This window comes from Saccharothrix syringae (genome assembly GCF_009498035.1).
Classification (GTDB): domain Bacteria; phylum Actinomycetota; class Actinomycetes; order Mycobacteriales; family Pseudonocardiaceae; genus Actinosynnema; species Actinosynnema syringae.
In genome coordinates, this window is record NZ_CP034550.1 from 2,792,364 (window position 1) to 2,907,706 (window position 115,343).

Genomic DNA, 115,343 nt, shown 5'->3' on the forward strand with positions numbered 1-115,343 from the left:
GACGTGCTGGAGCTGCACGACACGCTGGAGGAGGCCCTGGGGTGACCCGGTTCGGGACTTTGGTCCCGTGACGGGCCCCCTCCCGGTCCGCTAGGTTCCGGTCGAGACCTTGGACGAGGGGGACGCCCATGGCCGATTTCGACCCGCCGGGCGCGGGGGACCTGTTCCCGCCGCCGATCTTCGGCGAGGTGACCAAACCGATGGTGCTGGTCGTGCTGTCGGTGCTGATCATCGCGACGTTCTTCCTGGTCACCAGCCGCAACCTGAAGCTGGTGCCGGGCCGGGTGCAGTTCGCCGCCGAGTCGGTCTACGACCTCGGCCGCGACACCATCGCGCGGGAGCAGATCGGGGCGAAGGACTTCCGGCCCTACGTGCCGTTCATCGTGTCGATCTTCTGCTTCGTGCTGGTCAACAACATCTTCGGCCTGGTGCCGCTGGTGCAGTTCCCGACCATGGCGCACATCGGGTTCCCGGCGGCCGTCGCGCTGCTGGTGGTGTTCCCGGTGTACCACTGGGTGGGCATCAGGCGGCACGGGTTCGCCGGGTACCTGCGCAACCAGTTCGTCATCCCGGGCGTGCCCAAGCCGGTGCTGTGGGGGCTGCTGGTGCCGACCGAGGTGATACTCAAGTTCTTCTTCGACCCGGTCAACCTGGCGATCCGGGTCTTCGCCGCCATGTTCGCCGGCCACCTGCTCGTGGTGGTCTTCACCCTCAGCGGCGAGTTCCTGCTGCTGGAGGCGGGGCCCCTGCTCAAGCCGCTGTCGGTGCTCAGCTTCGCCACGGCCATCGGGATCACGGCGTTGGAGGCGTTGATCCAGGTGTTGCAGGCTTACATCTTCGCGACGCTGGCGGCTCATTTCATCGGGCGGGCACTGGCGTCTTCGCACTGATCAGGGCCGGTCGGCGGGGTCCGTGCGGTCGGCTTCCAGGGAGCAACGCGCGGCCTCGTCGTCTTGGCCCAGCTCCCGGTAGGTGGAGGCCAGCTCGCGCAGGGCTGTCGCGAGTTCCCCCCTGGCCCCGAGGCCGCGCAGGACGTGCACTACCCGGAGGTGGCAGTCGACCGCCTCGGCGGGGCGCCCGGCCACCCGGTAGGTCACCGCCAGGTTGGTCATGGTGCGCGCGTAGCCGTGGTGGTCCTGGGCCTCCTGCGCGATGCGCAGGTTCTGCCGGTGGTGCTCGATCGCGTCGTCGAACCGGCCCATCTCCCGGTAGGTGAGCCCCAGGTGGTCGAGGGTGCGTCCCTCCAGCAGCGGCAGGTGCAGCTCGCGGACCAGGGCCATGGCCTCCAGGTGCAACGCGAGGGCTCGGTCGTGGTTGTGCTGTTGGCGGTGGAGGACCGCCATGTTGTGCAGCGTGCTGAAGTGTCCTTGCACGTCACCGGCTGCCCGGAACAGGTCGCGCGCCCAGCGGTGGCAGGCCATCGCCCACCCCGGTCGCCCCGTCTCCCGGTACAGCTCGCCGAGCCGGTTGAGCGCGGTGCCGAAACCGACGCGATCACCCAGCGACCTGAACAGCGGGAGCGCGTCGCGGAGGTGGTTCACCGCGTCCTCGAAAAATCTGTTCCACCGGTGGGCGTATCCGAGGTCCACCAGCAGTTGCGCTTCGGCGGCCACGTCGTCGAGGGACCGCGCGGCCGACAGGGCCGCGTACTGCACGGCGATCCGCTCGGTCCACAGCCTGCGGAAGGCCAGGTACTCGTTCAGGCCGAGGGCCAGGCCCACCAGGTGCCGCGGATGGTTCTCCGCACGGGCGAGGTCGGTGATCGCGACCAGGTTGGCGCGCTCGGTGTCGAGCCACCGGATCACCTCGGCCTCGTGCCGCAGGTACCGCTCTTGGTCGAGCGAGTCGCGCACCAGGCCCAGGTAGTGGTCGAGCAGCCGGGTGATCGCGGCGCCTCGTTCAGGGTCCGCCGCCTTCTCGGCCGCGTAGAGCTTGACCAGGTCGTGCATTCGCCAGCGGTCCGGTTGTTGGGCCGGTTGGACGAGGTGGGCGGCGCGCAGGGCGCGGATTCCGCGCAGGGCGGTGGCGCGGTCCGTGCCGGCGATCGCGGCGACGGTGTCGGTGCCCACGTCGGGGCCCGGGTCCAGGGCCGCGAGGCGCAGCAGTTCGGCCTGACCGGTGGATAGCTGCCTGTAAGACAGGTCGAACGCGGCGCGCACGGCGAGGCTCCCGCCGTGGTCCAGCTCGCGCAGCCGGTTCCGCTCGTCCGCCAGCGCCTCGGCCAGGTCGGGCACCGACCGCTCGGGCTCGGCCACCAGCAGCGCTGCCGCCACCCGCACCGCCAGCGGCAGCCGGCCGCACAGCCGTGCGACCCGTTCGCACGCGGCGAGGTCGTGCGTGCGGGTGTCCTGGGGATCGCCCATGCGCAGCACCTCCGCCAGCATCCGCACGGCGTCGCCCTGGTCCAGCACGTCCAGGTCGAGCAGCCGGGCGTGGTCGAGGCCGGCCAGTCGGTGCCGGCTGGTGATGAGCACCTGGTGCCTGGTGGTGCCGGGGAGCAGGGGGAGGACCTGGTCGGGGTCGGAGACGTTGTCGGCCAGCACGAGCATCCGCTCCCGGTCGGCCAGGATCGAGCGCCACAGCCGCGCCCGGTCCTCCGCCCCCGGCGGGATGTGGCCGCCCGCCACGCCCAGGGCGCCCAGCAGGCTCGCCAGCGCGGTCGACGCCGTCACCCGCAACTGCGGGTCGTCGTAGCCGCGCAGGTCGGTCATCACCACGCCGCCGGGGAACCAGCCCGCTTCGATCGCGCGGCGCGCGGCGAACACGGCCAGCGCGGTCTTGCCCACGCCGGGCAGGCCGCCGATCGACCAGACGAGCACGGCCTCCGGCGCGCCGGGCCGCAGCGCGTCACCCAGTCGGGCCAGTTCCGCCTCCCGGCCGACGAACACCGCGGGTGGCGGCAGGCCGGCCACGGCCACCGGCCGCGCCTCCGGCGGGACCAGCGTCGCGCTGCCGACCTGCACGACGTTGCCGAGGACGTTGCCGACGACCGCGTTGCGCACCGGGTCGTCCGTCACCCCGCAGGTGTACCAGTGGTGGTCAGCGCGGCGCGATGCCGTTGAGCACGGTGGACACCAGGGCCTCCGCGTACCCGTCCGGCACCTCCACCACCGCCCGCGGGCCGCGGTACAGCCGGGGCAGGACCAGTTCGTGGCACGCGCCGATCACGAGCGTGGCCACCGCCCCCACGTCGGTGCCCGCCGCCACCCGGCCGCGGTCGCGTTCGGAGCCCAGGTACCCGGCCAGGGCGGCGTGCAGGCCGCGGCCGTCGGCCAGGGGGTCGGGCAGGGCGTCGAACCTGGCGAAGACCTCCGGCTGCCCGACCAGGCCGGCGAACGCGGGCAGGATCGCGGCGTGCACCTCGATGGCGTGCGCGACGAACGCGCGCAGGTTCTCCTCCAGCGTGCCGTCCGCGGTCGGGGCGCCCAGGCGCCGCCCGGTCGAGCGGACGTGCTCGTGCAGGGCCAGCGCGAGCAGTTCCTCCTTGTCGGCGAAGTGGTTGTAGAGCACGCCCACCGCCACGTCGGCGGTGCGGGCGATGTCGCGGACGGTGAGGCCGGCGGTGCCGCGCTCGGCGATCAGGCGGGTCGCCGTCGCGATGAGGTGGTCGCGCAGGCTCACGTCGCCGTCGCGCAGGGCCGCTGCTCGTCTGGGTGCCATCAGGCCCGTGCCGTGACCAGCAGGGCCTCGCCGCGCAGCCGGACCCCGCCCGGCGTCGCGTGCGGGGCCAGGGCGTCGGCCACGGCCCGTTCGACCCGGTCGCGCCCGGCCTGGTCGGCGTCGCGCAGGGCGTACCGGACCGGGCCCCAGGCCATGAGGAACGCCGTGGCGTCCGCCACGTCCCCGCCCCACACCTGCGGGGCGTCGACGGGGGTGGTGGTGACGTCGCGGAAGCCCGCCCCGCCGAGCACCCGGCGGACCACGTCCGGGTCGGACAGCGACAGCGGGCCGGCCGGGCCCGGCTGCGGGCCGCCGCCGTCGAGCGCGGCCAGCACGTCGGCCAGGTCGCCCAGGCCGCGCAGGGACAGGAAGGCCAGCCGGCCGTCCTCGCGCAGGGCCGCGCGGACGTTGGCGAAGGCCCGGACCGGGTCGGCGAAGAACATGACGCCGAACCGGCTCAGCGCGACGTCGAAACCGGCGGGCGGGAACGGGAAGACCTGCGCGTCGCCCTGCTCGAACTCGACGTTGGGCACGCCTTCCCCGGTCGCCAGGGCCCGGGCGCGGGCGAGCATCGGGGCCGACAGGTCCACCCCGAGCGCCCGGCCGGCTCGGCGGGCGGCGAGCCGGGTGAGCTGGCCGTTCCCGCAGCCGACGTCCAGGACGCGGTCGGTGGGGCCGATGCCGGCGGCGGTGAGCAGGGTGTCGTTGTAGCCGCTGTTCAGCGCGTCGTAGCGGTCGTGGTGGTCGGCCCAGTGGGTGCCCTCGTCACCGTTCCACGCCTCGGCCTGGTGCGTGTTGACCACGTCGGGCACGGTCGCTCCCCTTGTTGTGAACGCTTGTTCATGAACAAGCGTTCACAACAAGGGGGTACCCTGTCAAGCGGCTAGAGCATCCCGGCGGCGCGGAAGAGCCGGTCGTAGATCTCCCGGATGACCTCCTGCTTGCGGGCGTTGTAGGCCATCACGTTCCCGCCGCCGGGGATCGCCGCCCGCTTCGCCTCCTCGTAGCGCGCGCGGTCCTCCGGGTGGGTGCGCAGCCAGTCGCGGAACATGCGGTGCCGGACGACCTCCGGCGAGTCCGGGCCGAACACGTGCAGGTTCACCACGGGGTCCGCGAGCCGCAGCATGCGGTGCTGGTGGAACGAGGGCTCCCGCACCACGAGGGTGTAGCCGAGGCCGGTCAGCGGCGGGACGTAGGCGTCCTCGTCGCGCGGGTCGGCGACGATGAGGTCGATGTCGATGATGTCCTTGGCGGCGAGCCCCTCGACGGAGGTCGACCCGACGTGCTCCACGTCCAGCGCCACGTCGCCGAGCGCGGCCCGGACGTCGGCCGCCAGGGTCCGGTACCGGTGCGGCCACCCGGGGTCGTACGGGGTGAGCACGACCGTCGTGGGCGGTGGCGGGCCGTTGACCCAGGGGTGCTCGTCGGGGTCGGCGTCGTGGTGCCGGGTGATGTCCTCGAAAGTGGGCATTCGCCGCAAGGTAGCAGCGCCCGTCCCGGGCGTGGACGCGTTTTTGCCGGGTCGGACGGGTTATCGTCGCGATCATGACGGTCGTCCGCTCGCTGGTGCTGTTCGCGCTGGCCGCGCTCGCCGAGATCGGCGGCGCGTGGCTGGTCTGGCAGGGGGTGCGCGAGCACCGCGGCCTGCTGTGGGTCGGCGCGGGCGCGGTGGCGCTGGGCCTCTACGGGTTCGTGGCCACGCTCCAGCCCGACGCGAACTTCGGCCGGGTCCTCGCCGCCTACGGCGGGGTGTTCGTGGCCGGGTCGCTGGCGTGGGGCGTGCTCGTCGACGGCTTCCGCCCCGACCGGTGGGACTGCGCGGGCGCGGTGATCTGCCTCGCGGGCATGGCCGTGATCATGTACGCGCCGCGCTGAGGCCCGGCCCGACCCGTTCGGCGAACCCCGGCGACGCCTGCCACGTCGTCGGCCGCCACACCACGGCCGTCATGGGGGCGGCCGCGAGCACGGTCAGGCCCGTCAGCGCGAGGTTGAGCAGCGCCAGGACCCGGAAGTCCACGGAGCCCTCCGCGCCCAGGACGACGACCAGCACCAAGGGGTCGCCCAGCCGGCTCGCCGGCCCCAGCCGACCCGGCGCCGCGACCAGTGGTGTCGGTCCGGGGTGCCGACGAGGTCCGCGTTCACCCGGGAGCGCCACAGCCACGCGATGAACGCCACGACCGCCACCACCCGCAGGGCGTCAGGTGCCACAGGTCCGCCGCGAGGCCCGCCCACACCGACACGACGGCCACCACGGCCGCGACCCGCACACCGACCACCGAAAAACCCCTGTTCGGGCGGACCGGGGGGAGCTTGCGTGCCGACGTGGGCCGGCAGGCGGCTTGTGGATCGCTTACCGGTGGCCTGTCACGGGCTGCCCGTCATGGTCGGCCCGTCGCGGTCGGCCGGTCACGGGTTGCCGCGCGGCCGCAGCCGGCCCATCGGCATCGGGGGAGCGGGCAGGCGGTCGCCGGCGTAGCCCTCGACCCGGCCGAACCGCTCGGCCCCCTCCTGCCACTGCTCGCGGAACCGCACCACCTCGTCGTGGCTGCGCCCGACGAAGTTCCACCACATCACCAACCGCTCGCCGAACGGCTCGCCGCCGAGCAGCACCGCGCGGGCCGGCGCGCCACCGGGGTTGTGCAGGGTCAGCCGGTCGTGGCCGACGCCCACGTAGCCGAGCGCGCCGGCGGTCAGCGCGGTGCCCTCCAGCACCAGGTCGCCCTGGTCGAGCAGCACGCCGTGCTCGAAGGCCGGGTCGGTGCCCAGCACGAGCCGGGCACCGGGGTCCAGCACCAGCTCGGCGCCCAGCAGGGGCGTGAAGGTGCGCACCGGGGACGTGCGGCCGGCCAGCGTGCCCAGGAACACGCGCGCGGTCGCGCCGGCCAGCGCGACCGGCTCGGGGACGTGGTGCTGGAAGTCGCGGGGCGCGTCGCGGTCGGCGTCGGGCAGCGCGATCCACAGCTGCACGCCGTGCAGCACGGTGGTGGCGGGGGTGGACACCTCCGAGTGGCAGATGCCGTGCCCGGCGGTCATCAGGTTCAGCTCGCCCGGCCGCACCACCGCGTGCACGCCCAGGCTGTCCCGGTGCTCGATCTCGCCGCTGAACAGCCAGCTCGCGGTCTGCAGGCCGGTGTGCGGGTGCGGCGCGACGTCCATGCCGCCGCTGTGCGAGACGTCGTCGGGGCCGTAGTGGTCGGCGAAGCACCAGGCGCCGATCAGCGACCGCGACTTCTGCGGCAGCGTGCGGCGCACGGTCATCGCCCGCGGGCCGCCCAGCGGCACGGTCCGGGCCCCGAGGACCTCGACCGCGGCACCGGGGGCGCTCCCGCAGACCAGCGCGGCGGGGTCGGTCTCGACGTTGCTCACGGGGCCATGGTAGGCGAGCCGGGTGCATCGCCCGATCGGCGGAACCGGGTGGTGAGCCCCGTCACCGCGCCCGGCGCCCGGTCGACCGCCGCGGCGGAACCGGGCCCGCTCGCGCCCCCCGCAACCGTCCAGAACGGACTCCGGTTCCACCCGTGGGGAGCCGTTCCCGTTCGCCACGAAAGTTTTTCGCCGTCTTATGTCGCTTTAGGACGGTGTGAACCGGGTTAGGTTCGACCTCGTGACCTCACCTGACCCGGCCTGGTTGCCCGCCTCCGCCTTCCGCCCCCTCGGCTCCCGGCGCGTCCGGGTCGTGGGGGACGGCCCGCTCGTGACCACGGTGCGCGACGAGGTGGCCGCCGCGGTGGCCGGGCACGGCGGTGCCCTGGTCGAGGACGGCCCGGTGGACCTGGAGCTGGTGTGCGCGGGCGGGGACGGCTCCGAGGCGTTCACCGTCGAGCGCGCCGGCACCACGGCGGTCCGGGCCACCGGCGGCGCGGGCCTGCTCTACGGCTTCCACCACGTGGTGCGGCTGGGCGAGGCCGCGTTCGGCGCCGACTTCCCGGTCGAGCACCACGCGCCCCGGCGGCCGGTCCGGATGCTCGACCACTGGGACAACACCGAGGTCCACCCGGTGATGGGCCAGGTCGAGCGGGGCTACGCGGGCGACTCGATCTTCTACGCCGACGGCCGCGTGCGCGACGACCTGTCCCGGGTCGCGGCCTACGCCCGGCTGCTCGGCTCGATCGGCGTCAACCGGGTCGGCCTGAACAACGTCAACGTGCACCGCGCCGAGGCCCGCCTGCTCACCGACCTGCTGCCGGACGTGGTGCGGCTGGCCGAGGTGTTCCGGCCCCACGGCATCCGGGTCCACCTGTCGGTGAGCTTCGCCGCCCCCGTCACCCTCGGCGGCCTGCCCACGGCCGACCCGCTCGACCCCGGGGTCCGGCGGTGGTGGGACCGCGCCACCGCCGACGTCTACGCCGCCATCCCCGACTTCGGCGGGTACGTGGTCAAGGCCGACTCCGAGGGGCAGCCCGGCCCCTTCGCCTACGGCCGCACCCACGCCGACGGCGCGAACCTGCTCGCCCGCGCCCTCGCGCCGTTCGGCGGCACGGTCTTCTGGCGCGCCTTCGTCTACGACCACCACCAGGACTGGCGGGACCGCACCACCGACCGCGCCCGCGCCGCGCACGACCACTTCGCCCCGCTTGACGGCGCGTTCGACCCGAACGTCGTGCTCCAGGTCAAGTACGGCCCGATGGACTTCCAGGCGCGCGAACCGGTGTCCCCGGTGATCGCCGCGATGCCGCGCACCCGGCTGGCCGTCGAGCTGCAGGTCACCCAGGAGTACACCGGGCAGCAGAAGCACGTCTGCCACCTGGTCCCGCAGTGGCGCGAGATCCTGCGCTTCCCCCTGGCCGGGGACGCCGTCGGCGACCTGGTGGACGGCGTCGTCGCCGTGTCGAACGTCGGTCGGGACCGGTTCTGGACCGGCCACCCGCTGGCCCAGGCCAACCTGTTCGGCTTCGGCCGGCTGGCCTGGGACGACCGACTGGCGCCGGAGGCGGTGCTGGACGAGTGGATCGGCCTGACGTTCGACGACCCGGCCGTGCGCGAGCCGCTGCACGAGCTGATGGACGGCTCGTGGCACACCTACGAGCGCTACACGGCGCCCCTGGGCGTGGGTTTCATGGTCAACCCGGCCGGCCACTACGGCCCCGCCGTGGACGGCTACGAGTACTCGCGCTGGGGCACCTACCACTTCGCCGACCGCGACGGCGTCGGCGTGGACCGCACCCGCGCCACCGGCACCGGGTTCACCGGCCAGTACCCGGCGCCGTGGCGGGACGTCTACGAGTCGCTGGAGACCTGCCCGGACGAGCTGCTGCTGTTCTTCCACCACGTCCCGTACGACCACGTGCTGCGCTCGGGCACGACGGTGGTCCAGCACATCTACGACACCCACTTCGCCGGGGTCGAGGAGGTGGCGCGGATGGTCGAGGTCTGGGCGGAGCTGGAGGGGCGCGTGCCGGACGCGGTGCACGCCCGGGTGGAGGAGCTGCTGGCCGAGCAGCTGCGGTGCGCCACCGAGTGGCGCGACCAGGTGAACACGTACTTCTTCCGCAAGTCGGGCGTGCCGGACGCGCGGGGGCGCCGCATCCACTGACGGGTGTGGCACGATGGGGGCGTGATCGAGACCCGAAAGGCCGATGCCGCGTAGGCGTCCGGGCGCCGTCCGCGCCGACCTCCGCACCCGCCGGCCACCACCCGACCGCCCCGACCGGGACCCCCCGATCCGGGGGCTCGGCCCCGACGCGCAGCGCGCCGTCGACCTGCTGGGCCTGGGCACCGGCCGGGCGTTCGAGGGCTACCGGCGCTTCCTGCGCCGACCGGGCCGGTGGCTCCACGTCCCCTTCCACGACTGCCCGTGCTGCGACCCGGTCCACGCGCGCGACGAGCTGGAACTCGCGCTGATCCGGCTGCCGCCACGCGCCCGCGCCGAACTCCGGCGGCTCGTCGAACCCCTGGACGCGGAGTTCCGCCGGCGAACCCTGCCGGACCCGCTCGCCGTGGGCGGCGACTTCTGGCTGTCCCGGGCCTGGTGGCACCGGCGGCTGCGCGAGCGGGACTGAGGCGGAGTCCGCCGAACTGCGGTTCCGCCCGCGCGCCGGGGGCTTTCGCCTCTGTCGGGCGGGATCGGCGTCCGGCGATCATGCCGCGATGAGCGACGAGAAGTACCCGGTGGTCGAGCTGTGGCCGTGGGAGGCGCGGGCCGGGGTGGCGCGCCGGACGGTGTGGGTGCCGGTCGGCGGCAGGCCGCGTCCCGTCCCGATCCGCGTCAAGCCCGGCGTGCGCGACGGCACCCTGCTGCGGTTGCCCGGCGACGTGCACCTGCGGGTGCGGGTGACGGTGAAGCCGATCGTCTACCGCGTGCTGGCCGGCGTGGTCCTGGTCGCGGGCCTGGTGTTCGGCGTGCTGCCGTCGACGCTCCTGCTCGGCGCGGTGTGGGCGCTGCTGGAGTTCTGCCGGTCCCGCAGGCCGCGCACCACCGGGTTCCGCCGTCAGCTGTGCGTGTTCGGGGTGCTCTACCTGGTGCCGATCGGCGTCGCGGCCGCGTGCCAGGCGGTGCTCGGGGTGGCGGTCGCCGCGCGGCGCGACGCGCTGGACGTGGACGCCCTGCGCTCCCTGGAGCGGACGCTCGCCGGGGCCTCGGGGTTCTTCTCCGCCAACCTCAAGCTCGACGAGCTCAAGGTGCTCGGGCTGCTCGTCCTGGTGTACGTCCTGACCGCGGTCATCGCGAACGCACGCGCCTCGAAGGTCCTGCACGGCGCCACCGACCTCTACACCAGGTTCAGCGGTCCGGTGGCGGCCGGGCTGGCGGTGCTCGCGGCGTTCACCTTCTTCGGCACCCACCTGGGCACCCAGGCCCGGGTGGTCGCCCAGCACGTGAAGACCACCGAGGTCGACTACCGGACGGCCGCCCTGGACCTGGAGGAGGAGCTGGCGAGCCGGATCGCGTCGGACCTCGCCGCGAAGGTGCTCGCCGAGATGCCCGCCGAGTACCGCGACCTGTTCCCGACCCCCGTGTTCGTCGGCGCCTCGGGACAGCTCTCCGGGCAGGACGCGGAGCCCCGGCGGGCCATGCCGGGGACGACGACCCCGCGGGACGTCGTGGACGTCCGGGAGGCGCTCGACCGCGTGGAACCGACGACGTCCACCCCCGCCGAGAAGAAGATCTTCCTCCAGGTGGAGAAGCTGCTCACCGAGAAGCTGCTGGAGGTGGCGAAGAAGGCCACCGACCAGGTGCCGCTGCTGGACCCGTTCGTGCAGGCGTTCGTGGAGGCCGTCGACAAGCACCTCCAGGACGGCGTGCTCAGCGCCGCCTACGACCGGGTGATGGACGCGGTGTGGCGCAACCCCGGCGACCTCGACGCGGTCGTGCGCGAGGCGACCGGCCTGGTGTCGGGCACGGACGTCTCGGCACCGGTCGCCGCGGTCGCGGACCGGACCACGCGGTGGACGCGGATCGGGCGCCTGCTCGCCGACCTGGGCGACGACGGCAGGTGGTCGGACGCCCAGGCCACCCTCCAGGACATGGACCTCTCCGAAGCCGAGCTGCGGGCCGTCGAGCACGCCATGGCCCCGCCCGACCACAGCGGTCCGCCGACGCTGGTGCAGCAGCGGACCGCGGAGGTCATCAGCCACGGCACCTCGCCCCACCGGACCGACGCGCTCATCACGAAGGCCAAGAAGATCTGCGGGTGCCCCTGACCGGGGCTACTGCCGCACCACCAGCACGTCCGCCGGCTCCAGCACCAGCTCCTCGCCGGCCACCAGCTCCCGCCCCGACAGCACGTCCACCCCCGACACCGGGCACGCCACGGCCCGCCGCTCACCGTGGTTGAGCACGTACAGCCACCGCGTCCCGTCGGCGCCCGCGCGCGTCACCGCCTCCACGTCCGGCACGTCCGCCAGCGGCCCGGTCACCCCGCGCTCGGCCAGCGCCGCACCGACCACGGCGGCCACCCCGGCGTCGTCCAGCAGGGTCGCCGCGTACCAGGCGCCGCCGCGCCCGCGGGCGGCCCGGGTGACGGCCGGCGTCCCGGCGTAGAAGTCGGCCTCGTACGCGCCGACCACCTCGGCGTCGGTGACCCGGACCACCTCGAACACGTGCCGCGCCTCGTACGCGGCGCCGAACAGCGACACCGGGTTGACCACGTCCGGCTGTTGCGCGTCGGTCTCCTCCACCCACAGGCCCAGCAGGGGGGCGAGCGGCCCGTCGTCGGGGAAGGCGTTGTCGTCCTCGTCCACCCGGCCCGACAGGGCGGTGGTCACGAACGTCCCGCCGCCCGCCACGAACGCCGACACCCGCGCGGCGAAGTCGCCCTTCACCACGTGCAGCAGCGGCGCCACGACCACGTCGTAGCCGGACAGGTCCGCCGTCACCGGCACCACGTCCAGCGGCGCGTTCGCCTGCCACAGCGCCCGGTGGTAGGAGGTCAGCACGTCCAGGTACCGCACGTTCCGGTTCGGACCGTCGGACATCTCGACCGCCCACCAGCTGTCCCAGTCGACCAGCAGCGCCACCCGCGCCGGCGTCCGCGCCCCGGTCAGCGCCCCGCCCACCCGCGCGAACTCCCGCCCCAGCGCGGCCACCTCGCGGAAGACCCGCGTGTCCGTGCGCCCGGCGTGGTCGAGCACCGCGCCGTGGTACTTCTCGCACGCGCCGCGCGACTGGCGGAGCTGGAAGTACAGCACCGCGTCGGCGCCGTGGGCGACCGACTGCCACGACCACAGCCGCAGCACGCCGGGGCGCTTGACCGGGTTGACGTCCCGCGACGCGGTGACCGACGGGGTCTGCTCCATCACCCAGAACGGGTCGCCGCCGCGCAGCCCGCGCACCAGGCCGTGCGCCAGGGCCATCCGGGCGGCCGTGCGCGCCGCCGACGGGTCCTCGGGCGGGTAGTTGTCCCAGGAGGCGAGGTCCAGGTGCGGTGCCCAGCGGTGGTAGTCGACCGGCTGGTACAGGCCCATGAAGTTGGTGGTCACCGGCGTGCGCGGGACGTGCGCGCGGATCGCGGCCTTCTCCGCGACGAACCCGTCGAGCAGCGCGTCGGACATGAACCGCCGGTAGTCCAGGGTGATGCCCTGGAACGCGGTGTGGTTCGGGCCGCGCCAGTGCTCGGACAGCGCGGTGGGCGGCTGGACCTCCTCCCAGTCGCCGAAGACGTGCGACCAGAACGTCGTGTTCCACGCCCGGTTGAGCCCGTCGAGGTCGCCGTGGCGCTTGCGGAGCCAGGACCGGAACGCCGCGCCGCACAGCGGGCAGTAGCACGCGCCACCGTACTCGTTGCCGACGTGCCAGGCGACCACGGCGGGGTTGGCCCCGTAGCGCTCGGCCAGCCGCCCGGCCAGCGCCACCGCCAGCCGGCGGAAGTCCGGTGACGACGGGCAGGCGTTGTGCCGCTGCCCGTAGACGTGCCTGCGGCCCTCGAAGTCGACCCGGCAGGCGTCCGGGTACGCCCGCGCCAGCCACGGCGGCATCGCGCCGCTGGGCGTGGCCAGCACGATCCGCCTGCCCTCGGCGGTGGCCCGGTCCACGATCGCGTCCAGCGTGGCGAAGTCGTACCGGTCCTCGGCGGGCTGGAGGTGCGCCCACGCGAACACCCCGAGGGTCACCGTGTTGATCCCGGCCTGCTCGAACGCGGCGTAGTCGCGGTCCCACACGTCGCGGTCCCACTGCTCGGGGTTGTAGTCGCCGCCGTAGCCGATCACGCGGTGAACCTTTCCGTGGCGTCGCGCAGCACCGGTTCGGCGTTGCGCAGCAGGACGAGGGTGAAGGGGGACGCGAGCAGCACCAGCACCCAGTCGGAGGTGAGCGCGACCAGCCCGCCGGCGGCCACCACCAGCGACAGCGCGCCGAACGCGCTCGCCGGGCGGGCACCGAGGTAGTAGGACGCCAGCCGCGCGGTGTCCCGGGCCCGCAGCGACAGCGCGGAGGACAGCACCAGGGCGTTGGACGCCCACACCAGCACGCCCACCGCGACCAGCAGGAGCAGCACCCCGTACGCCGCGGGCACGCCCGCCAGCCCGAGGTTGCCCAGGGTGAAGCCGACGACGGTGAGCAGCAGCACCGCCGGCGCCCACCAGCGCAGCACGTCCAGCCAGTTGAGCCGGTAGCCGCGCAGGAAGTGGCGGGCCGGTGCCAGGTCCCGGTCGGTCAGGAACACCCGCCAGGCGAACACCGCCGCCGACAGCGCCGGGCCCACCGGCAGGAAGCACAGGCCGATCAGCGGCGCGTTGCCCGCGCCGCCGGCCAGGAACAGCACCAGCACGAGCGCCGGTGCGGTGGTGAGCACCAGCAGCACCTCGACGACGAGGAACCAGTACACCACCGCCGCGGCCCGCGACAGGACCCCGGCGCCGATCTCGTCCGCCGGGTCCCGGCCGCTCACGCGGTCCCCGGGACCGGCCGCCCCGCCACCAGGCGGTCGTCGGAGCCGCCGAGCAGCCGCCGGTCGTCCAGGCCGGGGTGCTCCTCGGGCCGCACCGGCAGCACCTCGACGAACGTCACCTCGTGCCGGCTCAGCGCCAGGTCCAGCTCCACCCGCCCGCCGGCCACGGCGTGCGCCCGGTGCTCCACGGCCGGCCGGGCGCAGTCCCGCAGCACCTCCAGCTCCCGCCTGCCGGGCGACCGGGGCCGGCCCAGCTCCCGCCACGCGGCGAACGCGTTGCCGTCGTGCTCGTTGACCCGCTCGCGCCGGGTGAACGCGCGCTCGCCGGGCACCGGTACCGACAGGCGCACGGCGTGCCGCTCGGGCGCCCCCGGCTCGTCGGTACCGCCCACGGGCTGCCACGCCAGCACGGTCACCCGGCCGTCGTCGTCGCGGCACACCAGGTGGTCCTCGCCGCGGGCCAGCACGTGCGCGCCCATCCGCGCCATGAACGCGTACAGGTGGTAGGTCGGCTTGGGCAGCTGCCGGTGGGTGAGCAGGCCGAACCCGCCGTGGAACAGCGAGGTGGGCACGTTCTCCTCCTCGAAGACGTCGCAGAACGTCCAGTAGGAGTAGGAGTCCACCAGGTCGGTGCCGCCGGTCAGCACCGGCGCCAGGTAGGCGGCGTTGTAGGCGGTGTCGTGGATCGGGTTGTCCGGCCGGTAGGAGGTGTTGAACTCGGTGATGTGCACCGGCAGCCCGGCCAGCGCCGTGCCCGCCAGGTGCCTGCGCGGCGCCTCGAACTGCTCCAGCAGCGACCGCGGCGGCTGGAGGGTCTGGTAGGTGCCGAACGGGACGTGCTGGGCGGGGCCCGAGGTGTAGGCGTGCCGGGACACGAAGTCGACCGGCACGTCGCGCGCGGTGACGAACTCCGCGAACGGCGCCCACCACTCGTCCGAGCCGGGCGAGATGGCGGGGCCGCCGACCCGGAGCCCGGCGTCGACGTCCTTGATCACGCGCGCGGTGGTCTCGTAGAGCCGGAAGTAGGCATCCTGGTCGGCGTCCTTCCAGAAGTTCACCAGGTTCGGCTCGTTCCACACCTCGATCGGCCAGGTGCGCACCTCGTCGAGGCCGTACCGGTCGACCAGGTGCGCCACCACCGCCCGCACCAGCGCCGCCCACTCGCCGTGGTCGCGGGGCGGGGTGATGTTGCCCTTCCACCAGAACACGGTGTCCTCGCCGGAGGCCAGGGCGGTGGGCATGAAGCCCAGCTCGACGAAGGGCCTGACGCCCAGCTCCAGGAACCGGTCGAACACCTGGTCCAGGTAGGTGAACGAGTACCGGGTCTCGCCCTGCGACACCCGCAGCACGCCCATGTCGTCCGAGAGCAGGCCGTGGCCCCTGATGTAGCGGAACCCGACGTCCCGCTGCACCAGGGCCAGCGACTCCTGGTAGTCCGCGCGCAGCGCGAGGTTGAGCCTGCCGGTGCCCACGCAGTGGCGCCAGGAGTCCGACAGGCGGCCGAGTGGTTCGGCGGGCACGACGACGTGGCTCAACTCTTCTCCTCCACACGCGGGCCGGGTCCGGCCGCCCCAACCGCGGCCGGACCCGGGTCTGCGGGACCGATCAGCCGTTCTTCTGCTTGAACCGCTCGTAGGCGCTGTTGACCAGCTCCATGTACTGGTTCATGCCCTTGGCCTCCAGCTCCTTGACGTAGGCGTCCCACTCGGCGATGTCGCGGTTGCCGAGGATGAACTGGAGCGTGCCCTGGGTGGCGGCGTCCTTGAGCGGGGTCTCCCACAGGGTGGCCTGCTCGCGCTCGTCCGCGGTGAACGGGTGCGGCGGGGGCAGCGGGTTGACCTTCTTCTGCTTCATCGCGTCCTGGAAGGTGACCTCCTCGGGCGTGAACATCGACTGGAGCAGCTCGGTCTTGCCGCCGTAGGCGAACACGCCGCCGTGGAAGCCGTAGTTCTTCTGGAGGTGCTGCGGCGCGCCGGTGTTGAGGCCGCCGAAGGTGATCTCCGGCTTGAGGGTGCGCTTGCCCGAGGCGTCCTTGTCGTAGGTCGTGCCGGCCACGCCCCACTTGGCGAACTCCTGGCCCTCGTCGGAGTACCAGAGCCAGTCGACGAACTGCACCATCGCCACGAACTTGTCGCTCTCCAGCGCCTTGGCCGAGATCATCAGGCCGTTCTCCAGGCGCGTGCCGGACACCACGTCACCCTCGGGCCCGCCGGGCACGGTGATCTTGGCGATGGTCGCGCCGGGGATGTTCTTCAGCGCCGGGCGGTAGTCGTTGACCAGGTTCTGGGCGTTGGTGCTGATCGCGTAGGACTTGCCGTTGGCCAGCTTCTGGATGGCCGGCTCGTCCTTCTGCGTGAAGCTCTCCGGGTCCATCAGGCCCTCGGCGACGAGCTTGCGGAAGTACTCGACCATCCGCTTCTGCTCGGCGGAGGCGCCGGTGAACACGAACTTGTTCTGGTCGGCGTTCCACTGGGTGTTGGACCAGCCCCAGCCGCCGCTGGTGCCGAAGGTGCCCGCGGCGTAGTTGAGGATCGCCTTGCCCTCGAAGCGGTCCGACAGCGGGTAGCTGTCCGGGTGCGCGGCCTTGATCGCCTTGAGGACGGTGTAGACCTCGTCCCAGGTCTTCGGCGCGCTCAGGCCCAGGCGTTGCAGCTCGTCGGTGCGGAACGCCAGGGTGTAGTCCGGCCACAGGTTCTCGTGCATGCCGGGCAGCACGTAGAACTTGCCGTCCTCCTGGCGCAGCGTGTTCAGCTCCGGCTGGAGCTTCCACTTCTCGACCTTCTCCTTGAAGTTCGGCATCAGGTCGAGGTAGTCGCTCACCGGCACGATCGCGCCCGAGGCCACGAACGCCTGCTCCTGACCCGGGTAGGTCTTGGAGATGATCCACGGCGCGTCGCCCGCGCCGACCACCAGGCTGCGCTTCTGCTCGTAGTCGCTGTTCGGCACGACCGTCGGTTTGATCGTGACGTTCGTGCGCTCCTTGAGCTCCATGAAGAACAGCCAGTCGTCCTTGATCGGGTAGTTCGGGTGGTCGTTGTAGAGCAGGCTGAACTCGACCGGCTCGGTGGCCTTGAACTGCTTGCCCACCCCGTAGTCGGCCATCGAGGCGACCTTCTTGCCGTCGAGGTTGACCCCGCCGGCGGCGGGCTCCTCCTCACCGCACGCCGCGGAGCCCAGCACGAGGCCGCCCGCCGTCAGCGTCAGAAGCACGCGCTTCCACATCGTTCTCATCGTGCCGCTCTCCTCGGTGGGGTCACTGCTTCACCGCGCCGAGCATCACGCCCGACACGAAGTACTTCTGGATGAACGGGTAGACGGTGACGATGGGCAGCACGGTGAGCACCATCGTGACGGCCTTGATGTTGGAGTTGACCTGCGTCATGTCCGTGCCCATGCCGCTGCCGCCGATGGAGGTGGCCGTGGACGCGCCCGAGATCATGTTGCGCAGGTAGACGGTGACCGGGAACAGGTCGGCCCGGTCGAAGTACAGGAACGCGCTGAACCACGAGTTCCAGTTGGCGACCGCGTAGAACAGCACCATCGTCGCGATGACCGCCTTGGACAGCGGCAGCACGATCTTGAGCAGGATGCCGTAGGTGTTCATGCCGTCGATCGCGGCGGCCTCCTCCAGCTCCTTGGGCAGGCTCTCGAAGAACGCCTTCATCACCAGCAGGTTGAACACGCTGATCGCGTTGGGCAGCACGATCGCCCAGATCGTGTTCTTCATGCCCAGCTCGTTGATCAGCACGTAGTTCGGGATCAGGCCGCCGTTGAAGAACATGGTGAACACGGCGACGCCGATCAGCAGGCCGCGGCCCTTGAGGTGGTGCTTGGACAGCACGTAGGCGTAGGTGGTGGTCAGCACCAGGGAGATCGCGGTCGCGGTCACCGTGTAGACCACGGTGTTGAGGTAGCTGTTCCAGAACGCCGGGTCGCCCATGACGACCGCGTAGGTGTCGGTGTTGAAGCCGCGCGGCCAGAAGTTCACCCGGCCCGCCAGGATGTACTGCTCGCCGCTGAACGACTGCGCCACGATGTTGAGGAACGGGTACAGCGTCACCAGCACCACGACCAGCAGCACGGCGGTGTTGACGCGGCGGAAGGCGCGGTAGCCGCGGGTGTCGTCGAGCGAGGTGCGGCGCGGGCCGGCGGGCCTGGCCATGCGCTCGGCGAGCCGGGTCGGGTCGGTGGTCACCACAGGCTCGTCCCCACTGCTCGGCGCGAGATCGCGTTGGCGGACAGGATCAGGGCCAGGCCGATGACCGACTCGAACAGGCCGATGGCGGCGGCGTAGCTGAAGTTGTTCGACACCAGGCCGACCCGGTACAGGTAGGTGGAGATGACGTCCGCGGTCGGGTAGGTCAGCGGGTTGTAGAGCAGCAGGACCTTCTCGAAGCCCACCGCCATGAACGTGCCGATGTTGAGGATCAGCAGGGTGACCATGGTGGGGCGGATGCCCGGCAGGGTGATGTGCCAGGTCTGCTTCCACCGGCCCGCGCCGTCGATCCGGGCGGCCTCGTAGAGCTGGGCGTCGATGGTGGTCAGCGCGGCGAGGTAGAGGATCGTGCCCCAGCCGACGGTCTGCCACACCTCGGAGGAGACGTAGATGGTGCGGAACCAGCCGGCGTCCTGGGCGAAGGCGATCGGGTCGCCGCCGAAGGCCCGGACGACCTGGTTGACCGTGCCCTCCACGGAGACCAGCTGGAGCACCATGCCCGCCACGATCACGATGGACAAGAAGTGCGGCAGGTAGGAGACCGTCTGGACGAACCGCTTGAAGTAGCGGGTGCGGACCTCGTTGAGCAGCAGCGCCAGCACGATCGGCAGCGGGAAGCAGAACAGCAGGGTCAGCGCCCCGATGATCATCGTGTTCCCGAAGACCTGCCAGAAGGTGGGGTCGTTGAGGAACATCTTGACGTAGCGCAGGCCGACCCAGGTCTCGCCGAAGATGTCACCGCCGGGCACGAACCGGCGGAACGCGATGACGTTGCCGACCATCGGCAGGTACCGGAACACCAGGAAGAACAGCAGCGGCAGCAGGGCCAGCGTGTAGAGCTGCCAGTCGCGGCGCAGCGCCCGCCGCCAGGGCGTCCGCCTGGTGCGCGTGCGCGCCCCGGGCGGTGTGCCGACCGGTTGCTCCGCGGTGGACACCGGTTCGCGAACCTGGGTGGTCATGGGCCCACCTCCTTCACGGTCGTGGTGGTCAGCCGGTCGCGGGTGTGGTCGACCACCCGCGGCGGGCCGACGAGGTCGAGCGCCACCTCATCGTGCACGTCGGCGCTCGACCTGGACACGAGCAACCGCACCATTCCCGGTTCGACCACGCGGCGCCCGTCCCGGCCGGTGAACGACGTGACGTCGGCGGGCACGCGGAAGCGGACGCGGGCCGTGGCGCCCGGTTCGAGCGCCACCCGCGCGTAGCCGACCAGCCGCACCACCGGGCGGGTCACCTGGGCGACCGGGTCGTTGAGGTACAGCTGCACCACGTCGGCGCCCGGCCGGGAGCCGGGGTTGTGCACGTCCAGCTCCAGCTCGACCGCGCCGTCCGTGGGCCACTCGGTGCCGGAGGCGGTCGGCGTCGACCAGGTGAACGCGTCGTAGCCCAGGCCGTGGCCGAACGGGAACGCGGGCGTCGGGTCGACGTCGGACACCGACGTCCGCCTGCCCAGCGGGGCCGACAGGTAGGTGCCCGGCTGGCCCGCCGGGTCGGCCGGGACGCTCACCGGCAGCCGCCCGGAGGGGGAGACCGCGCCGGTCAGCACGTCGGCGATCGCGCGGCCGCCGAGCTGGCCGGGGAAGAAGCACTGCACGGTGGCGGCGGCGCGGGCGGCCAGCCTGCCGATCGCGTAGGGCCGACCGGTGATCAGCAGCAGCACCACGGGCGTGCCGGTGTCGAGCACCGCGCGCACCAGGTCCTCCTGCGGGCCGGGCAGCCGCAGTTCGGTGGCGTCGCAGCCCTCGCCGGAGGTGCCGCGGCCGAACAGGCCGGCCAGGTCGCCGACGACCACCACGCACACGTCCGCGTCCGCCGCGGCGCCCGCGGCCGCCGGATCGACTTCGCCGTCCCGAACCTCGCAGCCGCGCACGTGGGTGACGTCGCCGTCGTGGCCGTCGCGCAGGGCGTCGAGCACGGTCGGGACGTCGAGCCCCAGCGGCACGTCCGGGTGGTGCACGCCGATGTGCGCGGGGAAGGAGTAGCAGCCGAGCATCGCCATCGGGTCGTCGGCCAGCGGGCCGACCACGGCGACCCGGGCGCCCGGCCGCAGCGGCAGGGTGCCGTCGTTGTCCAGCAGCACCGCGGACTCCCGCGCGAGCCGCAGCGCCACGTCCCGCGCCTCGGGGGTGTCCAGCCGCAGGTCGTCGACGTCGGCCGGCAGCGGCGACCAGTCGGGGTCGAGCAGGCCCAGTTCCACCTTCTGCGCCAGCACGCGGCGCAGCGCGCGGTCCACCAGCTCCTCGGGCACGTCACCGCGCTCGACCGCGCCGCGCAGCGGTTCGCCGTAGCAGCGCACCGTGGGCAGCTCCACGTCCACGCCCGCGGCCAGCGCGAGCCCGGCGGCGTGCGCCTCGTCGGCGGCGACCCCGTGCAGGGTCTCCAGGAACTTGACCGCGAAGTAGTCGGCGACCAGCGTGCCGGTGAAGCCCCAGGTGTCGCGCAGCAGCCGGGTGAGCAGGTCCTCGTCGGCGGCCGAGGGCACGCCGTCGACCTCGCTGTAGGAGTGCATGACCGAGCGGGCGCCGCCGTCGAGCACGGCCATCTCGAACGGGGGCAGGACGACGTCGGCGAACTCGCGCGGGCCGATGGCCACCGGGGCGAGGTTGCGGCCGGCGCGGGAGGCCGAGTAGCCGGCGAAGTGCTTCAGGGTGGCCACGACCCCGGCGTCCTGGAGCCCGCGCACGTAGGCCGTGCCGACCGTGCCGACCAGGTAGGGGTCCTCGCCGATGGTCTCCTCGGTGCGGCCCCACCGGTAGTCGCGGGTGACGTCGAGGACCGGCGCCAGGCCCTGGTGCACGCCCGCGGCGCGCATCGACGCGCCGATCAGCCGCGCCATCTCGGCGACCAGCCCGGGGTCGAAGCTCGCTCCCCAGGACAGCGGTGCCGGCTGGGCGGTGGCGCCCCAGGCGGCGAACCCGGTCAGGCACTCCTCGTGCACCAGCGCCGGGATGCCGAACCGGTTGGCGGCCACGACCTGCCGCTGGGCCTGGGCCAGCGAGCGGGCCCCGGCCCGCGCGTCCACCGGTCGGGTGCCGAACGGACGGGTGAGCTGGCCCAGGCCGTGCGCGATCGCGTCCTCCCAGGCGGGGGCGGCGCCGGACATCTCCGACTGGTGGGGCGCGACGTCGCCGCCCTCCGGGTCGGCGCCGACCCAGAGGCCGACCAGCTGGGCCAGCTTCTCCGGCAGCGCCATGGCGGCGACGAGCGCGTCGACCCGCTCGGCCACCGGTCGGCGCGCGTCGCGCCACACCGGCGCGGTCTCCGTCGTCCTGTTCGCCATCGAGCAGGTTCCTCCGCTTCACGTCCTCGTGAAGACCGAAAGTATCGGCTTGTAAACCGACATTACGGCCCGGTGGGGAGAACGTAGGGGGTAACCGATTGGAGCGTCAACAAGTTCGTATTTGTGAACAGCGGCTGTTCAAGAGGGGTAAGAACCTTTACGCTTTGAAACCGAAACTTTAGCCCCAGCGCCGCTGCTGCTCGGGCAACGTCGCGAACAGGGGCCTGCATGAGCGCGTCCACCGAGCCCGAAGCCGTCGGCACGACCGACGGCCGGGCCGCCTCCATCTCGTCCATCGCCGCCGAGGCGGGCGTGTCCATCCCGACGGTGTCGAAGGTGCTCAACGGGCGCCCGGACGTCGCGGCCGACACCCGCGCGCGCGTGGAGAGCGTCATCGAGCGGCACCGGTACCAGCGGCGGCGAGCCCGCCAGTCGTCCCGGCCCGCGCTGATCGACCTGGTCTTCCACGAGATGCACTCGGCGTGGTCGACCGAGATCATCCGGGGCGTGGAGCAGGCCGCCGCGGCCGAGCGGGCGGCCGTGGTGCTCTCCGAGCTCGGCGGCGCGCACCGGCCGCGCCAGGAGTGGTTCGACGACCTGCTCACCCGCCGCCCGCTCGGCGTGATCCTGGTGCTGGCCGAGCTGGACGAGGGGCAGCGCCACCAGCTCGCCACGCGCAACATCCCGTTCGTCGTGGTCGACACCGCCGGTGAGCAGCCGCCGGGCGTGCCGGTCGTGGGCTCGGCCAACTGGGCGGGCGGCCTGGCCGCCACCCGGCACCTGCTCGGCCTCGGCCACCGGCGCATCGCGGTGATCTCCGGCCCCACCACCATGCTGTGCAGCCGCGCCCGCGTCGACGGCTTCCGCAGCGCGCTGGACGCCGAAGGCGTCGTCGTGGAGCCGGACTTCGTGCGCTACGGCAACTTCTTCGTCGACGGCGGCTACGCGCACGGCCTGGCGCTGCTCGACCGCCCGGACCGGCCCACCGCCATCTTCGCGGGCTCCGACTTCCAGGCGCTGGGGGTGATGCGCGCGGCGCGGGAGCTGGGCCTGTCCATCCCCGGCGACCTGTCGATCGTGGGCTACGACGACGTCCAGGTCACCGAGTGGATCGGCCCGCCGCTGACCACCGTCCGCCAGCCGCTGCGGGAGATGGCGACCACCGCCGCGCAGATGGTGTTCACGCTGGCGCGCGGCGAGCGCCCGCGCAACGAGCGGATCGACCTGGCGACCGAACTGGTGGTGCGCCAGAGCACCGCTCCGCCGAAGTGGTGAACCCCGGAGCGGGGAACACCGGAGTGGCGAGGACCGGAGTGGCGAGGACCGGAGTGGCGAGGACCGAAGTGGTGAACCCCGGAGCGGGGAACATCGAAGTGGTGAGGACCGAAGTGGTGGAAACCGAGTGGTGAACCCAGGAACGGGGAACACCGGAGCGTCGAGGACCGGGGGACCATGGGCCTGTTCGACCTGCCGCTGACCGAGCTGCGCCGGTACCGGCCGGAGGTCCGCGAACCCGCCGACTTCGACCGGTTCTGGGCCGACACCCTGGCCGCGGCGCGCCGGCACGCACCGCTGGTCGCGGTCGAGCCGGTGAAGACGCAGCTGACCTTGCTGGAGACCGCGGACGTCACCTTCGCCGGGTTCGACGGCCACCCGGTGCGCGCCTGGTACACCCGCCCCGCCGACCGCGCGGGCCAGGCGCTGCCCGTCGTGGTGGAGTACCTGGGTTACGGCCGCGGGCGCGGGCTGCCGCACGAGCGCCTGGTGTGGTCGTGCGCCGGGTACGCCCACCTGCTCATGGACACCAGGGGCCAGGGCGCCCAGTACGGCAACGGCGGGCACACCCCCGACCCCGTCGGCTCCCCGCCCGCCGCGCCCGGCTTCCTGACCCGGGGCGTCGAGGACCCGGAGCAGGCGTACCTGCGCCGCCTGTTCACCGACGCCGCGCGAGCCGTCGACGCCGCCGCCGCACTGCCGGACGTGGACGCCGGGCGGATCGCGGTCGTCGGCAACAGCCAGGGCGGCGGCCTGGCCATCGCCGCGGCGGGCCTCAACGACGCGGTGCGGGTGCTGCTGTCCAGCGCGGCGCTGTTCTGCCACTACGAGCGCAGCGTCGCCATCACCGACACCCACCCGTACGCCGAGGTCGTGCAGTACCTGTCGGTGCACCGCGAGGCCGAGGAGCGGGTGCTGGCGGGCCTGTCGTACTTCGACGGGGTGAACCTGGCCCGCCGCGCCCGCGCGTCCGCCCACTTCGGCGCGGGCCTGCGCGACCGGACCTGCCCGCCCTCGGGGATCTTCGCCGCGTTCAACCACCTGCCCAACCCCGACAAGGACATCGAGGTCTACCCGTACAACGGCCACGAGGGCGGCGAGGCCCTGCACACCGCCCGCCAGCTCTCCTTCCTGCGGGCCCGGCTGGGCTGAGCGACGCTGTCGGGGTGGAGCGGACACCCGACGGCCGGTACGTGGTGGTCAACGGCAGGCGCTGGCGCGCCACCGACCCGCGGCTCCCGGAGGAGGTGGCGGCGCGGCTGCGGCGGGCCCTGATGGCGGCCCGCCGCGACGTCGGCGCGGCGCTGCGGTCCGGCGACGCCGAAGCGGAGGCGGCGGCCCGCCGGCGCGTGCACGCCGCGAAGGTGGCCCTGGGGGAGCGGGGCACGCCGTGGTGGGAGCAGGGCGCCGAGGAGCGCCGGGAGCGGTGGGAGGCCGGGTTGGCGGAGCTGGACGCCTGAACCCCGGCGGCGGAGCCGTGCCCGCCGACCGGCGCCCGCTGCCCCGATGTGCTCCGCTGCCCGGGTGCGACCGGGGAATTGGCCTGTCCGCACCGACCCGATCGTCCACCGGCACCCTTACCCGGGCCGCGCGGGGGTCCTAGCGTCGAGGAGGACGAGGGGGCTCCGGCACGTTCCAACGCTCCGCCGCCGTGTGCGGCGCCTTCCGCGCAACCGGACCGGGAGGTACGAGTGCCGAGTACGAAACTCTTGCGCCGCAACGGGATCGTGGCGGCGGTGGCGTTATTGGCGGTGAGCGGCGCGGTGCCCGCGTCGGCGGTGCCCGAGGCCGCCGCGGGGGCGGTCCCCGCCGGACCCGCCGCCGGTTCGACCACCGTCACGCTGATCACCGGCGACCGGGTCGTGGTCAGCGGCGGGGAAGTCGTGTCGATCACCCCCGGTCCCGACCGCGCGGGCGTGTTCTTCCACCGCTTCCGGGACGCCGGCCGCGAGCACGTCGTCCCCTCCGACGCCCTGCCCGCGATGGACTCCGGCAGGCTCGACCGCCGCCTGTTCGACGTCACCGGCCTGGTCGAGGCCGGCTACGACGACGCGCACCGCGACACCGTGCCGCTGCTGGTCACCGGCGGCGGGGGCGGGGAGCTGCGCGCCGCCCGCGCCCTGCCCGCCCTCGGCACCGTCGCCGGGCAGGTGGCCAAACCCGAGGCCGCCGCGACGTTCCGCGCGCTGCTGGCCGACCCCGGCGTGGAGAAGGTCTGGCTGGACGGGGTGCGGCAGCTGAGCCTGGACCGCAGCACCGCGCAGATCGGCGCGCCCGCCGCCTGGCAGGCCGGCCTGACCGGCGAGGGCGTCGTGGTGGCCGTGCTGGACACCGGCGTCGACGGCGAGCACCCCGACCTGGCCGGGCGGGAGCTGGCCGAGGCCAACTTCACCGAGGCGCCGGACAACACCGACACCGTCGGCCACGGCACCCACGTCGCCGCGACCATCGCGAGCAACGGCGCGAAGTACCGGGGCGTGGCACCGGGCGCGCGGCTGCTGGACGGCAAGGTCTGCGCCACCAGCAGCTGCGCCGAGTCTTCGGTCCTGGCGGGCATGCAGTGGGCCGTCGACCAGGGCGCCGACATCGTCAACCTCAGCCTGGGCGGCACCGACACCCCCGCGATCGACCCCCTGGAGCAGGCCGTCGACGAGCTGTCGGCCAAGACCGGGACGCTGTTCGTGGTCGCCGCGGGCAACTCCGGCCGGCCCGGCACGATCGGCTCGCCCGGCAGCGCCGACGCCGCGCTGACCGTGGGCGCGGTGGACCGCCGGGACGGCCTGGCGCCGTTCTCCAGCCGCGGGCCCCGCGCCGGCGACGGCGGGATCAAGCCCGACGTGACCGCGCCCGGCGTGGACATCGTGGCCGCCAAGGCCGCGAAGGGCACCCTCGGCGACCCGGTCGACGACGGCCACGTGGCCATGTCCGGCACCTCGATGGCCACCCCGCACGTCGCCGGCGCGGCCGCGCTGCTGGCCCAGCGGCACCCGGACTGGACCGGCGCGCGGCTCAAGGCCCTGCTGACCTCCTCGGCCCGCCCCAACCCCGAGCTGGACCCGTACGAGCAGGGCATGGGCCGGATCGACGTGGCCGCCGCGCTCGCGCAGACCGCCACGGTCGAACCCGCGAGCCTGGCGTTCGGCACCCAGCGGTGGCCGCACGACGACGACACCCCCGTCACCCGCGAGCTGGTCTACCGCAACACCGGCACCGCGCCGCTGGTGCTGCGCGTCACCACCGAGGCCACCGGGCCGGACGGCGAGCCCGCCCCGGCGGGCCTGCTCACCGCCTCGCCCGCCGAGGTCACCGTGCCCGCTGGCGGGCAGGCGGCGGTGCGCGTCACCGCCAACACCCGCGTCGGCCGGGACGGCGACTACGCGGGCTCGGTGGTCGCCTCCGCCGGCCCGACGGCGCTGCGCACGCCGGTGACCGCGGGCCGCGAGGTCGAGAGCTACGACGTCACCTTCGCGCACCTCGACGGCGACGGGCAGCCCGTCGAGTACGGCACCCGCCTGTTCGACCTCGCCACCGGCCGGGAGCGGTCCGTGCCCAGCGGCGTCACCCGGCTGCCCGCGGGCGAGTACTTCGCGGCCGCGACCATCGGCGTCGGCAACGGCATCGCCCCGCTCTACCAACCGGTCTTCGAGGTCGACGCGGACGCGGTGGTCACCATGGACGCCAGGCTGGCCAAGCCGGTCCGGGTCACCGCGCCCGACCCGAACGCCCTGGCCATGCTCGCCGAGGTCACCGGGCGGCGCGTCCACGGGGGCGTCACCACCGGCTGGGGCGTCGGGGTGATCTTCGGCGGCTTCGACGACGTCCCGATGTCCGTCGGGCACCTCGGCCCGGAGCTGCCGCCCGACCGGTTCGCCACCAAGGTGTCCGCGGAGTTCGCCACCGAACCGGTCACCGACCCGCGGGTGCGCTACCGGTTCGCCTGGGGCTCGACCGGCCGGGCGCACACCGGCCTGGAACGCGCGCCGGCGAAGTCCGAGCTGGCCGAGGTCCGCACCACCACCGGCCCGCTCCCGGCGGGGAGGGTGATGGCGCTGGGCGGCGAGTCCGAGGCGGCGGGCATCGACGGGCTGGTCTGGTCGCAGACCGCCGGGGCGTCCGGCGCGTTCGTCGACTACGTCAACACCGAGGACGTCCGGTGGACCTGGCACGCCTCGCAGATCCGGTCGGAGCCCCTCGGGTTCGAGGCGGAGCTGGCGAGCGCGGCGCGCACCTACCGCCCGGGGCGCGTGTACCGGGAGAGCTTCAACCACCCGGTCTTCGGCCCGGCCCTGCGCGGTCCGGGTGCGCTGAGCCGGGTGGGCGACCGGATCAACGTCGACCTGGACCTGTTCGGCGACGGCGCGGGCAACGCGGGCGCGTCGCGCACCACGTCGGCGCGCACGGCCCTGTTCCGCGGCGGTCGCCTGGTCGGGGAGACCGCGGACCCGGGCGCCGGCACGTTCGACGTGCCCGCGACCGCGGGTGCCTACCGGCTGGAGGTCGGGGCGACCCGGGACGTGTCCGACTTCGGCACCGGGGTGAGCGGCAGCTGGACGTTCCGCTCGGCCGCCGGCGACCGGACCCTGCCGCTGACCGTGGTCCGGTTCGCGCCCCGGCTGGACGCCACCGGCTCGGCGTCCGCGGGCCGGCTGCTGCCCGTGCCGCTGGTGCCGGGGCAGCAGGTGGGGGCGGCCTTGCGGGGCGTGCGGGTGGAGGCGTCCTTCGACGACGGCAGGACCTGGACCCGCGTCCCGGTCGCCGGCCGCACCGCGCTGGTGCGCAACCCCGGCACGCCGGGTGCGTTCGCCTCGCTGCGGGTGGAGGGCGCGGACGTGCGCGGCAACACGTTCCGGCAGACCGTGGTCCACGCCTACCGGATCAGGTGAGCCGAGGTCGCCGCCCGCTCACGGCAGCGGGCGGCGACCGGCGAACCCGAGGTCCGCGCGGTGGTACCAGGTCAGGCCCTCGTCGCCTTCGAGCCAGCACAGCAGCACGGGGACGCCGTCCAGCTCGGCGGGGAAGTCGACCAGGAGGGGCGCGAAGCCCTTCAGCTCGGCGCCGGTGGCCTGGACCGAGGACATCAGGTCGTCCAGCCGCGCCTGGGCGGCCTTGAACTCGGGGAGGCCGCCGAGGTCGGTGGGCGGGCCGCCGTCCTGGAGGGACGCGGCCAGCTCGGCGGCGTCGGCCCGGAGCACGACGATCTCGGCCAGCACCGGCCGCAGCCTCGCCAGCTCGTCCCGCGCCTCCGGCACGCTGAACAGGCTCACCCGGTCAGCCTACTGCGGGCGGGACCCCCGCCTGCTTCACCGCCGCGCCCTGCCGCGTCGCCTTCCCCGGTGCCCCACCCCGGCCACCCACCTCCAAGCCCCCCACCAGCGGGTAAGCTGTTCCCGGCCGGCCGCCGCCGGTCTCCCGAGCCGGGGTCGGCGCCGACCCGAGCACCACCAGAGCGCGCGCCGAGGCGTGCCCGAGCACGACAGGTCCCCCCTTGCCCCGTGTATCACCCACCGCGCTGGCGCGCGGCCTCAAGCTCTCCCCGAAGACCCTGCGCACCGAAGTGCTCGCCGGCCTGGTGGTGGCCCTCGCGCTGATCCCCGAGTCCATCTCGTTCTCGGTCATCGTGGGGGTCGACCCGGCGGTCGGCCTGTTCGCCTCGGTCACCATGGCGGTGGTGATCTCGGTCGTCGGCGGCCGCCCGGCGATGATCTCCGCGGCGACCGGCGCCGTGGCCCTGGTCATCGCCCCGGTCCACCGCGAGTACGGCATGGACCACCTGCTCGCCACCGTCGTCCTGGCCGGCGTCTTCCAGGTCCTGCTCGGCGGGCTGGGCGTGGCGCGGCTGATGCGGTTCGTCCCGCGCTCGGTGATGGTGGGCTTCGTCAACTCCCTGGCCATCCTGGTCTTCCTGGCCCAGGTGCCCGAGGTGCGCGACGTGCCGTGGGCGGTCTACCCGCTGCTGCTGGGCGGCCTCGTGCTGATGGTGCTCCTCCCGCGCCTGAGCACCGTCGTCCCGGCCCCGCTGGTCTCGATCGCCGTGCTGACCGCCGTCACCGTGGGCGCCGGGATCGCCGTGCCCACCGTGGGCGACCGGGGCGAGCTGCCGTCGTCGCTGCCGGTGCCCGGGGTGCCGGACGTGCCGCTCACGGCGGCCACGCTGGGCACCATCGCGCCCTACGCGCTGGCCATGGCGCTGGTCGGGCTGGTCGAGTCGCTGATGACCGCCAAGCTGGTCGACGACATCACCGACACCCGCTCGAACAAGACCCGCGAGTCGATCGGGCAGGGCGTGGCCAACGTCGTCACGGGCTTGTTCGGCGGCATGGGCGGCTGCGCGATGATCGGCCAGACCATGGTCAACGTGAAGGTCTCCGGCGCCCGCACCCGGCTGTCGACGTTCCTGGCCGGCGCGTTCCTGATGGTGCTGTGCGTGGTGTTCGGCCCGGTCGTGTCCGACATCCCGATGGCCGCCCTGGTGGCGGTGATGGTGATGGTGTCCGTCGGCACCTTCGACTGGCGCTCGGTCGCGCCCTCGACGCTGCGGCGGATGCCCGCCGGCGAGACGGCCGTGATGGTCGTCACCGTGGTCTGCGTGGTGGCCACGCACAACCTCGCGATCGGCGTGGTGGTCGGCACGCTCGCGGCCACGGCGGTCTTCGCGCGGCGGGTCGCCCGCCGCGCGGGCGTCACCGCGGTCACCGAGCCCGACGGCGGCACCGTCGTCTACTCGGTGACCGGCGACCTGTTCTTCGCCTCCGCCGACGACCTGGTCGCCCGCTTCGACTACGCGGGCGACCCGGACCGGGTCGTGGTCGACCTGTCCGGGGCCCGCGTCTGGGACGCCTCGTCGGTGGCCGCGCTGGACGCGGTCGAGCAGCGGTACCGCCGCCGGGGCAAGACCGTGGAGATCACCGGTTTCGACGAGTCGAGCGCGGCCGTCCACCGCGCCCTCAGCGAGAGCCGCTGACGTCCCCGCCGCGGGTGTGAGATGGTGCCGTGGAAGGCCGAACGAGGGGGAATCCGGTGGTCGAGGGTGGCCGGGTGGCCGGGCTGTACGTCTACCCGATCAAGGGGCTGAGCGCGCAGCCGCTGACGAGCGTGCCGCTGCGGCGGGGCGAGGGCGTGCCGCACGACCGCGCCCTGGCGCTGGCCCGCCCCGGCGGCGCCTACCACCCCGGCCTGCGCCGGGGCCTGCCCAAGACCGAGTTCTACGCCCTGGTCGCCGAGCACCACCTGGCCGGTCTGCGCACCCACCTGGACGTGGGCACCGGCGTGTTCACCGCCGAGGTGGTCGGCCACGAGGTGCTGTCGGTGCGGTTGCCCGACGAGCAGGACGAGCTGCTGCGGTTCTTCGCCCGCGTGCTCGACCTGCCCGACGGCGTCCTGCCGGTGCCCGCCCGCGAGGAGGGCAGGCGCTTCACCGACACCGCGCGCGTCGGCGACCGGCAGATGAACTGGATCTCGCTGCTCAACCTCGCCTCGGTGCGCGACCTGGCCGAGCGCGCCGGCGTCGACGGGCTCGACCCGCGCCGGTTCCGGGCCAACGTGCTGCTCGACGGCCTGCCGCCGTGGGCGGAGGAGGGGCTGGTGGACCGGGAGTTCACCCTGGGCGGGGTGCGCCTGCGCGGCACCAGCCGGACCTGGCGGTGCGCCGCCACCGAGGTGGACCCGGACACCGGGCGCCGCGACCTGCCGGTGGTGCGGATGCTCAACCGGGCCTACGGGCACGAGGTCATGGGCTGCTACGCCGAGGTGCTGTCCGACGGCGTGCTGGAGGTCGGGGGTGAGCTGGTTGCCTGAGCTGCGCCTGGTGGTCGCCGACCGGACCGACCTCACGCCGACCGTCCGCCGGTTCGCGCTGCGCCGCCCCGACGGCGGCCCGCTGCCCGGCTACGAGCCCGGCGCCCACGTCACCCTGACCACCCCGGCCGGGCACCGGCGCAGCTACAGCCTGGTCGAGCCGGGCGGTGAGGCGCCGGGGGAGTACGTGGTGTGCGTGCGGCGCGACCCCGCCGGCCGCGGCGGTTCGGCGAGCATGCACGACGACGTCGTGGTCGGCACCGGGCTGACCGCCACCGGGCCGCGCAACCGCTTCCCGCTGCTGCCCGCCAAGCGCTACCTGTTCATCGCGGGCGGCATCGGGATCACCCCGATCCGGTCCATGGCGACCCGGCTGCGCGCCGAGGGCTGCGCCGACCTCCGGCTGCTCTACCTGACCAGGACGGCGGAGGACGCGCCGTTCCTCGACGAGTTCCCCGACGCCACCGCGCACCACAGCGCCGGCCGCGGCCGGCTGGACCTGTGGCCGCACCTGGCGACCCCGGACGACGACACCCGCGTCTACTGCTGCGGCCCGCTGCCGCTGATCCGCTCCGTGCGGGCGCTGACCGCGCACTGGCGGCCCAGCCGCGTCCACGTCGAGGAGTTCACCGCCCCCGACGGGTACGCCGCGCCGTTCACCGCGGTGTGGGCGCCGACCGGGCGGCGCGTCGACGTGCCCGCGAACCGGTCGCTGCTGTCCGCCCTGCGCGGCGCCGGCGTGGCCGTGGACTCCTCGTGCGAGGCGGGCACGTGCGGCACCTGCCGGCTGGCCGTGCTCGACGGCGGGGTCGAGCACCGGGACGCCGCGCTGACCGACGAGGAGCGGCGCGCGTCGCTGCTCTCGTGCGTGTCCCGGGCCGCGGCGGAGGAGATCACCGTGGGACCGGTGACGGGGTGAGGGAGCACCGCCTGGAGCCGGGGCCGGGCACCGCGGTCGACGTGTTCGACCGCGACGCGCCCGCCGCGCTCACCGTCGACCCCGGTGACGTGGTGGTGGTGCGGTCGCTGGACGCCGCGGGCTTCCTGGAGCGGCCGCGCGACCCGGCCGACCTGCCGCCCAGGATGTTCGCGCGGCGGCGCGGCCACTGCCTGACCGGCCCGGTCGACGTGCGCGGCGCCGAACCCGGCACGGTCCTGGCCGTGCACCTGGAGTCCCTGACGCCGGGCGCCTGGGGCTGGACGGCCACCGCCGTGGCCGAGACCCGGCTGACCCGCAGGCTGGGCGTGGCGGGCGGCCCGTCGGCGTGGCTGCTGTGGGACATCGGTGAGGGGACCGCCACCAACGACCTCGGCCACACCGTGCGCACCGCGCCGTTCCTGGGCGTGCTGGGGCTGCCGCCGGCGGAGCCGGGCGAGCACCGCACCGCGCCGCCGCGCACGGCGGGCGGCGGCAACATCGACTGCCGCGAGCTGGTGGCCGGGTCGACGCTGTACCTGCCGGTCACCGTGCCCGGCGGGCACCTGCTGCTCGGCGACGGGCACGCCGCCCAGGGCGACGGCGAGGTGTGCGGCACCGCCATCGAGTGCCCGATGACGACGCGGGTCCGGCTGGACGTGCGCGCCGACGCGCCCGTGCCCGGCGTGCACGCCGAGACGCCCGCGGGCCGGATCACCTTCGGGTTCCACGAGGACCTGGACGAGGCGATGGGCGACGCGCTGGACGCGATGATCACCTGGGTGGAGGCCCTGCACGGCCTCGACCGGCCCACCGCGCTGGCGCTGGCGAGCCCCGTGGTCCACCTGCGGGTGACGCAGGTGGTCAACGGCACGTGGGGCGTGCACGCGGTCCTGCCGCACGACGCCTTCGTCTGACGCTTCGTCCGGTGCTTTCGTCCGGCGCCTTCGTCCGGTGCTTTCGTCCGGCGCCGGCGTCAGCCCTCGCGGCCGTGGACGGCCCACGCCGGCCCGCCCGGCTCCCGGTTCGCGCCTTTCCGGATGAACGCGATGTTGTGGTAGACGTGCAGCTCGGAGATCGAGTCGTCCGTGCCGCGCGGCGGGCGCGGCGACCCCGGGATGATCTCGCGGTGGTTCAGCCCGTCCACGAGGTCCTTGACCAGGCCGGTGGAGGTGGACCCGCCGGCGAGGTCCGCGCTGCTCCCGCCGAACCGGGGCCAGTAGGCCGTCTGCATGTCCTCGACGACGTACAGCCCGCCCCGGCGCAGGTGCGGGAACAGCACGTCGAACGAGGTCAGCACGTGCGCGTTGACGTGGCTGCCGTCGTCGACCACGACGTCGAACGGGCCGGCCGCGCGGGCGAACCGGTCGAGCGCCGCGGGATCGGACTGGTCCACCTCGGAGACCTCCAGCCGCTGCCCGGACAGCCACGGTTTGTGGTGGACGTCGATGCCGTGCACCACCCCCCTGGGGAAGTAGTGCTTCCACATCCTCAGCGAGGCGCCGCCGACGGCCGGGTCGTCGTACCCGCCCACGCCGATCTCCAGGACCGTCACCACCTCGTGGCGCAGCGGCGCGAAGTGGCGCTCGTAGTGGTCGGTGTAGAAGTGGATGCCCCACTTGTCGGCCCCGTACCTGGTGGCCAGCTCCGACAGCCGCGGCGGGGTGCGCCCGTCCACGGCGGCGACCAGCCGCTCCACCACGGTGAACCAGGCCGGCGGGTGCACGTAGGAGGACAGCTCGTCGGAGTCCCGCAGCCTGATCTCGCGCGTGTGCGCACCGGGCCCGCCGGCGGGCCCGAAGACCAGGCGGACGACCTCGGCCAGGTCCTGGACCACGGTGGCGTCCGGCGCCGTCCCGTCGTCCGGCCCGAACGCCACCCCGTCGGCCGTCGCGGTGACCAGGCGGGCGGTGGTGGTCCCCCCGTGCCGCAGGGCGACGCGGACGACGACCCGGTCGGCCGCGCCCAGGAGCGGCCACGTCGCCCGGAACACCACCTCGTCGACCAGGACGTCGGCGGCCCGCTCCGCCCCGACGTCCCCGATGGCGGCCGCGACCTCGTCGGGCCCGGCCCCGGCGGCCGACACGAGCCGCCGCACGTCACGTGCTCCCGCCACGTCCGTCCTCCCCGGTGCGGTGGTCAGCGGTGCGCGACGACCACGGCGTTGGCGCCCGGACCGCCGAGCCCGCGCACCTCCAGGCCGGTGAACCCGGCCCGGTCGAGCCAGTCAACGTACTCGGACTCGGCGTAGTTCCGGCCGCCCACGGTCTCGACGACCATGTTCAACCCCATGAGGGCGGCTTCCGGGGGACCGGTGCGCCGGTCGTTGAGCACCAGCTCGCACACCAGCAGCACCCCGCCGGGGGCCAGCGCCTCGCGGCACTTGCGCAGCAGCGCCAGGTTGGTGGCCGGGTCCCAGTTGTGCAGCACGCCGCTGACCAGGTGCACGTCGTAGCCCGCGGGCAGGCGCCCGTCGGCCAGGAAGTCCCCGGCCACCGCGTCGACCACGCCGGTCAGCCCCGCCCGCGCCACCCGGTCCTCGGCGATCGGGCACACGTGGGCCAGCTCGTACACCGAAGCGCGCAGCGCCGGGTGGCGGGCGCACAGCTCGATCGGGAACGCGCCCGACCCGCCGCCGACGTCGAGCAGCGCCCGGTGCGGCCGGAAGTCGTACACCCGGGCCAGCTCCCGGGCGGTGTAGCGGGCGGCCACGTGCAGGGCGTCCCAGAAGCCGGCCAGCATGGCGGTGTCCGAGGCGGCGAACGGCGAGTCCTGGACGTCCGGGTCCCAGGTCGTCGGGCGGTCGGTGAGCACCGCGTCGGTCAGCCTGCCCCACCCCGGGTACTCCCGGGTGTCGCAGAACCGGACGAACCCGCCGAAGTAGTCCTCGCGCCCCTCCACCAGGAACCGGTCCGCGACCGCGCTGTTGGCGTACCGCCCGTCCCGCTCCTCCAGCAGGCCGAGGGAGGCGCAGGAGGCGAGGAACATGTCGGCGGCGCGCGGCCCCGTGCCCAGCTCGTCGGCCAGCTCGGCCGCGGTCAGGCCGCCCGCGCGGTCGAGCACCGTGAACAGCCGCAGCTCCACCGCGACCGCCAGCGCCTTGAACCGCCAGAAGCTGGTGGCCAGGCCCATCAGGCCGGTGGGGGTGAGCGCGTCGCCCGCCTCGGCGCTCAGCACTTGCGCGCCCGGGTCGAGATCAGCACGTAGGTGGTGGCCGCGAAGGCGGGGTCGGCCACCACCTCGCGGAAGCGGTGCAGCTCGTCGGTGCCGAGTCCCTCGCGGAGCAGCGCCGCCTCCAGGCGCCGGGACACCACGTGGTGCAGCATCATCGCCGGGCCGCCGCCGCGGCAGGACCGGAAGGCACCCTCCGCGTGGACGTCGGTGGTGCCCGCCCGCGCGAGGCAGGCGTAGACCTCGTGGCCCCACCGGTGGTTCATCCCGCCGGCCGCGACGACCTCCGTGATCGCGGCGACGACCCGGTGGAACAGCTCGGCGTCCGCGGGCGCGGGCGCCTCCAGGACCATCGGCGCGATCACGGTCTCGAACTCGTCGAACAGGACCCAGCCGCCGGGCTTGACCGCGCCGACCACTTCCGCCACCACCTCCTCCCGGTTCTCCAGGTGCCCCAGCACCAGCCGGGAGTGCGCCAGGTCGAACTCGTCCGCGGGCAGCGGCTCGGTGCGGACGTCGTGCCGGAGCACGGTGACGTTGTCGTGCCGGAGCGCGGGCGACGAGGTGAGCAACCCGGTCTCCAGGTCGGTGACGACCACCGACCCGGTGTCGCCCACCAGCTCGCGCAGCCGCGCCGCCACGGTGCCGCCGCCGCCCCCGACCTCCAGGCACCGCCAACCCGGCCGGACGCCGAGCCGGTCCAGCCGGTCGAAGGTGAACGGGTCGAGGGTGTCGGCGAGGTACCGGTGGTGCTCGGCCGCCAGGCCGTCCGCGGCGTCGAAGACGTACTCGGTCACGGGTTCCTCCACTGCGACGGGGGCGGTGCGGTCCGACCGGCCGCGCCGGTCCGGGTGGTGCCGGTCCGGGGTGCCCCGGTGCCGGTGTGCGCGACGGGCTCCTCCGACCACGTCCCGAACGTCATCTCGGCGGTGATGCCGGGCCCGAAGCCCGCGATCAGGCCCCGGTCGCCCGGGGTGCCCGAACCCTCGTCGAAGAGCCTGCCCAGCGCGTCGAGGACGACCGCGCTGGCGATGTTGCCGTAGTCGGCCAGGGTGGCCCGGCTGTGCCGGAACAGGTGCCCGTCCACGCCCAGGTGCAGGGACAGGTCGTCGAGGATGCGCGGCCCGCCGGCGTGCACGACGTAGAAGTCGAGGTCCGACACGTCCCAGCGCAGCTCGCCGGACAGCTCCGCCAGCGCGGGCGCCAGCGCGCCCGTGGTCCGCGGCACCCGCCGGTCGAGCACGAAGTGGAACCCCGTGTCCTCGACCGCGTAGGAGATCCACGACTCGGTGCCCGGCACCAGCCAGGAACCGTTGCGCACCAGGCGTATCCCGGTGCCCCCGGACCCCCGCACCACGGCCGCCGCCACCGCGTCGCCGAACAGGCCGTTGGACAGCAGCGAGCCGACGCCGAGGTCGGTGGGCTGGTAGCACAGCGAGCAGAACTCGCACGACACGACCAGGGCGTTGGCCTCCGGGTACGCCGTGCAGAAGTCGTGGGCGCGGTTGATGGCCGCGCCGCCCGCGGCGCACCCGAGCTGGGCGATGGGCAGCTGCCTGGTGCCCGGCGCGAAGCCCATGGTGTTGATCAGCCACGCGGTCGGCGACGGCATCGAGAACCCGGTGCAGGACACGTAGACGATCAGGTCGATGTCGGCCGGGCCGAGCCCGGCGTTGGCCAGCGCGCGGCGCACCACGCCCGGCACCATCGCCCTGGCCCCGGCGGAGTGCAGCCTGTTCCGCTCGCCGAAACCGGGGTGCCGCAACGCCTCCTCGATCGGCTGGACGAGGTGCCGCTTGCGCACGCCGGTGTTCCGGATCAGGCGCAGCGCCAGCGGGAGGGCGGGGTTGGCCGCGTGCAGGTCGCGGGCCACCTCCAGGGTCTGCTCCAGGGTGATGACGTGCTCGGGCACGGACACGGCGGGTCGGCACAGCGTGGCCACGGCCGGTCGCCCCGTCACCGCGCGCCGGTGGCGGCGGCCGCCAGCTCCGCCAGGAGCGGCACCACCGAGCCGGGTGGCGGCTGCCCGGCGACCTCCTCGGCGACCGCGGTCGCGCGCGCGGCGAACGACGGCCGCTCCACCAGGGCGGTGACCCGGTCCGCGACCGCCGCGGGCGTGAGCCCGTCCACCGCCAGGGCGTCGCCCACGCCCGCCGCGCCGACCTGGGCCGCGTTGGCGAACTGGTCGGCGAAGTGCGGCAGGACGAGCTGGGGGACGCCGCGGGCCAGCGCGGTCATCGTCGTGCCGCCGCCGCCGTGGTGGACGACCGCGGCGCAGCCGGGCAGCACCTGGTCCAGTGGGAACCGCCCGACCGCCACCGCGTTCGGCGGCCTGGCCACCCGGTCCGACAGCCGCTGCCACGCGGCCGGGTCCACGGCCACGACCACCTCGACGGGCAGCGCCGCCAGGCCGTCGAGCACCGCCGACAGGGTGGTCGCGGCCCAGGGGAAGTTCGGCAGGACCGTCCCGAGCGTCACGCAGACGCGCGGCCCGGCGCGCTCGTGCATCCACGCCTCGACGTCCTCCGCGCCGTTGTACGGGACGTAGGCCATGCCCCTGTCGCGCGGGCCGCGGGCGATGTCGAAGCTCGGCGGGCACACGTCCAGGACCAGGGAGGGCGGGGTCCAGGGCACCGGCGCCCCGGCGAGCAGCGCCGACCGGGCGCTCGCGGTGATGCCGGGCGCGATCGGCAGGCCCCAGCGGTGCTCGACCAGCGGGAGGCCGCGGGCGGCGGCGACCACCACGCCCTCGAACGCCGTGGGGTCGGTGACGACGACGTCCGGCCGCCACCACTCCGCCGCCGCGGAGGCGCCGGGCAGCACCGCCCGGGCCAGGCGGGCGAACCCGAGCCCCATCGCGTGGTCACCGATCGCCAGGTCGGCGGGGCCGGCGGGGGAGCGGTCGGCCAGCATCGCCCCGACGATCGTGGCCGCCGGGTGCGACGCGGCGAACGGCAGCCCCGCCCCGACGACCGCGGCGCGGAGGTTCCCGGGTGCGACCACGAGCACCCGGTGCCCGGCCGCGCGCAGCGCCCAGGCCAGCGGGACCACCGGGTAGAGGTGGCTCGGAGCCGGACAGCACGTCACCATCACCCGCATCTGCGACTCCCCCTCGTCGGTCGCCGGGCACCGCCGGCGGCCCGTGCGCGGCCCGCTGGTCGGCCGTCTTCGGACCCTAGCAGTGATACTTAATGAATACATAGCGTTGCTTCGACAGTTGATCAGGATCGTTGGCTTGGTTGGTTCCCTGACCGGCGTGAAGTCATGATACTTCTGATATAGATAGTGATATGGGAGGCTGTGGGGGTTGGTTGTCCTCGACCTCCTCCGAATGGGGCCTGCCATGACTCGCCTATCACGTCTGCCACACCAGGGGCTCGCGGTGATCCTGCTGGCGACAGCGCCCGCCGCCACGGCGGCGCAGGCAGGGGCGGTACCGCCGCGCGAGCAGATCGTCTTCACCGACATCGCGGTGCCGGGGACCGCCCTGGACCTGTACCGGCGGACGCCCTCGCCCGAGCACGCGCGCAGCGTGGCCAACCTCGGACGCCCGTACATCACCCGCGACGACTTCGCCGCCGAGGGCGTGCACACCCACGGCGTCCCCGGCGTGGTGCTGCTCGACCACGACGGCGACGGCGACACCGACGTCTTCGTGACCAACGGCCCCGGCACGCCCAACAGCCTGTTCCGCAACGAGCTGGAGCAGACCGGCCGGCTGGTCTTCACCGACACCGCGGCCGCCGCGGGCGTCGCGCTCACCGACCTGGACGCCAACGGCGCCTGCGCGGGCGACGTCGACAACGACCGCGACCCGGACCTCTACGTCCTCGGCCGCAACGCGGGCAACCACCTGCTGCGCAACGAGGGTGACGGGACCTTCGCCGACGTCACCGGCGCGGCGGGCGACGCCGCGGCCGGCACCCTGAGCCACCTCTCCTGCACCATGGCCGACGTCGACAACGACGGCCTGCTCGACATCGCCGTCGCCAACGCCTACGACATGAAGACGGCCCTGCCGATCCTGCGCGTCCCGTGGGCGCTCAACCAGCCCAACCAGCTGCTGCGCAACGCGGGCGGCGGTGCGTTCGCCGACGTCAGCACCAGCTCGGGCTTCGCCCCGGTCAAGGTGGACGGCCGGGTGCCCGACCCGGCGCGCGAGGAGATCACCTGGTCGGTCACCGCCGCCGACTACGACCAGGACGGCGACGCGGACCTGCTCACCGCCAGCCACCAGGCCCTCGTCCAGCCCGCGAAGTACGGCGGCGCCGACCGCGGGTTCGTCCGGGTCTACCGCAACGACGGCACCGGGCACTTCGAGGACGTGACGATGGGCATCGGCCTGGCGGAGTGGGGCGGCTGGTCGGGCACGTCGTTCGGCGACTTCAACTTCGACGGCACGCTGGACTTCTTCGCCACCAACACCGGCGACTACATGAAGCTGCCGGTGCCCGGCCTGCCGCACCAGTACGGCGACCAGAGCAGCCGCTGGTTCCTCCAGCGCCCGGACGGCACCTTCGTCGACGTGCGGCGCGGGTCGGTGCCCACGCCCAGGACGGACAACGAGGACGCCGACCCCACCCTCGGCGGGCTGGGCACCACCCCGTGGGGCTGGGGCACCTCGACGCTCGACTACGACAACGACGGCCTGACCGACGTCCTGTTCCACGGCAGCATCGACGGGATGAACCTGGTCACCGCGGACAACCCGGGCATGCTGCTGCACAACCGGGGCCCGGCCGGGCTGCGCAAGGGCTTCTTCCCGTCGTTCGACTACGACGCGGCCGCGAGGTCGGCCACCGACCACCGGCGGCGCAGCGTCACCGGCATGGCCGTCGGCGACCTCAACCGCGACGGCTTCCCCGACGTGGTGAGCGCCGCCCAGTCGATCAAGGTGGGCGAGCTGACCAGGTACGCGGACATCGCGGACATCCACGACTGGAGCCCGGTGTTCACCGACGACGCCCGGTTCCTGGAGGTCTACCACTTCGACGGCAGCGTGTTCCGGCCCACCGGCGCGCACACCGTCGAGGGCGACCTGTCGGTCGAGGTCAACGGCGGCAACGGCAACCGGTCGGCCACCGTGCGGACGCTGGGCAGCGTCGGCGTGACGCCGGCGGGCGGGGTCAACCGGGACGGCGTCGGCGCGCTGGTGCGGTTCACGCCGCGGGGAGGCCCGACCGCGATGCACCCGGTGTCCGCGGGCACGTCCTACGGTTCGCAGGACGCCCACGAGACCACCTTCGGCATGGGCACGGCCGACACCGCGGTGGTCGAGGTGCTGTGGCCCGGTGGGGTGCGCAACAGGCTGTACGGGGTGCGGGCGGGGGAGCGCGTGACGTTCCCGGAGATCCCCTGCCGGTACGACGACCCGGCGATGACGCGGCGCGGTTACTGGGACTGCGTCACCGGGGCGCTCGGCGACCTCGTCGACGCGGGGCACCTGTCGCGGACCGGGGCGAGCCGGTTCCTGATCAGCGCACTTCGTGCGTTCCACGACGCGCGGTAGTGGCTCGCGGTAGGCCGCTGTGGTGGTCCGAGGTGGTGCGCCGGTCCACGGGGCGGCGCACCACCGCCGGGGCGGCTGCGGCCGCGCAGAGGCGGGGCTGGTTCGGGGCGGGGCGCGGCCGGGTGGTTGTGGGGGGTGGTTGTGGTGTGTGGTGGTTGTGGGGGAGCGGCTGTGGGGGCGGCTGTAGGGGGGCGGCTGTGGGGGTGGGGCGTGGCCGGGTGGCTGTGGGGAGGGTGGCTGTGGCGGGAGGCGGGTGGGGCCGGTCAGCTCTCGGAGACCAGGTCCCGCCCGGTCGCCCCCGCCCAGTCGCCGGGCCCACCGGTCATGACCGCCACGTCCCGGTACCCGGCCCGCGCCAGCAGGCTCGCCGCGCTCATGGCCCGCTCCCCGTGCCCGCACATGACCACCAGCCGGCCCCGGGGCAGCTCGGGCACGTCCCCGCCCAACGACCCCAGCTCCGCGTGCAGCGCACCGGGCACGTGGCCGGCGCGGTACTCGCGCTCCTGCCGCACGTCCAGCACGGCGGCGCCGCCGACCCCGTCCGCCCGCACCAGCCCGACCGCCGCGGTCGGGCCGGTCCACGCCGCCATCCCCCCGGCCAACTCGCCGGCGATGCCGCCGAAGCCGATCTTCGCCGCCTGCCAGGCGATCTCGGCCGCGTCCTGGTCCCGGTCGCGCACCACCACCAGCGGGCGGTCGGCGGGCACCAGCCAGCCCAGCCACGACGCGAACGCCGGGCGCAGGGGGTTGGCCAGCGCGCCGGGGACGTGCCCGGCGGCGAACCGCTCGATCGGGCGCGCGTCCACCACCATGGCGCCGTCGGCCAGCAGCGCGCGCACGGCCGCCTCGTCGAGCGGGGTCAGCGCCGGGTCGTCCTTGAGCAGGTCGGGGCCGCGCCGGTTGACCTCGGGCAGGTGGCGGAAGTAGGCGGGGTACGAGCCGGTGGAGGCCAGCAGTTCGGCGGCGAAGGCGTCGGCGTCGGCGAGGGCCAGCAGGGGGTTGGTCGCCTTCTCCCGGCCGATGGTGCTGGTCCGCTCGGCACCGGGCGGCGCGGAGCAGAACGAGCCCGCGCCGTGCGTCGGCCACACGGCGACCTCGTCGGGCAGCGCGGCCAACCTGCGCAGCGAGGCGTGCTGGAGGCGGGCCAGCTCCCCGGTCCGCTCGGGCGCCACCAGGTCGGTGCGCGCCGCGGAGCCGACCAGCAGGGAGCCGCCGGTGAACACGCCGAGCGGGGCGCCGCCGTCGAGCAGGAGGAAGGCCAGGTGCTCGTGCGTGTGGCCGGGCGTGGCCAGGGCGCGGAGGCGGAGGCCGCCGAGGTCCACCTCGTCGCCGTCGCGCAGGCCGCGGTGCGGGAACTCGCGGCGGCCGGCCGCGGACGCCAGCACGCGCGTCCCCTCGGTCTCGGCGAGCTGCCGCGCGCCGGAGACGAAGTCGGCGTGCAGGTGGGTCTCCGCGGCGAACGCGAGGCGCAGGCCGCGCCGCCGGGTGGCCGCCCAGGCCGCGCGGAGGTCCAGGGCGGCGTCCACGACGAGGCCGCGCCCGTCGCCCAGGTCCACCAGGTAGGCCGAGTTGCCCAGCCCCTCGTCGACGAGCGGAACGACCTCTGCGTCGGCCATCGCGGTTTCGCCCTCCCGGTCGGCACCCCGGCGGACCCACGATATCCCCGCTCGCAATCGGCCCGAGGGGGCCGATCGAGCGCGCTCACCACGGCTTATGCTTCATATCCGTATAGTCACATGCTAGCGTGGCGGCAGGGCTGGTGGGCTGCGGTCGAGGAGGCGCCGATGTCGCCGGGCGATGCCGTTGCGGGACGGGGGACGACGGGCGGGCGGGGGCTCCGCCGACGGTCGGTGGTGCTGGCCGCACCTGTTCTGGCTGCTCTTCCGGGAGTCGCGGCGGCTGCTCCGGCCGGGGGCGGCCGGTTCGACCCGGGTGACTGGTCGGCGGTGCGCGCGCAGTTCGCGCTTCGACCGGACTACGCGCACTTCGCCGCTTTCGTGCTCTCCTCGCCACCCCGGTCGGTAAGAGAAGCTATAGCGTCATTCCGGGATCGGCTCGACACCTTCCCCGAGGAGTTCCGGCACGGTGTCGCCGATCTGGAGTACGGCGCCCGCGCCCAGGCCGCCCTCGGCGGCTACGCGGGCGCCCCGCCGGGCGAGATCGCCCTGACCGACAGCGCGACCATGGCCATCGGCCTGGTCTACGGCGGCCTGCGGCTCGAACCCGGCGACGAGGTGCTCACCACGCCCCACGAGTTCTACTCCACGCACGAGAGCCTGCGGCTCCGGTCGGCCGCGCACGGCGTGCGGGTCCGGCAGGTCGCCCTCTACGACGACCCGGCGACCGCCTCGCGGGAGGAGATGACCGCGCGGCTGCGGCGCGCGGTGACCGGCCGGACCCGGGTGGTGGCGCTGACCTGGGTGCACTCCGGCACCGGGGTGAAGGTCCCGGTGCGGGACGTCGCCGACGCCCTCGCCCGCGTCAACGCCCACCGGCGCGAGCGCGACCGCGTCCTGCTGTGCGTCGACGGGGTGCACGGGTTCGCGGCCGAGGACGTCGACGTGCCCGCCCTGGGCGCCGACTTCTTCATGACCTCGGCGCACAAGTGGCTGTTCGGGCCGCGGGGCACGGGGTTCGCGTGGGGCAGCCCGGCGGCGTGGCGCCGCGTGGACACCGCGGTGCCCAGCTTCTCGGCGCCGGCGTTCACCGGGTGGCTCACCGGCCGACCGCCCGTCGGCGACCCCGGCACGCTCAACAGCCCCGGCGGCTACCACTCGTTCGAGAACCGGTGGGCGCTGCCCGAGGCGGTCGCCTTCCAGCGGGCGATCGGGCGGGACCGGGTCGCCGCGCGGGTCCGGGAGCAGGCGACGCGGCTCAAGGAGGGCCTGGCGGCGCTGCCGCGGGTCCGCCTGGTCACCCCGCGCTCCGCCGAGGTGTCGGCGGGCGTCGTGTGCTGCGTGGTCGACGGGGTGGCCGGGGAGGAGGTGGTGGCCCGCCTGCTGGCGGAGCACCGGATCTCGGCCGGCACCACGCCGTACCGGGAGTCCTACGTCCGGTTCGGGCCGAGCATCGTCACCGACGACGAGGAGGTGGACCGGCTGGTGCGGGCGATGGCCGCGTTCGGCTGACCCGGGTTCACCGGGCCACGGGCAGGTCGGCCAGCGTCCACTCCAGCATCCCGTCGGCCAGCCGGACGGCCTGCCTGCCGTTGGCCAGCAGGGTGCGCACCGCGTCGTGGGCCAGCACGCAGTAGGAGCCCCGGCAGTAGGCGACCACGGTGCTGTCGGCCGGCAGCTCGGCCAGCCGGTCGGCCAGCTCCCGCAGCGGGATCGACACGGCACCGGGGATGTGCCCGGCCGCGTACTCCTCCCGCGGGCGCACGTCGATGACCGTGACGTCGCCCTTCTCGATGCGCTGGAGGAGTTCGTCGCGGGTCACCTGCTCGGTGTCGTCCGGGCCCAGGTAGGCGGCGCGGGCGCGGTCGACCCCGGCGAGGTGCCCGGACGCGACGTCGCGCAGCCGCGCCCACAGCACCGCCACGTCCCGGCCGGCGAGCCGGTAGAAGACCTTGGTGCCCTCCTTGCGGGTCGCGACCAGACCCGACTGCTTGAGCACCTGGAGGTTGTTGGACGCCGTGGTCAGCCCGAGGCCGACGGCCGAGGCCAGCACCTCGACCGAGCGCTCGCCCTGGGCCAGCACGTCGATGATCTCCAGCCGCTTGGCGCTCGCCAGCGCCTTGCCGACCTGGGCGAACGCCTCGTACAGGGCGGCCTTGTCGGCGTGCCCGCCGGTCGTCTCGTCCTCCATGAATCCAGAGACTACCTGGCCGGTGGGCGGCCCGGCGGGGGATCGGCCGCTCGGGGGAACGGCGGGGCGGCGTTCGGGTACCTCCCGGGGTTTTCAGGGCGTGCGGGTGCGGTGCAGGTAGTGGACGGCGGCCCAGGGGCGGCGGCCCGACACCGAGATTCGCCGCGTCACCACGCCGTGCACCAGCCGCCTGCGGCGGAAGAGGGTCAGCATCAGCGCCGCCGGGTCGAACCGGACCGTCGCGTCGGCGCCGGCGGTGGGCGGGGTGACCGAGGTCCGCCCGTCGCCGCTGGTGATCAGCACCGGTGTGGTGTGCGGTGAGCGGAACTCGATGGCGACGCGGCGGCCGCGGCCGGGGGCGGGACCGGGGCCGGGGCCGGGGCCGGGGCCGGGGCCGATGAGCCTGCCGGTGTCGCCGCTGAGCAGGCGCACCAGGAACAGTTCGAAGCCGAAGGCGCCCTCCTCGGGGGAGATGGGCCACGGGGTGGAGGTCGCCCGGGCGATGTCGAAGCCGTGCAGCAGGATCTCGTTGAGCTGGTGGGCCAGTACGGAGGCGACGGGCAGCCGCGCGCCGCCCAGCCACGACCGCGGCGCGAGCGGGTCGAGGTCGGCGCTGCGGGCCAGCATCAGGTCGACCCGCTCGACCAGGTCCCGCGCCACCGGCTCCGCGTCCCGCTCGGCGAAGTGCCGCAGCGCCGCCGCGTTGAGCCGGGCCAGCCCGCCCAGCGACGTCTCGCGCACCATCCGGTCCAGCTCCGGCTCGCCCAGCGGGGCCGGGTCGGCCGCCACCACGCCCGCGTTGAGCCGGGCGACGATCGCGGTGTGGGCGGCGGTCTCGGCGACCGACCAGCCGCCGACCGCCCGGCGCCCCGGTGCCCGGCGGTCGAGGACGAGGCGGGCGAACCGCCTGCTCGCCGCCGCGAGCGCGTGCCGCAGGTCCCGCCACCGCCGCTCGCCCAGTGCGATCTCCACGCAGCGCCCCCAACCGTCGACTCCACTTCAGCGGAAGGTAGTGAGGTGGCGCCGGCGACGGCAAGGTGGCAAACGAGTGCATCACCGGATGTAGTTCGAAGTCCGTGGAGTCGGCCGGAGTGCGGACCTGTTCCGGGTCGCACTCCTCGAACTTGACTATATAGAACTGTAGTAGTGTACTGGGTCGGCGTTCCGGGGCGCGGCACCGATCCCCGTCCACGCGGACCGGCGCGTCCGTCGCGATCACCGGCTAAGAGGGAGACACGGATGCCCCACATCACCATGCCCGCGCAGTCGTTCCCCGGCACCCCCGGCCTCATGCAGTACCGCCAGGAGACCGGTCGGCCGCTCAGCGAGCTGGCCGAGGTCCTGCTGCGCGACGACAACACGCTGTCCCGCTCCGACCGCGAGCTGATCGCGGCCTACGTCTCGTCGCTGAACGACTGCTACTTCTGCCGCCACACCCACGGCGAGATGAGCGTGCAGCAGAGCGACGACGAGGACGCCCGCGCGGTGCTGGAGAAGGTGGTCGCGGACCTGGGCAGCGCGCCCATCCCCGCGAAGCTCAAGGCGTTGTGCGCCATCGCGGGCGCGGTGCAGGAGGGCGGGCGCGCGGTCACCGCCGAACTGGTCGGGCGGGCCCGCGAGGCGGGCGCGGACGACACCGAGATCCACGACACCGTGCTCATCGGCGCGGCGTTCAGCATGTACAACCGGTACTGCGACGGCCTGGCCGCCGTGGTCCCCGAGGACCCCTCGGCGTACGTCCCGATGGCCGCGATGATCATCCGCGACGGGTACAGCATGTGCGCCCGCGGCCACTGACGCCCGCCGCCCACCGAAGCACCCCACCGGAAGCGAGGTCGTCGTGGTCGGTCGCCCCACCCGCGTGGTCGCGCTGGCGGCACTGCTGCTCACCACCCACACCGCCGCCGCGGGCGCCGCCGGCGGCGGGTTCGCGCCGGTGCACCGCGAGGGGCCGGCGCTCTCCGTGCCCGCCGAGCGCCTGGACGCGAGCCTCACCTGCACCGGCAACCTCCGCGGGGCCACCGGCGAACCGGTCCTGCTCCTCGCGGGCACCGGCGTCAACTCCGACCAGTACTTCGGCTGGAACTGGAAGCACGCGCTCACCCGCGCGGGCATCCCGTGGTGCGCCTCGGACGTGCCCGGCCCGGCCTCGGCGAACGAGAACTTCGCCGACATCCAGGTCCGCGCCGAGTACGTGGTGCACGCCATCCGCACCATGCGCGCGGTGGCCGGCCGCCGGATCGGCGTCCTCGGGCACAGCCAGGGCGGGCTGGTGCCCCGGTGGGCGCTGCGGTTCTGGCCCGACGTCCGGCCGATGGTCGACGACGTCGTGGCCCTGGCGCCCACCAGCCACGGCACGCCGCTGGGCACGTTGATGTGCCCGGCGATGTGCCCGGCCGCCGTCTGGCAGCAGCGGACCGACGCGAACTTCGTCCGCGCGGTCGACTCGCACCGGCAGACCTTCCGCGGCATCTCCTACACGGTGCTCAGCTCCCACGCCGACCCGCTGGTCCCGCCCGCCTCGGCGGACCTCACCGGACCCGGGTGGGTGGCCAACGTCCGGCTCCAGGACGCCTGCCCGGCGGACACCGCGGACCACGACGGCGTCGGCACGACGGACCCCGTGGCCGAGGCGCTGGCGCTCGACGCGCTGGCGCACCGGGGGCCCGCCGACCCGGCGCGGCTCGACCCGGCGGTGTGCTCGCGGGAGCTGATGTCCGGCGCCGACCCCGCCACCCACGCCGCCGACTCCGCGTGGATGAAGCAGGTGCGCGACCTCAACTACGGCCAGGCGCCCCGACTGGAGCGCGAACCGGAACTCGCTTGCTACACCACGATTTCCGGCTGTCCGAGGGCGCGCGAGGGCGACGGCTGACGGTGCCGGGCACCGCCGTCCGGGAGGGGCGTCATCCGGGTGAACCCCTTGTCACCACTCCCTTTCCGCGTCCGGCGGATGTGGTAGACCTTCACCAGGACGGACCGTCCACTCCACACCAGGAAGGGGAATCCCGTGGGGAACCCGTTGTCCTACTTCGAGATCACCACGAAGTCCGACGCCGCCGCCCTCCAGAAGTTCTACGGCGACATGTTCGGCTGGCAGATCAACGTGCTGCCGCAGATGGGCGGTTACGGCCTCGTCAGCACCGGCGGTGAGGTCGGCGGCGGCATCGGGCCCGCGCAGAGCCACGCCGGGGTCCGGGTGTACTTCCACGCCGAGGACCTCAACGCCGCGCTGGAGAAGGCGGAGAGCCTGGGCGGCAAGATCGTCATGCAGCCGACGAAGATCTCCGACGACTTCGGCAGCTTCGCCGTCTTCACCGACCCGGACGGCAACGAAGTCGGCCTGTGGGACCGCCCCGGTCTCCAGGGCTGAACCGGTTTCCGGGGCCGAACCGGGCTCCGGGGCCGAACCGGGCTTCGCGCACCGCGGACCTCGCGCCTCCGGCACGTGCCGGAGGCGCGAGGTCCTGTCGTGTGCGGGGTTCTCCGCCGGCCCTGCCGCGCGCTCCTCGACCATCCTCTTCGGATCGTCGGTTCGACGGTGGCCACAGGCCACTACTGGATCGTATAGTGGTCTGTCGGATCCGAGCGACCAGTGGGTGGTGGCCATGGCGAACCCCGCACCGACCGGCGACCCCTTGCCGCGGCGGACCGCCGCCGCGGTGTTCGCCCTGAGCCTCGCCTCGTTCGTGGTCATGGTCGACTCCACGGTCGTCCAGGTGATGCTGCCCGCGCTGATGGCCGAGCTGGGCGCCGGGCTGGCCGGCGTGCTGTGGGTGGCCAACGGCTTCACGCTGGTGTACGGCGTGCTGCTGCTCCCCGCCGCGCGCCTGGGCGACGTGCACGGCCGGCGGAACGTGCTGGTGGTCGGGCTGGCGGTGTTCCTGGTCGGCTCGCTCGTCTGCGGCGCGGCCCCGGCGCTCCCGCCGCTGGTCCTCGGGCGCGTCGTCCAGGCCGTCGGCGGTGCGCTGATCGTCCCGCAGGTGCTGGGCATGATCGCCCTCGCCGTGCCCGGGCACCGCCGCGGCCTCGCGTTCGGCTTCGTCAGCGCGTCCATGGCGCTGGCGGCCGTGGTCGGGCCGGTGCTCGGCGGTGCCGTCGTGTCGTTCGCCGGCTGGCGCTGGGTCTTCCTGGCCAACGCGCCGGGGTGCGCCCTCGCGGTCGCCGCGGTGCTGTGGGCCTCGCCCGGCCGGGAACCCCGGCACGGCCGCGAGCTGGACGCGGTCGGGACGCTGCTGGCGATGGGCGGGCTCGGCGCGGTGGTGTACGGCTGCGTCGCGGCCGGGCGGTCGGCCGGCGGCGCCGTGCCCGCGGCGGTCGGTGCCGTCCTGCTGGTCGTCTTCGTGCTGTGGGAGCGGGACCGGCCGGAGGCCCTGGTGCCGGTGCGGCTGTTCGGCGTCCGGGCCTTCTCGGTGGCGCTGTGGCTCGGCGTGCTCCAGTTCGTGCTGATGTCCGGCCTGATGCTGGTGGTGGCGCTGGAGGTGCAGGCGGTGCGGGGCGGCACCGCCTTCGAGACCGGGTTGGCCCTGCTGCCGATGGCGGTGCTCGCGGGCGTGGCGTCGCCGTTCGCCGGGCACGCCACCGACCGGTGGGGCGGTCGTCCGGTGATCACGTGCGGTTTCCTCGCGGTGGGTACGGGGGTCGCGTGGGCGGCCGCGGTGCCGTCGTTGGTCGGGCCGCTGGCGGTGGTGGGGCTGGGCGTCGGTCTGCTCATGGGGCCGATCAGCACCGAGGTCGTCCGCGACCTGCCGGAGCGGCTGGTCAACACCGGGTCCGGCGTCCTGGCCACCGGCAGGCAGGTGGCGGGCGCGCTCGGCGTGGCCGTGGTCGGCGCGGTGCTCCAGACCGCCGCGGCGGCTGGGGGCGGGGTCGACCCGGTGCGGTTCGCGGCGGCGGAGCGGGTGGCGCTGGTGCTGCTCGGGGTCCTCGCCGCGGTTGGTGCGGTCGGCGCGTGGTTCTTGCCGGGGCGTTCCGGGCGGGAGGATCGGGCGGTGGTGCCGGGCCGCGCGGTCGGGAGCGGGTGAGCCGGTGTGGTCGGCGCGTGGTTCTTCCGGCTGTTCCGCGCACGAGGCCCGGGCGGTGGTGCCGGGCCGCGCGGCAGGGAACGCGTGACCCGGCACCACCGCGGCGGCGCGCGGGTTCAGCCCGCGTGCCGCGGCACCGGGGACCCGGCGGGCCGGGCCGTGGCGGCGTGCCGCCGGACCATCGCGCCGACGCCCACGCCGACCACGCACAGCAGGCCCAGCACCAGGAACGCCGGCTTGAAGCCCGACACGAACTCCGCCGGCGTGCGGTAGCTGCCGCTGCCGGCGAACACCGCCGTGGCGATCGCCACCCCGAACACCGCGCCGACCTGCCGGAACGTGTTGCTGGTGCCGGAGGCGATGCCCGCCTCGCGCGGGTCGACCGAGCGCATGACCGCGGTGGTCACCGTCGGGAAGGCGATGGCGATGCCGAAACCGATGACGAACAGCGGCCCGACGATCGTGCCGTACCCGCTGGTGTCCGTGACCAGCGCGCTGATCAGCAGCAGGCCGAGGGCCTGGAGGCCCAGGCCGAGCATGATCAGCGGCTTCTCGCCGATCCGGTCGGCCAGGCGCCCCGTCACCGGCGCGATGAACAGCGACACGGCGGTCGCCGGCAGCAGGCCGAGCCCGACGCTCAGCGGCGACCGGCCCAGTGCCAGCTGGAGGTACTGCGCGGTCAGGAAGCCGAGCGCGAAGATGCCCGCCATCAGGATGAAGCCGGCCACGCAGCCGCCGGTGAAGCTGCGGTTGCCGAACAGCCGCATCGGCATCATCGGGCTGGCGGTGCGGCGCTCGTAGAGCACGAACGCGACCAGGACCACCACGCCGCCGATGAGGCCGGTCAGCACCCACGGCGAGTCCCACCCGGCGGCGTTGCCCCGGATCAGCGCGGCGGCGACGCCGAACACGCCGACCGTCGCCAGGACCAGCCCGATCGGGTCGAACCGGGCCTCGGTGCGGGTGCCCCTGATGACCTTGCCCAGGGTCAGCACGGCGATGATCGCGCCGACCGGGACGTTCAGCCAGAAGATCCACTGCCAGGCCAGGCCGTCCACGATCGCGCCGCCGACCAGGGGCCCGGCGGCCACGGCGAGCCCGGTGAAGGCGCCCCAGATGCCCAGCGCCTTGCCGCGCGCCTGCGGCGGGGTGACCTCGGTGATCAGGGCGAGCGCCAGCGGCACCGCGATGCCGCCGCCGATGCCCTGCACGACCCGTGCCGCGATCAGCGTCTCGACGTTCGGGCTGAGCGCGCACACCGCGGACGAGAGGGTGAACACCGCGATGCCCACGACGAACATCAGGCGGCGGCCGAAGCGGTCACCGAGGCTGGACCCGGTCAGGATGGACGCGGCGAAGGCCAGTTCGTACGCGTTGACCGTCCAGCTCAGCCCTTCGATGCCGGTGCCGAACTCCTGGTAGAGGGTCGGCAGCGCGGTGGTCACGACCAGGGCGTCGAGACCCACCAGGAAGGAGGAGAGGGAACCGAGGATCAGGGTCCAGCGCTGGAGCGCCGCGTCGGACCCCGGCGTCGTGCCGGTTGCTGCCATGGTTGGCTTCGCTTTCTCGTGTTCGTTCCGCACGGGTGCGGTCGCGCGCCGGTGCGCCGCGGCGCGGGCCGGGTGGGCGGTCCGGACGTGGTTCGGGACGGGGGGACGTCCAGAGGACGAACGGCGAGGGCGGAACTCGACAGGCGGGTCGGGCTTTTTTCCGGCGGGGTGACAGCGGGTCGTCGGAACCGCTCGTCCCAGGAACGAACCCCAGGTCAGGACCTACTCGTCCCCGACCGCCTCGCCCAGCTCGCGCAACCGCCCGGCCAGGAACCGCCGGTCGGCCGGGTTCGCGGCCAGCTCGTGGGCGCGGCGGTAGGCGGCGCGTGCCTCGTCAGCACGTTCCAACCGGCGCAGGAAATCGGCCCTGGCCGCGTGCAGCAGGTGGTACCCGTCCAGCCCCTCGATCCCGTCGACCAGCGCCAGGCCGGCCTCCGGCCCCTCGGCCATCGACACCGCCACGGCGTGGTTGAGCGCGACCACCGCGGAGGGCGCCAACTCCAGCAGCACCCGGTACAGCTCGGCGATGGCCGGCCAGTCGGTCCGCTCCCCGGAGGGCGCCCGCGCGTGCTCGGCGGCGATGGCCGCCTGCAACTGGTAGGGACCCGGCGCGCCCATCCGGGCCGCCCGGCGCAGCAGCCCGACGGCCTCGGCGATCTGCGCCCGGTCCCACCGCGCCCGGTCCTGGTCCTCCAGCAGCACGATGTCGCCGGAGGTGGTGTAACGCGTCTCGCGCCTGGAATCGGTCAGCAGCATCAGCGCCACCAGGCCCAGCGCCTCCGGCTCGTCGGGCATCAGCGTCGCCACCAGCTTGCCCAGCCGCAGCGCCTCGGCCCGGAGCTGGTCGTGCTGGGGGCTGTCGCGCGGCGCCGTGTACCCCTGGGTGAACACCAGGTAGACCACGGCCAGCACCGAGGCCAGCCGTTCGGGCAGGCGGTGGTCCGGCGGCACCTCGAAGGTGATGCCGGCGTCGCGGATCTTCCGCTTGGCCCGGACCAGCCGCTGCGCCATCGTGGTCTCGCCGACCAGGAACACCCGGGCGATCTCGGCGGCGGTCATGCCGGCCACCGCCTGGAGCGTCAACGCCACCCGGGCGTCCATCGACAGCGCCGGGTGGCAGCAGGTGAAGATGAGGCTGAGCTGGTCGTCGCCGACGCCGAGCAGCCGGTCCTCGCCGTACTCGGTCATCGTCATCACCGCGCCTCGGCCGGGTTCGCCCCCAGCGTCCGCCACGCGCCCGGCCCGCGCCCGGCGGATGCGGTCGATCGCCCGGTTCCGCGCGACGCTGAGCAGCCACGCCACCGGGTCGTCGGGCAGCGCCGACGGCTGCCAGCGCCGCAGCGCCGCGGCGAAGGCGTCCTGCAGCGCGTCCTCGGCCAGCTCGAAGTCACCGAGGACCCGGACCAGGGCGGCGAGCATCCGGCCCCGGTGGTCCCGGTACACCCGCTCCGCGACCGCGGCGGGTGAGCGGTCGGTCATGCCGAGCCGGCCGCCGAGCGCGTCAACGCCGCCGAGGGCGAGTCGTCCCAGCCGGGGATCTCGTCCATCGGGCGCACCTCGACCGACCCCTCGTAGGCCATCGGCGCCATCGCGGCCAGCTCCAGCGCCTCGTCGAGGTTCGGGCACTCCAGGACGCAGTAGCCGCCGAGCTGTTCGTGGGTCTCGGCGAACGGCCCGTCGGTCATCAGCGTCCGGCCCTCGCGGACCCGGACGGTGGTGGCCGTGTGCACCGGTTTGAGCGGCCCGGCGGCGACGAACGCGCCGCGCTTGCGGCACTCCTCGGTGAAGGCGTTGGTCCTGGCCAGGGCGCCTTCGAACCGCGGGTCGCCCGGCTGCGGGCGGTCGCAGCCGTAGAACAAGAGCATGTACCGCATCAGGCCGCTCCCGAGGTGGGCCGGGTGGTCGAGCACGTCCGCACGACACCGTGCGCGTCAGATTGTGCACCAGCCGCGCGGCCCGGTCACGGCGAGTGCCGGGATCGTCGCGCACCGCGCCGACCCCGGCACCCGGGCTACCTGGACTCGTTGAACGCCCGGCGGGCGCTGTTGGCGAACCGGGTCGCGTTCTCCGCGGTGATCCGCCCGGCCGCGACCAGGGCGTTCACCGCGTTGTCCACGCAGGCGCGGTACTGCGCCGCGGTCATGTCCCTGGTGTCGAAGCCGCACGGGATCTCGGGGAAGACGACCCGCTCGCCGGCCCGCACGTTGTAGAGCCGGTTGCGGACGCCGCCGGGCCACAGCACCTCGACCACGCCGGCGTTCACCCGCCCCAGGCCGAAGGTCGCCTCGAAGGCGTCCTGCGAGGCGAAGCTGGAGCCGCCGAGCACCGGCCGCATCGCGGTCGGCCCGTCGGTCGGGGTGAACCGCACGATCGCGCCGATGCCGTCGCGGTTGACCCGCGCGCCCGGTGCGAGGCCGACGCTGCCGACCGCGCGCACGGTGGCCGACCGGTTGCCGTTGCCGCCGTTGTTGACCTCGACGGACAGGTCGCCCTCGGTGGTGGTGCTGCCGGTGGGCGCCCAGGTCGTCGGGTCGGCGGCGGTGGGCTGGAAGATCCGCAGGATGGCGGCGTTGGCGTCGAACGGCGAGTCGAAGTCGAACGGCACCACGTCGTTGATCGGGACGAGCCTGCCGACCTTGAGCGACTGGGCCACGCTGACCACGTCGACCCACCCGTTGCGGTCCAGGTCGCCGGTCGCCACGCCGATCACGGTGCGCCTGCGGTGGTCGGTGCCCGCGCGGGTGAGGACGTCGTCGTAGTCGAACGACGGGTAGAACGCGCCCGCGCCCACCTGCGGCCCCCGGTTGCGCAGCAGCGCGCCGGGGTTCTCGGCGGTCACCATGCCCATGCCGTCGAGCGCGCCGTGGTAGAGCAGGTCGGTCGAGCCGTCGTTGTCGTAGTCGATCGCGGAGGTGCCCCACCCCCACGGTGTGGCGTTGAGCGTGCCCAGGTCGGGGTCGGCCCCGTTCTGCGCCGGCAGGTGCAGCGACGAGCGCCGGGGGTCGGCGAAGGTGTGGTCCGGGCGCTGGAGGAACCAGCGGCTGGACGCGTCGCCGAGCTGCCGCGGCATCTGCGGCAGCGGGACGGTCAGGTAGTCGCCGCCGTTGGTGGCGAAGACGTCGAGGTTGCCGTCGTGGTTGAAGTCGCCGTAGGACAGGCCCATCCACATGCCGGGCTCGCCCAGGCCGGCGTCGAAGGTGACCTCGTCGAAGTACCCGTCGCCGTCGTTGCGCCACAGCCGCACGAACCCGCGGTCGTGGCCGCCGTGCTTGGTGATCCGGTAGGCCGCCTGGTCGCTGGCGGTCATCAGGTCCAGGTCGCCGTCCTGGTCGTAGTCGACCAGCGACAGCGCCCAGCTGAGGTCGTTGAACGGCGCGGTGGCGCCCGGCGGCACGTCCCGCACGTCCACCTGCGCGATGCCCGCCGCGGCGCTGACGTCGGTGAACCGCAGGCCGTCGACGTTGCGCAGCAGCTGGTTGGGCTGGTTGTACTGGTAGGGCACGGCGAAGATCGGCAGGGCGTTCTTCATGTCCCAGGTGTTGGCGACGGCGATGTCGAGCAGGCTGTCGCCGTTGACGTCGCCCATGGAGCAGCTGGCGTGGCTGTAGGTGCCGCCGGAGGCGTCGCCCGCCGCGCCGGTGACGTCGGCGAACGTGCCGTTGCCGCGGTTGAGCAGCAACCGGTTGTTCTCGTTGCGGCCGAGCACGTAGAGGTCGGTGTGGCCGTTGTTGTCGATGTCGCCCGCGCAGGCGCCGTTGGAGTCCTGGGAGGTCAGCGACACGCCCGTCCACGGCGCCATGTCGACGAACTCCAGCCTGCCGGTCTGCGCGAGCTGGTTCTGGTAGAGGCTGTTGGCCCGGCCGGGCCCGTTGGTGACGTAGAAGTCGAGGTCGTCGTCCCCGTCGTAGTCGAACACCACCACGCCGGGGATGCCGTGGCTGAACACCGGCTCGTTGGCGAACTCGGCGAACTTGACCGCCGGGCGCAGCCTGTTGGCCTCGCGGATCGCGTGCTCGGGCGAGGGGATGCGGCGGTAGGTGGCCATCGCCGTGCCGGGCCTGGCGATCTCGGTGAAGGCGACGCCCCCGATGGACGGCACCGCGCCGGCGGCGGGCGTCACGATCACCGACGCCGCGGTCGACGCGATCACGCAGAGGCTCAGCCGTCGTGAGCGCGACATGGGTGCCATAGGACCTCCTGACGGTAGGTCGCTAACAATAAAGATAGTTTTCTTCCAGGGCAATCGGCCTGAAGTGCGTCGTCGGGGCGAGGTTGCCCTGGGCCGTTCGGTTGCGAGGCGGCCGTGAGCGGATGGGAACGCCCACTGCAAATGATCTTTAGGTCAGGACAAAAGTCCTGCTCAAAACTAACGGCGAGCGGTCCTCGCGTGGTCTCATCGAGTGAAGGCCGATCCACACATCTTGTTATCCATGGATAACGGTGATAGACAGCTCATCTGAGCAACTGGGGCTGATTACTACTTATTCAAGTAGCAGACTTTGTGCGCTGCTTTCGCCGCTGGGGGTGCCGTGGGAGAGCCGTTCGCGTTACCCGGGGCGGCCGCCGCCGTCGGGCGACTGCTCGGCCTGGTGCGGCTGCCGCCGTCCCTCGCCGACTTCGGTCGGCGCGGTTTCCGCACCGACCGGCCGCACGCCAGGGCGGTCCTGGAGGCGCACGCCCGCAGCTTCCTCGTCGGCTTCGACACCGGGGCGCGGGCGTGGCGCGATCCCCACGCCGCGCTCGCCGAGGTCGACCCGGAGGAGCGCGGCTTCGCCTACGAGGGCGCCGGGATGTTCGCCAGGGCGCTCGACCTGGCGACGGCCGGCCGCGCGCGGGCGCTGCGGCGCCTGCTGGCCGGGCCCGGCGACGGGTACGCCCACCTCGTCCACGTGGGCGCGGGGTGGCCGCTGGCCTCGGCGCGGCTGCGGCTGCCCACCCCGCCGCCGCCCACCCCGCTGCTGCGGTGGCTGGCGCTGGACGGCGCCGGGTTCGCCGAGACCTTCTTCGGCGGTGCCCGCGCCCTGGCCCGCCGGTGCCGGACCGCCCCGGGACCGGAGGCCGAGGCCGTGCTCGCCGGCTGCGGCCGGGCGGTGTGGTTCCTCCAGTCCGCCGACGCCGACGGCGTCGCCGGGCTCGTCGCCGCGCTGCCCGCGCCCGCCCGCCCGGCCCTGTGGAGCGGGGTCGGCCTGGCCTGCGCGTACGCCGGTGCCGCGGACGACGCCTGCCGGGCCCGCCTGGTCGCCGCGGCCGGACCGCACCGGGCGCACCTCGCCCAGGGCGTGGCCTTCGCCGCGGGCGCCCGGGTCCGCTCCGGGATCGTGCCCGCGCACACCCGCGCCGCCTGCGAGCAGGTCCTCGGCGTGGCGCCCGAGCGGGCCTCGGCGTGGACCGAGGTGGCCGCGCGGGGGCTCACCGGCTCCGCGGACGTCCACGCCTACCAGGCGTGGCGCGCCCGGCTCCGCGAGCTCGTCGCACCAGTCGCGCCCCACTAGCGAACCAGTCGCGCCCAACCAGGGAATGAGGTCGCGTGCCCATGACCCAAGCCGTCCGCGCGGCGGTCGCCGCCGTCGCCGTGTTGTGCGTCTGCGCCGCCCTCGGGGTGGCGACGAGGCGGCCGGGCCTCGGCGCGGCCGGGACCGCCCGCCTCGCCGAGGGCTTCCGGTTCACCGCCGAGCAGCTGAACACCGCCCCGGCCGGGGCGCACCGGGAACGCGTCGTGGCGCCCGCCCTGCGCGGCATCCGCAGCTGGATCTCGGCGGTCGGCGCCGCGGTCGCCGCCACCGACCTGCGCGGCGCGGGGCGGCCGGGCGACGTGTGCCTGGTCGACCCCCGGGACGACTCGGTCACCGTGCGCGCGGTGCCGGGCGACCCCGGGGACTACCCGCCCGTGCGCCTGGTCCCGATCGGCGTCCCCTACGACCCCACGATGGCGCCGATGGGCTGCGTGCCCGCCGACCTCGACGAGGACGGCGACACCGACCTGGTCGTCTACTACTGGGGCCGGACGCCGCTGCTGTTCGTCAACGCGGGCGGCGTCCCGGGGCCGGACACCTTCCGCGCCCGCGAGCTGCTGCACCCGGTGCAGGTGTGGAACTCCACCGCCCTCAACGTCGGCGACGTCGACGGCGACGGCCACCTCGACCTGCTCGTCGGCAACTACTTCCCCGACGGGGCCAGGGTGCTCGACCCCGACGCGGGCGACGACGTCCGGATGGCCATGCAGGACTCCATGTCCCGCGCCCGCAACGCCGGCGCCAACCGCATCCTGCTCACCCGGCCCCGCGGCGTCGACCGGGCGCCCGACCTGGTCGACGCGAGCACCGCCCTGTCGCCGACCGCCGCCGGCTCCTGGACGCTGTCGATCGGCCTCCAGGACCTCGACGGCGACGGCCTGCCCGAGGTGTACCAGGCCAACGACTTCGGCCCCGACCAGCTGATGGTCAACCGGTCCACCCCCGGCCGGGTGGTGCTGACCGAGGTCGCGGGCAGGCGCGACCTGACCACGCCGAAGTCCGAGGTGCTGGGGCACGACTCGTTCAAGGGCATGGGCGTGGCGTTCACCTACGACCGCGGCGCCCGGCTGCCCACGATCGTGGTCAGCAACATCACCACCCCCTACGCCCTGCACGAGAGCAACTTCGCGTTCGTGCCCGACGGCGACCCCGCCGACCTGGCCCGCGGCGAGCTGCCCTACCGCGAGCGCAGCGAGCGCCTGGGCCTGGCCCGCTCGGGCTGGTGCTGGGACGTCAAGGCGGGCGACTTCGACAACGACGGCGTCGACGAGATCCTGCAGGCCAACGGTTTCCTCAAGGGCGAGGTCGACCGGTGGCCGCTGCTCCAGGAGCTGGCGATGGGCAACGACGAGCTGCTGCGCCACCCGTGGGCGTGGCCCGCCTTCGGCCCCGGCGACGACCTGTCCGGCCACGAGTCCAACCCGTTCTGGGTCAGGGGCCCGAACGGCGCCTACACCGACCTGGCACCCGCCCTGGGCATCGCCGCGCCCGACAACAGCCGCGGCCTGGCGCTGGGCGACGTCGACGGCAACGGCACGCTCGACGTGCTGGTCGCCAACCAGTGGGAGGACTCCGCCCTGCTGCGCAACCGGGCCGCGGCGGGCACGTCCGCGCACCTGGCGTTCGTCCGGTCGGCCGGACCCGGCGCGCCCGAGGTGCGAGCCCTCGGCGTCCAGGTGGAGCTGCGCCACCCCGACCGACCCCAGCGGGCGCAGCTCTACCCGGCCAACGGCCACGCCGGCGTGTCCGCGGCCGAGATCCCCCTGTCGCTGCCCGGCGGCAGAACCACCCCGGTCACCGTGACCTGGCGCGACGCCACCGGCCTGCACCGGGCCGAGGTCGACGTGGCGCCCGGTCGCCGGACCGTGGTCCTCAACGGCAACGGAACGGCGGTAGTGCGATGACGACGACAGCACCGGCGACGACCGAGGCCGGCACCGCGCGGGCCGGAGCCGGCACCGCGCAGGCCGGGCCCGCGCCGAACCGGCCGGAGAGCCTGACCCCCGAGCAGCGCCGGGAGAAGGCGTTGCGCAGGTTCGCGGTCTCGATCACCGCGTTCACCGTCGTGGGCCACCTGCTGCTGGGCTTCGAGCAGTCGCCGATCACCCCGATCGCCACCGTGCTCGTCAGCTACGCCACGGCGATCCTGTTCGAGTCCCTGGACGCCTGGGCGCGCGGTCGCGCGCCGCAGTACCGGGGCGGCCCGCGCGCGTTCACGCTGTTCCTGCTGCCCCCGCACATCGCCGCGCTCGCCTGCGCGATGCTGTTGTGGGGCAACGCCGTGCTGTGGCCCTACCTGTTCGCCGTCACCGTGGCCAACGGCAGCAAGTACCTGGTGCGCCTGCGGGTCCGGGGCCGGCTGCGCCACGTGCTCAACCCGTCGAACACCGGCATCGTCGTCACGCTGCTGCTGTTCCCGTGGGTCGGCATCGCGCCGCCGTACCACTTCACCTCTAACACCGGGGGCGCGCTCGACTGGCTGATCCCGTTCGCCGTCCTGGTGCTCGGCACGATGATCAACGCCAAGCTGACCGGGAAGGTGCCGCTGATCCTCGGCTGGGTCGGCGGCTTCGCGGCCCAGGCCGCGCTGCGCTCGCTGGTGCTCGACCACCACCTGGTCGCCGCCCTGCTGCCGATGACCGGCCTGGCGTTCATCCTGTTCACCAACTACATGATCACCGACCCGGGCACCACGCCGACCGCCCCGCGCAACCAGGTGGTCTTCGGCGCCACCGCCGCCGCGGTCTACGGCGCGCTGGTGGTCGGCGGGGCGGTGTTCGGCCTGTTCTTCGCCCTGGTGATCACCTGCCTGCTGCGCGGCGCGGTGATCCTCGCGGCGGGGTTCGCCGGCGCCCGGTCGCGGGTACCGGCCGCCGCGCCGGCGACCGCGGGGGCGGCGGCCCGATGAGCGCGACCCGGAGCGGCGCGCACCGCATCGCGATCGTCGGCATGGCCTGCCGCTACCCCGACGCGAACGGCCCCGACGAGCTGTGGCAGACCGTCCTCGGGCGGCGGCGGGCGTTCCGGCGCATCCCGTCGACCAGGCTGTCGCCGGACTACGTCGGGTCGCCGGACGACCCGGACCGGACCTACGTCACGCGCGCCGGCCTGCTGCGCGACTGGACGTTCGACCGGCCGCGGTTCGGCGTGCCCGGCCCGCTGCACCGGGCCGCGGACCACGCGCACTGGCTCGCCCTCCAGGTCGCGGCGGAGGCGCTGGCGGACGCGGGGTTCCCGGACGCGGCCGGGCTCGACCGCGACCAGGTCGGCGTGCTGCTGGGCAACTCCCTGACCGGCGAGTTCACCCGCGCCCACCAGTTGCGGCTGCGGTGGCCGTTCGTGCGGCGCGCGGCCCGCGCCGCGCTGGAGCGGACCGGCACCGACCCGGACGAGGCGGCGCGGGTGCTGACCGCGCTGGAGGAGCTGGTCAAGCAGCCGTTCCCGGTGCCGGGCGACGAGTCGCTGGCCGGCGCGCTGGCCAACACGATCGCCGGCCGCGTCTGCAACCACTTCGACTTCCACGGCACCGGGTACGCGGTGGACGGCGCCTGCGCGTCGAGCCTGCTCGCGGTGACCACCGCGTGCCGCGCGCTGGCGGCGGGCGAGCTGGACTTCGCCCTGGCCGGCGGGGTGGACCTGAGCCTCGACCCGTTCGAGCTGGTCGGCTTCGCCCGCCTCGGCGCCCTCGCCGTCGACGAGATGCGCGTCTACGACGCCGAGCCGACCGGTTTCCTGCCGGGCGAGGGGTGCGGCGTGGTGGCCCTGGTGCGCGCCGAGGACGCCGGGCGCGCCGGCCTGCGCACCTACGCCGAGATCCTGGGGTGGGGCACCTCCTCCGACGGCGCCGGCGGCCTGACCAGGCCCGAGGTCTCCGGCCAGGCCCTCGCCCTGGCGCGGGCCCACCGCCTGGGCGGGGTGGACCCGACCTCGATCGACCTGGTGGAGGGGCACGGCACCGGCACCCGGCTCAACGACGTCACCGAGCTGACCGTGCTGCGCGCGGCGCTGGCGGGTCGTGCGACGCCGGCCGCGCTGGGGTCGGTCAAGGCCAACATCGGCCACACCAAGGCGGCCGCGGGGGTCGCGGGTCTGGTGAAGGCGGCCCTCGCGGTGCACCACCGGGTGCTGCCGCCGACGACCGGGTGCCGCACGCCGCACGAGCTGCTGCGCGAGCCCGGCACGCCGCTGCGGGTGCTGGCGGAGGCCGAGCCGTGGTCGAACCCGGTGCCGCGGGCGGCGGTGTCGGCCATGGGGTTCGGCGGGATCAACGCCCACCTGGTTCTGGGCGGTGCCGAGCGGGGTGGTGGGGTGCCCGCGGACTTGCCCGGGGACTGGCGGGCCTGGGCCGAGCCACGCCCCGAGGAGCAGGTGCTGGTGCTCGGCGGCGACTGCGCGCGGGACCTCGTCGCGGTGCTCGACCGCCTGGTCGCGCGGGCACCCGGGTTGAGTAACGCGGAGGTGCACGACCTCGCCGCCACGGCCGCCGAGGCGGCGCCCCACCGCGCCCCGGTCCGCTGCGCCCTGGTGGCGCGCACCCCGGACGAGCTGGCGAGCGTTGCGGAACGGGCCCGCGCCCGCCTCGCCGGCGACCTCCGGCCGGTCGCGGCTGACGATGCGGCGAGCGCGCCCACCCGCCTCGCCGGCGACCTCCCGCCGGTCGTGGTCGACGAGGCCGGGTTCGCCGTCGGCGCCGGCGCGCCCGCCCGCGTCGGGCTGCTGTTCCCCGGTCAGGCATCGCCGGTCCGCGCCGCGCTGCCCGCGTGGGCGCGCTCGCTCCGGGTCCCGGAACCGCCCGCCGACCTGGAGATCACCGACGGTGCCGTGGACACGGCGGTCGCCCAGCCCGCGATCGCGCGGCAGTCCCTGGCCGGGCTGGCCTGGTTGGCCCGGACGGACTGCGCACCGGTCGGCGCGGTCGGGCACAGCCTCGGCGAGATCCCGGCGCTGGTCTGGGCCGGTGCGCTCACCGCGCGGGCCGCGCTGGACCTGGTGACCGCGCGCGGCGCGCTGGTGGCCCGGTACGGGGCTCGGGGCACCGCCATGGCGAGCCTGCGCACCGACGCGACCACCGCCGAGGCCCTGGTGAAGGAGACGCGGGCGACCATCGCCGCGCTCAACGGACCCCGGCAGACCGCGATCGCCGGTCCGGCCGAGGACGTCGCGGAGGTGGTGGACCGGGCCCGGGCGCAGGACATCGTGGCGATCCCGCTGCCGGTCTCCCACGGGTTCCACAGCGCGGCGATGGCACCGGTGCGGCCCCGGTTCGGCGAAGTGCTCGCGCGCACGGCTTTCGCCCCGCCGGCCGGCCGGGTCTTCTCCACGGTGACCGGCGAGCCGGTCGAGGACCCGGCCGACCTGCTGCTGCGGCAACTGGTGGAGCCCGTGCGCTTCCAGGACGCGCTGGAGAACCTGGCCGCCCGGTGCGACCTGCTGGTCGAGGTCGGCGCCGGTGCGGCGCTGACCGGCCTGGCCCGGGAACTGGGCACCGCCGCGCCCGCCGTGGCCATGGACTGCGCCGGCGACCCGCGCCGCCACGCGCTGGTGGCCGCGGCGCTGGCCGCGGCCGGCGTGGACACCGCGGCGGTCTGGTACCGGCGCGGCGGGTACCGGCGGTTCGACCTGGACGCCCCCGCGAACTTCCTGGCCAACCCCTGCGAGGTGCTGCCCGCGCCCCGCGCCCTGGCGCCGCGGGCGCCGGTCACGCGCCGCGAGGTGCCCGAGCCGGTGGCCGGGGACGCGCTGACCGTGCTGACCGAGCACCTGGGCCGTCGCCTCGAACTGCCCGTCGACGGCATCCGGCCCACCAGCTCGCTGCTCGGCGACCTGCACGTCAGCTCGCTCCAGCTGCTCGACCTGGTGAACACCGCCGCCGGGCTGCTCGGCCGGCGGGCGCCCAACCCGCACCAGGTCATGGCCAGCCCGACGGTCGGCGACGTCGCCCGCGTGATCGAGGGCGCGCCGCGGGTGGGGCGCGGCGGGCCGACCGGGGTGCACGGGGTCCGGCGGTGGGTGCGCGCCTTCGGGCACCGGTGGGTCGACCACGAGGGCGTCCCGGACACCACCGACGCCGTGGTGTGGACCGGCGATGCGGCGCTCGTGGGCGACGCGCCCACGACAGGCGCCGGCCGGCGGCGCGGCCTGGTGGTGGAGCTGCGCAACGCCACCGAGGTCGTGCACGCGGTCGGCGAGGTCGCCGCCGCCGTCGAGCGCGTCGAGGCCGAGCGGCCCGACCTGCTGGTGGTGCTGCACGACGGGCACCCGGCCGCGGCGGGGCTGGCGCGCTCGGTCACCGCGGAGCTGCCGGACTGCGCGGTCACCGCCGTCGACCGCCCACCGCACCACGGGTTCGACCTCCGGCTGGCCGCCCGCGCGGGGTACCTCGAACTGCGCCTCGGCCGCGACGGGCGCTACCAGCGGCCGGTGACCGCGGTGCACCGCCGGGGCGACGGGGCCGAGCCGGTGCTCGCGCCGGGCGACGTGTGCCTGGTGACCGGCGGGGTCACCGGCATCACCGCGCGCTGCGCCGCGGCGGTCGCCGAGCGGTTCGGCGCCACGCTGGTGTTCCTGGGCCGCACGCCGTCCGACGCGCCCGAGGTCCGGGCCGGGCTCAACCGGCTGCCGCAGCAGGTCCGGGTGCACTACACCCGGTGCGACGTGACCGAGCCCGCCGACCTGCGGGCCGCCGTGCAGGCCGCGGCGACGTGCGGTCCCCTGCGCGGGCTGCTGCACGGCGCCGGGGTCAACGAGCCCCGCCCGCTCGGCGCCGTCTCCGACACCACGCTGCGCGCCGCGGTCGAGCCCAAGGTCTCCGGCCTGCGGTCGCTGCTCGACGCCGTCGGCGACCAGGCGACGCTGGTACTGGCCTTCGGGTCGGTCATCGGCCGCACCGGGATGGTCGGGCAGGCCGAGTACTGCGTCGCCAACGACTGGATGCGCGTCGAGCTGGAGCGGTGGGCCGGGCGCCACCCCCGGTGCCGGGCCCACCTGCTGGAGTGGACGCTGTGGTCCGGCGTCGGCATGGGCGAGCGCCTGGGCGTGGTGGACCGGCTGCGCGGGCAGGGGATCGACCCGATCACGCCCGCCGAGGGCACCGACGCGCTGCTGGCCCTGCTGGGGGACCGCACCGCACCGGTCACGGTCGTGCTCGCCGGCCGCCTGCCCGAGGTGCCGACCGTCGCGCGCCCCGCCGTGGGCGAGCGGGGGCTGCGGTTCAGCGAGGAGGAGCTGACCGGCACGCCCGGCGTGGAGTCGGTGCAGCGCGCCGAGCTGTCGCTGGGCACGGACCCGTACCTGGACGACCACCGGGTGGACGGCACGCCCGTGCTGCCGGCCGTGGTCGGGCTGGAGGCGATGGCCCAGGCGGCGGCGGCGCTGGCCGGGCCGCGCCGGCACTGGGCGTTCGAGCGGGTGGCCCTGGCCGCGCCGGTGGCGGTCGGCGAGCGGGGCACGCGGACGTTGCGGGTCGCGGCGCTGCGCCACGACCGCGGCGACGGGATCGACGTGGCGTTGCGCGACGACGCCGACGGATACGGGGCCGTCCGCTTCACGGCGGAGCTGCGCACCGCCACGTCGCCTCCCGCCACCTCGCCCCCCGCCGGGCCGGTCCCGCCGACCACCACGCCACCCACCACGCCGCCGCACCCGCTCTACGGACCGCTGTTCTTCCACACGGGCTGCTTCCGGCGGCTGGTCCGCCTCGACCACCTGACCGCGTTCGAGGTCCGGGCGTGGGTGGCGGCGGACCCGGGCGCCACCTGGTTCTCCGACTTCCACAGCGGCCGGCTGCTGCTCGGCGACCCGGGCGCGCACGACGCCGCGGTGCACGTGCTGCTGGCCTGCCTGCCGCACCGCAGGGCCCTGCCGGTCGGCGTCGACCGCGTCACGCTCTGGCGGCGGCCCGAGGGCCTGCTGCACGTCCACGCCGTGGAGACGTGGCACTCGGGCGACGAGTACCGGTTCGACGTGGACGTGGTGGCCGCGAGCGGCGAGGCGGTCGCCTGCTGGCAGGGCCTGCGGCTGCGGGCGATCGGCCCCCGCGCCTGGCGGGAGCCGATGCCCGCGGAGCTGGTCGGCCCCTGGCTGAGCAGGCGCCTGTCGGAACTGGGCCTGCACGACCACGCCGAGCTGACCGCCGTGCCCGCGGCCGGTGGCGGTGCGGACCGCCTGGTGGCCCTGGACCCGGCGGTCGGGCTGGTCGCCCGGCCGGTGGTCGGGGTGCCGTCGACGACGCTGGCGGTGGAGATCGCGGCCCGCACCGGCGAGGGGATCACCGTGGCCGCGAACCGGGCCAGCTGCGCGATCGGGGCGCTGGGCCTGGGCGAGGACGACGGCGGCGAGCGGGTCGACGTCGAGGACGTGCTCGACGACGGGCTGGTGCTGCTGCGCGCGGGCGGGCGCCGGGTGGTCACCGCGAAGCTGGTGACCGGGTCGGCGCCGGTGGTCGTCGCCGTCACCGCGGACGACCGGCCGTGACGGCGTACGTGTACCGGCACCGGGTGACGTTCGACGAGACCAACGTCGTCGGCAACGTCTACTTCGCGCACTACCTGCACTGGCAGGGGCACTGCCGCGAGCGGTTCCTGGCCGACCACGCGCCCGGCGTGCTGCGCGCGGTCCGCGCCGGCGACCTCGTGCTGGCGACGGTGTCCTGCGAGATGACCTACTACGCCGAGTGCTTCGCGCTGGACGAGGTGGAGGTCGCCATGACCCCGCGCGACTTCGGCGGCCACCGGGTGGTCATGGACTTCGACTTCCGCCGCGACGGCCGGCTCGGCGCGCGCGGGTCGCAGGTCGTGGCGTGCCTGAGGCGGACCGGCTCGGGCACCGAGCCGGTCGGGCTGCCCGCCGAGCTCGTCGAAGCGCTGCGGGCCCACGCGGAGAGCAGGGGATGACATGACGGCGAATCCGGGAACCGGGTCGAGGGGCACGGGACGGCTCGCCGCGGTGAACGCGGCCAGGCACCGCCGGTGGCTCGCGGTGTTCATGGTGGTGGTGGCCGCGCACTGGGTCGAGCACCTGGCGCAGGCCGCGCAGATCTACCTGCTGGGGTGGCCGGTCCACGCCGCCGGCGGCGCGCTGGGGCTGGCGTTCCCCTGGCTGGTCCACTCCGAGTGGCTGCACTACGGGTACGCGCTGGCGATGCTGGCCGGGCTGGTGCTGCTGCGGCCCGGGTTCGCGGGCCGGGCGCGGACCTGGTGGACCGCCGCGCTGGTGATCCAGGTGTGGCACCACTTCGAGCACCTGCTGCTCCTGCTCCAGGCGCTGACCGGGTGGCACCTCCGGGGCCGGGCCGCGCCGACGAGCCTCGTGCAGCTCGTCGTGCCCAGGGTCGAGCTGCACCTGTTCTACAACGCGGTCGTGTTCGCGCCGATGGTCGTGGCGGTCGTGCTCCACCGGACACAAAGGACGGTTCAACAAGGCTGAAAATCCGGACTGCCAACGATCGGGGCCGGCCCGGGGCGACGCGTCCCGGGCCGGCCTTCGTCATGTCGGGCGAACAACCGACCAAAGCGTTGACTACTGAAACCTATAGTGATGTACTGCGACGGAAGCAGGGGTCCGACCCGGCAGGCACCGGTGGTCCGCGGACCCCGGGGCGCCCGAACACCAGGAGGATCGATGACTGCTACTGCGGAGCCGTCCGCGGCGGCGCCGGAGCTCGACACGGCCGGCCTGCTCGCCGCCTACCGGCGCGACTTCACGCCCGCGGCCAAGGCGTTCGTCGAGGGCGGGATCTCGGCGCGGGAGCTGCGCGAGCGCTGGCTGCCCTACTTCCGGGGCCCCTTCCTGGACTACGAGCTGTCGGTGCAGGCGGCCTGGCGCGCCGCCCACGGCCCCGACCGCGGGATCGAGCCGGGCCCGCCGGACGCGGACCCCGCCCACGCCGAGCAGTTGCGGCACTTCCCGGTGACGATCTCGCACAACAACCTCGAACGCCTCGTCGACGTGCTGGCCGTGGAGCTGGGCGACCGGACGGCCGCCGACACGGTCACCCCGGAGCGGGTCCTCGACCTGGCCCACGTCGTCGACGCCCTCGACCGGCTCATGCACTCGCTCGTCCTCACCCCGTGACGGCGCGGGACGCGCGCCGCCCGGCGCGTGGGTACAACGGCTGAACAGGAGTGGCAGTGAACGGAAACGGCATTCCGACAAGCGTGGTGGAAGCCCTCAGGGCCGCCCGCGCGGTGACCGGGGCGGACGGCTCCGCGCTGTCCAACGCGGACATCGTCAAGGGCCACGACCTCGCGTGGGGCGGGCCGGGCAACCTCTACACCATCCGCCCCTACACGCTCGGCCCCGCGGCCCTGGAGGTCTTCACGGTCCGCGAGCGCATCCACGTCCTCGTCGACGGCCTGGGCGAGGACCTGGTGGACCTGCACGGCGTCGGCGTCTACCGGCGCCACGAGCCCCGCATCGGCGCCGAGGGCGCCGACGAGCTGACCTGGACCACGGCGACCATCGGCGCGCAGTTCCTCTCGCTCCAGGTCGTCGGCGACAGCGAGGTCCTCGGCCAGGTCCGGGTCACCAACACCCCGGGCAGGCGGGAGGGCGCGACCGTCGCGCCCGCCCGACCGGGCGGCGGCAGGGTCACGCCGCTGAAGAACTGCGTGACGCTGCTGTTCCCGCGGTTCGAGATCGAGCACCTGGGCGCCACGGTCGACACCGGCGACGAGCCGGTCGCGGTCGAGTCGCGGGTCAACATGGTGCCGCCGATCGGCGACGTGTCCCGGACCTCGCGCGGGTACGCGCTCTACGACGGCGACCGCCGCGTCGGCACACTGCTGGCGGCCGACCTGGAGATCGGCGCCCTGCTGCACCACATCCCGATCCAGACGGCGAAGGACCCCGTCGAGGCGTACGCGGTGACCGCGGAGTAGGCCGCCGCGGATGACCACCGGTCGCACCACCGGGCGGGTCCGGGCCAACCTCGGTGCGGGCCCGCTCGGCTCCTACGCGTTCCGGGTCGAGGCGACCCTCGGCCACCGGCCGACGAGCTACCTGTTCGCCCGGTCCACCGGGGGCGGCGGCGGCGTCGGCGAGCGGGCGGTGACGGTGCTGCTCGTGCTCGCGCCCGCCGCGCTGGCGGGCACCAGGGTGACCGTCCGCGAGAGCCGCGGCGCGGACCTGGCGGAGGTCACCACGTTCCTGCCGACCATGCGGGTGCCCAAGGTGGTCTCCGCCGCGCACGTGTTCGAGTGCCTGCCGCTGACCGACGTCGGGTACGTCGACCTGATGTCGTGGTTGCACCCGCCCGCGCGGGAGGTGCCCGCGGGCCCGCCCGGCCCGTGGAGCGCCTGGCACGACCGGCCGGGCACCACCAGGGTGTCGGAGGCCGCGCACGGCTACCGGGTCGTCGAGACCGTCAGCGCCGAGCACGGCATCCCGGTGGCGCGCAGCACGGTGCTCGACGGCGAGGAGACCCGCCGCTGGGAGGCCGTCGCGCTCGGCTCCCCGGAGTGGGACCACCTGCCCACGCGCATCCGGGTCACCAGGCCGAGGACGGGGCACTGGACGGTGTTCGAGCGGACGACGGACCCGCGGCCGGTACCGCCGGAGTGGGTGGAGGCCGACTCGGCGACGCTGCGCCGGGCGGCCGCGAGCGTGCTGGAGGGATGAGGGTGGGGTTGGCGGTGGTCGCCCGGCTGTGCCGGGTGCTGGGCGCGGTGGCGGCCCTGGGCGCCGCGGTGGCGGTCGAGGTGGTGCGCGGGCGCGCCGGCCTGGACCGCCGGGTGGCCGAGCGGGTCGCGGTGGCGTTAGAGCGCCTGGGTGGCGCCTTCCTCAAGGGCGGGCAGTTCCTGGGCACGCGCCGGGACCTCGTGGGGCCGGTGCTGGCCACCGCGCTCGGCCGCCTCCAGGACGACGTCCGGGCGATGCCGGTGGCCGACGCGCTGGCGGTGGTCGGCGCCGCGCGCGTCGAGCACGCCGGGGCGGTGCGGGCCGCGGTCCTGGCCGGGCCGGTGGCCGGCGGCTCCATCGCCTGCGTCTACCGCGCCGAGCTGCCCGGCCGCGCGGTCGCGGTCAAGGTGCGCAAGCCCGCGGCCGTCCGGCAGGTCACCGCCGACACCCGGGTCATCCGGGCCGCGGCGCGGCTGGCGGCCCGGGTGCCGGCGTGCCGCGGCGTCCCGCTGACCGACATCGCCGACCAGCTGTGCCGGTGCGTGCTCGACCAGCTCGACCTGGACCGGGAGCGGCGCAACCTGGAGCGGTTCGGCGAGCTGGTCCGCGACGCGGGCGGCATCACCGTGCCGGGGGTGGTGGCCGGGATGTGCGGCCCCGGCGTGCTGGCCATGGACTTCCTCGACGGGCTGGACCGCTCGGGCTGCGCCGCGCTGCCGGAGGCCGAGCGGACCGCCGCGGTCGAGGCGCTGGTGCGGGGGATGTACGACGCGCTGTTCCGGCACGGCTTCGTCCACGTCGACCTGCACCAGGGCAACGCCTACTTCCGGCGCGGGCGCGACGTGGTGGTGGTCGACTTCGGGTTCGTCCACCAGCTCGGCGCGCTCGCCCGCGCCAGGTTCACCGGCTTCTTCGCGGGGATGATCGACGGCGACGGCGCCGGGTGCGCCGACACCCTGCTGGCCACCGCGCGGTCGGTGGCCGACGACGCCGACCTGGCCGGGTTCCGGCGCGACGTCGCCGACTTGGTGGTGCGCAACTGCGGCCGGGCGGTCGAGGACTTCAGCCTGCCGCTGTTCGCCGCGTCGCTGTTCGACCTCCAGCGCCGGCACGGCGTGCACGCCGACCCGGAGTTCACCTTCCCGCTGCTGGGCCTGCTGGCCCTGGACGGGCTGGTCCGGGAGCACCACCCCGGGATGGACTTCCAGCTGGAGGCCGCGCCGTTCGTGATGGCGGGCCTGCTGGAGGCGGCCGACGACGGCCGACCGGGAGCCGGGGTCAGGACAGGCCCAGCATCCGGGTGCAGCGGTGGATGACCTCCGGGTCGCCGTCGACCTTCACCGCGCCGGTCACGATCGCGTCGAACGGGGACAGCAGCCGCGCGCCGATGCGGACGAAGGTGTCCGCCGCGCAGGCGATGGTCAGGTCCGGCAGCGGGACCGAGCCGGGCACGAAGGACACGGCGCCGCCGCGGACCTCGATGGCGAAGCTGTGGTCGCCCACCCGGAACTCGTAGGTCTCGTCCACGTCCGGGATGCGGTCGTGGTCGATCATCGCCTGGAGGGCGAGGAAGCCCCACTCGTCGCGGACGGTCTTCTTCGCGTCGCCCTCGCGCAGGAAGCCCATGCCCCACCTGGCCAGCGACAGCACCGGTGCCCGCAGCTGCTCGCCCAGCGCGGTCAGCCGGTACATCTTGCCCCGCGAGTCGCCCTCGACCGGCAGCTGCTCGATCACCTCGTGCTCGGTCAGCATCCTGAGCCGGTCGGTGAGCAGGTTCGGCCCGATGCCCGGCAGGTTGTCCAGCAGGTTGTTGAACCGCATGGGCGCGACGAGCAGCTCCCGCACGATGAGCAGGGTCCAGCGCTCGCCGATGATGTTGAGCCCGGCGGCAAGACCGCAGAACTGGCCGTAGTCCCGTCGGACGCTCATGGTGTGCCGGACCTTCCTCGGTAGTTGCTCTTAACTGTGATAGTAACCTGCGGGTTCGTCCAGGGTGCTGTCCGCACCTCCCATTGCTCCCGACATGGTCGATCAGACCAGTTCGGTATAGTACTATGAAGTTATCTTGGGGGTTCATCGGGTCCCCGCTCGCGGTGGGGCCGGCGCGGCAGAGGGGCCGCCGGTCGCGCGGAGGGACGTCGCCCGGTCCGCGGCGGGGCTGTTTCCTGGAGGAGGAACGCCCGTGCGAACGACGTTGTCCTTGTTGGTGTGCTTAATAGTCCTGCCCGTGGCGGCGTGCGGGACGTCGCCCGCGGCGGAGCACCACGACGCGGGGTTGCGGGTCGGGGCCATCCCCGACCAGGACCCGCAGAAGTTGCAGCGGATGTACGACGTGGTGTCGGACTACCTGGAGGCGGACCTCGGCACGCCGGTGGAGTACGTGCCGGTCCGCGACTACGCCGCCGCCGTCGCCCAGTTCGAGCGCGGCGACCTCGACCTGGTGTTCTTCGGCGGCCTCACCGGGGTGCAGGCCAGGGCCCGGGTGCCCGGCGCGGTGGTCGTCGCCCAGCGCGACGTCGACGAGCGGTTCCGCAGCGTGTTCGTGGCCAACACCGCCGCCGGCCTGCCGCCGCTGGGCGGGGTGGCCGACCTGGCCCGGCTCAAGGGCCACTCGTTCACCTTCGGCAGCGACACCTCCACCTCGGGCAGGCTGATGCCCCAGTTCTTCCTCGACGAGGCCGGCGTGGGGCTGGACGCGTTCACCGGCGAACCGGGGTACTCCGGTTCGCACGACGCGACCATCAAGCTCGTCGAGTCCGGCGCCTACCAGGTGGGCGCGCTCAGCGCCTCGGTGTGGGACAAGCGCGTCGCCGAGGGCGGGGTGGACACCTCCCGCGTGGCCGAGGTGTTCCGCACCCCGCCCTACCACGACTACCACTGGCTGGCCCGGCCCGACCTGGACCGGCGCCTCGGCGCGGGCTTCACCGACCGGGTCCGCGCCGCGCTGCTGGCCTGCGACGGCGGCGACGACCGCGAGAAGCAGGTGCTGGAGCTGTTCGCGGCGGGCGGCTTCACCGCGGCGCGGGCCGAGGACTACGCGCAGATCGAGGCCGTCGCGGGCCGGCTCGGGCTGCTGCGCTGACCATGGGCGACGACCTCGTGCTCGACGTGCGCGGCGCCGCGGTCCGCCTGGGCGGGGCGGACGTGCTGTCCGGGATCGACCTGCGGGTCGCCGCGGGGGAGCGGGTGGCGCTCATCGGACCCAGCGGCGCGGGCAAGACCACGCTGCTCAAGCTCCTCAACGGCACGGTGGCCGCCACGCGCGGGCGGGTGCGGGCGCTCGGCTGCGAGTACGGCCGCTCCTCCGCGCGCCGCACCCGTGCCGCGCGGCACCGGATCGGCACCGTGCACCAGCACTTCGACCTGGTGCCGCAGCTGCGGGTGGTGCACAACGTCAACGCCGGCAGGCTGGGCGCCTGGCCGCTGTGGAAGGCGGCGCTGTCGCTGGTGCGCCCGTTCGAGGCGCGTGCCGCGCAGGCCGCCCTGGAGCGGGTCGGCATCGGCGACAAGCTGCGGGAGCGCACCGGTGACCTCTCCGGCGGCGAGCAGCAGCGGGTGGCGATCGCGCGGGTGCTGGTGCAGCGGCCCCGGGTGGTCCTCGCCGACGAGCCGATCGCCAGCCTCGACCCGGCCCGGGCCCGCGAGGTGGTCGACCTGCTGTTCGCGGTCAGCGCCGAGGCGGGCACGGCGCTGGTGGCGAGCCTGCACGACCTGGACGTGGCGCTGGGCCGCTTCGACCGCGTGGTCGGGCTGCGGGCGGGCCGTGTCGTGGTCGACGCCCCGCCGCGCGAGGTGGGCGACGCCGAGGTCGCGCGGCTGTTCCGCACCGGGGGGAGCCCGTGACGCTGGCCACCCGGCCGCCCGGCGAGCTGGTCGGCTGCCGCCCGACCGGCGCGGTGCCCCGCCGGCCGGGACCGCGGCGCCGGGCCCGCCGCTGGTGGCTGCTCGCCTGCGCGGCGGCCGTCGTGGCCGCCGCGCTGCCCGCGTTCGCCGGCGGCACCCCGGTCGTCCGGGTCGAGGGGCTGGGGCAGCTCGGCGAGTTCTTCGCCGCGGCGGCGCACCCCCGGCTGGACGGGCCGTTCGCCGCGCTCGTCGCCGGCTCCGCCGCGACCACCCTGGCTTACGCCGTGCTCGGCACCGCGGTGAGCCTGGTGATCGGCCTGGTCGGCGGGGTGCTCACGAGCCAGGTGTGGTGGCGGGTCGACGCGCCGGGCCGGCGGGTGCGCGACGTGCTGGCCTGGGGCGCGGCCCGGCTGGCGTTCGTCGTGCCCCGCGGCGTCCACGAGGTCGTCTGGGGCCTCGGGCTGCTCGTCGTGCTCGGCCGCGGCCCCGTCGTGGCGGTGCTGGCCATCGGCATCCCGTTCGGCGCGGTCACCGCCAAGGTGTTCGCCGAGCTGCTGGACGAGGCGGACCGCGCGCCGTACGAGGCGCTGCTGGCCGCCGGTGCGCCCAGGCCGGTGGCGGTCCTGCACGGGCTGCTGCCCGCGGCGCTGGGCGACCTGCTGTCCTACGCCTTCTACCGGCTGGAGTGCGCCATCCGCAGCGCGACCGCGCTGGGCCTGGTCGGCGCGGGCGGCCTGGGCACCGAGCTGCTGGACAGCTTCCGCGCGCTGGTCTACGGGGAGATGTGGACGCTGCTGTACGCGCTGGTGGTGCTCAGCGCGGTGGCCGACGGGTGGAGCACGGCGGTGCGGGCCCGGCTGGCCGGGCCGCGCGGCAGGCCCGACCCGCTGGTGGCCGGCTCGGTGGTCCTGGTGCCCGCCCTGGTGGCGTGCTCCGCCTGGTGGGTGCGGCTGGACCCGTCCGTGCTGTGGGACGACCGCTCCGCGCACCAGGCGCTGGTGCTGGCCCGGCAGTCCTGGCCCCCGGCCGCGGGCGAGGGCGGGATCGCCGGGCTGGTCCGGCTCTGCGGCACGACGCTGGCCATGTCCGTGCTGGCGGTGGCGGTGGCGTTCGTGCTGGGCGCGCTGCTGGCGCTGCCCGCGGCGGCGCTGCCGCAGCTCGACCGCACCGGCGCGGCCCGGCTGCGGCGGCTGCCCGCGGTCCTGCTCGCCCGGTCGGCGATGCTGCTCCTGCGGGCGGTGCCGCCGCCGGTGTGGGCGCTGCTCGCGCTGTTCGCCTTCCACCCCGGTGTGGTGCCGGGCGCGGTGGCGCTGGGCGCCTACACGGCCGGGGTGCTGGGGCGGCTGATGGCCGAGGCGGTCGACAACCTCGACGGGCGACCGCTGCGCGCCCTGGGCGCGCTGGGCGCCTCCCGGGGCGGGGTGCTGTGCTACGGCGTGCTCCCGGCCGCGGCCGGGCGGTTCGCCGCCTACGGCCTGTACCGGTGGGAGGTGACGGTCCGCGAGACCGTGGTGGTGGGCGTGGTCGGCGCCGGCGGCCTCGGCGTGGTGCTCCAGCACCAGCTCAACAGCTTCCACTTCGACCGGGCCGCGGCCACCGTGCTGGCCGTCGTCGCGCTCACCGCGGTGGTGGACCTCGTCAGCGCGGCGGTCCGCCGGTCGGTGCGCTGACGGGGTGCGCCGGCCCGGTGCCCCCCGGGAGGGCACCGGGCCGCCGGTCACGGCGAGGCGACGCCGTCGAAGAACTTCGCGGCCTTGGCCCAGGCGTTGGCCCCGACCTGGCGCCCCAGCACGCGGCCGTTCTGGTTGGCGGCCTGGAAGTGGATGCCGCCGTACAGGCGCGAGATCCCGTTCTCCGCCTCGGCCTCGGTGAAGGTGGACCAGCTCAGGGTGATGTCCCGGCCCGGGGTCAGGCCGGGCTCCACCTTGGAGGCGCCCCTGGGGTAGAGGAGCGTCTCGCCGTAGGCGTCGCTGCCGGTGAAGCTCTTGAAGACCTCGGCCGCGGCGGCGCCGAAGGTGCTGTGCCCCGACACGTAGTCGCCGAACGACGGCGTCATCAGCACGGCGGGCTGGTAGGGCAGCCACGTGTCGCCGTTGATCAGCTCCGGCCCGGTGCCCGCCCTGGCCCAGGACGGGATCTGCTTGGCGCGGTTGAGGTAGCGGATGGCGGTGATGGGGCGGACGGAGTCGTACTGGTACTTCACGCCCCAGCACGCGATGCTGGCGTCGAAGACGGCGTTGGCCACGGCGAACAGCATCTTCGCGTCGTCGTCCACGGTGTGCGCGTCCCGGGTGGAGACGTACTGGCCGATCACCAGCCACCGCCCCGGCGGGCGCGGCGTGCCCGGGAAGTCGTCCGCCCAGTACTCGGTGACCACCTTGCGGCGGTCGTCGAGGTCGGCGCCGTAGTCGATGAGCTGCTGCGCCTGCTGCTCGAACTGGACGGTGCCGTACCGGGCGGGCGGCGCCAGGCCGCCGGTGAACTGGTCCCAGGAGGTCATGGCGAACGGCGTGACGTGGCGCCAGTGCGGCCCGGTGCCGGTCTGGGTCACCACCTGGTCGCCGACCCGGTAGCTCAGCGGCTGCCAGCGGTTGACGTCCTGCACGGTGCTGGGCACCAACGGCTGGTAGATGTCCATGGGGCGGTTGACCGGCGCGTAGCCGGTGTAGTCGGCGTAGGCGCCGGGCGCGATGTCGCCGAGCTGGTTGGAGCCGTCGCGGTGCCGGTAGTCCAGCACGGCGCCGCAGGCGCGCCTGCCGACCCACGCCGGGGTGCTCGTCGAGCCCGGCCGGTAGCCCAGCGCCGCCATCAGGGCGTCGAAGTCCGCTTTGTACTCGGGCCACACGTCCACCGCGGCGGTGTAGGCGGCGTGGCTGATCGCCTCGTCCTTGTTGGCCGCGGTGCGCTCGGCCACCGGGCGCCGCAGCCCGTTGCCGAACAGCGTGCCGGCGGCGCGCGCGTCGTAGGCGGCCCAGGCGTCGTAGATGCAGGTGTGCAGCACCGCGTACGCGCGGGCGACCATCGGCGGGCCCATGGTCGACCTGCTGACCGCGGCCATGCCGGCGTTGCTCCACCGGATGACGACGTTCGGTGCCGCCGCCGCCGCGGGCGCGGCCCGGGCGACGGCGGGGGCGAGGGGCAGCCCGAGGGCGAGGGCGGCGGCCAGGACCCCCGCGGTGCCTGGGCGGAATCTGCTTGACCGGGATCTCATCGTCCGCTCCGGTTCGTCGAGCCCCGCGGGCGTCGGGGGACGGACAGCGGGGGCTGTCAAGTAGCTATATCAAATGTAAGTCTTTCGAAAGTTGTAGCAGTCTGCGACGATGGGTCACAAGTTCGGGGGACGTGGTTTCACGCGTACAGCTCAGTCGGCCGGAGGACGTGATCACCGCTCTGCCGTCTACTTCGGACGGCGCGGGTCAGCCGCGTGCCCGTCGCGGGTGCGTCTCGTACATCCGCACCGCGACGACCACGCCCGAGGCGGCGGTCACCGCGGCCACCGCCCACACCGCCGCGCGCAGGCCCCACAGGTCCGCCACCACGCCGGAGAGCAGCGCGCCCACCGCGAACCCGCCGTCGCGCCAGAGCCGGTAGACCCCGACCGCCCGCGCCCGCCACAGCGGGTGCGCCACGTCGCCGACCACCGCCAGCAGGGTGGGGTAGACCAGGGCGGTGCCGACGCCCAGCAGGACCGAGGCCGTCGCCCAGCCGCCGAACGTGCCGGCGACCGCGACGAGGGCCAGCGCGCCGGCCTGGACGAGCATCCCGGCGGTGATCAGGTGCTTGCGCCCCCACCGGTCCGACAGCGGGCCGGTGGCCAGCTGCCCGAGGCCCCAGACCGCCGGGTACAGCGCGGTGAGCACCCCGATCGCGGGCAGCGCCAGGCCGCCGGAGGCGAACAGCACGGGGAACAGGCCCCAGGCCAGCCCGTCGTTGAGGTTGTTGACCATGCCCGCCTGGCTCGCGGCGGACAGCGCGGGCTCGCGCAGGCTCGTGCGGGCGAAGACCTCGCGGTCGCCCGGCCCGGCGCCCCGCCCCGGCGCGGGTGCCTGGGCGGCCTCCAGCCGGGCGTGCCCGCGGGTCTCGCGCACCGCGAGCGCGGACAGGCCCAGCCCCAGGGCGGCGCAGGACAGCCCCAGCAGGAACGGCGCGGGGCGCAGGCCGTGGCGGGCCGCGAGGTAGCCGGTGGCGAGCGCGGTGCCGGCCACCGCGAGGTAGCCGGCCGCCTCGTTGAGCCCCATCGCCAGGCCCCGCCCGCGCGGGCCGACCAGGTCGATCTTCATGATCACCGTGGTCGACCAGGTCAGGCCCTGGTTGACGCCCAGCAGCACGTTCGCCGCGACGACCCAGCTCCAGGAGGGCGCCCAGACCAGCAGCAGGGGCACGGGCACCGCCACCAGCCACCCGGCCACCAGCACCGGTTTGCGGCCGACCCGGTCCGACCACGCGCCCGCGACGTAGTTCGCCGCCGCCTTGGCGACGCCGAACGCCAGCACGTAGGTCAGCGCGGCGGTCCGGCCGGTCAGGGCGAACTCCTGCCCGGCCAGCAGCGGCAGCACCGTGCGCTCCTGCCCGAGCACGCCGCCGACCAGGGCGTTGACCGCCACCAGCAGGGCGAACTGGGGGAGGTTGGCGCGCAGGCCCAGGCGCGGGTCCGGGGTGCCGTTCACCGGCCACCGCCGGTGCTCGCGGCGACGTCGCCCATGGTCCGGTCCTCCCGGGATCGGGTGTGCTCCCCGCCCAGTTCTACCGTAATCCACGGACTATTGGATAACGAGAGGTCGACGATCCCTCAGATGAGCAGGAAGACCCCCGAGAGGACCAGCACGCAGGCCCAGACCACGTCGAAGTTCACCCACGCCCGGCGCAGCACCTCCAGCCCCACCACGCGGTGGACGACGACCGCCAGCACGCCCATGACCGCCAGCATCGAGGCGGTGTGCACGAGCAGCGCGAGCGCGGTGCTCGCCACGTCGCCCCCGCCGGTCGGGTGCGCGTGGCCGTGCGCCGCCCCGTGCGCCGCGCCGGCCCCGGCACCGGCGCGGTCCGGCGGGGACGCCAGGAGCAGCGGCAGGAGCATCAGCCCGGCGCCGTGCGCGGTGGACATCAGCAGCGACCACAGCGCCAGCGCCGGCCCGCCGACCCGCATCCCGGTCCACCGGGGGTGCGACCGCGGCCGCACCAGCTTGAACACCCCGAAGCCGATCAGCGCGGCCGCCGCGCCCCACCGCAGCCGGGCCGGGTCCACCGCCAGGGCGAACGCGCCGAACACGAGCGCCACCAGGGCGAGCGACGCGGTGTGGCCGGCCGCGATGGGGCCCAGGGACGCCACCACGGTGCGCGTGCTGCGCTCGTAGAGCCCCCGGGCCACCGCGAACAGCCAGCCCATGGCCGGGTTGAGCCCGTGGTAGGCGCCGAGGGCGGCGAGCCCCCACCAGGTCCAGGTGCCGGTCACGGGTAGCAGTAGGAGTCCGAGGAGGAGTCGCCGCCGTCGAGGCGGATCTGGTGCGGCCGCTCGCCGTCGAACTCCACGAAGAAGTCCTCGTCCAGCGCCATCCCGCCGTCCTCGTCGATGTCGACCTTGGCGATCCAGCCGCGGATGCCCTCCGGGTAGAACTGGGCGTCCCACGAGGCGTACAGCGAGTTGCTGAAGTAGAGCCTGCGCCCGTCCCGGCTCAGCTCGACCATCTGCGGCGCGCCGTTGAGCGGCCCGCCGCGCGGGTGCGGTGCCCGGGAGACGATGCCGCCGAGCCGGACCGTGCCGGTGTGCACGGGGTTGAACGGGTCGGAGACGTCGTACTGCCGCAGGTCGCCGGTGCCCCAGCAGGCGGCGTAGAGGAACCGGTCGTCCAGGCTCAGCACCAGGTCGGTGACCAGCGGGGGCACGGCCTTGAACGGCTTGAGCGCCGGTGGCAGCAGGTCCTCGTCGGCGGGTTCGGCGGGGACGTCGAGGACCTTGCGGACGGCCCACTCGTCGCCGTCCCGGTACCAGGTCCAGACCGAGGACGACAGGTCGTCGGTGGAGACCACGGAGTTGACGAAGCCGTAGGGCTTGGTCGGGTCGTGCGCGGGCCGCAGCTCCAAGGCCATCTGGTGCTGCTCGCCCAGGTCCAGGGTCTGGAGGTGGCGGCGGGTGCGCAGGTCGAACACGTGCACCGCGTGGCCGTACTTCTTGCCCAGCAGCAGTTCCGGGTCCACGCCGGCCTCGACCATGTTGGGCGTGCCCCACTCGCTGGTGATCATCACGTCGTGGCCGAGGTGCCACCAGAAGTCGTAGGCCAGGTGCTGCGGGCCGCGGTCGATCTCCCAGCGGCCCAGCACCTCGAACGACTCGTGGTCGATCTGGAAGACGCCGCCCGGCCCGTCGCCGTCGGGTGCGCCCAGGGCGCTGACGTAGATGCGGTCCGGGCCGCAGTGGAAGGTGTGCGGCCGGCTGTAGCCGGTGCGCTCGGCGACCTCCTCGGGCTCGATCACCTTCACCAGCTTCGGGTTGAGCGGGTCCGGCCTGGTGTCGACCAGGTGGATGCGCGAGGACCGCAGGCCGGGCACCAGCAGGTAGCGCCGCTCCTCGTGCGGGTGGGGCGTGTGCGGGCACAGGTGGGAGCTGCACGCGTTCCACCCGAAGTGGTGCAGCTCGTCACCGGCGTTGGGCATCTCCAGGCGGCCGACGACCGTGCCGTAGGTCGACGAGTCCGGGTCGAGGTCGAGCACGGCCAGGGCGTCCGGCCGGCCGTCCTCCGGGGTCGGGTTGAGGGTGGCCACGTAGCCGTGCTTCTCGCGCGGCCCCCGCATCGCCATGCGCGCGCTCGGGTAGAAGGTCTGGTCGGGTTGCCAGCGAACCATGGGTGCACCGTCCTGGTGGGTTGGGTGGCGTCAGTACCGGTAGCCGGCGACGGTGACCTCGCCGCGCTCGTCGTAGAACTCGGCCTGGTCCACGGCGGACTCCAGCAGCCGGTAGTGGTCCACGCGCCCCGGCCGCCAGGCGCGCAGCCCCTCCAGCTCCAGCAGGGGGCGCACCTCCGGGTCGTCGTAGGACATGCCCAGCAGCAGTTCGCGGAAGCGGGCCACCAGCTCGGCGGGTACGTCGTCGAAGGCGGTGAAGCTGCAGTGGTCGAACGCGCCGGTGCGGGTGAGCACCCGGGTGCCGTCTTCGGGCAGCACGCCCTCGCGGCGGAACGACGCGTAGTTGCCCTCGATCATGCACGCGGCGTCGACCTCGCCCGCGGCCAGCGCCCCGGCGGCCAGCCGCTCGCCGCCGACGTGGTCGCCGTGCTTGCCGCCCAGCTCCTCGAACCCGCGCACCCGGAAGTCCCGGTCCGGCACCAGGCCCAGGTCGCGCAGGTGCGCCAGCGGCAGCAGGGTCGCCTGGGGCGAGTCGACCGCGCCCACCCCGACCACCCGGCCCCGCAGGTCGGCGACCTCCCGGACGTCGGAGCCGGCGCGGACGACGACCACGGAGGTCAGGTCGCGGTCCGTGTCGCGCATCGCGATGGTGGTCAGGTCGCGGCCCCGGGCCGCGGCCATGCGCCGCTCCCGGACCCACGCCAGGGGCGAGTTCCAGGCGATGTGCACGTGGCCGGCCAGGTGCGACTCGGCCAGCCGCTCGTAGTTGGAGTAGAGCACGTAGTCGATCGGCAGGCCCTGGGCGGCGAACCACGCCTTGAAGCCCTCCCAGATGGTCACGACCTTCGGGTCGTAGGCGACCGCGCCGACGGTCAGCACGCGATGGGGTGCCACGGTGGCCCCTAGTCGAACAGGGGCATGCCGCACAGGGCACGACCCATGAAGTCGTGGATGGCCTCGGTGGTGGGCGCCATGACCGTCGCGGCCCGCGCGTCGCGGAAGTACCGCTCCAGCCCGCCCTCCTTGCGGAACGCGGCGCCGCCGCACACGCGCATCGCCAGGTCGGTGACGGCGATGGCCGCCTCCGAGGCCGCCGCCTTGACCTCCAGCACCCGCAGCGTCGCGTCGGGACGGTCGCCCTCGATGGCGGCCAGCGCGTCGCCGAGCACGGTGCGGGCCTGGTCGGCGATCAGGCGCATCCGGGCGATGTTCGCGCGCGTGACGGGGGAGTCGGCCAGCCGCCGGCCGAGGTGTTCCAGGCGCGCGGTGGTGACGTGCGCGATCGCCTTCCCGATGGCCGACTCCATCAGGCCCAGGGACGTGGCGGCGTTCAGGACGTGGAAGTGGGCGAGCACCACGCCGAGCATGATCTCGTCGCCCCTGCCGTCGGTGCCGAGCATCGCGTCCCGCCCGACCACGACGCCCTGCGCGGTCACCGGCCTGGACGCGTTGCCGCGCAGGCCGAAACCGTCGAAGCGGCCCCTGGCGTCCAGGCCGGGGCGGTCGGCGGGGACCAGCCACAGCGTGCTCGGGCCCTCGGCGGCCAGCGGTGTGCTCGACCAGACGTAGGAGTCGGCCTCGCCGGCGGAGGTGACCCAGCTCTTGCTCGCGTCGAGCACCACCCGGTCGTCCCCGTCCGCGGTCGCGGTGGACAGCGGCGCCCAGAAGTGGCTGCGCGACCCGGTCTCGGAGAACGCCAGGGTGGTCAGGTGCCCGCCGCGGGCGATGGCCTCGCGCGTCTCCCGCGGGCCGTGCGCCTCCAGCACCGCGGTGGCGCAGTAGTGCATGCACACCACCATGGCGGTGGACCCGCACGCGCGGGCCAGGTGCTCCACCACCTCGGCGGCCGACCGCAGCCCCGCGCCGCGACCGCCGACCTCGGTCGAGCTGATCAGGCCGAGCAGGCCCGCCTCGCCCAGGGCCTTGATGGCGTCGCGCGGGAACGCCCCGGCGGCGTCCACCTCGTCCGCGTTCGGCGCGACGGTCGTTTCGACGATCGAGGAAATGTCCTCGACGAGCGACGTTGTCATGTGTGCCTACCTCCGCTGGGCCGAAGTGGTGGCGCGGCTGCCCGGCGGTCGGCCCGGACCGACCGCCGGGGTGGGTGCTCGAATGCGCGTCGAAATCGCGAGCCGCTGCTCAGCGGTGCCACAATCGGGCTCGGGCAAGCCTGCGCTCACCTCGCCAATAATCCGGTCAGGGCCTCTGACCTGGCTTTTGGTGGTCGAGTACGGGTTTGTCGGCGTCGCGGAAGTTGTTTTCGGCGGTATCGCGAGTTCCCTGTTGAGTGGGACTTCCCGTCGTCCCGCGGCTCAGGCTAGGTATGCGCCCATCCGCTGTCAAGCGGTGTACTGTGAGTGCCGGAGGAGTTGGTGCGAATGGTGTCGCGTTCACTCGTCCGGCGCTGTTTTCCCGATTGTCTGGAATGTGTAACCGCATTTGTGCGCGGGCGCCCGGAAAAGGGCAGCCGACGTGGCGGCCGCGCGGAGGGCGTCCGGCGGCCAGAATAACAACAGTATTCCATTGAATCATGGAGAAGTATAGAGGGCGGCCGGTGGCGTGCAAGGGGCGGGACGGGTGAACCTCGACCGCCCGGGACGGCACGGTTGCGGTCACCGTGTTGTCCACAGTGGACTTCCGGGCTGTCCGGTGCTCCGTCTGTGGTCACTCGTCCAGCCGACGACGCGTTCGGACGCGGCTCGCTACGTTGGCGCTTCCGGCAGCGAGGGGGCGCCATGACCATCCCGACCGAACCGGTCGTGCGGGAAACGCCGGAGCGCATGGCGGCGACCGGGTCGCCCGTGCCGACCGACGGCGAGCAGGCCAAGCCCGGGTTCGTGACCTACCCGTTGGAAGGGCTCGACGGGCCGGCGCCGGACGGCGCGGTCATCCCCTCGGCGCTGAGCCTGCTCCACCCTGCCGACGGCGTGGCCGGCTACCCGCGCGAGGCGTTCCCGGCCGACCTGGTCGACGAGGCCGAGCGGGACTCCACGCACAGCCCGGACGTCGACTGCGCCGGGCTGCTGCCCGACCCGTTCCGGCTGCGCGTGGGCGCGGTCCACCTCCGGCTCGCCGGCGAGCCGGACCCGGAGCGGGTGCTCCGCGTGGTCGCCGAGCACACCCGGCCCGACCAGCGGGTCTTCGTCGGCGTGGTCGACCCCGTCGACCCGCGGGTGGAGACGCCCGAGGAGGTGTGCGACCGGGTCCTCCGGGCGGCCCGGCACATCCCGGTCGAGCGGCTGGGCACGTGCGACGACTGCGGGTTCTCGCCCTTCTCCGACGACACCTCGACCTCCCGCGACACCGCCTTCGCCGAGATCGGGGCCAGGGTCCGGGGCACCGGGGTCGCGGCCGAGCGGTTGGGCCGGTAGACCCGGGGGGACGGCGCGGACCGCGCTCCGCGCCGTCCTCTGTGGACGGCCCCGTCCGGGGTTCAGCCGTTCCAGCGCGCCAGCCAGGCGCGTTCCTCCTCCTGCTTCTCCTCGTGGAACCCCGGCGACGGGTCGAGGAGGGTGACCTCCGGGCCGCCCGGCGCGAAGAAGTCGCCGACGCCCTTGGCCGCCACGTGCCCGCCGATCTCGACGTAGCAGGAACCGAGGCCGTCGAAGTGCGGTTCCGGCGCGTCGTGGCCCAGGTGGCGCGCCACCCCGTCGGCCACCACCTCGGCCTCGCGCCGGGCGAAGACCGCGGCCTTGGGCAGGGGTTTGCCGTTGGGCAGCAGGAGCGCGGAGCTGTCGCCCAGCGCCCACACGCCCGGGGCGCCGGCCGCCAGGGTGTGCCGGTCGACCGGGATCCACCCCGCCGCGCCGAGGCCGGTGCCCGCCACCGCGGTCGGCGCCTGGTGCGGCGGGACCACCACGAGGAGGTCGAACGGCTCGCCCGCGCCGTCGGCGAACTCCAGCCGCCGGGCCGCCGGGTCGACCCGCGCCACCGCCCGGTTGCCGTGGAAGCCGATCCCGTGCCGCTCCAGCATCCCGACCAGCGCCCGGCCCACGGCCGGCCCGGCGACCGGCATGGGCAGCGGGTCGGGGGTGAACGCGTCGACGGTGACCGCGTCCCGCACGCCCCGCTCGCGCAGCAGGTCCGCGGCCAGCAACGCGCCCTCGAAGGGTGCCGCGGGGCACTTGAACGGCACCCCGGCCACCAGCACCGCGATGCGCCCGGAGTCGATCCGCGAGAGCTGCCGGTGCAGGCGCTCGGCGCCGTCGAGGCCGTAGAACTGCCCCGCGACCCCGGTGGCCAGGGCGTCGGACAGGCCGGGCACCCGCTCGGGGGCGAGGCCGGCCCCGAGCGCGACCACGACGGCGTCGTAGGGGATGGGCCCGGTGCCGGTGTGCACGACGCGGGCGGCGGTGTCGACGGACCGCACCTCGGCGGTGCGCATGTCGATGCCGGGCAGCGGTTTCGGGCGCACGCGCACCTGCTCGGCGTCGCGCCAGCCGCGCAGCACCCACAGCAGGGACAGGCCCTGGACGCCGTCGAACGAGCGGTCCACGAGGATGATGCGGTCCCGCTCCGGCAGGAGCTCGCGGAGCCGGGTGGCGGCGGTGAGGCCGCCGACGCCCGCTCCCAGGACCACCACGGTGTTGGGCACGGTCGGGTTCCCCATCTCAGACGTTGATGACCTTGTCGGCCCACGTGGTCCACTCGGCCAGCTCGGCCATGCCGGACCGGCGGCTGCCGGTCACGAGCCGGTCGTCCCCGATGCCGCGGGCCTCCATGCAGGCGCCGCAATTTCCCACCACGCCGCCCTTGTCGGTGAACCCCTCGATCATCCGGCCGAGGTTGTAGAAGCCGTTGGGCGTTCGCTGGTTGTCGACGGTGGCGGCCACGGCGTCGGCGAACATGAAGACCCTGACCTCGTTGTTGCCGTCGGCTTCGAGCAGTTGGCGCGCCCAGCGGATGCCGTTGTAGGTGCGCTCGGTGCCGTAGGGCGGGTCGTGCAGGACGATCAGGAACCTCATCGCTTCCTCCAGGTGGTGGCGCCGGTTCGTCGACGGGGAGGCAGGGCGGTGCGCGCCGGGCCGGACGTCCGAACGGGACGGTCGGGGTGGTCGCGCCGGGCGGTCTTACCGTTATCCATTTAACTATGGATAAGTATAGTAATTGGGAGCGGCTGCGCAAGCCCTGCTCGGACGAACGTCCCGCGCCACCGGTATTCGGGTGACGGGCCGCGGCATTCCCGGCACCATGGCCGGGTGCCCGCCTCGATCCTCGTCAACTTCGTCTACTGCCACCCCGTGGGGCACGCGGTCGAAGCCCTGCACCGCGTCCACGGCTACCGCGTGGCCAACCCCGACGCCCGCATCGGCGTCGTGCTCAACGCCCACACCGCGGTCGAGCTGACCCGGCTGACCCCGTTCGTGGACGAGGTGTACTCGGTGCCGGTGGAGGTGTTCGAGGCCACCGACCACTCCGCCGCCCTGGCCGCGATCCCCACCGGCTGGGACCACGTGCAGGACGACCTGCGGTCGAAGCTGCCCGACCAGATGGCGTTCTTCCCCGGCCTGAACTCCTACTACGAGGCGTCCCGCGCGTACTTCGCGGACAGCGCGCTCGGCGTAGCGGGGTACGGGCCGGTGCCCTACGCGCGCGGAACGCACTGGACGTTCACCATGCCCGACGCGCCGAAGCCGGCCCGCACCCGCATCGCGCTCCTGCCGGGCGGCAGCGCGCCGCGCGAGATGTACCCGTCGGTGCGGTCGTGGCGGCTGGTGGTGACCGCGTTGCTGGAGCGGCACCCGGACGCCGAGCTGGTGCTGGTCGGCAAGCTGAAGGCCGACGACCGCACCGCCACCACGTTCACCCGCGCCGAGCTGGACGAGATCGCCTCGGCCGCGCCGCGCGTGGTCGACGCGGTGGACCTGCCGCTGCTGGAGCAGCTGGCCGTCCTGCGCGGCTGCGCCGTGCTGGTGTCGCCGCACTCCGGCTTCGGCATGGCCGCGCTCGCGGCCGGCACGCCGTGGCTGGTGATCGGCGGCAACCAGTGGCCGGAGTACTTCTTCAACGGCGTGCCGTTCCACAGCGTGCTGCCGGACGTGACGCGCTTCCCCGCCTACGGGCCGACCGACCCGGAGCCGGTGGAGGACGACGGGCCGCGCTCGCCGAGCATGTCCCGCGCGCGGTTCGAGGCGGACCTGGACGAGATCGTGGAGTTCACCTCGAAGCTGATCGCGGGGGAGGTGGACCACGACGACGCGGTGCGCCGGCAGGTGCGGGGGATGTTGCGGCTGCGCGGCGGCGACCCGTCGTCCCTGTGGTCCCTGGACGACGTGCACCTGAAGTACCTGTGAGGTCTCAGGTGCGGCGGATCGCCGCGGTGAACTCCACGCCGTCGTCGTGCAGCACGTGGCGCATCCGGGAGACGTCGGCGTAGGCGCCGTCCAGCGGGTGCCCGAGCAGGCGGGAGAGCGCGGTGGCGTACTTGGCCGTGGTGCCGCGGCCCGGCAGGAACACCGACAGCTCCTCCCGGGCCGCGAAGTCCCGCGCCCCCGGGCACCCCTCGACGGGCAGCTCCACCAGCCAGTGCCGTTCGGCGGCCCAGGACCGCCAGGGCGGCCCCGACACGACGGCACCGCGCGCCCGCGCCGCCTCGACCAGCTCCCGCGCGGCGGCGGCCGAGGCAGCGTCGCCCTCGTCCCAGTCCCCGGGCACCGGTTTGGCCAGCACGGTCATCGCGGGCACCCGGCGCACCCGCACCTCCGGTGCCGAGGCGAGCAACGCGCGCGCGTCACCGATCGCCTCGTCCTGGGCCCGCCGCAGGCGCTCGACCTCCTCCCGGTGCCGTTCGAGCAGGCCGGGCGCCGCGCCCGGCTCGTCGAGCGCGCGCCGGACGAGGTCGACGCCCATCCCGGCACCCCGCAGGACCCCGATCAGCATGGCCCGCTCCACCTGCTCGAACGCGTACGAGCGGTAACCGGTCCGCTCGTCCACGCCGGCCGGGACGAGCAGCCCGGTGGAGTGGTAGAACCGCAACGTCTGCGGCGACAACCGGCACATCTCGCTGAACTCGCTGATCGACAACACGGCACCAGCATCGCCCTTGCGGTTACCGCAAGGTCAACCCGAGTGGTCGTCGGTCGAGCCCTCGGCGAAGATTTCGCCGAGGACGCGACGCGCGCTGGCGGCCTCCTCGTCGGCGGTGCGAGCGCAGGTGACCAGCGCCTTCCACAGGGCCCAACCGCGCCCGCGCGCCCACGTCGCCTCGTCGACGGCCAGGCGCTCGCGGAACGCCCGCCTGCCGTCGGCGGTCAACAGCGTCCAGGCGATGGCCACGTCGCAGGACGGGTCGCCGACACCGCAGGTCCCGAAGTCGATGACGGCCGCCAGCGCCCCGCCGCCGAGCAGGAGGTTCCCCGGTGCGACGTCACCGTGGAACCAGACGTCCACCCCGTTCCGGGGCGCGTCCAGCGCGGTCTGCCAGATCTCGCGGGCCAGGTCGACGTCCACGCGGCCGTCCAGCGCGGTGAGGGCGCGCCGGACCTGCGCGTCGTAGGTGCGCGGGGAGGCGCCCCGGAACCAGTTGTGCTTGCCCGGCCGGGGGCCGTCGGCGGCGTCGACGCGCTGCAGGGCCGCCAGGAACCCGGCCAGGTCGAGGGCGAAGCGGACGGGGTCGGAAATGCGCTCCGGGCTCGCCGGTTCGCCGGGGAGCCACCGGTAGACCGACCACGGGAAGGGGTAACCCGCGCCGGGACGCCCCCGCGCCAGCGGGACGGGCACGGGCAGCGGCAGCCGGGGGGCGAGCGCCGGGAGCCACCGCTGCTCCTTGTCGACCGCCAGGGCGTACTCGGCCGCGCTCGGCAGGCGCGCCACCATGTCGTCGCCCAGCCGGAAGGTGAAGTTGTCCCACCCGCCCGCGGGCACGGGCCGGACCGGGAGGTCGGCCCACCGCGGGAACTGGTCGCCGACCAGCTGGCGCACCTGGTCGGCGTCGACGGTGACCCGCCGGGGCAGGGGGCCCAGATCCGGTGTGCTGCTCACCGCGGCCCTACCGGAAGCCCTCGGCGAAGTTCTCCGTGTAACCGAGGAGCAGCCACTCGTTGCGCCGCACCAGCTCGCCCATCTCCCGCCACGCACGGGACTCGCCCCACCCGTACAGGTGGACCAGGTCCTCGACCACCCGGGCCGCCCCCGCCGGCGCGTCGCGCACGAACCCCAGCCACGACGCCCCGATGCCGAAGAACCGGTACCCGTGGACCGCCTCCAGCCGGCGGATCACGGCGTGGTTCTGGAACACGTCCCAGTCGCCGCTGAAGTAGCCGTTGGGCAGCCCGGCGATCATCAGGTCGTCGCGCGCCAGCGGCAGCCGCTGCACGTAGACGACCCCGTCCAGCACCGCGACCGGGTCGCGGTTGACCGCCACCAGGGCGTCGACGTCGGCGGCGGCCGTCATCAGCGCGCCCGCCAGCGAGGGCCACGGCACCCGCAGCGCGTCGTCGTCGAGCCGTTCGGCCACGAGCCGCAGGCACGCCTCGTCGAACACGGGCGACTCGCCCGCCTCCACGTCCCACAACCCCAGTCGCTCGTCCTCACGCGCGTGCGCGGACGTGTAGCGGCACTGGTCGAGGTCGTCGAGCGTGCACAGGTACCGGGAGCCCGGGTCGTCGTGGCGCAGCGAGGCCACGACACCGAGCACTTCCGCGAGCGAGGTGATCCCCGACAACCGCAGGTGGCTGAAGCTGTCGACCAACCGCGACCCGCGCTGGTCGACGTCCTGGACGTCCACGGCCCGCGACCCTAGTGCCCGACGCCGGTCGGGGGTAACCCGCACCGGGACCGGGCGGCCACCCGCCCACCTCCGAGCCGCCCGCCACGCCATCCGGCCCAACGACTGGGCCATCGGGCGCACCGCCGACCCCGCGACCTCCACGCACAGCCACCCGCCCTGCTCCACCCGGGCCGGCCGCGCTGCGCTCATCGGTCCACGCCCCTATCCGCCGGACGCCCCCGCCCATACGGTCCGACCATGCCGAAGCTGCTCAGCGTTCTCAGCGCGGCCGCCGCCGCGGCGCTGCTCGCCGCCGGGTGCGGCGGGACCGGCGCCACCGCGTCGGACGGGGACGACCGGCCGGTGGTGCTGACCACGTTCACGGTGCTGGCCGACATCGCCGCCGCGGTCGCCGGCGACCACCTCCGGGTCGAGTCGATCACCAAACCGGGCGCGGAGGTCCACGGCTACGAGCCGACCCCCGACGACGTCAAGGAAGCCGCCCGCGCCGACCTCGTCGTCGACAACGGCCTGGGCCTGGAGGCGTGGTTCACCAGGTTCGTCGCCGAGGTCGACGCGCCCCACGTGGTGGTCAGCGACGGCGTCCACCCCGTCCCGATCGCCGAGGACGCCTACGCCGGCAAGCCGAACCCGCACGCCTGGATGTCGCCGCTGAACGTCCGGACCTACGTGGACAACCTGGTCACCGCCTTCAGCGGGCTCGCACCCGCGCACGCCGGGGACTTCCGGGCCAACGGCGAGCGCTACCGGGACGAGCTGCAACGCGTGCACGACGAGCTGGTGGCGGCGCTGGCCGTGCTGCCGGCCGACAAGCGGGCGCTGGTGACGTGCGAGGGCGCGTTCTCCTACCTGGCCCGCGACGCCGGCCTGACCGAGCGGTACCTGTGGGCCGTCAACGCCGAGCAGCAGGCCACGCCGCAGCAGGTCGCCGGGGTGATCGGGTTCGTGCGCGCCAACGCGGTGCCCGCGGTGTTCTGCGAGTCCACCGTGTCCGACGCGCCCATGCGCCAGGTCGTCGCCGCCACCGGGGCGGCCTTCGGCGGCGTGCTCTACGTCGACTCGCTGTCCGCCCCGGACGGCCCCGTGCCCACCTACCTGGACCTGCTCCGCCACGACGCGCGGACCATCGCCGGCGCGCTCACCGGGAGGGCCGGGTGAACGCGGTCGAGGTCGACCGGGTGACCGTGCGCTACGGCGACGTGCTCGCGCTCGACGGCGTCAGCCTGGCCCTGGGCGCCGGCCGGGTGTGCGGGCTGGTGGGCGTGAACGGGTCGGGCAAGTCCACGCTGTTCAAGGCGATCATCGGGCTGGTGCGGCCGGACCGCGGCGCGGTGCGCGTGCGGGGCGGGCCGCCGGTCCGGGCGCGGCGCGCGGGCGAGCTGGCCTACGTGCCGCAGAGCGAGGCGGTGGACTGGGCGTTCCCGGTGTCGGTGCGGGACGTGGTGATGACCGGGCGGCAGGGCCGGCTGGGGTTCACCCGCCGGCCGCGCCGCGCCGACCACGAGGCCGTGGACCGGGCGCTGGACCGGGTCGGCCTGACCGACCTGGCGGACCGGCAGGTCGGCCGGCTGTCGGGCGGGCAGCGCAAGCGGGCGTTCGTCGCGCGCGGGATCGCGCAGGAGGCGCGGGTGCTGCTGCTGGACGAGCCGTTCGCGGGCGTGGACAAGCGGTCGGAGGGCACGATCACGCGGCTGCTGCGCGAGCTGGCCGCCGACGGCGCGGCGGTGCTGGTGTCGACCCACGACCTGCACGCGCTGCCCGACCTGGCCGACGAGGCGGTGCTGCTGATGCGCCGCGTGCTGGCCCACGGCCCGCCGCACGAGGTGCTGCGCCCGGACAACCTCGTCCGCGCGTTCGGGCTCGACGTGACCGCACGGGCGGAGGAGCCGGCGTGAACCCCTACGACCTGCTGGTGGAGCCCTTCGGCTACGGGTTCATGGTGCGGGCGCTGGCGGCCACGGTGACCGCCGCCGCGGTGTGCGCGGTGCTGTCGTGCTGGCTGGTGCTCGTCGGCTGGTCGCTGATGGGCGACGCGGTGTCGCACGCCGTGCTGCCGGGTGTGGTGCTGGCCTACGTCCTCGGCGCCCCGTTCGCGGTGGGCGCGGCGGTGTTCGGGTTCCTGGCGGTCGCGCTCATCGGCGTGGTGCGCGACGGCGGGCGGGTCAAGGAGGACGCGGCCATCGGCATCGTGTTCACCACCCTGTTCGCCCTCGGCCTGGCGCTGATCTCGGTGACGCCCAGCCAGACCGACCTCAACCACGTGGTGTTCGGCAACCTGCTGGGCGTCAGCCGCGCCGACCTGGTCCAGATCACCGCCCTCGGCGCGGCCGTGCTCGTCGCCCTGCTGCTCAAGCGCCGCGACTTCACCCTGTACGCCTTCGACCCCGTGCACGCCCACGCCATCGGCCTCGACCCGCGCCTGCTCGGCGCCGCCCTGCTGGCGCTGCTGGCGCTGACCTGCGTGGTGGCGCTCCAGGTGGTCGGCGTGGTGCTGGTGGTGGCGATGCTGGTCATCCCGGGGTCGACCGCCCACCTGCTCACCGACCGGTTCGGCCGGATGCTGGTGATCGCGCCGGCGGTGTCGGTGGGTGCGGCGGTGACCGGGCTGTACCTGAGCTACCACCTGGACACCGCGTCGGGCGCGATGGTGGTGCTGGTGCAGGGGGTGGTGTTCGCGCTGGCCTACCTGTTCGCGCCCCGGCACGGTCTCTTGCGCAGGGCGTGAGGCTTGGGTCAGCGCTGCTCGAACAGCATCACCGCCCACTCGCCCTGCGCGCCCTCCGGCTGATGCCCGCCAGGGCCGGCGCGACGCACGCGAAGGCGGCGAGGGCCCGTCGCCGGCGAGCGGCCCGGACGCGGGCGCGGACCCCGGCCATGCGGGCGGCGTGCGGGGTGTCGGGCAGGTCGGCGCGTTCGCGCAGGACCTCGCCCGGGTGGTGCGGGTTCACCGGTGGGCCCCTGCCGGGCCGAACGCCCCGTCCAACCACGGCCGGGCCAGGGCCTTGCTCGTCGCACTCTTGACCGTGCCGACCGACCGGCAGCACCTCGGTCGGCTGCTCGCCGCGCCATCGCCGCCGCCCCCACCGAACCCCCTCCCCGGTACTACTACCCAAGCCCCGCGAGTGGTCGCCCCGACGACATGGCGCGATCCGTGGGGTGCGCGTCGTTGACGCCATCGCCCCCGCCGACGAGCCTGGACCCATGCGCCGCGTGGTTTTCCTGATCTACGACGGGATCCAGCCCCTGGACCTGGTCGGCCCGCACGAGGTCTTCGGCCACGCCGACACCCTGACCAACGGCTACCGCTGCCAGGTCGCCGCACCCGCGAAAGGCCCCGTGCGCGCCCGCAGCGGCCTGTCCCTCCACGCCGACCACGCCCTCACCGACCTGGACCCCGACGACGTCGACACCCTGGTCATCGCCGGCGGCGGTGGCGTCGACCAGGCCCGCCACGACACCGCCCTAATCGACTGGATCGCCGCCACGAAGGCCCGCCGCGTCACGTCCGTGTGCAGCGGCGTCTTCCTGCTGGCCGCCGCGGGTCTCGTGGAGGGCCGGCGGGTCACCACGCACTGGGCCCGCGAGGACCAGCTCAGGCGCGAGCACCCCGAAGCGGTCGTCGACTGCGACCCGATCTTCATCCGGGACGGCCGGATCTGGACCTCCGCCGGCGTCACCGCGGGCATGGACCTCGCGCTGGCCCTGGTGGAGGACGACCACGGCCGCGACGTCGCGCACGAGGTGGCCCGGGAGCTGGTGATGTTCCTGCGCCGCCCGGGCAGCCAGTCGCAGTTCAGCGTGCCGCTGTGGGCCGCGCGCCCGGCGACCGACCCGATCCGGGAGGCGGTGGCCGCGGTCAACGCCAGCCCCGGCGCCCGCCACCACGTCCCCGACCTGGCCGCCCGCGCCGGGCTGAGCCCCCGCCACCTCCAGCGCCGGTTCACCGCCGAGCTGGGCATGCCGCCCGCCGCCTACGTGGAGCGGGTGCGCGTGGAGGCCGCCCGCCGCGCGCTGGCCGAGGCCGACGACCCGGTCGAGGCCATCGCCCGGCGCCTGGGCTTCGGTTCCGCCGAAACGCTGCGCCGCGCGTTCCACCGGCACGTCGGCGTGGCCCCCTCCGACTACCGAGAGCGCTTCCGAGCCATGAAGGAGCACGCGTGACCACCTACGGCCTGCTGATCTTCGACCGCGCCGAGGAACTGGACTTCGTCGGTCCCTGGGAGATCTTCACCGCCTCCTCGATGCTGCGCGACCACGCCGACACCGCCGTGCTGATCGCGGAGGGCACCGATCCGGTGCGCTGCAACAAGGGCATGCGCGTGCTGCCCGACCACACCCTGGACGACCACCCGCCGCTGGACGTGCTGCTGGTGCCCGGCGGCAACGGCGCCCGCGAGACCCAGGTCCACAACCCCGCCGTCACGGGCTGGATCGCCGAGGTCGCCGCCACGACCACCTGGGTCACGAGCGTCTGCACCGGCGCCGCCCTGCTCCACGCGTCGGGCGTCGCCCGCGGTCGCCGCGTGGCCACGCACTTCTCCTACGAGGACCGGCTGGAGGCCGCGGGTGACGTCACGGTCGTGCGCGACGCCCGCTACGTCGTCGACGGCAACCTGGTCACCAGCCAGGGCGTCTCCGCGGGCATCGACATGGCGCTGTGGCTGGTCGGCCGCCTGCACGGGCGCGACCACGCCCGGCAGGTCCGCCGCTACGTGCAGTACGAGCCCGCCCCGCCCTACCTCGCCGACGAGCCCAGCGCGTAACCGGTGAGCACCGCGGCGCCGCCGACGCCCAGCGCGACCACCGGCAGCGCCGCGGGAATGCCCAGGTGGACCGTGATGCCGAGGATGCGCGACAACCCCCACGGCAGCAGCGCCATCTGGTCGTTCCACACCGTCAAGGCCCGTTCCAACCCCACCACCGCCACCACCGCGCCCAGCACCGCCGGTGGCGTCCCGGCGGCGACCAGCACGCGCCCGACCGCCCGCACCCGGCCCACCTGCCCGCGCAACACCGCGTACGCCGCGACGAAGGTCCCGAGGAACGCCGCGAACGCCACGGTCACGTACACCGCCCGCGCGACCGGCTCGGTCCAGAACGCGAACCAGTAGTACCCCGGCCCGCGCACCGCCAGCACGCCCAGCAGCAGCACCGAGCGCAGCAACGCCACCGCGCCCACCGCCGCCGCCGGCCGCGTCCCCCTCAGCAACCCCGCGAACACCAGCCACGCGCCCAGCACCGGCACCAGGTGCGCGGGCGCGGCGAACCACGTGAGCACCGCCCGGCTCGCCAGGACCACCACCGCCGGCACGGCCCGCACCAGCACCCGGTCCGACCGCGACAGCCCGACCCGCCGCCACGGCCGGGTCAGCGCCCGCGCCCACGGCCTGCGCCACCCCAGGACCAGCGCGAGGGCCAGGGCCAGCAGCACGCCGCGCGCCGCCCACGCCATCGGCTCGTCCCGGGCGGCCCGGGCCAGGCCGAGGTCGGCGGCGGTCAGGTTGTAGGCGGGCAGCGCCAGGTCGTCGCCGTATGCCCGCAGGTGCGCGGCGCGCCCCTCCCGGTACTCCGCCGCCGCCTCGCGTGCCGCGTCACGCGCCTCACCGGTGTCCAGCCACCGCACGTGCCGCAGTGCGGCGGTCCGGTAGGCGGCCAGCACCCCGAGGAGGTCGACCTCGTAGTCGAGGGTGGCGGTGAACCGCTCGCGCAGCACCGGGTCGCGCCAGCCGGCCGGGTCGGTCGCGGCCACCAGGTCGCGCATCCGGCGGGCCGCGTCGACCGCCGCCGCGCCCTCGGCGACCGCCTCGTCCACCCGGTCCCGGCCGACCGCGTAGACCGTGCCGAGCGTGGCGCTGTCGCCGGTCGGGACGTCCCACTCGAAGATCCACATCATCGGCGGGGGATCGAGGCCGAGCGCCCGCACCCGGTGGTCCGCGTACGGGCCGATGTAGAGGCCCTTGGTGACGGCCTCGCGGGACAGGGCCAGCGCGCGGCAGATGGCGTGCACGACGCCCGGGTCGTGGGAGAACGTGCGGCGCACCCAGTCGGCGGTGGCCCGCGCGGGGTCCTGGTCGGGGTCGCGCGCGAGCCTGCCGGTGACGTAGGAGTTCAGGTCGTAGAGCTGCCAGAAACCGGTCCGCAGGTCCAGCACGCGGGGCCCGGCGAGCAGCGGGCCGCCGCCCTGGCGCCACGTCCACACCCCCTCCACCCGGGGGTTGGCCAGGAACGCGCGCAACGCCTGCCGGTGCAGCTCCCCGAGGTCGTCGGGCAGCGCGCCGAGACCTTCGAACTCCCGGCGCGACTGGAATTCCACGATCCGGCGGTGCTCGCCCACCAGCAGCGTATCGTTGAGCGGGAGGTGGCTGTAGAAGTCGCCGAGGGTGTACTTGGTCGACACGACCAGGCGGTCGTCGCGCAGCCCGCCGAGCACCTGTTCGTAGGCTTCCCGGCTGGTGTGCAGGTCCCCGACCGCGCCGATGCCGACGCTCCACGTGCGGAAGATGACCTCCCGGTCGTGCTCGGCCGCGGTGGCGAGGAAGGCCCGCAGCATCGCCCGCACCGCCGCCGGCGTGGTCACCGCGACCTCCGAGGAGTAGTCCCAGCCGGCGAACCCGTAGGCCGCGCCGCCCTCCCCGACCCGGATCATCAGGCCGTCCACGTAGGACAGCTTCGCGAACAGCTCCGACAGCCCGGCCCGGTAGACCCGCCACAACCGCTCGTCCTCGGTGCGCAGCCCGCCCACCTCGCGCTCCAGGTAGGACCGCAGCGGCGGCGAGAGCGCGAGCATGTCGGTGGAGAAGTAGACCTTCATGCCCATCTCGTGGGCGTAGCGCCAGACCGGCCCGAACGCCCCCGCCATCGCCTCGGCCCGCGCGACGTGCGGGTCACCGGGCGGGTGGACGCCGAGGCCGTCGAACGTGACGTACTCCAGGAAACCCGGCACCACCACGGCGTTGTACCCGTCGGCCAGCGCGTGGTGCACAAGGTCGCGGAACTGCCGGGCGATCTCCTCCACCGCCGCCCGGTCCACGTACGGCGCCCCGGGCAGGACCGCCGACCCCACCACGTCGGAGTTCAGCGAGTAGTCGTCGCCGAACGCGGCCGGGTCGTCGGGCAGCCCCACCGCGCCGAGGTCGGTCAGCCGCAGCCCGAGCCGGGGCGCCACCACCCGCCCGTCGGCCACCACGTCGTTCCCGGTGCGGACGGCGTCGGCGACGGCGTACAGGCCGGCCGCGACGCCGTTCGGGGTGCTGCCGACCACCACGGGCCCGGGGTCGATCCGGTACGCCTCGTCGGGCAGCCCGGGTTCGGTGCGGGCCACCAGGTCCCCGGCCGAACCGACCACCGGCCGGGGCCGTCCCCGCTCGACCAGGGCGTCGGCCACCGCGCCCGCGGCGAGCCGCAGCCGGGGTTCGTCGGGCACGCCGATCGAGCCGATCGCCGGCGGCGGGGCGAGCGGGCGCGGTGGGGCGGCGACCGGCCGCTCGACCGGGACGTCGGCCGGCCGCACCTCCAGCCCCAGCGCGTCCCCCACCCGCCAGGCGACGACCGCGCCGAGCCCGAGCAGCACCAGCAGCGTGATCACCACCCGCACCGGGCCATCCTCACACGGTGCCCCCGGAACACCGGTACGGCGTAACGCACGCATTCGTCGACCGGTGCGGTGCTACGCGTGCGGGACGCCGGGTCATCGGATCCGGTGAACTGCCACGGAGCGTGTTCCGCCGGTCCGCACGTGGCACTACCGTGTCGGGTCCGAACCAGTGCGGAGGGGTGCATGACGACGGACGTCCTGCTCGGACCGGGCTCGACCACCTGGGACCGGTTGGGGCAGTGGCGGCTGCTGCTGGTCACGCACCGGTCGCTGCTGCTCCAGGCCGCCCACCCCGCCATCGGCGCCGCGGTGGGCCGCTACTCGGTCTACAACGCCCGCCCGTGGCGGCGCCTGTTCCGCACCCTGGAGAGCCTCCAGACCTACGTCTACGGCAGCGCCTCCGAGCAGCGCCGCGAGCTGGCCAGGCTGGAGCGCCTGCACCGCCGGATGCAGGGCACCGACGACCACGGCCGGCCGTTCACCGCCGCCGACGCGCAGGCCCGCGCGTGGGTCCACCTGACCCTCTTCGACGCCGTGCTGACCATGCACCGGCTGGGCGGCGACCCGCTGTCACCGGAGGAGACCGAGCGCTTCTACGCCGAGTGGCGCGGCCTCGGGCGGGTCTTCGGCCTGGCGGAGGCGGACATGCCCGCCACCGCGGCCGGGTTCCAGGAGTACTTCGACCACATGGTGACCGACGTGCTGGAGGACAACGCGACCGTCCGCGACCTGCTGTCGGGCAGCATCCACCGCGTGCCGCCGCCGCCCGGCCTGCCGGTACCGGCCCTGGTCTGGGCACCGCTGCGCTACGCCGTGGTCTCCGCCGTCGTGCAGGCGACCGCCGCCACCCTGCCGGAGGTCTACCGGGAGCGCCTGCGGCTGACCGTGGTCCCCGGCGCGGACCTGCTCGTGTCCGGCGTGCACCACGCGGCGAGGCTCGCCACGGCCCTGCTGCCCAAGCCGTGGCGCTACCTGCCGATCGCCTCCGCGTCGATCCGGGCCGGCGACGTCCCCGCGCCCGCCCGCGTCGCGCCCACCCCGGAGTCGTTCTTCACCACCGTGCTGGACCAGAGCGGCGACGGGGTGCTGAGGTGGAGCGACCTGCTGGCCATGTCCCGCGAGATCAGCACCCACCTGGACCTCGACGAGCAGGACGAGGAGGCCGTCCACGCCGCCTTCGAGTCGTGGTGGGAGCAGTTGCGCGCCGCCACCGGCACCCCGCCGGACGGCGCCGTCACCCTGCCCGCCTACCGCGCGGCCCTGGCCGAGGGCCGCTACCCGGGCCTCCCGGACCCGAAGAGCGGCTACGGCGCCGTGGCCGCGGTGGTCCGCCGGCTGATCGACCGGGACGACAACGGCGAGGTGCGCCAGGACGAGTACGCCCGGCTGCTCACCCACAGCCCGCGCCGGCACGCGCTCGTCGCCGCCCTGCGCCACCTCGACCGGGACGGTGACGGCACCCTGCACAGCGACGAGTTCGAAACGGCCCTGCGGGACTTCCTCACCGGTCAACGGGACCTCGACGCCGCCCGCTACCTCCTCGGGCGCGCGTGAGCGGGATCGGCCCCGACGCGGATCAGCCCAGGACGCGGATCAGCGTCACGCCGTCCCGCAGCGGCAGGAGCACCTGCTCGAACGCCGGGTCCGCGGCCACCCGCGCGTTGAACTCCGCGATGGCCGCCCCCTGCGGCGACCGGCTGCCCGCGTCCAGGTACACCTCGCCCTGGTACAGCGTGTTGTCCACGACCACCAGGGCGCCGGGCGCGAGCAGCCCGCGGCGGTGGGCCACGTCGAGGTAGTCCCAGTACTGCCGCTTGTCCGCGTCGACGAAGGCGAAGTCGAACACCTCGCCCGCGTCGGCCAGCCGCGCCAGGGTCTCCAGCGCGGGCCCCTCCACCAGCGTGACGCGGTCGCACCCGGCGAACGCCTCGCGGGCGACCGCCGCCGCGCGCGGGTCGGCCTCGCAGGTGACCACGCGCCCGTCGGCGGGCAGCGCCTCGGCCATGGCCAGCGCCGAGTAGCCGGTGAACGTGCCGATCTCCAGCACCCGGCGGGCACCGGACACGGCCACCAGCAACCGCAGGAGCTGCCCCTCCACGTGCCCGGACAGCATCTCCGGCTCCAGGGTCGCCACGGCACCGTCGGAGCCGACCCACACGTGCCCGGTGGTCCGCCGGTTCAGCGCCGCCAACCGGTCGGACTCGGGCGTGGTGCTCGCCGACAGGTAGTCGTCGAGCCCGGAGGCCAGCGCGCGGGCGCGGTCCAGGCGCGCGGACGGCCACTCCCGGTCGAGCCGGTCCAGCTCGTGGGCCAGGATGGACAGCGGGGTCACCGGCCGCATCACGCCCACCTCGCGTCGCGCAGGTACATGTCCCGGCCGAGCCCGCCGTCGGGGAACGCGCCGCAGCGCGCCCGGTGCCGGTCCACCGCCTCGGCCAGCAGCGAGCCCTCGACCTCGGCCAGGTAGTCGCACCGGCCCAGCCCGCGCGGTGCCACCGCCCACAGCGCGGTGCCGCCGCGCTTGCGCCGCACCGTCTCCTGCGCGAGCCGCATCAGCTCCAGGTCCTCGACCACCGGGTGGTGCACGGCCAGGCCCAGGTCCCGGCACACGGCCAGCAGCGCGTCGCGGTCGTCGTCGTCCAGCCAGCCGACCAGGGTGGCCAGCGTCGCGGTGAGCGCCATCTCCACCGCCACCGCGTGGCCGTGCAGCAGCCCGGCGACCGGCTCGAACTTCGTGCTCCAGGTGTGGCCGTAGGCGTGCGGCCGGTCCTGGCGGGTCTCGAACATGTTGGTGCCCTCGTGCCGCATGTACGCGTAGAGGGAGCGGAACAGCACCTCGTCGGCGACCGCCGCCAGCGCGGGGTCGTCGCCGGTGGTGGCGAACCGGGTGTCCAGCAGCGCCCGGCCGTGCCGCTGGAGCAGGGTGAACAGCTGCTCGTCGTCGACGGCGGCCATCTTCACCACCTCGGCCACGCCGTGCCGCAGGTGCTCGGGCGCCAGGGTGCGGAACAGCCCCCGGTCCACCAGGGTGAGCACCGGCGGGTGGTAGGCGCCCAGGGCGTTCTTCATCAGGGTGCCGTTGACGCACGTGCGCGGCGACGGCCCGGCGTCGACCGCGGAGACGATGCTGGTGCCGACCATGACGTACGGGGTGCGCCGGTTGAGCAGGGCGCACGCCAGGCCGGCGGTGTCGGCGAGCACGCCGCCGCCGACGACCAGCACCGGTTCGCCGCGGGCCATGTCGCACCCGTCGCCGCCCAGGAACGCCGCCATGCGGCACACCGCGTCGACGGTCTTGTCCTCCTCCAGCGCCCGGCACACCATCGTGGTCAGCGGGATGCCGTGCGCGGAGAAGTACGCCCTCATCGCGGCGCCGTGGAAGCGGTCGACGGTGGCGTCCACGACGGCCACGCACCGCCCGGCGGGCCGGTACACCTCGGCCAGGTCGGGCGTGGCCGGGTCGAACACGCCGTCGACCAGCCGCACCTCGCTGCGCAGGGTGAAGGTCGCGCCGACGGTCAGCGACCGCCGGTCGTCGTCGCACCGGATGTCGCCCGTGCCGCTGTAGTGGGCGGACGTGGCGTACTCGTCGGTGTGCCGCAAAGCCGTCATCGGATGCCCTTTCGGTGTCACACGAGCTTCCCGGTGGCCCAGTTGACGCGCTCCCACCGCTTGCGCGCCGCCAGGGCGCGCACCAGGAGCACGGGGAGCTGCACGTGGTGCAGCACCAGGAACGGGATCGGGTCGCGCCGGTCGAACACGGCGTCCTTGCCGCGCAGGAGGGTTCTCGCCCACGTCCGCGGCCTGCCCAGCTCCGCGCCCAGCCAGTGCACCGGCGGCGAGCCGGGGCGCGGGCGGGCCACGCCGTCGAACGCGGGGTCGAGGTAGGCCGCGGCCAGGTCCGGGCTGTCGTGGAAGGCCACCAGCGCCGAGTGGGGCCGGGGGTTGCACTCGATGGCGCGCGGCACGCCGTCCGCGCCGACGATGAAGTCGAACGACACCTGGCCGTCGAGCCGGTGCGCGGCCACGAAGTCGCGCACCCACCGCCAGATCGCGGGCACCTCGACGTGGTGGTAGTTCAGCTGCAGCGCCGAGGACTCCGAGCACGTGTAGGCGGTGATCCGGCCCGCGCGGCACGTGGTGTGCGCGCAGTACTCGCGCCCGGTGGCGAGCCGTTGCAGCACCCACGGGCGGTCCGGGCCGATCGGCAGGTCGGCGGGCGGGGCGGCCGGGTCGCGCACCAGGACCACGCGGTGGTCGGCGGTCATCGACGTCCACTCGGGCGGCTTGAGCACGTACTCGTGGCGCGGGTCGGCCTCGCGCACCTGCCGCACGTCGGTGATCCGGCGCGTCTCCAGGTCCGGCAACCCGGCGGCCCGCACCAGCTCGGCGAAGCCCGCCTTGTCGTTGAGCAGGCGGTGCGTGGCGGGGTCGTTGGCCAGCACGGCGCAGTGCCCGGCCAGCACGGGCACGGCGTCGGAGGTCGGTTGCGCGCGCCCGGGTTCGTCGACGACGGGCACGACGGTGTCCACGCCCTCGGCCCGGATCACCGCGACCAGGTCGCGGACGTAGCCGGCGGGGTCGGCGGCGGGGTCGGCGACCAGGTGGAACGCGCAGGCGGCGCGGGAGAACCGCAGCGGGCCCCAGCGGTGCCGGGGGATCGACACGGCCACCACGCGGTGGCCCGCCTCGTGGAACTTCCGGGCCAGCAGGAGGCTCTTGGTCATGTGCGTGGTGGTGACCAGCACGGTCGACCGGCGCCCGCACGGCCGCCGCGGCGCCAGCAGGTGCGCGACCCCGCACACGGCCGCGGTCACCGGGGCCGTCACGACCAGCGCGGCCAGCAGCGCCACACCGCGTGCACCGGACGGGAACGACATCACCTGACCCACCTCCCACATGTCGCTCAGGGCTGCCCGGGACGGTTTCCGGCAACCGCCACGCCCACCGATTCACCTGGACGTGTCGACGCGATCGGCGTGTCGGTCACGCAGGGAAAACAGCCGCTCGCACGGCGTCCGCGCCCACCGCGGTTGTCCCCCTTCTGTCAAATGCCTATAGTGCTATTCATCTAGATAAATGGAGGAAGTCGTGATCGAGTTCCACCTGGACGGCGGGTCCGGCCTGTCGCCGTACCAGCAAGTGGTCCAGCAGGTCCGCCACGCGCTGCGGCTCGGCCTGCTGCGCGAGGGCGACCAGCTGCCGAAGGTCAAGGACGTCGTCGCGCGGTTGGCCATCAACCCGAACACGGTGCTCAAGGCGTACCGCGAGCTGGAGCACGCGGGCCTGGTCGTGGCCCGGCCGGGCGTCGGCACCTTCGTCTCGGGCACGCTGCCCGGCGTGGCGCCCGGCGTGCTCGAACCGCTGCGCCGGGACCTGCGGCGCTGGATCACCAAGGCCCGCCTGGCCGGGCTGGACGACGAGGGCGTCGAAGCGCTGTTCGCGACCACCTTCCGGACCACCGCGACGGAGGGCACGGCGTGACCGCGATGCTGCGAACCCGGGGGCTGGGCAAGAGGTACCGGCGGCGCTGGGCGCTGTCGGACTGCACGCTGGAGGTCCCGGCCGGTCGCGTCGTGGGCCTGGTCGGCCCCAACGGCGCGGGCAAGTCCACCCTGCTCGGCCTCGCCGCCGGGATGAGCGCGCCCACCGCCGGCGAGATCGAGGTGTGCGGCGGGCGGCCGGGCAGCGGGCCCGCCCAGCTGGCCAAGGTCGGCTTCGTCGCCCAGGACACCCCCACCTACCCGGGGCTCACCGTCGCCGAGCACCTGCGCCTCGGCGCCCGGCTCAACCCACGCTGGGACGCGGGCCTGGCCCGCGAGCGCGTCGAGCGCCTGGGGCTGGACCCGGCGCAGCGGGCCGGCCGGCTCTCCGGCGGCCAGCGGGCCCAGCTCGCGCTGACCCTCGGCCTGGCCAAGCGCCCGGAGGTGCTGCTGCTCGACGAGCCGATCGCCGCGCTCGACCCGCTGGCCCGGCGCGGTTTCCTCCAGGACCTGATGGAGGCCGTCGCCGAGCACGGCGTCGGCGTCGTCCTCTCGTCGCACCTGATCACCGACGTCGAGCGGGTCTGCGACCACCTGGTGGTCCTGGTCGCCTCCCGCGTGGTGCTCGCCGGCGACATCGAGGACCTGCTCGCCACCCACCACCTGCTCACCGGGCCGCGGCGCGACCCCGCCACCCTGCCCGCCGACCAGCACGTGGTCACCGCGAGCCACACCGACCGGCAGACCACGCTGCTCGTGCGCACCGCGTCGCCGATCCTCGACCCGGCCTGGACCGTGCGCGGGGTCGGCCTCGAAGACCTGGTCCTCGCCTACCTGGACGCGCCCGCCGCCGCGCCGTCCCGCCCCGCCCTGGAGGTCCTCCGGTGACCTGGTTGACGCTGCGCCAGTTCCGCCTCTCCGCCCTCGGCGTGACCGCGCTGCTCGTCGCGGTCGCCGCCGTGCTGCTGGCCGTCGGCAGGCCGGTCGCGCTGCCGACGAGCCCCGGGCTCGACCCCGGCGACAGCACCTACTACTACCTGGGCATCGTCGCCCTGCACGTGTTCCCCGCCCTGGTCGGCGCGTTCTGGGGCGCGCCGCTGATCAGCCGCGAGGTGGAGCACGGCACCCACCGGCTGGTGTGGAACCAGGGCGTCACCCGCACCCGCTGGCTGGCGGTCAAGGCGGGGGTGACCGCCTCGGCCGCGGTGGTCGCCACCGGGCTGCTCAGCCTGCTCGTCATGTGGTGGTCCGCCCCCGTCGACGCCATCGCCACCGAGAACGGCCCCGCCGCCCTGCCGGTCGAACCGATGATCTTCGGCGCCCGGGGCGTCGTCCCCCTGGCGCACGCCGTGTTCGCCTTCGCCCTGGGCGTCACCGCGAGCGCCCTGCTGCGCCGCACGGTCCCGGCCATGGCGGTCACCCTCGTGCTGTTCACCGCCTTCCAGGTCGGCGCCCTGAACCTGGTGCGCCCCAACCTGATCCCGCCGGAGCAGGAACTCCGCCAGTTCTCCGCGGAGGGCACGGTGTTCTACTACTACGGCCCCTCGGCCCCGTTCGAGCTGCGCGTGCCGGTGCCCGAGCGCTCCTGGGTGCTGGAGCAGCAGACCCTGGACCGGGCCGGCAACCCCACCCCGGTCCCCGCCTGGTTCTCCGAGTGCCTGTTCCCCGGTGGTCTGGAGAGCGCGACCCCGCCCGGCCCGAACCGCGAGGAGGAGCGGGAGGCGTGCTTCGACCGGCTCAACGCGGAGGGCTACCACCAGCGCGTCACCCACCAGCCGAACAGCCGGTTCTGGGCGCTCCAGTGGGCCGAGACAGGGCTCTACCTGGCCCTGGCCGCCCTGCTGGGCTGGTTCACCCTGCGCTGGACCAACCGCCGGATCGGCTGAACGGCCCCGTCGCGGCGTCGCACCGGGGGAGTGCTCCGCCGACTTGTGCTGGAACTGGACAAAAGTCCGGTCAGAACCGACGAAAGTCCTGGACTTGTCGTCGCGCGGTCCCTACGGTTCATCACGTTGGGCAAGTCCCCTGCCACCCAACGTGATGAACCGTCTCCGCCCGTCTCCGCCCGCGGGCCCTGCAACCGTGCGACGACGACGTCGGACACGCGTGGTCGTCCCTGCCCTCCCTGGAGCATGGATATGAGATGGACGCGCACACCTCTCGGTTTACTGGCCGCGACCCTGCTGCTCGGCACCTCCGGACCGGCCGCCGCCGACCCGGTCGGCGACGCCGTACCGCCCCAGGAACCCGGCGTGACGCTGCGGGTCTTCGACGTGCAGGTGCCGCTGGACCGGCTCTGCGCCCTCAAACCCGCCCAGACGCCCAACGTCGACAAGCTCATGCCCACCGTCGACTGGAGCACCACCGACCACTTCGGGTTCGCCGACCGCTTCGTGGCCCAGGTGACCGGCAACCTCGACGTCCCCCAGCCGGGCACCTACGCGTTCCGCCTGCTCAGCGACGACGGGTCGCGCCTGTCGCTCGACGGCGCCGTGGTCGTCGACCACGACGGCCTGCACGGCCCGGAGGCCGAGGACGGCTCGGTCACCCTGTCCGCCGGCTACCACGCCCTGCTCGTCGAGCACTTCGAGCGCGACGGCGGCCAGCAGCTGACCCTCCAGTGGAAACCGCCGGGCGCGGCCGACTTCTCGCTGGTGCCGAACTCGGCGCTGAGCACGGACAGCGGCGTCGTCCGGGTCACCGCGCCCGGCCGCAAGGAGTGCGCCGCGGGCACCGACACCCCCGGCGACGGCCTGCCGCTCGACGCCGTCCACCCCGACTACACCCTGACGGACCTGCGCCCCACCGGCTTCCAGCCGCGGGTCGGCGCGATGGACTGGCTGCCCGACGGCCGCCTGGTCGTGGCCACCTGGGACGGCAGGAGCACCGACACCGGCGAGCTGTGGGTGCTCGGCAACGTCACCGGCGCCACCTCGCCCGACCGGGTCACCACCAAGCGGATCGCCGCGAACCTGCGCGAGCCGATGGGCGTGAAGGTGCTCGACGGCCACATCTACGTGTCGCAGAAGCACCAGCTCACCGAGCTGACCGACACCGACGGCGACGACGTGCTCGACCGGTCGCGCGCAGTGGCCACCTGGCCGTACGGCGGCAACTTCCACGAGTTCGCGTTCGGCCTGCTCTACCGGGACGGGTACTTCTACCTCACCCTGTCCGTCGCGATCAACGAGGGCGGCGCGACCACCGACCCGCAGCCCGCCGCCGACCGCGGCACCGCGGTCCGGGTCGACCGGGCCACCGGGCAGGTCACCTACCTCGCCGGCGGCCTGCGCACGCCCAACGGCCTCGGCTGGGGCCCCGAGGGCGGCCTGTTCGTCACCGACAACCAGGGCGGCCGGCTGCCCGCGTCCAAGCTGGTGCACGTCGAGCAGGGCCGGTTCTTCAACCACTACACGAACCCGGCCGGCCCGTTCGACGCCAACCCGGTCACCGCACCCGTGCTGTGGCTGCCGCAGAACGAGATCGCGAACTCGCCCAGCACCCCGGTCCAGCTCACCCGGGGCACCTACGCCGGGCAGCTGGTCTTCGGCGACGTCACCTACGGCGGCCTCCAGCGCGCGTTCCTGGAAAAGGTCAACGGTGAGTACCAGGGCGCGGTGTTCCGGATGACCCAGGGCCTCGAAGCCGGTGTCAACCGGACGAGCATCGGCCCGGACGGCGCCCTCTACGTCGGTGGGATCGGCGACGGCGGCAACTGGGGCCAGGAGGGCAAGCTCAAGTACGGCCTGCAGAAGCTCACCCCCAACGGCGGCCGGACGTTCGACCTGCTGGCCGTGCGCGCGATCGCGGGCGGCTTCGAGGTCGAGTACACCCAACCGCTGTCGGCGGAGACCGCGAACGGCCTGGCCGGCCGCTACCGGGCCACGCAGTGGCGGTACGCGCCCGCGCCCACGTACGGCGGGCCCAAGGTCGACCGGGAAACCCTCCCGGTCACCTCCGCGACCCTGTCCGCGGACGGCCGCAGGGTCACCCTCAAGCTCGACGGCCTCAAGGCCGGCCGGGTGGTGCACCTGCGCTCACCGCGCCCGTTCACGTCGAGCACCGGCGTGCCGCTGTGGAGCACCGAGACCTGGTACACGCTCAACAACCTCGTCGGCGGCGCCCCGTCGGCCACCCAGTCGTTCGAGGCGGAGAGCGCGGCCCTGCTGGGCGGGGCGGGGTTCAACACCGACCACACCGGATACTCGGGCGCGGGCTTCGTCGACGGCTACGGCACCCCCGGCGCGACCACCAGGTTCGCCCTGAACGCCACGACCGCGGGTTCGCACGACGTGGCCCTGCGCTACAGCAACGGGCCGAACCCGTTCACCGGCACCAAGACCGTCAGCGTCTACGTCAACGGCGCGAAGGTCAGGCAGGTGGCCCTGGCCGACACCGGCGACTGGGACACCTGGGCGACGCACACCGAGGCGCTGACCCTGCGGGCGGGCCCGAACACCATCGCCTACGAGGTCGACACCGGGGACACCGGCCACGTCAACCTCGACAGCCTGACCGTCACCCCGGCCCAGCGGGTGGTCCTCTACGGCGGCGCCGGCACCGAGCACTGGCGCAACCCCGACGGCAGCGCACCGTCGTGGCCCGTGGCCGACGGCTCGGTGGAGGCGCTGGGCGGCGACATCCGCACCAGGCAGGTCTTCGGCGACTTCAGGCTGCACCTGGAGTTCTGGCTGCCGGACCTGCCGCCCGACGTCACCGGCCAGCAACGCGCCAACAGCGGCGTGTACCTCCAGGACCGCTACGAGCTCCAGATCCTGGACAGCTACGGCAAGAACCCCCTGGCCGCCGACGACGCGGGCGGCATCTACCTGAAGAGGGCGGCGTCACCCAACGCCGCCACCGCACCGCGGACGTGGCAGACCTACGACGTCACGTTCCGCGCGGCCCGCTTCGACGGCGCGGGGGTGAAGACCGAGAACGCCCGCGTCACCGTGGTGTGGAACGGCGTCACCGTCCACCGGGACTTCGCCGTCGACGGCCCGACCGGCGCCGGCGCACCCGAGGCCCCGACCGCCGGCCCCCTCCGGCTCCAGGACCACGGCGACCCGGGCGAGAACGTCCGCTTCCGCAACATCTGGGTGGAGCCGCTGGGTTAGCGCGGTTGTCCGGTGGTCCGTCTGCGGGGACGGACCACCGGACTCACTTTTACCGGGATGCCGGGAACCGGGGCCGCGGGCGCATCGAGGCGTGACTCCTCCCGCCTCCCGCGAAGTGGTGTCCCGCGAGTGATCGCGTAGTGGTCCTGGGGCCAACCACCCCACCGCACGACGATCGGCGCGGAAGCCGGACACATCCGACGAAGGAGCAAGCCATGCGGCACCTCACCCGCCGTTCCGCCACCGCCGCCGCCGTGGCCGCCGCGCTGACCGGGGCCGTGACCGTCGCGGCGCCCGCGGCCTCGGCCGTCACCCCGGGCACCTCGTTCCTCTACGGGGCGCTGAGCTGTCAGGCCCTGGTCGTCTCGGGCAACGACGGCAGGGTGACCTGCACCGGCACCCAGCAGGGCAACTGGCGGGCCAAGGTCAAGTGCAGCGCGGGCTTCACCTACTACGGCAACTGGCAGAGCAACTTCCAGGGCGGTACCCGGTCCTCCACCGCCGACTCGAACTGCTTCTGGAGCGTCGAGGACATCACCATCACCTCGTCCTGACCGCCAGGAACTCGGCCGTGCGCCGGGTCCACGTCCGGATCTCCGGCACGGACCCGGCCACGTGCAGGGTCGAGTTCGGGAGCAGGTCGCGCAGCCGTTCGGCGGTCGACACCGGGTGCAGCGGATCGGTGTCCCAGGTGAGGATCAGGGTGGGCAGGCGCACCTGCGCGACCTCCTCGGGCGCGGGCAGGTCGGACGCGCCGACGCCGCGCAGGACGGCGGGCAGCAGTTCGTCGGGGACGTCGGGGGACAGGTCGAACTTCGGGTAGTCGGCGAAGATGGGCAGCGGCTCGGCCCGGGCCCACTCCCGCCGCCACGCCGGGGCGCCCAGCTCCTCGATCTCGTCGGCGGTGTCGTCGTACCACCGCCGTGCCGGCGCGGGACCGGTTTCCCACGCCACGGGCGGGATGATCAGCACCAGCCGGCGGAACCGGTGCGGTGCGAGCACCGCCGCGTGCAGGGCCACGGCGGCGCCCAGCGAGGAACCGGCGAGGTCCATGGGCTCGTCGATGCCCGCGGCGTCCATCAGCCCGAGCAGGTCCAGGGTGAAGTTCTCGAAGGTGTGGTCGGCGACGACCGGGCGCCCGGTGGACCGGCCGTGGCCGCGCTGGTCGTAGGTCAGCAGGCGGCGCCCGGCGCCCAGCGACTCGAAGTCGAACAGCTCCAGGCGCCGCACGGCGTCCCGGCTGAGCATGACGCCGTGGGCGTACCCGAGCGGCGGTCCCGTCCCGGTGCACTGGTACGCGATCGTCGCGCCCTCACGGGTGAAGTGGCTGTCCGCGGACATCGGCTCCCTCGACACCCGACCGAACATACCCCCACCCCGTATCAGGGGACAACGGGGGCACCGTCACGTGAGCGGCTGGTCGGCCCGGCGCCGGCGGACGAGCGCCGGGAAGCCCAGCGCCAGGAGCGCCAGGAGCACCGGCAGGCAGCGGATGAGCGTCCCGTCCACCGGGGTCGTCGGCGGGGGCAGCACCCAGACCATCAGGGCGAAGGCCGACAGGGTGCTCACGGCCGGCAGCGCGAGGACCAGCGCGGCGCGGCGGCCGGTGCGGGTGCCGTGGCAGCACGCCGCGACGGTGCCGGCGACCAGCACGGGGAACTGCAGGCCGCCGCCGACCAGGACGCCCAGCGCCACGGCCGCGACGACCGTCGCGATCATGACGGGGACCGCGCGGCCGGGCAGCAGCTCCCGGCCGCGGGCCGGTCCGGGCGACCACGTCAGCGCCGCGGCGGTGAGCGCGCCGAGCAGCACCCAGCCGGTGTTGTAGCCGGTGCCCCAGAACCGGTCCCACGCCGTCTCCAGCAGCAGGGAACCCGCGGTCGCCGCCCACGCGCCCGCGGCGGCAACCCGGCGCAGCCGCGTGAACAGGACCAGCACGGCCACCGCCGCCCACACGACCCACAGCGGCGCGTCCGGGAACTGGGTCGCCCACGGCATGTCCCACAGCGCGCCGGCCTTGATCCACCACGCGATCTCGTGCAGGCCGGTCGTGACGCCCGTCAGCAGCGCCAAGGGACCGAGCAGGGCCACGACGGCCGGCACGTCACCCGGCACGAGCCCGCCGTCGACCGCGGCCACCCGGCGCAGGTGCAGCCGCACCGCGCCCCACAGCACGTCCGCGGCCGCGCGCGGGCCGGGCCTGGCCCGACCCGCCGACCCGGCCAGCAGCACGTCGAGCATCTCCTCGCCGTGGCGTTCGCGGTGGTCACGCGGGTAGAGCGCGAGCAGGCGGCGGTAGCGGCGTTCCAGTTCCGTCATGCCGGGCCTCCCGCCGGTCGGGCCCGCAGGCGCCGCGCCGCCGCCCGGGTGCGGGTCCGCAACCGGGTCACCTCAGCCTCCAGCCTGGCCGCACCCCGGTCGGTCAGCCGGTAGTAGCGGCGCAGCCTGCCCTCCACGACCTCCTCCCGGTCCACCGCCACCCAGCCGTCGGCGGACAGCCGGTCGAGAGCGGCGTACAGGGTGCCGGCGCGCAGCCGCACCTGGCCCTCGGAGATCGACTCGACGTCCTGGAGGATGCCGTAGCCGTGCTGCGGGCGGGCGGCCAGGGCCGTGAGGATCAGGAACGTCGGTTCCCGCATCCCGGCTTCTGTCATGTCATCGGTATATACCGATGACATGACTATGGCAAGTCGGGTTGCCCGGCGGCGGCCCGCGGGCCGGACCGCCTCCTGGGATGGGAGCGGTGGAACTGCGCCAACTCCGCTACTTCGTCGCCGTCGCCGAGGAGTTGCACTTCGGCCGGGCGGCGGCCCGGCTGCTGATCGCCGGACCGTCGCTGTCGCAGCAGATCAAGGCGCTCGAACGCGACCTGGGCGTGCCGCTGTTCGCCCGCGACCGCCGGACGGTCGCCCTCACCGCGGCCGGCGCCGCGCTGCTGCCGCGGGTGCGCGCCCTGCTCGACGGGGCCGACGAGCTGCGCCGCCGGGCCCGGCAGCTGTCCGGCAGCGACCCGGTGCGCCTCGGCTACGTCAACTGGCTGCCCCCGGACCTGGCCGCGCGCACCTCCGGGATCGCGCAGGTGTACGTGGACACCTGGGTCGTGCCCTCGCACGCCCAGGCGGCCCGCGTCGCCGACGGCAGCCTGGACCTGGCCGTGTGCTGGGTGCGGACCGCCGACCTCGCCCGCCACGGCCTGACCGCGCACCCGCTCGGCGCGGACCGGCTCCACGCCGTGTCGACCGGCCCGGACAGCGGCCCCGTGCGGGCGGCCGACGTCGCCGTGCTCGTGGACGACGACGTCGCCTCGTGGTCGTCCTGGAACGAGTTCGCCGAGGAGTTCGCCCGCGACACCGGCGCCCGCGTGGTGCGCGTCCACAACGGCGCGATCACCGGGCCCGCGTTCTTCGACCACGTGCGGGCGTGCACCACCCCCGTGCTCAACTCGCCCAGGGGCCAGACCGCGCCGCTGCCGCCGGACCTGGTGCGGCGGCCGGTGACCGACCCGGAGGTGGTGTGGACGTGGTCGCTGGTCCACCGCGACGACGAGGTCCGCGCCCCCGTGCCGGCCGTCGCCGACGCCCTCGCCCGGGACGTGGGCGATCTCGGCCTGCGCGGCGGAGGCGTGTGGCTGCCCGCGGACGACCCCCACCGGGCGCTGGGAGGCTGAGCCTCGCACGAGGGAGGGAACAGGTCGTGGCACCCGTGACCGCACCGGGCGCACGATCGGGGTGAAGGTCCACTCCTCCCCGAGAGCAGGTGTTCGACATGACCACCCAGAAGGTGGCGATCATCACGGGCGCGTCCCAGGGCATCGGCGCGGCCCTCGTCCCGGCGTACCGCAAGCTCGGCCACGCCGTCGTGGCGGTGTCCCGCTCGATCGGCCCCTCCGACGACCCCGGCGTGCTGGCCGTGCGCGCCGACCTGTCGCAGCCGGGCGGCGGCACCCGCGTCGTCGACGAGGCGCTCGCGCGGTTCGGCCGGGTCGACGCGCTGGTGAACAACGCGGGCGTCTTCGTCGCCAAGCCGTTCACCGACTACACCGACGAGGACTTCGCCACCGTCGCGGGCACGAACCTGCGCGGCTTCTTCGACGTCACCCGCGGCGCCGTGGCAGCGATGCTGGAGCGGGGCGGGGGCGGCCACGTGGTCAACGTGTCCACCAGCCTGGTCGACCACGCGCTGTCCGGGTTCCCCTCCGCCCTCGCGGCCCTGACCAAGGGCGGCCTGAACGCCGTCACCAGGTCGCTCGCGATCGAGTACGCGGACCGGGGCATCCGGGTCAACGCCGTCGCCCTCGGGGTCATCCGCACGCCGATGCACGCGCCGGAGGCCCACGACGCCCTCGCCGCGCTGCACCCGCTCGGCCGCGTGGGCGAGGTCGACGAGGTCGTCGGCGCCGTCACCTTCCTGGAGCAGGCGGGTTTCGTCACGGGCGAGGTCCTGCACGTCGACGGCGGCCAGAGCGCGGGGCACTGACGTGGACGAGGACCTGCGAGAGGTGCTGGACCGGTGGAAGGACGCCGTGGACGCGCACGACCCCGAGCGCGTGGCCGAGAACTTCACCGAGGACGCGATCTTCCAGGGCCTGCGGCCCCACGGCGTGGGCCGCGAGGCGGTGGCCGACTACTACCGCGCCCAACCACGCGGGCTCAAGGCGGAGTACGAGGTCCTGGAGACCAGGCGGCTCGCCGACGGCCTGGTGCTCGGCTACCTGGCGGTGGACTTCTCCTTCGTCGACCGGCCGACGCTGCACGTGCGGCTCGGCGTGCTGGTGGAGGACGGCCTGATCAGCCACTACCAGGTGTCCAGGCTCGACTGACGCGGCCACGGCGGCCCCCCTCGCCGAGGAGAACCGCCGCGGCCCCGGGATCTCAGCGCCGCCGCTGCTTGGTGGTGCGGGCGGAGTCGGTGCAGACGTCACCCACGTCCACGGTCTGCCCGCGGTCGACGAACACGTCGGTCAGGCCCACCAGCCGCCCCTGGCGGTCGGTGCAGGTGAGGGTGTAAGCCTCCTTCACGCCGTAGGTCGGCGGCACGGGGGAGGAGAACTCCACCCGGCCCGCGGCCCAGTCGTCCGGGTTGGCCGGGTCGACCTGGTCGTAGTTCACCAGGACCGCGGTGTACTGCCCGGCCGGCGGGTCGAGCAGGGTGGCCCGCTCGGAGTTCGTGCCGCCGGCCGCGGACTGCGTGACCACCTGGCCGGCGGCGTCCAGCACGTAGAGGTCCCAGTCGGTGCTGGTGGACGTCCACGAGACCGACACGTCGAACCGCCCGTTGTCCACCGCGGGCACGCCCTGGACGGTGAACGGGATGCTCTCGGCCACCGGGTTGCCCGGGAACCGGGTGTTCTCCGCGGGCACGCCGGGCGGGTTCGGCAGCGCGATGGCGGCCTGCGGCGGCGCCAGCGGGTCGCGGCCGTACCGGCCGGCCACGTACGGGCGCGTGGAGGGGTTGACCGACCAGGTGAACCGGCCGCCGGTCGACGAGTAGGTCGACTCGACCGTGTCGGTGACCTGGATCGGCGGCGTGGTGGTGCCGTCCGGCTGCCGCACCGGCGAGGTCGGCGTCTGGAAGGTCTTGTGCACCTTGAGCCGGTAGCCCTTGGGCGCGGTGCCGACGAGGGTGGCGTGCGCGGCCGGGTCGGCGGCGTTGGCCAGCATGTCCAGGAACGCCGCCCGGTTGCCGCCCTTGCCCGCGCCGGCCGCCGGCGGAGCGCCGACGTACTCGGCGACGACGGCGTCCTCGTACGGCGGGTGGAAGCCCGCGGTGTTGATCTCGAAGGTGAACCCGAAGCCGCCGGTGGCCCAGTACGACCAGTCCTCGGTGGTGCCGGTCGTGTCGTACAGGCCCCACGACGGGATGCTGTCGTAGCCGTTGCGCGAGGCCATCCGGTCGCCCAGCGCCTTGACCACCGGCTCCTCCAGCGGCGCGCGCACGTCGGCCACGCCCGGCGGGCGCAGCACCAGGTTGCCGTAGGTGTGCAGGGTGATCAGGTTGGTGACGGCGCGCTTGGAGACCAGGTCGCGGATGTTGCGGGTCTCCGGCTCCGAGAACGGCGCCGAGCCGCGGAACGTCTCGCTGCCCCAGGTCAGGCCCGCGCCCGCGCCGCCCCAGAAGCCGGCGTAGTTGCGGTTCGGGTCGGTGCCGCGCGCGCTGCCGCCGGGGTTGGCCTTGCAGACGCCGGTGCGCAGCTGCGGCGGCGAGTCGTCCGCGCGGCAGTTCTTGCGCTTCATCTCGTAGTCGAACCGGGTGAAGTCGCCCTTCGGCTCGGCCTCGCGGGAGATGGAGAAGCCGTCCGCGTTGACGATGGGCACGACGATGTTGCGGGTCCTGGCCACCAGCGACCGGATCGAGTTGTCCCGGTGGTAGCCGTTGACCAGCTCGTGGGCCCACTCGACGGCGTGCTCGCCGGCCGGCCACTCGCGGGCGTGGTGCACGCCCATGAGCACGTTGACGGGCTTGCCGTCGGCGGCGTTGTCGACGTCCTCGGCGATCTCCACCGCCACCACGTCGCGGCCCTCGTTGGTCGGCTCGGCCAGGGTGAACGCCCGGACCAGCCGGGGGTTGCCGCGGGCCAGCTCCTTCAGCTCGTACTCGTACTCGTAGAGGTGCCGGTAGGAGGTGCGGCGGGAGGGCAGCCCCGAGGCCCGGCCGCGGGCGGTGTACGCCCGGTCCCGCTCGGCGGCCTCGCGCGAGGTGCGCGACAGGTCGGCGTCCACCGTGGTGGACTTCAGCCCGCTGCGGCGCAGGGTCTCGCGGTCGGCGTCGCCGGCGAGCACGACCTCGACACCGGTGGCGTCGCCCTTCTCGGTGAGGTCCAGGTCGAGGCCGAGCAGGGTGTCCTTGTCCTCCTGCCGCGGCGTCTCCACGCGCACGACCTCGGCGCGCTCCGCGGTGGTCGGCGTGCCCTGCGGGGTCAGCGCGAGGAAGTCCACGCCCAGCGTCGCCGTTCGGGACGGCCCGTCGTACCGGCACGCCTGGACCACGAGCTGCTGGCCCTTGCGCACGAAGCTCTCGGCCAGCTCGCGGCTGCGCAGCGCGGCGGACGCGGCGACGACCGCGCCGCTGGCCTTGTCGAACACGGCGAGGTCCCAGTCACCCTCGCGGCCGTTGCCGGGCGCCAGGCGGGCCTGGACCAGGCCGTCGACCTCCGAGGTGACCTCGCGCCGGTCCACCCCGGCGGTGCCGGCCGGCAGCAGCGAGGCGTGGCACGCCCGGAACGCGGACCGGTCGGCCCGCACCTCCCTGTCCTGCGCCGTCGCCGGGGGCACCGCGACACCGACGAGCGCCAGCCCGACCACGCCGACCGCGACGCCCGCCCGGACCACCACCCGGGTGGATCTGTGCCTGGATCTCATTGCCGCACTCCATTCGATCGTCCCACCAGGCGACAGACGCTATGACATGGCGCCGGGACTGACCACGGCCGGAAGTAGGCGCTGCAGGCACTGTGCCCGAAAGGCACGCCGGGACGACGCGACAGGACCGGGCGACCCCCGGACGCGGGAGGCGCCGCCCGGGCACCCGCCGCCCGCCGGCGGGACGAGCCGGGCTCCGCCGGCCTGACGCGCCTTCCCCACCACGCGTCGGCCGCGTGCGCGGCGCCGTTGACGTGGTCGGGGCGGATTCGTCCGGCAAGGTGAACGCGGGTCGTCGCGGTCGGGGGCCGCACCCGGGCCCGGGTGCGGCCCGCTCCCGATCACCCGGCGCGGGGGTCGGGGGCGCCGACGCCACCGCCGCGTGCCTGGAATCCGCGCCGCGCGTCTTCCCGATCATCGTCCCGACCGGACACCGGCACCGGGAACGCCGAAAAATCCGTTGTACCGGACCGAACGCGCCGTGACTCGATCGGATGACCACTCGGTGGTCTCTCCACAGTGGACTGACAACGATCGGTGACCGCTGCCGCCGCCCACCGGCTCGTTCCCTCCCGCCGGCTCACCCGGATGGCCCTATGCTGTGCCGAGCCGACAGGAAGGCAACAGCGGTTCGGGGACGGCACACCCCTCCCGCGCGGGAACGCCGTTCCACCGCGAGGCGGCGAGGTCAGCAGCGAAACGACAACCGGCACTCCCATCCGATCGAGGTTGCGTCATGGTGGTTCCCCGTGCGCGTACCGGGTTGCTCACCCCGTTCCTGACCCTGCTCGCCGTCGCCGCCCTGACCGCGGCACCGGTCCGCGCGGCGGCGCCGGAACCCGGCGGACCCGCACCCGGTCCCGTCCGCGCCGGGGACACCGAACCCCCGCTGCCCGTCGTGGACGGTGCGATCCCCCCGGCCGACCGACCGACCACCGCGACGGGCGACGCGGTCGCGCTGCGCCCCCTGGTGATCGCGCTGGACGCCACCGACCCCGGCCTGCCCACCTGGCGGGCCGTGCTCGACCGGGTCGGCACGCCGTACGACGTCCTGCCGGCGATGACCGAGCCGCTGACCGCGGGCCGGCTGGTCCGGCCCGACGGCACCGGGCGCTACGACGCCGTCCTGCTGACCACCAACGCCCTGCTGCACCCCGACGGCGCCGGCGGTTACGCCAGCGCGCTCGACGCGGCGGAGTGGCAGGCGCTGTGGGCCTACGAGCGCGCCTACGCGGTCCGCCAGGTGTCGCTCTACACCTCCTGGGGCACGTTCCCGGAGGACTACTGCCTGCGCCCGGGGGTCGAGGGCGCCGTCACCTCCCCCGTCCGGCTCTCGCTCGCCGACGCCGGCGCGGAGCTCTTCGACCGGCTCCGGCCCACCGCCCGCGTCCCGCTGCACCGGTCCTACGCCTACCGGTCGGCGTTGGCCGGCGGCTGCGCGGCCCGGCCCCTGCTGACCCTGGGCGACCACGTCCTGGGCGTGGTCGGCACCTCCGTCGACGGCCGGGAGCGGGCCGCCCTGGCGTTCTCCTCCCGGGAGGACCAGGCGCAGACCGACGTGCTCGGGTACGGCCTGCTGCGCTGGGCCACCCGGGGCGTGCTCGTCGGCGAGTCCCGGCACTGGCTCACCGTGGACGTGGACGACTGGTTCAACACCGGCGACCACCTGCACGAGGACGGTCGCCTGGAGACCGAGCCCGGCTTCCGGCTGAGCGGGGAGGACGCCGCGGGCGCCGTCGCGCAGCAGCGGCGGCTGCGCGAGGACCACCCGGTGGCCGGGGACTTCACCCTGACCCTGGCCTACAACGGCGGCGGCCTGGACCCCGGCGCGCCGGCGCGGTGCTCCTCCGCGGACACCGGCGACCCGTTGACCGGCTACTCCCGCTGCCTGGCGGGGGAGTTCCGGTGGCTCAACCACACGGTGCACCACCCGCCGCTGGACTCCACCACCTACGCGGAGAACGCGGCCGAGATCGCGGACAACCTGGCGATCGCCCGGCGGGCCGGGCTGACCGTGCCGACCGAGGTGCTGAAGACCCCGGCCTACTCGGGGCTGGGCGTGTACCACCCGGACCCGGGCGCGGCGCCCACCGACCCGCCGACGGACTTCGGGCTGACCGGGTCGAACCGGGCGCTGCTGGCCGCGGCCCGCGACCTGGGCGTGCGGTACCTGCACGGCAACATGTCCTTCGCCGGCCACCGCCCCGGCTGCTTCAACTGCGGCACCCGCCACCCGCTCGAACCGAGCCTGCTGGTGGTGCCGGACTGGCCGACCGACATCGCGTACCACGTCACGACGCCGGCCGAGCAGACCTACTTCCACAACCACCGGGGCGGCAGGCCCCCGTCCCCCGACCTCACCTACGACGAGATCGTCGACCACGAGTCGGACGTCGCGCTCCGGCACGTCCTGACCGGCTCGGCGTACGCGCACACCCTGCACCAGGGCAACCTGCGGGAGTACTCGCCGGGGCGCAGCCTGGTCTTCGACTGGCTCCGGGCGGTGGTGGGGAAGTACGCCGAGGACTACCGGGTGCCGCTGCGCAACCCCGACTGGCCCGCGCTGGCCCGGTACGCCGACGCGCGCACCGCGCACTTCGCCGAGCTGCGGTCGGGTGGGGACGCGGTGTGGGACCGGCACGCCGGCACCGTCGCCTACACGCCCGCCACCACCGGTTCGCTGTTCTTCACCGGGGTGACCGCCCGGGACGGCGAGGTCGACGCGTA

97 protein-coding genes (2 of these 97 cut by a window edge) are annotated in these 115,343 nt (G+C 74.5%); 50 read left to right on the forward strand and 47 right to left on the reverse strand.

The window, feature by feature from the left end; genetic code table 11:
- Together EKG83_RS13000 and atpB are read left to right on the forward strand one after the other, a co-directional pair.
- Positions 1–45, forward strand: the final stretch of a protein-coding gene (locus EKG83_RS13000) for an STAS domain-containing protein (RefSeq protein ID WP_063741322.1). It extends 297 nt beyond the left edge of the window; only the last 45 of its 342 coding nucleotides appear in the window; its start codon lies beyond the left edge, outside the window; the stop codon is at positions 43–45.
- 83 nt (positions 46–128) lie between these two features.
- Positions 129–890 (forward strand): F0F1 ATP synthase subunit A, encoded by a 762-nt coding sequence (atpB, locus tag EKG83_RS13005; RefSeq protein ID WP_033430774.1) that lies wholly within the window; start codon positions 129–131, stop codon positions 888–890.
- Here atpB and EKG83_RS13010 read toward each other — a convergent pair whose 3' ends face one another.
- The 4 genes from EKG83_RS13010 to EKG83_RS13025 form a co-directional block, all read right to left on the reverse strand.
- Positions 891–3,017, reverse strand: a complete 2,127-nt coding sequence (locus EKG83_RS13010; protein WP_051765594.1) for an ATP-binding protein — start codon at positions 3,015–3,017, stop codon at positions 891–893. It abuts the gene before it with no gap.
- Positions 3,018–3,039: 22 nt separating this feature from the next.
- A complete protein-coding gene (locus EKG83_RS13015; protein ID WP_033430775.1) occupies positions 3,040–3,660 on the reverse strand; it encodes a TetR/AcrR family transcriptional regulator in 621 nt (206 codons plus the stop codon).
- A complete protein-coding gene (locus EKG83_RS13020; protein ID WP_033430776.1) occupies positions 3,660–4,472 on the reverse strand; it encodes a class I SAM-dependent methyltransferase in 813 nt (270 codons plus the stop codon). The genes EKG83_RS13015 and EKG83_RS13020 overlap by 1 nt, the downstream gene beginning before the upstream one ends.
- Positions 4,473–4,543: 71 nt before the next feature.
- Complete coding sequence (locus tag EKG83_RS13025) at positions 4,544–5,131, reverse strand: GrpB family protein (protein ID WP_033430777.1); 588 nt, start codon at positions 5,129–5,131, stop codon at positions 4,544–4,546.
- 74 nt (positions 5,132–5,205) lie between these two features.
- Here EKG83_RS13025 and EKG83_RS13030 point away from each other — a divergent pair, with 74 nt between their 5' ends.
- Entirely contained in the window at positions 5,206–5,535 is a 330-nt protein-coding gene (locus EKG83_RS13030; protein ID WP_033430778.1) for a YnfA family protein, read from the forward strand.
- Here the strand turns inward: EKG83_RS13030 and EKG83_RS13035 are convergent.
- Both EKG83_RS13035 and EKG83_RS13040 read right to left on the reverse strand, forming a co-directional pair.
- Positions 5,516–5,821 (reverse strand): hypothetical protein, encoded by a 306-nt coding sequence (locus EKG83_RS13035; RefSeq protein ID WP_153278043.1) that lies wholly within the window; start codon positions 5,819–5,821, stop codon positions 5,516–5,518. The two genes, EKG83_RS13030 and EKG83_RS13035, sit on opposite strands and share 20 nt — an antisense overlap.
- Before the next feature lie 245 nt (positions 5,822–6,066).
- Positions 6,067–7,026, reverse strand: a complete 960-nt coding sequence (locus tag EKG83_RS13040) for a pirin family protein (RefSeq protein WP_033430780.1) — start codon at positions 7,024–7,026, stop codon at positions 6,067–6,069.
- A 238-nt stretch (positions 7,027–7,264) separates the two neighbouring features.
- Here EKG83_RS13040 and EKG83_RS13045 point away from each other — a divergent pair, with 238 nt between their 5' ends.
- The 3 genes from EKG83_RS13045 (at position 7,265) to EKG83_RS13055 (ending at position 11,298) form a co-directional block, all read left to right on the forward strand.
- On the forward strand, positions 7,265–9,193 hold the full coding sequence (locus EKG83_RS13045) for an alpha-glucuronidase (RefSeq protein WP_033430875.1): 1,929 nt from the start codon (positions 7,265–7,267) through the stop codon (positions 9,191–9,193).
- A gap of 43 nt (positions 9,194–9,236) precedes the next feature.
- The gene (locus EKG83_RS13050; protein WP_033430781.1) at positions 9,237–9,659 is read left to right on the forward strand and encodes a hypothetical protein; all 423 of its coding nucleotides are present in this window, start codon (positions 9,237–9,239) and stop codon (positions 9,657–9,659) included.
- 88 nt (positions 9,660–9,747) lie between these two features.
- Entirely contained in the window at positions 9,748–11,298 is a 1,551-nt protein-coding gene (locus EKG83_RS13055; RefSeq protein ID WP_033430782.1) for a hypothetical protein, read from the forward strand.
- 6 nt (positions 11,299–11,304) lie between these two features.
- Here the strand turns inward: EKG83_RS13055 and EKG83_RS13060 are convergent, their stop codons facing one another.
- The 7 genes from EKG83_RS13060 to EKG83_RS13090 form a co-directional block, all read right to left on the reverse strand.
- On the reverse strand, positions 11,305–13,302 hold the full coding sequence (locus tag EKG83_RS13060; protein WP_033430783.1) for a beta-galactosidase: 1,998 nt from the start codon (positions 13,300–13,302) through the stop codon (positions 11,305–11,307).
- Positions 13,299–13,982, reverse strand: coding sequence for a DUF624 domain-containing protein (locus EKG83_RS13065; RefSeq protein ID WP_033430784.1), 684 nt, complete (start codon positions 13,980–13,982; stop codon positions 13,299–13,301). The genes EKG83_RS13060 and EKG83_RS13065 overlap by 4 nt, the downstream gene beginning before the upstream one ends.
- Entirely contained in the window at positions 13,979–15,517 is a 1,539-nt protein-coding gene (locus tag EKG83_RS13070; RefSeq protein WP_033430876.1) for a GH39 family glycosyl hydrolase, read from the reverse strand. Before EKG83_RS13070 ends, EKG83_RS13065 begins: the two co-directional genes overlap by 4 nt.
- A 70-nt stretch (positions 15,518–15,587) precedes the next feature.
- Positions 15,588–17,213: an ABC transporter substrate-binding protein gene (locus EKG83_RS13075; RefSeq protein WP_153278044.1), complete on the reverse strand. Its 1,626-nt coding sequence runs from the start codon at positions 17,211–17,213 to the stop codon at positions 15,588–15,590.
- Between the two features lie 22 nt (positions 17,214–17,235).
- Positions 17,236–18,177 (reverse strand): carbohydrate ABC transporter permease, encoded by a 942-nt coding sequence (locus tag EKG83_RS13080; RefSeq protein ID WP_228122596.1) that lies wholly within the window; start codon positions 18,175–18,177, stop codon positions 17,236–17,238.
- Complete coding sequence (locus EKG83_RS13085) at positions 18,174–19,157, reverse strand: ABC transporter permease (RefSeq protein WP_033430785.1); 984 nt, start codon at positions 19,155–19,157, stop codon at positions 18,174–18,176. Before EKG83_RS13085 ends, EKG83_RS13080 begins: the two co-directional genes overlap by 4 nt.
- Positions 19,154–21,478 (reverse strand): beta-xylosidase/alpha-l-arabinosidase, encoded by a 2,325-nt coding sequence (locus EKG83_RS13090; RefSeq protein WP_033430786.1) that lies wholly within the window; start codon positions 21,476–21,478, stop codon positions 19,154–19,156. Before EKG83_RS13090 ends, EKG83_RS13085 begins: the two co-directional genes overlap by 4 nt.
- Positions 21,479–21,706: 228 nt before the next feature.
- On the opposite strand from EKG83_RS13090, the gene EKG83_RS13095 reads away from it, so the two are divergent.
- The 4 genes from EKG83_RS13095 (at position 21,707) to EKG83_RS13110 (ending at position 27,636) form a co-directional block, all read left to right on the forward strand.
- Positions 21,707–22,753 carry a LacI family DNA-binding transcriptional regulator gene (locus EKG83_RS13095; RefSeq protein ID WP_033430787.1) on the forward strand — a complete coding sequence of 349 codons (1,047 nt, stop codon included), beginning with the start codon at positions 21,707–21,709 and terminating at the stop codon, positions 22,751–22,753.
- A 177-nt stretch (positions 22,754–22,930) separates the two neighbouring features.
- Positions 22,931–23,905 carry an acetylxylan esterase gene (locus tag EKG83_RS13100; RefSeq protein ID WP_033430788.1) on the forward strand — a complete coding sequence of 325 codons (975 nt, stop codon included), beginning with the start codon at positions 22,931–22,933 and terminating at the stop codon, positions 23,903–23,905.
- 14 nt (positions 23,906–23,919) lie between these two features.
- Entirely contained in the window at positions 23,920–24,213 is a 294-nt protein-coding gene (locus EKG83_RS13105) for a hypothetical protein (RefSeq protein ID WP_228122597.1), read from the forward strand.
- A 231-nt stretch (positions 24,214–24,444) separates the two neighbouring features.
- On the forward strand, positions 24,445–27,636 hold the full coding sequence (locus tag EKG83_RS13110; RefSeq protein ID WP_084716341.1) for a S8 family peptidase: 3,192 nt from the start codon (positions 24,445–24,447) through the stop codon (positions 27,634–27,636).
- 18 nt (positions 27,637–27,654) lie between these two features.
- Here EKG83_RS13110 and EKG83_RS13115 read toward each other — a convergent pair whose 3' ends face one another.
- Entirely contained in the window at positions 27,655–28,017 is a 363-nt protein-coding gene (locus tag EKG83_RS13115) for a DUF2203 domain-containing protein (protein WP_033430789.1), read from the reverse strand.
- Positions 28,018–28,238: 221 nt separating this feature from the next.
- Here EKG83_RS13115 and EKG83_RS13120 point away from each other — a divergent pair, with 221 nt between their 5' ends.
- Genes EKG83_RS13120 through EKG83_RS13135 form a run of 4 tightly spaced genes read left to right on the forward strand, consistent with a single transcriptional unit; the run spans position 28,239 to position 32,380 of the window.
- Positions 28,239–29,714, forward strand: coding sequence for a SulP family inorganic anion transporter (locus EKG83_RS13120; RefSeq protein WP_033430790.1), 1,476 nt, complete (start codon positions 28,239–28,241; stop codon positions 29,712–29,714).
- Positions 29,715–29,770: 56 nt separating this feature from the next.
- The gene (locus tag EKG83_RS13125; protein ID WP_051765600.1) at positions 29,771–30,547 is read left to right on the forward strand and encodes an MOSC domain-containing protein; all 777 of its coding nucleotides are present in this window, start codon (positions 29,771–29,773) and stop codon (positions 30,545–30,547) included.
- Positions 30,531–31,466 (forward strand): PDR/VanB family oxidoreductase, encoded by a 936-nt coding sequence (locus tag EKG83_RS13130; protein WP_051765602.1) that lies wholly within the window; start codon positions 30,531–30,533, stop codon positions 31,464–31,466. The genes EKG83_RS13125 and EKG83_RS13130 overlap by 17 nt, the downstream gene beginning before the upstream one ends.
- On the forward strand, positions 31,463–32,380 hold the full coding sequence (locus tag EKG83_RS13135; RefSeq protein WP_033430791.1) for an acetamidase/formamidase family protein: 918 nt from the start codon (positions 31,463–31,465) through the stop codon (positions 32,378–32,380). Before EKG83_RS13130 ends, EKG83_RS13135 begins: the two co-directional genes overlap by 4 nt.
- A 59-nt stretch (positions 32,381–32,439) precedes the next feature.
- Here the strand turns inward: EKG83_RS13135 and EKG83_RS13140 are convergent, their stop codons facing one another.
- The 5 genes from EKG83_RS13140 to EKG83_RS13160 are packed head-to-tail and all read right to left on the reverse strand — an operon-like array spanning position 32,440 to position 37,733.
- The gene (locus tag EKG83_RS13140) at positions 32,440–33,579 is read right to left on the reverse strand and encodes a class I SAM-dependent methyltransferase (protein WP_033430792.1); all 1,140 of its coding nucleotides are present in this window, start codon (positions 33,577–33,579) and stop codon (positions 32,440–32,442) included.
- A gap of 23 nt (positions 33,580–33,602) precedes the next feature.
- Positions 33,603–34,640, reverse strand: a complete 1,038-nt coding sequence (locus tag EKG83_RS13145) for a methyltransferase (protein ID WP_211269074.1) — start codon at positions 34,638–34,640, stop codon at positions 33,603–33,605.
- On the reverse strand, positions 34,634–35,431 hold the full coding sequence (locus EKG83_RS13150; protein WP_170191827.1) for a class I SAM-dependent methyltransferase: 798 nt from the start codon (positions 35,429–35,431) through the stop codon (positions 34,634–34,636). The genes EKG83_RS13145 and EKG83_RS13150 overlap by 7 nt, the downstream gene beginning before the upstream one ends.
- Positions 35,428–36,594, reverse strand: coding sequence for a type III polyketide synthase (locus EKG83_RS13155; protein WP_282916589.1), 1,167 nt, complete (start codon positions 36,592–36,594; stop codon positions 35,428–35,430). Before EKG83_RS13155 ends, EKG83_RS13150 begins: the two co-directional genes overlap by 4 nt.
- Positions 36,591–37,733, reverse strand: a complete 1,143-nt coding sequence (locus tag EKG83_RS13160; protein ID WP_194283012.1) for a nucleotide disphospho-sugar-binding domain-containing protein — start codon at positions 37,731–37,733, stop codon at positions 36,591–36,593. The genes EKG83_RS13155 and EKG83_RS13160 overlap by 4 nt, the downstream gene beginning before the upstream one ends.
- A gap of 283 nt (positions 37,734–38,016) precedes the next feature.
- Between EKG83_RS13160 and EKG83_RS13165 the strand changes: the two genes are divergently transcribed.
- On the forward strand, positions 38,017–40,143 hold the full coding sequence (locus tag EKG83_RS13165) for a CRTAC1 family protein (RefSeq protein ID WP_033430794.1): 2,127 nt from the start codon (positions 38,017–38,019) through the stop codon (positions 40,141–40,143).
- Positions 40,144–40,406: 263 nt separating this feature from the next.
- Here EKG83_RS13165 and EKG83_RS13170 read toward each other — a convergent pair whose 3' ends face one another.
- Positions 40,407–41,759: an MBL fold metallo-hydrolase gene (locus tag EKG83_RS13170; RefSeq protein WP_033430795.1), complete on the reverse strand. Its 1,353-nt coding sequence runs from the start codon at positions 41,757–41,759 to the stop codon at positions 40,407–40,409.
- A 168-nt stretch (positions 41,760–41,927) separates the two neighbouring features.
- On the opposite strand from EKG83_RS13170, the gene EKG83_RS13175 reads away from it, so the two are divergent.
- Positions 41,928–43,271 carry an aminotransferase class V-fold PLP-dependent enzyme gene (locus EKG83_RS13175; protein ID WP_063741323.1) on the forward strand — a complete coding sequence of 448 codons (1,344 nt, stop codon included), beginning with the start codon at positions 41,928–41,930 and terminating at the stop codon, positions 43,269–43,271.
- A 7-nt stretch (positions 43,272–43,278) separates the two neighbouring features.
- Here the strand turns inward: EKG83_RS13175 and EKG83_RS13180 are convergent, their stop codons facing one another.
- On the reverse strand, positions 43,279–43,950 hold the full coding sequence (locus EKG83_RS13180; protein WP_033430797.1) for an ArsR/SmtB family transcription factor: 672 nt from the start codon (positions 43,948–43,950) through the stop codon (positions 43,279–43,281).
- 93 nt (positions 43,951–44,043) lie between these two features.
- Positions 44,044–44,922: a maleylpyruvate isomerase N-terminal domain-containing protein gene (locus tag EKG83_RS13185; RefSeq protein ID WP_051765608.1), complete on the reverse strand. Its 879-nt coding sequence runs from the start codon at positions 44,920–44,922 to the stop codon at positions 44,044–44,046.
- A gap of 267 nt (positions 44,923–45,189) precedes the next feature.
- On the opposite strand from EKG83_RS13185, the gene EKG83_RS13190 reads away from it, so the two are divergent.
- The 4 genes from EKG83_RS13190 to EKG83_RS13205 all read left to right on the forward strand — a co-directional run bounded on the left by EKG83_RS13190 (position 45,190) and on the right by EKG83_RS13205 (position 48,974).
- The gene (locus tag EKG83_RS13190; protein WP_033430798.1) at positions 45,190–45,747 is read left to right on the forward strand and encodes a carboxymuconolactone decarboxylase family protein; all 558 of its coding nucleotides are present in this window, start codon (positions 45,190–45,192) and stop codon (positions 45,745–45,747) included.
- 43 nt (positions 45,748–45,790) lie between these two features.
- Complete coding sequence (locus tag EKG83_RS13195; protein WP_033430799.1) at positions 45,791–46,825, forward strand: esterase/lipase family protein; 1,035 nt, start codon at positions 45,791–45,793, stop codon at positions 46,823–46,825.
- A gap of 135 nt (positions 46,826–46,960) precedes the next feature.
- Positions 46,961–47,323, forward strand: a complete 363-nt coding sequence (locus tag EKG83_RS13200) for a VOC family protein (RefSeq protein WP_033430800.1) — start codon at positions 46,961–46,963, stop codon at positions 47,321–47,323.
- 235 nt (positions 47,324–47,558) lie between these two features.
- Positions 47,559–48,974: a DHA2 family efflux MFS transporter permease subunit gene (locus tag EKG83_RS13205; RefSeq protein WP_153278046.1), complete on the forward strand. Its 1,416-nt coding sequence runs from the start codon at positions 47,559–47,561 to the stop codon at positions 48,972–48,974.
- 116 nt (positions 48,975–49,090) lie between these two features.
- On the opposite strand, the gene EKG83_RS13210 is transcribed toward EKG83_RS13205, so the two are convergent.
- The 4 genes from EKG83_RS13210 to EKG83_RS13225 all read right to left on the reverse strand — a co-directional run bounded on the left by EKG83_RS13210 (position 49,091) and on the right by EKG83_RS13225 (position 54,704).
- Complete coding sequence (locus EKG83_RS13210; protein ID WP_051765610.1) at positions 49,091–50,524, reverse strand: DHA2 family efflux MFS transporter permease subunit; 1,434 nt, start codon at positions 50,522–50,524, stop codon at positions 49,091–49,093.
- Positions 50,525–50,746: 222 nt separating this feature from the next.
- On the reverse strand, positions 50,747–52,003 hold the full coding sequence (locus tag EKG83_RS13215; protein WP_051765611.1) for an RNA polymerase sigma factor: 1,257 nt from the start codon (positions 52,001–52,003) through the stop codon (positions 50,747–50,749).
- Positions 52,000–52,398, reverse strand: a complete 399-nt coding sequence (locus EKG83_RS13220) for a YciI family protein (protein WP_033430888.1) — start codon at positions 52,396–52,398, stop codon at positions 52,000–52,002. The genes EKG83_RS13215 and EKG83_RS13220 overlap by 4 nt, the downstream gene beginning before the upstream one ends.
- A 137-nt stretch (positions 52,399–52,535) precedes the next feature.
- Complete coding sequence (locus EKG83_RS13225; protein ID WP_170191829.1) at positions 52,536–54,704, reverse strand: CRTAC1 family protein; 2,169 nt, start codon at positions 54,702–54,704, stop codon at positions 52,536–52,538.
- A gap of 349 nt (positions 54,705–55,053) precedes the next feature.
- Between EKG83_RS13225 and EKG83_RS13230 the strand changes: the two genes are divergently transcribed.
- From EKG83_RS13230 to EKG83_RS13275, 10 genes are all read left to right on the forward strand, one after another.
- Positions 55,054–56,016 carry a DUF1702 family protein gene (locus EKG83_RS13230; protein WP_051765613.1) on the forward strand — a complete coding sequence of 321 codons (963 nt, stop codon included), beginning with the start codon at positions 55,054–55,056 and terminating at the stop codon, positions 56,014–56,016.
- A 41-nt stretch (positions 56,017–56,057) separates the two neighbouring features.
- Entirely contained in the window at positions 56,058–57,941 is a 1,884-nt protein-coding gene (locus EKG83_RS13235; RefSeq protein ID WP_033430803.1) for an FG-GAP repeat domain-containing protein, read from the forward strand.
- Complete coding sequence (locus EKG83_RS13240) at positions 57,938–58,945, forward strand: enediyne biosynthesis protein UnbU (RefSeq protein WP_194283013.1); 1,008 nt, start codon at positions 57,938–57,940, stop codon at positions 58,943–58,945. The genes EKG83_RS13235 and EKG83_RS13240 overlap by 4 nt, the downstream gene beginning before the upstream one ends.
- Complete coding sequence (locus tag EKG83_RS13245) at positions 58,942–64,509, forward strand: type I polyketide synthase (RefSeq protein WP_051765615.1); 5,568 nt, start codon at positions 58,942–58,944, stop codon at positions 64,507–64,509. Before EKG83_RS13240 ends, EKG83_RS13245 begins: the two co-directional genes overlap by 4 nt.
- Positions 64,506–64,928 carry an acyl-CoA thioesterase gene (locus EKG83_RS13250; RefSeq protein WP_033430804.1) on the forward strand — a complete coding sequence of 141 codons (423 nt, stop codon included), beginning with the start codon at positions 64,506–64,508 and terminating at the stop codon, positions 64,926–64,928. Before EKG83_RS13245 ends, EKG83_RS13250 begins: the two co-directional genes overlap by 4 nt.
- A 1-nt stretch (position 64,929) precedes the next feature.
- Positions 64,930–65,460 carry a hypothetical protein gene (locus tag EKG83_RS13255; RefSeq protein WP_033430805.1) on the forward strand — a complete coding sequence of 177 codons (531 nt, stop codon included), beginning with the start codon at positions 64,930–64,932 and terminating at the stop codon, positions 65,458–65,460.
- 195 nt (positions 65,461–65,655) lie between these two features.
- The gene (locus EKG83_RS13260) at positions 65,656–66,108 is read left to right on the forward strand and encodes a hypothetical protein (RefSeq protein ID WP_033430806.1); all 453 of its coding nucleotides are present in this window, start codon (positions 65,656–65,658) and stop codon (positions 66,106–66,108) included.
- An 83-nt stretch (positions 66,109–66,191) separates the two neighbouring features.
- Positions 66,192–66,914, forward strand: a complete 723-nt coding sequence (locus tag EKG83_RS13265) for a DUF6073 family protein (RefSeq protein ID WP_033430807.1) — start codon at positions 66,192–66,194, stop codon at positions 66,912–66,914.
- A 10-nt stretch (positions 66,915–66,924) separates the two neighbouring features.
- A complete protein-coding gene (locus EKG83_RS13270) occupies positions 66,925–67,653 on the forward strand; it encodes a hypothetical protein (RefSeq protein WP_033430808.1) in 729 nt (242 codons plus the stop codon).
- A 131-nt stretch (positions 67,654–67,784) separates the two neighbouring features.
- Complete coding sequence (locus EKG83_RS13275) at positions 67,785–68,969, forward strand: AarF/UbiB family protein (protein WP_153278047.1); 1,185 nt, start codon at positions 67,785–67,787, stop codon at positions 68,967–68,969.
- Here EKG83_RS13275 and EKG83_RS13280 read toward each other — a convergent pair.
- Positions 68,932–69,582 (reverse strand): crotonobetainyl-CoA--carnitine CoA-transferase, encoded by a 651-nt coding sequence (locus tag EKG83_RS13280; RefSeq protein ID WP_033430809.1) that lies wholly within the window; start codon positions 69,580–69,582, stop codon positions 68,932–68,934. The two genes, EKG83_RS13275 and EKG83_RS13280, sit on opposite strands and share 38 nt — an antisense overlap.
- 277 nt (positions 69,583–69,859) lie before the next feature.
- Between EKG83_RS13280 and EKG83_RS13285 the strand changes: the two genes are divergently transcribed.
- The 3 genes from EKG83_RS13285 to EKG83_RS13295 are packed head-to-tail and all read left to right on the forward strand — an operon-like array spanning position 69,860 to position 73,166.
- The gene (locus EKG83_RS13285; RefSeq protein WP_228122861.1) at positions 69,860–70,735 is read left to right on the forward strand and encodes a putative selenate ABC transporter substrate-binding protein; all 876 of its coding nucleotides are present in this window, start codon (positions 69,860–69,862) and stop codon (positions 70,733–70,735) included.
- Between the two features lie 2 nt (positions 70,736–70,737).
- Positions 70,738–71,496: a phosphonate ABC transporter ATP-binding protein gene (locus EKG83_RS13290; protein ID WP_033430811.1), complete on the forward strand. Its 759-nt coding sequence runs from the start codon at positions 70,738–70,740 to the stop codon at positions 71,494–71,496.
- Positions 71,493–73,166 (forward strand): PhnE/PtxC family ABC transporter permease, encoded by a 1,674-nt coding sequence (locus EKG83_RS13295; protein ID WP_153278048.1) that lies wholly within the window; start codon positions 71,493–71,495, stop codon positions 73,164–73,166. The genes EKG83_RS13290 and EKG83_RS13295 overlap by 4 nt, the downstream gene beginning before the upstream one ends.
- A 47-nt stretch (positions 73,167–73,213) precedes the next feature.
- On the opposite strand, the gene EKG83_RS13300 is transcribed toward EKG83_RS13295, so the two are convergent.
- From EKG83_RS13300 to EKG83_RS13325, 6 genes are all read right to left on the reverse strand, one after another.
- Positions 73,214–74,707: a vanadium-dependent haloperoxidase gene (locus tag EKG83_RS13300; protein ID WP_153278049.1), complete on the reverse strand. Its 1,494-nt coding sequence runs from the start codon at positions 74,705–74,707 to the stop codon at positions 73,214–73,216.
- Positions 74,708–74,912: 205 nt separating this feature from the next.
- Positions 74,913–76,163 (reverse strand): MFS transporter, encoded by a 1,251-nt coding sequence (locus EKG83_RS13305; RefSeq protein WP_033430812.1) that lies wholly within the window; start codon positions 76,161–76,163, stop codon positions 74,913–74,915.
- Positions 76,164–76,285: 122 nt separating this feature from the next.
- Positions 76,286–76,948, reverse strand: a complete 663-nt coding sequence (locus tag EKG83_RS13310) for a hypothetical protein (RefSeq protein WP_033430813.1) — start codon at positions 76,946–76,948, stop codon at positions 76,286–76,288.
- The gene (locus EKG83_RS13315) at positions 76,945–78,336 is read right to left on the reverse strand and encodes a selenium-binding protein SBP56-related protein (protein ID WP_033430814.1); all 1,392 of its coding nucleotides are present in this window, start codon (positions 78,334–78,336) and stop codon (positions 76,945–76,947) included. The genes EKG83_RS13310 and EKG83_RS13315 overlap by 4 nt, the downstream gene beginning before the upstream one ends.
- Before the next feature lie 30 nt (positions 78,337–78,366).
- Entirely contained in the window at positions 78,367–79,230 is an 864-nt protein-coding gene (locus tag EKG83_RS13320) for a phosphate/phosphite/phosphonate ABC transporter substrate-binding protein (RefSeq protein ID WP_211269075.1), read from the reverse strand.
- 8 nt (positions 79,231–79,238) lie between these two features.
- Positions 79,239–80,366, reverse strand: a complete 1,128-nt coding sequence (locus EKG83_RS13325) for an acyl-CoA dehydrogenase family protein (RefSeq protein ID WP_033430816.1) — start codon at positions 80,364–80,366, stop codon at positions 79,239–79,241.
- Positions 80,367–81,071: 705 nt separating this feature from the next.
- On the opposite strand from EKG83_RS13325, the gene EKG83_RS13330 reads away from it, so the two are divergent.
- Positions 81,072–81,707: a uroporphyrinogen decarboxylase/cobalamine-independent methonine synthase family protein gene (locus EKG83_RS13330; RefSeq protein WP_051765624.1), complete on the forward strand. Its 636-nt coding sequence runs from the start codon at positions 81,072–81,074 to the stop codon at positions 81,705–81,707.
- A gap of 62 nt (positions 81,708–81,769) precedes the next feature.
- Here EKG83_RS13330 and EKG83_RS13335 read toward each other — a convergent pair whose 3' ends face one another.
- A complete protein-coding gene (locus tag EKG83_RS13335) occupies positions 81,770–82,945 on the reverse strand; it encodes an NAD(P)/FAD-dependent oxidoreductase (RefSeq protein ID WP_033430817.1) in 1,176 nt (391 codons plus the stop codon).
- A gap of 1 nt (position 82,946) precedes the next feature.
- Complete coding sequence (locus EKG83_RS13340) at positions 82,947–83,300, reverse strand: DsrE/DsrF/TusD sulfur relay family protein (protein ID WP_033430818.1); 354 nt, start codon at positions 83,298–83,300, stop codon at positions 82,947–82,949.
- Between the two features lie 234 nt (positions 83,301–83,534).
- On the opposite strand from EKG83_RS13340, the gene EKG83_RS13345 reads away from it, so the two are divergent.
- Positions 83,535–84,629 carry a glycosyltransferase family 9 protein gene (locus EKG83_RS13345; protein WP_033430819.1) on the forward strand — a complete coding sequence of 365 codons (1,095 nt, stop codon included), beginning with the start codon at positions 83,535–83,537 and terminating at the stop codon, positions 84,627–84,629.
- Positions 84,630–84,633: 4 nt separating this feature from the next.
- Here EKG83_RS13345 and EKG83_RS13350 read toward each other — a convergent pair whose 3' ends face one another.
- Genes EKG83_RS13350 through EKG83_RS13360 form a run of 3 tightly spaced genes read right to left on the reverse strand, consistent with a single transcriptional unit; the run spans position 84,634 to position 87,061 of the window.
- A complete protein-coding gene (locus tag EKG83_RS13350) occupies positions 84,634–85,362 on the reverse strand; it encodes a MerR family transcriptional regulator (protein WP_033430820.1) in 729 nt (242 codons plus the stop codon).
- 33 nt (positions 85,363–85,395) lie between these two features.
- Positions 85,396–86,316 carry an aminoglycoside phosphotransferase family protein gene (locus EKG83_RS13355; protein ID WP_033430821.1) on the reverse strand — a complete coding sequence of 307 codons (921 nt, stop codon included), beginning with the start codon at positions 86,314–86,316 and terminating at the stop codon, positions 85,396–85,398.
- A gap of 7 nt (positions 86,317–86,323) precedes the next feature.
- Positions 86,324–87,061 carry a hypothetical protein gene (locus EKG83_RS13360; protein WP_033430822.1) on the reverse strand — a complete coding sequence of 246 codons (738 nt, stop codon included), beginning with the start codon at positions 87,059–87,061 and terminating at the stop codon, positions 86,324–86,326.
- Positions 87,062–87,301: 240 nt separating this feature from the next.
- Between EKG83_RS13360 and EKG83_RS13365 the strand changes: the two genes are divergently transcribed.
- From EKG83_RS13365 to EKG83_RS13375, 3 genes are read left to right on the forward strand one after another with little or no spacing between them, the layout of a single operon-like run.
- Positions 87,302–88,222 carry a metal ABC transporter substrate-binding protein gene (locus tag EKG83_RS13365; RefSeq protein ID WP_033430823.1) on the forward strand — a complete coding sequence of 307 codons (921 nt, stop codon included), beginning with the start codon at positions 87,302–87,304 and terminating at the stop codon, positions 88,220–88,222.
- The gene (locus tag EKG83_RS13370; RefSeq protein WP_033430824.1) at positions 88,219–88,959 is read left to right on the forward strand and encodes a metal ABC transporter ATP-binding protein; all 741 of its coding nucleotides are present in this window, start codon (positions 88,219–88,221) and stop codon (positions 88,957–88,959) included. The genes EKG83_RS13365 and EKG83_RS13370 overlap by 4 nt, the downstream gene beginning before the upstream one ends.
- The gene (locus tag EKG83_RS13375) at positions 88,956–89,789 is read left to right on the forward strand and encodes a metal ABC transporter permease (protein WP_051765626.1); all 834 of its coding nucleotides are present in this window, start codon (positions 88,956–88,958) and stop codon (positions 89,787–89,789) included. Before EKG83_RS13370 ends, EKG83_RS13375 begins: the two co-directional genes overlap by 4 nt.
- A 28-nt stretch (positions 89,790–89,817) precedes the next feature.
- Here the strand turns inward: EKG83_RS13375 and EKG83_RS13380 are convergent, their stop codons facing one another.
- Positions 89,818–90,012: a hypothetical protein gene (locus EKG83_RS13380; protein ID WP_033430825.1), complete on the reverse strand. Its 195-nt coding sequence runs from the start codon at positions 90,010–90,012 to the stop codon at positions 89,818–89,820.
- Between the two features lie 253 nt (positions 90,013–90,265).
- On the opposite strand from EKG83_RS13380, the gene EKG83_RS13385 reads away from it, so the two are divergent.
- Together EKG83_RS13385 and EKG83_RS13390 are read left to right on the forward strand one after the other, a co-directional pair.
- Positions 90,266–91,225, forward strand: a complete 960-nt coding sequence (locus EKG83_RS13385; protein ID WP_033430826.1) for a GlxA family transcriptional regulator — start codon at positions 90,266–90,268, stop codon at positions 91,223–91,225.
- Positions 91,222–91,827 (forward strand): DJ-1/PfpI family protein, encoded by a 606-nt coding sequence (locus EKG83_RS13390; RefSeq protein WP_033430827.1) that lies wholly within the window; start codon positions 91,222–91,224, stop codon positions 91,825–91,827. Before EKG83_RS13385 ends, EKG83_RS13390 begins: the two co-directional genes overlap by 4 nt.
- On the opposite strand, the gene EKG83_RS13395 is transcribed toward EKG83_RS13390, so the two are convergent.
- Positions 91,800–94,658, reverse strand: coding sequence for a hypothetical protein (locus tag EKG83_RS13395; protein ID WP_033430828.1), 2,859 nt, complete (start codon positions 94,656–94,658; stop codon positions 91,800–91,802). The two genes, EKG83_RS13390 and EKG83_RS13395, sit on opposite strands and share 28 nt — an antisense overlap.
- Positions 94,659–94,841: 183 nt before the next feature.
- On the opposite strand from EKG83_RS13395, the gene EKG83_RS13400 reads away from it, so the two are divergent.
- A complete protein-coding gene (locus tag EKG83_RS13400; RefSeq protein ID WP_051765627.1) occupies positions 94,842–96,212 on the forward strand; it encodes an oxygenase MpaB family protein in 1,371 nt (456 codons plus the stop codon).
- A gap of 22 nt (positions 96,213–96,234) precedes the next feature.
- On the opposite strand, the gene EKG83_RS13405 is transcribed toward EKG83_RS13400, so the two are convergent.
- The 3 genes from EKG83_RS13405 to EKG83_RS13415 are packed head-to-tail and all read right to left on the reverse strand — an operon-like array spanning position 96,235 to position 99,538.
- The gene (locus EKG83_RS13405; protein WP_033430898.1) at positions 96,235–96,999 is read right to left on the reverse strand and encodes an O-methyltransferase; all 765 of its coding nucleotides are present in this window, start codon (positions 96,997–96,999) and stop codon (positions 96,235–96,237) included.
- Positions 96,999–98,270 carry a 3-dehydroquinate synthase family protein gene (locus EKG83_RS13410; RefSeq protein ID WP_084716351.1) on the reverse strand — a complete coding sequence of 424 codons (1,272 nt, stop codon included), beginning with the start codon at positions 98,268–98,270 and terminating at the stop codon, positions 96,999–97,001. The genes EKG83_RS13405 and EKG83_RS13410 overlap by 1 nt, the downstream gene beginning before the upstream one ends.
- Positions 98,271–98,287: 17 nt before the next feature.
- A complete protein-coding gene (locus EKG83_RS13415) occupies positions 98,288–99,538 on the reverse strand; it encodes an ATP-grasp domain-containing protein (RefSeq protein ID WP_033430900.1) in 1,251 nt (416 codons plus the stop codon).
- Between the two features lie 211 nt (positions 99,539–99,749).
- Between EKG83_RS13415 and EKG83_RS13420 the strand changes: the two genes are divergently transcribed.
- From EKG83_RS13420 to EKG83_RS13440, 5 genes are all read left to right on the forward strand, one after another.
- A complete protein-coding gene (locus EKG83_RS13420) occupies positions 99,750–100,142 on the forward strand; it encodes a GntR family transcriptional regulator (protein ID WP_084716353.1) in 393 nt (130 codons plus the stop codon).
- 5 nt (positions 100,143–100,147) lie between these two features.
- Positions 100,148–101,029 carry an ABC transporter ATP-binding protein gene (locus EKG83_RS13425; protein WP_084716365.1) on the forward strand — a complete coding sequence of 294 codons (882 nt, stop codon included), beginning with the start codon at positions 100,148–100,150 and terminating at the stop codon, positions 101,027–101,029.
- Positions 101,026–102,027: an ABC transporter permease subunit gene (locus EKG83_RS13430; RefSeq protein WP_033430831.1), complete on the forward strand. Its 1,002-nt coding sequence runs from the start codon at positions 101,026–101,028 to the stop codon at positions 102,025–102,027. Before EKG83_RS13425 ends, EKG83_RS13430 begins: the two co-directional genes overlap by 4 nt.
- 252 nt (positions 102,028–102,279) lie before the next feature.
- On the forward strand, positions 102,280–105,258 hold the full coding sequence (locus tag EKG83_RS13435) for a family 16 glycoside hydrolase (protein WP_211269076.1): 2,979 nt from the start codon (positions 102,280–102,282) through the stop codon (positions 105,256–105,258).
- Positions 105,259–105,473: 215 nt separating this feature from the next.
- Positions 105,474–105,812: a hypothetical protein gene (locus EKG83_RS13440; protein ID WP_033430833.1), complete on the forward strand. Its 339-nt coding sequence runs from the start codon at positions 105,474–105,476 to the stop codon at positions 105,810–105,812.
- On the opposite strand, the gene EKG83_RS13445 is transcribed toward EKG83_RS13440, so the two are convergent.
- From EKG83_RS13445 to EKG83_RS13455, 3 genes are read right to left on the reverse strand one after another with little or no spacing between them, the layout of a single operon-like run.
- Positions 105,799–106,614: an alpha/beta fold hydrolase gene (locus EKG83_RS13445; RefSeq protein ID WP_211269077.1), complete on the reverse strand. Its 816-nt coding sequence runs from the start codon at positions 106,612–106,614 to the stop codon at positions 105,799–105,801. The two genes, EKG83_RS13440 and EKG83_RS13445, sit on opposite strands and share 14 nt — an antisense overlap.
- Before the next feature lie 48 nt (positions 106,615–106,662).
- Positions 106,663–107,577 (reverse strand): hypothetical protein, encoded by a 915-nt coding sequence (locus EKG83_RS13450; protein ID WP_033430835.1) that lies wholly within the window; start codon positions 107,575–107,577, stop codon positions 106,663–106,665.
- The gene (locus tag EKG83_RS13455) at positions 107,574–107,912 is read right to left on the reverse strand and encodes a PadR family transcriptional regulator (protein WP_228122598.1); all 339 of its coding nucleotides are present in this window, start codon (positions 107,910–107,912) and stop codon (positions 107,574–107,576) included. The genes EKG83_RS13450 and EKG83_RS13455 overlap by 4 nt, the downstream gene beginning before the upstream one ends.
- 80 nt (positions 107,913–107,992) lie before the next feature.
- On the opposite strand from EKG83_RS13455, the gene EKG83_RS13460 reads away from it, so the two are divergent.
- The 3 genes from EKG83_RS13460 to EKG83_RS13470 all read left to right on the forward strand — a co-directional run bounded on the left by EKG83_RS13460 (position 107,993) and on the right by EKG83_RS13470 (position 110,077).
- On the forward strand, positions 107,993–108,925 hold the full coding sequence (locus tag EKG83_RS13460) for a LysR family transcriptional regulator (protein ID WP_084716354.1): 933 nt from the start codon (positions 107,993–107,995) through the stop codon (positions 108,923–108,925).
- A 98-nt stretch (positions 108,926–109,023) separates the two neighbouring features.
- Positions 109,024–109,734, forward strand: coding sequence for an SDR family NAD(P)-dependent oxidoreductase (locus tag EKG83_RS13465; protein WP_033430901.1), 711 nt, complete (start codon positions 109,024–109,026; stop codon positions 109,732–109,734).
- 1 nt (position 109,735) lies between these two features.
- On the forward strand, positions 109,736–110,077 hold the full coding sequence (locus tag EKG83_RS13470) for an SgcJ/EcaC family oxidoreductase (protein WP_033430838.1): 342 nt from the start codon (positions 109,736–109,738) through the stop codon (positions 110,075–110,077).
- A 52-nt stretch (positions 110,078–110,129) separates the two neighbouring features.
- Here EKG83_RS13470 and EKG83_RS13475 read toward each other — a convergent pair whose 3' ends face one another.
- Entirely contained in the window at positions 110,130–112,616 is a 2,487-nt protein-coding gene (locus EKG83_RS13475) for a M14 family zinc carboxypeptidase (protein WP_051765632.1), read from the reverse strand.
- Between the two features lie 736 nt (positions 112,617–113,352).
- Here EKG83_RS13475 and EKG83_RS47675 point away from each other — a divergent pair.
- On the forward strand, positions 113,353–115,343 hold the 5' portion of the coding sequence (locus EKG83_RS47675; protein ID WP_228122599.1) for an Agd3-related carbohydrate-binding protein. It continues 76 nt past the right edge of the window; the window shows 1,991 of its 2,067 coding nt (coding positions 1–1,991); its start codon is at positions 113,353–113,355; its stop codon lies beyond the right edge, outside the window.

Coding starts and splice junctions, on each gene's coding strand:
- atpB (WP_033430774.1), top strand. CDS start 129: ATGGCCGATTTCGACCCGCCGGGCGCGGGGGACCTGTTCCCGCCGCCG.
- EKG83_RS13015 (WP_033430775.1), bottom strand. CDS start 3,660: ATGGCACCCAGACGAGCAGCGGCCCTGCGCGACGGCGACGTGAGCCTG.
- EKG83_RS13025 (WP_033430777.1), bottom strand. CDS start 5,131: ATGCCCACTTTCGAGGACATCACCCGGCACCACGACGCCGACCCCGAC.
- EKG83_RS13030 (WP_033430778.1), top strand. CDS start 5,206: ATGACGGTCGTCCGCTCGCTGGTGCTGTTCGCGCTGGCCGCGCTCGCC.
- EKG83_RS13050 (WP_033430781.1), top strand. CDS start 9,237: ATGCCGCGTAGGCGTCCGGGCGCCGTCCGCGCCGACCTCCGCACCCGC.
- EKG83_RS13055 (WP_033430782.1), top strand. CDS start 9,748: ATGAGCGACGAGAAGTACCCGGTGGTCGAGCTGTGGCCGTGGGAGGCG.
- EKG83_RS13075 (WP_153278044.1), bottom strand. CDS start 17,213: ATGAGAACGATGTGGAAGCGCGTGCTTCTGACGCTGACGGCGGGCGGC.
- EKG83_RS13085 (WP_033430785.1), bottom strand. CDS start 19,157: ATGACCACCCAGGTTCGCGAACCGGTGTCCACCGCGGAGCAACCGGTC.
- EKG83_RS13090 (WP_033430786.1), bottom strand. CDS start 21,478: ATGGCGAACAGGACGACGGAGACCGCGCCGGTGTGGCGCGACGCGCGC.
- EKG83_RS13095 (WP_033430787.1), top strand. CDS start 21,707: ATGAGCGCGTCCACCGAGCCCGAAGCCGTCGGCACGACCGACGGCCGG.
- EKG83_RS13100 (WP_033430788.1), top strand. CDS start 22,931: ATGGGCCTGTTCGACCTGCCGCTGACCGAGCTGCGCCGGTACCGGCCG.
- EKG83_RS13160 (WP_194283012.1), bottom strand. CDS start 37,733: ATGCGGGTGATGGTGACGTGCTGTCCGGCTCCGAGCCACCTCTACCCG.
- EKG83_RS13170 (WP_033430795.1), bottom strand. CDS start 41,759: ATGGCCGACGCAGAGGTCGTTCCGCTCGTCGACGAGGGGCTGGGCAAC.
- EKG83_RS13175 (WP_063741323.1), top strand. CDS start 41,928: ATGTCGCCGGGCGATGCCGTTGCGGGACGGGGGACGACGGGCGGGCGG.
- EKG83_RS13180 (WP_033430797.1), bottom strand. CDS start 43,950: ATGGAGGACGAGACGACCGGCGGGCACGCCGACAAGGCCGCCCTGTAC.
- EKG83_RS13190 (WP_033430798.1), top strand. CDS start 45,190: ATGCCCCACATCACCATGCCCGCGCAGTCGTTCCCCGGCACCCCCGGC.
- EKG83_RS13205 (WP_153278046.1), top strand. CDS start 47,559: ATGGCGAACCCCGCACCGACCGGCGACCCCTTGCCGCGGCGGACCGCC.
- EKG83_RS13210 (WP_051765610.1), bottom strand. CDS start 50,524: ATGGCAGCAACCGGCACGACGCCGGGGTCCGACGCGGCGCTCCAGCGC.
- EKG83_RS13215 (WP_051765611.1), bottom strand. CDS start 52,003: ATGACCGACCGCTCACCCGCCGCGGTCGCGGAGCGGGTGTACCGGGAC.
- EKG83_RS13220 (WP_033430888.1), bottom strand. CDS start 52,398: ATGCGGTACATGCTCTTGTTCTACGGCTGCGACCGCCCGCAGCCGGGC.
- EKG83_RS13225 (WP_170191829.1), bottom strand. CDS start 54,704: ATGTCGCGCTCACGACGGCTGAGCCTCTGCGTGATCGCGTCGACCGCG.
- EKG83_RS13235 (WP_033430803.1), top strand. CDS start 56,058: ATGACCCAAGCCGTCCGCGCGGCGGTCGCCGCCGTCGCCGTGTTGTGC.
- EKG83_RS13240 (WP_194283013.1), top strand. CDS start 57,938: ATGACGACGACAGCACCGGCGACGACCGAGGCCGGCACCGCGCGGGCC.
- EKG83_RS13245 (WP_051765615.1), top strand. CDS start 58,942: ATGAGCGCGACCCGGAGCGGCGCGCACCGCATCGCGATCGTCGGCATG.
- EKG83_RS13255 (WP_033430805.1), top strand. CDS start 64,930: ATGACGGCGAATCCGGGAACCGGGTCGAGGGGCACGGGACGGCTCGCC.
- EKG83_RS13260 (WP_033430806.1), top strand. CDS start 65,656: ATGACTGCTACTGCGGAGCCGTCCGCGGCGGCGCCGGAGCTCGACACG.
- EKG83_RS13270 (WP_033430808.1), top strand. CDS start 66,925: ATGACCACCGGTCGCACCACCGGGCGGGTCCGGGCCAACCTCGGTGCG.
- EKG83_RS13280 (WP_033430809.1), bottom strand. CDS start 69,582: ATGAGCGTCCGACGGGACTACGGCCAGTTCTGCGGTCTTGCCGCCGGG.
- EKG83_RS13290 (WP_033430811.1), top strand. CDS start 70,738: ATGGGCGACGACCTCGTGCTCGACGTGCGCGGCGCCGCGGTCCGCCTG.
- EKG83_RS13300 (WP_153278049.1), bottom strand. CDS start 74,707: ATGAGATCCCGGTCAAGCAGATTCCGCCCAGGCACCGCGGGGGTCCTG.
- EKG83_RS13315 (WP_033430814.1), bottom strand. CDS start 78,336: ATGGTTCGCTGGCAACCCGACCAGACCTTCTACCCGAGCGCGCGCATG.
- EKG83_RS13325 (WP_033430816.1), bottom strand. CDS start 80,366: ATGACAACGTCGCTCGTCGAGGACATTTCCTCGATCGTCGAAACGACC.
- EKG83_RS13330 (WP_051765624.1), top strand. CDS start 81,072: ATGACCATCCCGACCGAACCGGTCGTGCGGGAAACGCCGGAGCGCATG.
- EKG83_RS13335 (WP_033430817.1), bottom strand. CDS start 82,945: ATGGGGAACCCGACCGTGCCCAACACCGTGGTGGTCCTGGGAGCGGGC.
- EKG83_RS13340 (WP_033430818.1), bottom strand. CDS start 83,300: ATGAGGTTCCTGATCGTCCTGCACGACCCGCCCTACGGCACCGAGCGC.
- EKG83_RS13365 (WP_033430823.1), top strand. CDS start 87,302: ATGCCGAAGCTGCTCAGCGTTCTCAGCGCGGCCGCCGCCGCGGCGCTG.
- EKG83_RS13385 (WP_033430826.1), top strand. CDS start 90,266: ATGCGCCGCGTGGTTTTCCTGATCTACGACGGGATCCAGCCCCTGGAC.
- EKG83_RS13400 (WP_051765627.1), top strand. CDS start 94,842: ATGACGACGGACGTCCTGCTCGGACCGGGCTCGACCACCTGGGACCGG.
- EKG83_RS13405 (WP_033430898.1), bottom strand. CDS start 96,999: ATGCGGCCGGTGACCCCGCTGTCCATCCTGGCCCACGAGCTGGACCGG.
- EKG83_RS13410 (WP_084716351.1), bottom strand. CDS start 98,270: ATGACGGCTTTGCGGCACACCGACGAGTACGCCACGTCCGCCCACTAC.
- EKG83_RS13415 (WP_033430900.1), bottom strand. CDS start 99,538: ATGTCGTTCCCGTCCGGTGCACGCGGTGTGGCGCTGCTGGCCGCGCTG.
- EKG83_RS13425 (WP_084716365.1), top strand. CDS start 100,148: ATGCTGCGAACCCGGGGGCTGGGCAAGAGGTACCGGCGGCGCTGGGCG.
- EKG83_RS13435 (WP_211269076.1), top strand. CDS start 102,280: ATGAGATGGACGCGCACACCTCTCGGTTTACTGGCCGCGACCCTGCTG.
- EKG83_RS13440 (WP_033430833.1), top strand. CDS start 105,474: ATGCGGCACCTCACCCGCCGTTCCGCCACCGCCGCCGCCGTGGCCGCC.
- EKG83_RS13450 (WP_033430835.1), bottom strand. CDS start 107,577: ATGACGGAACTGGAACGCCGCTACCGCCGCCTGCTCGCGCTCTACCCG.
- EKG83_RS13455 (WP_228122598.1), bottom strand. CDS start 107,912: ATGACAGAAGCCGGGATGCGGGAACCGACGTTCCTGATCCTCACGGCC.
- EKG83_RS13460 (WP_084716354.1), top strand. CDS start 107,993: ATGGGAGCGGTGGAACTGCGCCAACTCCGCTACTTCGTCGCCGTCGCC.
- EKG83_RS13465 (WP_033430901.1), top strand. CDS start 109,024: ATGACCACCCAGAAGGTGGCGATCATCACGGGCGCGTCCCAGGGCATC.
- EKG83_RS13475 (WP_051765632.1), bottom strand. CDS start 112,616: ATGAGATCCAGGCACAGATCCACCCGGGTGGTGGTCCGGGCGGGCGTC.